Origin of the sequence: Paenibacillus sp. UASWS1643 (genome assembly GCF_008693195.1) — a bacterium.
Lineage (GTDB): Bacteria > Bacillota > Bacilli > Paenibacillales > Paenibacillaceae > Paenibacillus > Paenibacillus amylolyticus_B.
Window position 1 is genome coordinate 1 of the sequence record NZ_VXKZ01000113.1, and the last position, 115,343, is coordinate 115,343.

The following is a 115,343-nucleotide window of genomic DNA, read 5'->3' on the forward strand; positions in this document are numbered from 1 at the left end:
TTCCCACCGCTCCTGGCGGTTGAAATCGGATGCCAAACTCACCCCTGCGGCTCCTTCCTCCCCCTCACTGCTTGTGCTCCTTGGCACGGCAGCTCGCTCTTACCGCGCTCGCTGCTCGCCCCCTTACTCCTCCGCTGCGCTGATCTGCTTGCCCCAGACCGCCACACCGCGGTCATTAAGACCTGTCACCACCAGCGCGGGCTGGCTTCGCTCCCAGTCCCAGGACGGGAGCAGCTTCAGCTCTTCCGTGGAGGCTCCGCCCCATGGGCTTTCTTTCCACTTCAACGTCAGTGTTTGTTTGTCATCAAATGTCCAGGTTCCTGAACCTTTTTCGCTTTTAATTTTACCGTTGCTTGTTAGGGTATAAGGCACGGCTTGAATCTGCCCGTCCACGGACGGATCAATCGCCATGCCTTCCCATTCCCCGGCAATCATGGACTTCGGAATATCCTGTGTAGTCTCACCTGCGTAACGTTCAGGTGAAACGACAGGCCAGCCGTCCTTCGTCCATAACATTTTGCGTACATGCAGATATGGCCAGTTTTTATCCGTCTCACCCCGTGCATGATGCACGATGTAATAATCATCTCCGTCCTTCAGAACGGAGTTATGTCCAGGCGCAACCCAGCCCTCACCTTCTGTGAAGCGGTAACCGCCGAGAATTTTGGTGCCGATCTCATATTGCGGCAGATACTCCGTATCCAGCATGTTATTGCCGTTTATGTCCGTGTACGGTCCTGTGATTGAATCAGCACGCGCAACCCGCACGTTATAATCTTCGAACAAGGAATCATATGAAACGAACAGATAATACTTTTTGAACTCCGGGTTATACACAATGTATGGACCTTCGACTGCACCTTCTTCAGTTGCACGATCCCGAGCGGCAATGCGAGTACCATAACCCTCGTCCTTGAACTTCCCGGTGTCGGGATCAAGTGGCGCAATGTAGATGCCGTCAAAGAATGAACCATATACCATCCACGAATTGCCCTCAGCATCTACGATGGGATTGGCATCAATGGCATTTAATTTGTCCTGTTCATTCGCAGAAGTTTTCACAACCAGTCCTTCATCTGTCCAAGGACCATCGGGAGATGAGGATGTCTGAAGACCAATAGCCGACTGGGTACTGCCAAAAGAAGAAGCCGAATAATACATCCGATAGGTATCACCAGCCTGAATCACATCCGGTGCCCACAGATTGACCGCACCTGTCCAGTCCAGCGCTTCTTGCGGAATACCCGGGAGAGCCTGACCTACCCAGTTCCAGTGGATCAGATCATCCGATTTGCGTACCATGACGCCGGGTTTCGCTTCTCCTGCTACACGAACGTCTGTGGAATAGATGTAGTATCCCTGGTCTGTTTTGATAATGGCCGGATCATGCGCATTGTTCACCGTCCAACGGGATTCATCGTCCAAAATGGAAGTGTCATACAACTGCGTATCTTGAGGAGCTTCAGGAAAGACGGGACGGGACACCGTTTCTCCTGCTCCAGAACAACCCGTAGCTCCACCAACCAACAATAGCAACATGGAAGCAACCACCCCTCTCTTCGAAAATGTCCAACCCCGGAATCTCTTCCGCTGATTCATCCCTTCACTCCCGAAATGGCAACCGATTCAATAATCTGTTTCTGGAAGATCAGGAAGATGATTAATACCGGTAACAGAGCCACAATCGACGCTGCCATAATAAGTGGATAATCCGTCTGGATTGCATACGTGGCATTGAAGTTGGCAATGACCAGCTGCAGCGTCTGCTTCTCCGGTGAATTCAGATAGATAATCGGTGCAAGATAATCGTTCCAGATCCCCATGAACCACAGAATTAACTGTGCAGCAACGGCAGGTTTAATTAACGGGAATGTAATACTGGAATAGAGCCGGAAATAGGAACTTCCATCAATTTTGGCTGCTTCTATAATGGCATCTGGCACACTAAGCAGATATTGCCGGAGGAAGAAGATCATAATCACATTACCGAACAACCCCGGTACAATAAGCGGCAATAATGTATCTGTCCAGCCAAGCTTTGAGAACATCATGAACTGTGGAATCATGACTGTTGGATATGGAATCATCATGGAAGCAAGCAAAGCAAGAAACAGTTTGTTTTTATGTGGAAACCTCAATTTGGCAAAAGCAAACGCAGCGATACTGGATGTAAACGTACCGACGATCGTTACACTCACCGCAACAATGAGGCTGTTTTTGACCCCGCTTAGCAGAGGGCCTGCTTCCCATATTTCCTTATACTTTCCAAATTGAAACACTTCAGGTATCCACACTGGTGGAAGCGCGAATACATCCTGCTTCTCCTTCAATGAGGTGGATAGCATCCAGATCAGTGGTGCAACCATCGCAATAGCACCGATCGCGAGTACGATAAAAATGATCGTGTTCGTTAAATTCCTTTTTTGACTGTAAGACATCTCCGATTCACTCCTTCCCTTGACAATTAATCCCCATCATAGGCTGATTTTTCGTTCATTTTGAATTGCACCAAGGTAATGACAAAAATGAAAATACCAAGAATCATAGCCATGGCTGACGCATAACCCATTTGAAGGTTACTGAAGGCTTTCTGCCAAATATAGAAGACAATCGAAGCCGATGAATATTCAGGACCACCTGTAGGCGTCATAATGTTCATCTCGGTAAAGATCTGGGAGCCGCCAATGATATTTGTAACGACGAGGAAAAAGGTAACAGGCTTCACCATTGGCCAGGTGATATTGCGGAAAATCTGGAACCCATTGGCTCCATCCAGTTCAGCCGCCTCATAATATGTACGTGATACACTTTGCAGCGCTGCCAAGTACAATAACATGGTGTATCCCAAACCTTTCCATACCGTCATAATAATCAGTGCTGGTTTGACTGTGTCTTTGTTCGCGAGCCAGTTGGGACCCTCAATGCCAAACAGGCCGAGGAACTGGTTCACCAGACCGTAATCCCCGTTATACGCCCAGTTCCACATGATGGAAACCGCAGCCAGGGAGGAGATGACCGGAATATAATAAATTACACGGAAGGTCGTAGTCCCGGGAATTTTACGATTCAAACCCATAGCTAGCAACAATGCCAGCAAAAGGCCAATCGGGATCCCGAGCATTAGGAAGAATGTATTAAACATCGCTTTGTAAAATAAGTCATCCGTTAGCAAGTCCTTGAAGTTGGCCAATCCGATAAAGTTCATCTGTCCCAATCCATCCCAGTCGGTAAAGGAACCATAGAGGGAGTAGAGGAATGGGAACATGACAAAGATCAGCAACCCAAGAATCGGAGGTAAGATAAACAGATATCCATAGAGCATCTCTTTGCGATACAAACTCGATTTCGTAATCACGGTGTTCACCCCTGTTTCTAGTATCAGCATGTGGCATTCTTCGATTGAACCTTGCCGATCAACGAATGCCACATGCCCGTATGGAATCCAATAAGTCCCAATACGAATGATGCCAGCAGCATGATTGCAGGCTGCCGGCATCACCCTTTCCTATCTACTATTTCTGAGATTTCTGTTCCTGTTCAACCGCTTTGTCGAGCAGCTTCTGCATTTTTGGCTGTTGTTGCTTCACATAATCAGCGGCTGTAATCTTGCCATCTAATACCGGCTGGATGTCTGTGAAGAAGAGGTCATACCACTCCGCATTGTACGTGTAGTTACCTGGCAAAGAACGTCCGTAATCCTCTACGATATCAATGAATTCCTGCTTGTTGGATGGTTTCGTGGATGTATCTTTGGCCCACTCGTCTGCCATATCAAGCAGATTCGGAATCTGTACCTTGGCATCTACCAGTTGCTGCATACTTTCTTTCGAAGCGGTTAGGTAGTTCACCAATGCTGCCGCTTCTTCCGGATGTTTCGATTTCGCAGATACCCCAATTCCCAGGGAACCAATCCACGTAGCCGACTTGCCAGTCGATCCCGCAGGGAAAGGTAACAAATCATACTCGAAAGGCAAAGTCTCGAATGTACTCATATCCCAAGGACCTACAGGGAAGAAGGCCATTTCCCCTTTCATCCAGCGTTGATAGGTATCCAATGTTTGCGCTTCCTCAATGGAAGGTGTAATGTTGTATACGTTCTGCATATCCGCGAAGAATTGCAGAGCTTCTGCGAATTTCGGATCATCAATGGTCACCTTCGTTTTGCTCTCATCCAGCCAGTCCCCGCCATTACTCCATACAAAGGATTGCAGTGCCCACTGTACGTTAAAACCTGTACCGAATACATCCGGTTTACCGTCCCCGTTGGTATCCTTGGTCGCTTGCTGATTCACCTTAATGAACTCTTCCCATGTATATGGTTTATCCTTGTCAGGGAATGGAATGCCTTCTTTTTCAAACAAAGTCTTGTTGTAGCCTAGTGCAAATGGCCCGAGGTCCTTCGGCATGCCGTAAAGATCACCCTGTCCTGCCATCTTGCCGTCATAACGGTATAGATCCACTCCATATTTCCAGATGTTATTCAAATCAACATCCGCATTATTTTCAATGTATGGTGTAAGATTCATGAGAACATTGCTGTTCACATAGGCCTTAATATCGCCTGGGTTAAAATAAAATACGTCAGGCAAGCTGTTGCCTGTAATTGCCGCTCTCAGCTTGGTTGCATATTGATCTGCAGCCGTTACAATAATTTTGACTTTCACACCCGGATGATCTTCTTCGAATTTCTTGACCACTGCCTGGTATGCTTTCTGCTCATCTGTGCCCCCGCGGAACATAAACGTTAACTCCTTGTCCCCACTTGCACCGCCGCTTCCTCCTCCGCAGCCCGCAAGTACCAGTGCACTTACCAGCATAAGAAGCATAAATGTGACCCAATTCTTTTTCTTTACCATCTGAACCCCTCCTGATCTGGACTTGTAACCGTATTCAATTGGATGAAATAGGATTTCTGTTGTTAATTTATCAAATCCAGATCACTTTAGTCAACACTTTTATAAAACATTTTATATTTATCTAAAATAAATCAATACTTCGGCCATCCATTAGCGTCCCACAACAAGTCATTAATCAGCAATTTTGGATTGCCATTATCCTCTGCATCATAGGCATGTCTTGCGATGACATTGCCGTTGTACACGTCCTGACCACCTGGACCTTTCCATTTCACATTGCCTGTATCCAATATCGTTCCGCCACCATTCAGCATATTAACTCCGTTTTTGTCCACATAAGGGCCTGTTATACTGGTCGAGCGTCCATAGACCATTTTGTAGGTACTGTTCACCCCTTGGCAGCAAGAATCGATGGAAGCAAACAGGTAATAGTAGCCGCCCCGATATACAATACTTGGTCCTTCAATAGCACCTCCGTTATTCGGGCGCGCAGCAATGGAAGTTATACTCCCCGTCGGTTTCATCGTATTTTTGTCCAGCTTGACAATCTTCAGACCGCTCCAGAAAGAACCGAAGGCCAGCCATGGATTGCCTGAAGCATCAATGACCAGATTCGGATCAATGGCATTATAATTATTGGCGGTCGTGGTTTGAAGCACCAATCCTTCGTCCTTCCATTGCCCTGCTCCAATGCTGTTCGCAGACGCAAGACCAATCGCAGACCGATTGGAGCCAAAGGTGGAGATCGAATAATAGAGCCATACTTTTCCGTTATACTGCTCTACATCCGGTGCCCATACATCCAATCCGCTTTGTCCCGGAACGGCAGAAGCCCACCATGACGGCTTACTTAAGAAGATTTGTGGAACACGATACCAGGACGATCCATTATCGGATTTCAATACTTGAATGCCCGGGCCGGTTGAAAAGGTGTACCAGGAACTGCCCTCTTTAATAATCGACGGATCATGAACAGCGGTATCTCCGGTCAGATTCCAGAACGCCGCCAAAGCTTTTGACTGACCTGCGAGCAGTAATACCATCACAAGTAATGCCGGTAACGCCAACCGTTTCCACTTAAACCTCTTCACATTGCTTAACTTTTCCAAACCAAACTCCACCTTTCCTGATCAAATGGTTAATTAGGTTCATGAAGTAATGAATCAATTTAGGTATAATAGGATTATAAAAGCGGTTACATTACATTTCAATGGTATATTTCAAATATATGTGAACTGATTAACACTTATTTTAACCGGAATAGTGAACAAAATATAGATTATATTTTCGTATTTGCGCTATACACAAGGGTTTTGGCTTCTATTTCTCCACCCTTCCCTTCCATGAGGGAATGATTTATAATTATCTGAAATAAAACATATAAATGTGCAAATGTCTGTGTCGAAGACTTTGTTCAGAACGGGGAAAGGAAATCCACCTATGATTTATATTAAAGATCTGATGTCGGGTGTGAATATCTTCAAAGCGCTCAGTTCGGAAATCCGGATTCAGATCATCGAGCTGCTGGCCAAGAACCAAAGTCTTAATCTCAATGATCTTGCAACCAAGCTGGGACTGAGCAATGGCGCTATCACAATGCATATCAAGAAGCTTGAAGAGAGCGGATTGATCGAGATCAACACCGCTGTTGGCAAACATGGAATTCAGAAGATATGTTATCTTAATGAGGAAAAATTGATGGTTGATTTGCGTTCACAGGAGATTAACAATCGTTATGAGGTGGAAATTCAGGTCGGTCATTACAGCGATTATCAGGCTGCACCTACATGTGGTCTCGCTACCCGGGACAGCATTGTTGGAGAGTTCGATGATCCGCGTTACTTTGCTGATCCACTGCGAATTGATGCGGAGATGATCTGGCTGGCTGAAGGTTATCTCGAGTATCGGATTCCCAACTATCTCAAACCTAATCAGTCCTTTAGCGAAATTCAGTTGTCGATGGAACTGGGATCGGAGGCCCCTGGCTTTTGTGACAATTACCCTTCGGATATTTATTTCTATGTCAACGGTATTGAGATTGGCTGCTGGACAAGTCCGGGCGATTTTGGCAATACACGCGGTACCTTCAACCCGGAATGGTGGCCTCCGCACTTGAATCAGTACGGCATGCTGAAGCTGATCCGGATTACCCAGGAAGGCAGCTATATCGACGGATGCCGCATCTCGGACGTGACGTTGGACCAGATTGGGCTGGATTACAAAAGCGATATTCATTTCCGCATTGCGGTTACGGACGAACCTTTGAACAAACGGGGTTTAACGATCTTTGGTAAAAACTTCGGAAACTATGGACAGAATCTGCTCGCTCGGGTTCTCTATAACGTGCAAGAAGAGTAGCGCCGGCTCTGACGATTCACTCGATATTAATTAAGTTCGACCGATCTGCTAACGTAACTGTTCAATACAACAACAATCATGTTTCTTCACAAGGGTGCTATCCAGCACTCTTTTTTTGCTCTCACCGAAGAACTTGTCCAATCATGTTGGAACAAAACGTACTGGATGATATGACTCCTTTAGCCCCTCTGTAATTCCCATATTGTTTACCCTGGCGTGATATAATAATGGCCTGTAATGACAAAATGGAATAACGGGCGGGGATACCTTTTGAAATTGGAGCGATTAATCTCAATCATATATAAACTGCTGAACCACGAAGTATTGTCTGCTTCCACCTTGGCGGAAGAGTTTCAGGTGTCCCCAAGAACGATCTACCGGGATATTGATGTGATCTGTGCTGCCGGCTTTCCGGTCGTCTCCCATCAGGGACTCAAAGGCGGCTACGGCATGATGGACGGATACAAGATGGATAAAAGCTTGCTCGGTTCTTATGATGTTGATTCCCTGATCACGGTCCTGAGCAGTCTATCCACAGTATTCGAAGATGCACGTGCACAAGGCACGATTGAACGTCTGCAAACGATTGGACCGGAGCATCAAACCTCAAGTCTGTCGGTGGATCTGGAGACTCGCCGAACAGAACCTGACGCCCTTCCTCATCTGCGTAAAGGTATTACGGATCATCAGGTTGTCCGTTTTGACTACATCAATACAAAGAATGAACATACACCCCGCCATCTTGAACCGGTAAGGCTTCATTTTAAATATCGTAATTGGTATGTTTATGGATTTTGCCAGACACGGCAGGATTATCGCGAGTTCCGGCTTTCCCGGATGATGAATGTGCAACTGACATCGGAACACTTCCACCCCCATCTTGAGCTTCCCCAAGAGAAGGTTGTGTCAGATCCGTCATGGCAAGATCAGGTAAGTGATGTGGTATTTCGGGTGAACCCGGAAGCGCTCGCGGAAGCCATGGATCATTTTCAACAGGCAGATAAGCAATTTCACAAGGATGGAAGTATGACGATGCGTATCCAGGTTCATCAACCGTTAAAAGCCAAGTGGTTATGGTCGTTTCTGCTTAGTTTGGGTAGTGGCGCTGAGGTGCTTGAACCGATTGAATTACGAGGCATTCTGAAAGAACAACTTCGAAATGCACTTAAGCTCTATGAAGAAGTATGACACGCTGTTGTCATACTTCTTTTTTTATAATCATCTCAGTAAGTTAACCCAATCCATAGCCAAATTAAAGGAGACGATCATCAATGAATCATCCGGAACAAATGTATAACTACCACGCATGGGCCAACCAAACGATCCTGGGCAGAATCAAGGAACTGCCCTCTTCTGTACTGAGTCAGGAAGTGAATAGTTCATATCCAACCATTGCTCACGCACTCAGCCATATCTATACAGTGGATAAGATGTGGTACCTGGTGTTAACTGGCACCGGTATGCCCGTGGCACTGCAAGCATGCATACCACTCAATAGTGAAATTCACGGTTCTGTGGATGAGTACATCCAATGTTTTACCGACCTGTCGGCACAATACAGTGAGTGGTTACGAGACCGAGCTGATCTGGAGCAAACCATTCTACTCGATAATCCATTTGCAGGAATTCGCAAAACCAGCTTATCGGATATCGTAATCCATGTGGTTAACCACGGAACCTATCATCGAGGCAATGTTTCTACCATGCTGCGTCAATTGGGGCATGCCTCCATCATGAATGACTATTCACTCTTTTGGTATCAGGAACAGGCTCAAGTATAGTTGATAATCGGATGGAAAATGTACATTGTATCCCCGTGACATCGAGGGATGAATTGAGAAATTGGTTGCGGACGCATGGAAAAGTTGAGAAATCTTGCTGGGTAATGATAAGCATAAAACCCGTGCCGAATACCCTGCTGTATTTGGACGTGGTTGAGGAGTCGCTGTGCTTTGGCTGGATCGATGGAGTCAAAAAGAAAATATCCGAGACTCAATTAGCACAGAGATTATCTCCTAGAAGTAAACGCAGCTCATGGACTGAATTGAACAAGGAACGTGTCCGTCGACTTGAAAAGTTGGGCTTCATGCATGACGAGGGTAGAGAGGTTCTTCCTGTTATGGAGCCAAATGCTTTCATAATTGATGGTGTGATCGAACAAAGGTTGAAAGAAGACCATCAGGTTTATGCAAATTTCATGGCCTTCCCTACCCTGTATCAAAACGTTCGGATCGATACGATCCAAAGTGTTAAGAATCAGCCAGCATTATTCCAGAGCAGACTGGATAAATTCATAACCAACACAAAGGAAAATAAAATGTACGGTCAGTGGCATGACAACGGACGGCTTTTGGATTATTAAAAGCCCTTGAAAATATGAAAGCAGGACCTCCTCGTAGGATGGTCCTGCTTGTTTTTTTTGGATTTATACGTTGGCGAATCTCGGCCCAGACTCTCTGTTCACCTCTCCCCGCTCACACATCATATTCATTCGGGTGTTAATGAGTCTGCCTGTATGTTTTGGGAGACTTGCCAAAGGCTTTCTTGAACTGGCGGGTGAAATAATTACTGTCGTTGAATCCACATTCATACGAAATTTCCGTGATGGACAGATTCCCGTTTTTCAACAAATGACAAGCCTTCTCCAGACGCAACTTTTGCAGATAAGAGATCGGGGTCATCTGATAATAGGATCGAAAAATCCGGTTCAGATGCCTTATTGAGATATTCGACTTCCCCGCAATATCCTCCAGCGACAGTGGCTCCAGATAATGATCTTCAATAAATGAAATGGCATTGGCCAGATGCATCAGATTATTACCTTCGATCCCTTTCTCCTGCGTATCATACTGCCTCGACAAATAAACAACCATCTCCGTAAGACGTGAGATCAACATCGTCTGATACCCTTGCTGTTTACTCTGATACTCCTCAATCATGAACGATATCAGTGATTCTACATACTCCAGACTGGAAATGGATAACGCCAATTTACTCGGAAAGGAGTGAATATTACGATAAAACGGTTCCAAAACAAACAGAGCTTGGAAGCCGTTAGATTTTCTCAGATCGGGCCCAGCCGAAGCAAGCATCTCAGGACTGAACATAATGTTACAGATCCTAAAATCATAAGGGTCTTTATACGCATGATGGGTGTCGCCATTAATCACAAATGCGTTCCCTTTTTTAATAAAAAATTCTTCGGTGTTCACCACATGGGTTGCATGACCATTCAGAACAATCACAAGTTCCGTAAAATCCATATGATTATGAAGCTCCATGTCCTCAACATGTCCACCGTACTGAATAAAAAACGGAAATTGTTGATGATCCGAGGTAAACCATCTCAAATATGCATTACTCAAAAGCATTCCCCTCCGCAAACCATGTTGGGTTGAATGTCTATATCATGCTATTCGAGGACCGAAAAATCAAGGTTGGAAATGATTAAAGACGATATAATGCCACTTGTAGCAAGGATATCTCTCATACGTCCAGGTCCATATTACACTTTCGACATGAATAGGAGCATAACATGATGAAATATACCAATCCGGTAATTCCGGGGTTTTATCCGGATCCAAGTATATGCCGTGTAGATGAAGACTATTATCTGGTAACCAGTACCTTTGAATATTTCCCAGGTGTGCCCATCTTCCACAGCAAAGACCTTGTGAACTGGCGACAGATCGGCCATGTCCTCACAACAACGGAGCAACTCCCTTTAACGAACGCAGGCAACTCTGGCGGCATTTTTGCCCCAACACTGCGGTACCATGATGGCTGGTTCTATATGACAACAACCAATGTCAGTGGCGGCGGAAATTTTTATGTACGTAGTGCCCAGCCCGAGGGACCATGGTCTGCTCCGATTTTTGTTGATCAGGGCGGCATTGATCCCTCTTTTCTCTTTGATGAAGATGGACGTGTGTATTTTCACACAGCCTGTAACGGCGATGAAGGCGAGGGCATCTATCAGTGTGAGATAGACATCACGACCGGAGCCAGACTAACGGATAGCCGATTAATTTGGACCGGAACCGGAGGCGCAGCCCCCGAAGCTCCCCACATGTATAAAATAAACGGCCTCTATTATCTGATGATCGCCGAAGGTGGAACGGAGTATGGTCATATGGAGACCATTGCCCGGAGCACAGAGCCATACGGACCATTTGATCCGTGTCCTCATAATCCAATTCTGTCCAATCGAAGCATGAAAACCAGTATCCATGCAACTGGACATGCAGACCTTATCCAGATCCAGGATGGAAGCTGGTGGTCCGTATGTCTTGGCCTTCGTCCAGCAGGTTACCCCATGCGGCACCATCTGGGACGTGAAACGTTCCTTGCACCTGTCACATGGACGGATAACGATTGGCCGACAATCGGTGTAGATGGACATATTGAACCGGTGATGACTGGACCTTCATTGCCTGAGCACCCTTGGTCACCTCAGGCTGCCCGGGATCATTTTGACGAACCATCATTAGGCATGAACTGGATCTTCTTACGTAATCCGGCTCCGGGTAGTTGGACGCTCACTGAAAATCCCGGGCAGCTCATCCTTCGTGGTCATTCGGTTTCACTCAATGATGGACAAAATCCTGCCTTTGTCGGGCGTCGATTAAGCCATTTTTTATGCAATACGGCCACCGAGCTGTATTATGAGCCAAATGCGAGCGGTGAGGAAGCTGGATTAACGGTATTTATGAATCATAAATATCATTATGATTTGGCTGTAACTCGGATTGACGGTCAGAAGAAAATCGTATTGCGACGAACCGTCGGCTCTATGCGAACCGAACAGGTGCTTGACTGTGACAAGGGGCCTGTTGTATTACAAATCAAGGCTGACCGTAATCACTTCACGTTCCTCTACCAACAAGGTTCATCCGATGCCATTGAAGTGGGTTCAGGAGAAACACATCTGTTATCTACCGAAGTGGCGAGTGGTTTCACTGGTGTGATGATCGCCATGTACGCTTATGCTCCATCGGAGGAGTGTACACCTGCAAATTTCGATTGGTTTGACTATGAACCTCTGAACGAATAATCGTTTTAACTCCTATATTCAGTAATAGAAAATATAATATATGATCAGCTAAAATTATCCCCTTAAAGTAGATACTCTTTGAAAAGCCTTGTGTGGTAGCATAAGGAAATGAGTGAACTTTGAGGGGATTTTGCTATAACTATATCTTTCTTACGGATTGCACTGGAATTTATAAAAGAATCATTGCTTTATTAGAGAAGTTCTCCTAGTATTTTTAGAAGGAACACCCCAGCAGCTACCATCTTGGCAATACCTTCACTGCCCATATGAGAGCGCTATCGCTGCAGCACGAAAGAAAAACGGGAGGTTGCAGATATGAAATGGAATCACTTCAAGTCCAAGCTTCTGTTTAAGTACACACTATCCTATATCTCCATTTTCCTTATCCCTCTTGTTATTTTAACCATCATTATTTATCACAACGCTGTGGACACGCTCCGTTCAGAGATTGAACAGACCAATGTCAATCAGCTCACTCAAGCCAAAACGGTCATTGATGATCGCATGAAGGAACTCCAAGACATCGCTTTTCGCATCGCTTACGATGAGCAGTTAACGCGGTATTGGACCCACCATCCGTACTATAGTCGGGAATCAATCGGCTCATTGGTCAAATACAAAGCCACCAGTTCCATTATCGATGAGTTATTCCTGTTCTTCCGTGGAGATGATAACATCTATTCTTCTCAAGGTTCTGAGAACCTGGATGTATTCACTGGTCGCTACAAATTTACTACGTGGAACAAAACAGACATGATCCGGGATTTGAATAGCGTACAATCCCCCACGATACGTCCAGCGGAGCAGGTCGTCCAAGGAACCAGAATACCCAATTCCATGCTGGCCTACCTTGTACCGATTGCACCTAACAATACGCCCGCCCATGGAACCGTCATGTACCTGATTCACGAGTCCAATCTGACGGGCCTAATTGATTCCATCCTCAGCGACTATCACGGGATGACTTATATTTTCGATAATTTCGGGCAAGTACTGGCAGCCAATTACAAGGGAGAAATCATATCCGAACAGGAAGTTAACGCTCTGTTTGCTCTTGAACCCGGAACGCACAGCATCTCCTTAAATCAAGAACCACATTCGGTTGTATCCGTTAAATCGGATGCGGGTTGGACTTATGTAACCGCTATGCCCAGCAACCAATTTTTTAGCCGAATCGTTCATATTCGCACCTTTGTTGTTCTTGTTTTCTCCTTCATGGTGGTGATGGGCACGTTCCTCGCCATTATGTTGGCCCGAAGACAGTACCATCCGATTTCAGACTTAATGGAGTTCATTCGGTTGAAGAATAATCCTGATCCATCCTCCACCACCAACGAGCTGGAATGGATTAAGAAAACACTGCATGATTATAGTCAACGCGTAGATCTTCAGGAACCCTATGCTCGCAATCATATTTTGCTCATGTTGCTGAAGCACGGTCACACCGGAGATTTTCCCTCTGAGTTTACGGATAAGCTTGGCATACGCTTTAACCGATCCCATTATTTTGTCATGATCATGGGCTGGGAAATGCATGCTTTTCCTATCGGTGATAACCTCGAGCAACCTACTGTCATGCAGCTGATGAACGATGTGGAGCTGCCGGAGTGGTCTGCTTATGCTTACGGCGTAGAGCTGCCACAGGCAGACCAATTGGCCCTTATCGTGGGATTCGATGCCGAAATTGGGCATGAAGGTAGCCTGAATACACGTATGGAGCCTATCGTTGAAAAACTGCAATGGATGGTGATTGAACACACCGGGGTCGCGCCCGCGATCGGGATAGGCAATCGGTACACTTATCCGAAACAGCTGAATCAATCCTACATTGAGGCCTCGACCGCTCTGGAAGCATCGATGCTGCATGGACAGGGCAGCAGTACATACTTTAACAACCTTTCCGGTTCCGATGTACAGGATTCTTCCTTCTGGGTCCCTAAGGATGTGTTATTAAAGCTGGTTCAGAGCTTAAAACAAGGCAGCTATGATGTGGCGGTTCAGATGGTGTCGACTGCGTTGAATACCCTGAAATCCGAAATGCCGTCTGTACCACTGCTGCGTTGCATCTGCTTTGATATTCTGAATACCATGCTCAAAACCGCTTCGGAGCTTGGAATCCATCATGTGGTTGATCAACTTCCAAGGATCACTTCCTACGACTCGTTGGAGGATTTGGAGAAAAAACTGACAGGCCTCGCCGCCGAAATCTGCGCCCATGTCGAGGCGAAGAGTGAGACGGAAGAAAGCTCTCTTATGGATGAAATCGTTGCGTATATCGATGCCAATTTCTCTGATTATGATCTCAGTTTAGGTACGATTTCATCGAAATTCACGATCTCTTCATCCTATTTCAGTCGTTCTTTCAAAGAAAAGATCGGCATGAACTTTACCCAATATATCTGGCAGAAACGGATGGATGAGGTCATTCGACTACTGCTGCATACTACCGATCCGTTAAAAGATATCATCACGCGTGTCGGTTACCTGGATACACCAAACTTCATCCGCAAATTCAAAAAAGAGACGGGTTATACCCCAGGGCAATACCGTAAAATGCACCGTCCCAACGGCTCCGCCGATTCCCCTGATGATGATGACGAGGAATGTATTGGATAAAGGGAGATATCGTCTCTGTGATGGTTACATCTCAGAACAGTAAACAATGTATATGAGAGCGAATAACAGTGCCTGATTCATTAGACCAAAATAACGCAAACAAGGGCCGTCCTATACGTCATGCTCATGACGTATAGGACGGCCCCTTCGTATGTTTTTAGTCCGAAGAAATAATCTGAATCGTCGCGGCCGGCGGCCTTATCCGCTTTTCCCAGCCGGAAGAACCTTCAGCCCTTGATGTACTGCACCCAGCAAACGGTGAGTCGGATCACAGCCGTACTCCCAGAACATGATCCCGGCCAGACCTTGATCCTTTACGTAATCACATTTGCATTGGATCGATTCTTCATCATCATAAGATATGAGGCTGGACCCATTAAACAGAAACGGTGCACAGGCTTCTTCATCCCAATAACGAGTGTAACCATTCTTGTTAATGTACTTCGCTTCCAGCTCGGCAAATGACGGACCGTAGCCGCCTGTGCTACCAGCCATTTGATGGAGCCCGTGGTTTCGGTCAGGAACCTCATTCCAGATCCGGGAATAGAACGCAGCTCCGATCACAATCTTCTCCTTCGGGACACCAGCGCGAACAAACAGGGCCACGGAAGCATCCGTACTAATTCGAAACAGATCTCCTGTTGGCGTGTACAGATTCGTATGGTGTCCGGTCAGAACCTGAAAACCGCCGCGCATATCATAGGTCATCAACTGCACGTAATCCAGGTACTGCTGCACCTCGGCCATCTCTGTGCCATCAACGTAGTATTGATCAGCCCCTGCTGCAATGGTGAGCAGATAATGACGGCCATCCGCTTCTCCCTTGGCACTCAGTGCCTCCCGCATCGTCTTGAGAAGTAAGGTAAAATTCCGTTTATCATCAGGACTGGATGCGATACCAGCTTCACCGTAACAAGGATATTCCCAGTCCAGATCGATCCCGTCAAAAGGATATTCCTCCAGCGCCCTAAACGCCGATGCAGCCATGCTGTCCCTCCCCGCCTGGGTTGAGGCGGCTTCGGAAAAACCGCCAGCGCTCCATCCGCCTACAGACAACAGCACTGTAAGATTTGGATGCTCCCGCTTGATGTTCTGGATCACATGGCCATTTTTTAAATGCTCGGTAGTGATTGCATCATTCTTGACATGTCCGAAGGCTATGTTCAGATGTGTTAACTTTGACAAATCCTCATGTGTCATGTCAGGAAGAACTGAATCAACGGCATAACCCGCAGCAATATATTTCATCACTCTCTTCACTCCGATCCAATCGATGATTGAGATATCGCAGCAGCAATCTGCAAGGCTTCCTTCCCGGTACCAATCTTGTACCCGGAAGCCGAATAACGAACTTGATGCAGAGTATCCAGCACAAACAGATGTGGATAACCCGCTTCATAAGCTGCAGGCTTCGAATTGAAGCCTGACAAGGAAGCATAACTGGAATCTCGTACAAAAACCGTACGTACAGGCAGCTTTGGATAACCAACAGGGTCAAAAGAAGCGTTCCATTCCATATCTCCGATCATGAGTACGATTGGTATACCCAGCTTATCCAGCGGCTCTGCCAGCTCGCATAGTTCACGAATCAGATGTTTGGTCGGTTCCCGCTCCGGTTCAATCCAGGCAGCAATGGCACCCTCCGATCCCAGAAGTTCCTCCAGTTCTACCTCTGAACCATCCAGACGGGTCAGTATACTTCCTGGTGCCAGTTTACCCAGTACAGGAATATCAACCTCAGTCTCGCGATAAGACAAGACAACCTCAGTGGTATCTCCAGCGCTCACGGTAAAGTAACCGAATCGTACTTTTGCCGTTCCATCTTTCAGCCTAACGCCTGTAGTTAAGCGATAAGCTCCTGCCTCAACCTCATATGGCTCACTATAGACATCCGTACTGCCATAAGGATAAATTAACGTCTTGTAGACGCCATCTTCCAGACGGGCAAACGAGAAATTTTCGAAATAAGATGCTTCAGGTGTATCCTGCGGAACTTTTATATCCCTATGAAGTTGGATCATTCCCCAGCTTGTGCTCTTCAGAGTTTGAGGTGAGGTGAGACTAAACACTGCATCCTCCCAGCCTCTGTCACTTAGATACTGTGGTTTCTGTGCGCTCGGATGTAATCGGGCCGGAATACCCAAACTGCGACATACAGCCACAAACAAAATATCCAGCGACTGAGAGTCTCCCTTCATTAGACTAAACGTCCCTATTGGATTCCCTTTGCCTTTTAGATTAGGAAGATCTTCATAGTATTCATATTGCTGTTCCAGCATTCGGGCAATTGTCGAGGGATTCTCCCTGAACGCTGCCGCCTCATCTGCCGAAAAGGCATTGTGGAATACACCTCGATAAGGGACCAGCATCTCATAGGAAATCCGCGGACACAGGATGTATCTCACAAATGTATCTTCCGCCCAAGATCCTTGCTGCGAGAGCGCACCGATCAGATGATCATCCAGCGTCTGGCAAAAAGTATCAATTAAATCTTTTTCATTCATCGACTCCAGCAACCGGAGCGGCCACTCACCGTATGGATTGGAACGTTCCTCTAGGAAAGCTGCAATTTCCCGGCTGTTCCCCCGTGCCTTGCGGAGAATATCCCATACACGTACCGAGGGCAGTCCAACCTTTTTAGCCAGTGCGACAGCTTCCTCCTCACTCAGGAACGTGTCCTCATACTCGCTCCGGGTCTGCGATCCTTCCTCCAGACGACGATTATGAATCTCAATCTTCTCTTCTGGTAATGCAACCATGACCTCTCCCTCCCTTTCCGGAGGAGGAACCATATCGAAATCTGCAATCCCTGTAGGCTGCTCTGATGAATTCAGCACAAGCTCTATAACCTTGTTTTCCTGAGCCTTAAATAGGATCTCACTCCACTTGCCGCCGCTGACCGCACGAATCAAAAGGTCACCACAGCCAGTCTTAAAGGTCGCTTCCCCTTGTGCATCCGTGCTAATTTCGGCAATCGGATAGAATTCAGCCGTATTGTACAGCTCAAAACGAACACTCGCGCCGGGTATGGGCTCTCCCTGTTCATTTTTCACCTTCACATAGATGTTGCGTGTGGGCGCATAGTTCTCAAGCAAATTAATTTCCGTAAATCCCTTTTCCGAGAGCGTAATATCCTCTGGTCCGGGATAGTCGGCATAGATCCTCGTATTAATCAGCATGGCCCTGCGGGCTGGCGGGCTGAACCACCCCTGGTTCAGACGGGCTTCAGGCTCACATGCCCCGATGTAATACCATTGACCATCTGCCCAGGCTTCTACCCAAGCATGGTTACTGTCACAGTGAGCCCAGCGCGGTGTGTAGACCTGACGGGCAGGTATACCGATGCTGCGAAGAGCGGCCACCGCCAGCGTGGATTCTTCGCCGCATCGACCACGAGCATTCCGGATCATCGTCAGCGGTGATATCGTGCGCAGATCACTGCCAATATAGGTCGCTTTCTCATGACACCAGTAATTGGTCTCCAGAATGGCATCAGCCATGGATAACTTCGCTGTCCGCTCGGCTAATTCGTCATATATCAAACCGCGAAAATCTTCAATATTTTCCGTATTTATGCGATAAGGAAGTACAAAATGAAGGAACAAATGATCAGGAACGCGTTCTCCCCAAGGCACACGTTTGCGAGTGTCCAAAGCCCGGCGCACATGGCTCAAGAACAAGTCCCCGTTATAATCAGCCATGTCGTTTACCGGCATATAGGCATAGACATACTTCAACGCCCATGCCTCTTCATGCGTTAGCTCCTGCTGAAAAACATGAAACAATTCCGATTTGCGGGCCTCTGCAAAACGTACCTTCTCCTGGAACTTCTGCTCGATTCTCTCCAATGACTGTGCATCAAGGGAAAATACCAAGGTTTGGCTGGTCATTGCGTTCTCACTCCTTCCACAGCTTTCCGTCTTCCCGAATACAGATCAAGGCCGTTCCGTCCGAAGACGGTGCAGTAATCTGGAACAGGCTGCGAGTCGTTTCAATAACAGGCTCACAGCTCCACGATTCCTCACCCATAAGCAGCTTCACATCCTGTGTAAATTCACCATGGGTTTCATAATAATTACGTTCACGGTAGTAGAGCTTGCGAAGCTCCCATTTGATTCGTTCGTCTTCCGGCAACTCAAACGACTGATCCGTTCCGTCATCCGAGAATACAACATAACCCCATAACTCCGGGTAATGCATGTTGATAATGCCCATAGGTGACCACACCCAGTTGTCCTCCGGATAAGGTTTGCCCGTATCTGGATTCGGCACCTTGCGGTATTCACCGTCCTGTACCTCGGTCTGCCACTCCACACGCGAGAAGTTGACGCGCCAGAATTCACCTGGTGCAGGTGGACGGTTTCCTTCGGCACATTCCTTTAGACTGGTCCAGGGAATCGCGACTTCCACGCACCATTTCCGGTTCTCTGCACCAGGTCTGTTCAGTTCCCCATCGATATATACGGCCGTCTTGAGACCGTTGATATCCCAACCGTTAACCGGAGGCCCACCATCCCGATACGGCTTCACTAATAACAGGTCCCATACGGTATTGAGCGCATTGATCTCGAACTCATAATATTGATGGGAATCCCCGTCGGGATCGATAAAAATCTCAAAGTCATTGTCATAAAAAATAACGGAATCACGCTCAGTCAGGGTAGCCCATATCTGATCTTCAATCAGCTCGGCAGCAAAATAGAAATAGTCGTCATCCCACAGCATTTTTACCCGTGTCTGTTTCTCTGGCTTCGGACGAAGATCACCTTCGATATCAACGAAATCCTCCGTCCAAAGAGCCGCATTCCAAAATGCCTTATCCACACGACCGTCTAACACCAGCGGTTCCTGCGCACGCTTGCATATATAATGTTTGGGAGCATACTCAATCCTGGGTTCTGGCACTCCACTTCTGTTCATGTTACTCTCTCCAATTCGAAAGGGAGGGCATGCATCTACCAGCACACACCCTCCCCGTAATGGTTAGTTATGGGTGACAACGGCTCCAGAGCCGCCGTACATTTCCAGCTCCTCATTGAATTCGAGCTTAAGAACGGTCACCTGTTCATGCGTGTCCTCCGGGGTCATCTTGATCCACGTTGTCCCCGGGATATTGAACCAAGGCACACCCCCATGAATCTCATGATTAAGCTCTTTGCCCGAATGCAGCACGGTAATTTTCTTGATCGGATTGCAAAGACCCTTGATGCACACATTCTCTTTTGGATCGTCATACACAAACAGGTACAGCGTCTTTCGATCCTCGGATACGGTGCTTCCCCCCAGATAATAGCGAGGCATAATGCCTTCACCCGTGCCGAAGACGGCCTCTTCATGGGTTCGGATCCAAGCTCCCAGTCCAAGCAGAATATCCTCCTGCCTCTGATCGATGGTGCCATCTTCACGCGGACCGATATCCAGCAACATATTACCGCCCATGGAAATGCAGTCACAGAACATTCGAATGATCTGATTTAACGACTTGTATTTATGATCTGTTGGCACATAACCCCATGATGTGTTGATTGTGGTGCAGAATTCCCAGGGTCCCTCCGGTCTTGTAATCGGAATGCCCTGCTCAGGCGTTTTGTAATCCCCATAACCTTGAAGGCGGGAGTTGATGATGATATCCGGGTTAAAAGATTGCAGATAATGCTTGAATTCCGGCAGATTCCACTGTTGGGCGCTCCGTTCCCAGTCCCCATCAAACCACAGCAGATCCACCTTTCCGTAATTTGTTAAAATTTCTCCCAGTTGATGGTTATTAAATTGCAGGAACTTCTGCCACTTTTCCTGATCTTGAACACCGTCCACAGGACTTGAATACGGATTGACACTGATAAGATCCTCAGGTACTTTTCCACCTTCATACACGCTAGGATAATCCGGGTGTGACCAATCAATGAGCGAGAAATACATCCCCAGATGAATGCCCTTTTCCCGAATCGCTTCCGCATATTCCTTCACAATGTCACGATTCGCTGGTGTCTGTTTGACAACATTGAGATCGCTATATTGCGTATCCCATAACGCAACGCCATCATGATGCTTCGTTGTCAGCACCGCATACCGGGCACCAGACTTTTCAATCAGGTCCGCCCACTTCTCCGCGTTGAATTCCGAAGCCGTAAACCCATCCAGTTGCTTCATATATTCGTCGTAGGACATCCTGCCATTATAGAAGGACCAAGACTCCGCAACCCCGTCTACCGCATAGATGCCATAGTGGATGAATATCCCCAGCTTGGCTTCTTCAAACCATTTTTGCATAACGGTCCACCTCCCCCGAGAATTCTTATATGCGAAAAATTAATGCAGCTAACTGTCTTTCTGCATGGGATGTACCTCGATAGGCTTTATTTCCCCGAATTCCAGCGGTCATATGCCCCCTGATACAGTTCGATGATACGGTCACTGCCCATTTTCTTCATCTGTGCAATGTACTTATCCCAGTTCTCAAGTGGTTCCTGGCCGGTCACAAACTTCGCTTCCATCTGTTTAACGTACGTATCCAGGTCAGACAATAGAGCGGTTGCTTCGCTTTGCTCTTCATTCGTCAAATAAACGTTAGGAAATGGTGCTTTTCCGATAGGTACCAACTTCTCTTGATTCTGCTGGTCAATCCACTCATCAAATTCGGTGCGAAGACCCTTCGCTACTTCGGGATCATTAATGCCCGGTGTCAAGATACCAAAGTTCGGAGTGATTTTACCGCGGTATTCCTCACGATCCCCACCCCCGGGAACGGGGAGCCACTCTTTTACGTGATTTTCCTTGTCTTTGAATTGCCATAACACACCTTCCGGACCTTGATTGAACAGAGTCGCACCTTCATAGCTGTACAAGTAATCGATCCATCGCATCGTCGCCTCAGGTGACGGGTTACTGCTCGTAATTGCAAAGGTACCGCGAGCCGACATACCCGGGTGTTTGCCGTATACCGGGGAGTCTGCCACTTCGCTCTTCACGGGTGTCATCAGCGGATGATCCGTGCTCGGTTCACCGCCGAGCGTGAAGTATGGATGGTAATCGTTGAACAGTGCAAGTTTGTTGCTTTCACCTTTTGCTTTTTTCTGATCGCCTGTTTGAGAGAAGGTCTCATGATCCAGCAAATCTTCCTTCCACAAGCGATTCATGAATGTCAGATACCCTTTATAACCTTCTTCTTGATAAGGGTAGTGGACTTTTCCGTCCTTATCAGAATAGATGCCTTCGTTGTACATTCCCCAGAAGCCGAAGAAAAACATGCGAAGATCATCCAGTTTTACAGAAGTCAGCGGAATTTCATCCTGCTGGCCATTGCCATTAGGATCTTCTTCTTTTACACGCTTGAGATACGTATACAATTCTTCCGTGGTCTTAGGCTCTTCAACGTTAAGTGCCTTCAGGAATTCCCCGTTGTACCACATTGGGCCTCTATACCACACGGCGGCTTTATCAATGAATGGGAGTGCATACATATGTCCATCAGGTGTTGTAAATGATTTGCGGACATCCGGGTTCTCATCGAGAATCTTTTTGATATTCGGGGCGTAACCCTCGTCAATGTATTTTTCCAACGGGATCAGAATGCCCTGACTGCCATATGTCACCTGCTCGGCTGGCTTGAGGTCCGCAGCATAGAACATATCGGGCAAGTCTCCGCTCGCGAAAACCAGATTTTTCTTCGTTTCAAAGCTGTCGATTGGTGAGAGCTGGTACTCCAGCTTGATGCCCGACAGTTTCTCCATTTCTTGCAGCACAGGCATCGTGCTCCAGTCGGCTACGCCCGCATCCTGGGACATGACCTTCAACGTTAGCGTTTTGTCTACAATGGGGAACCCTTCTTTTTTGACCCCCTCTACTTTGGAGGTCGTGCTTCCGTCTTCATTGGTTGAACCACAAGCTGCAAGCAATGTTGCGAATAAGGTGAGACAGAGTGTAATGGATGAAGCCTTGCGAAGCTTTTTCATAACAACAACTCCCCTTGTTTAATGTGGTATATGGATTAAGATCATCCCTTAACGGAACCGATCATAACACCCTGTACAAAGTAACGCTGGAGGAATGGATACACTGCAATGACTGGTAGGGTGGCAACAATAATGACAGCATATTTGACCAGTGCAGCGATCTCCGCTTTGGTATTCATCGCCGTTGCTGAAGACGTATCGATAGCGCCTCCCCCTTGAGCAGCCATTTCCTGAAGCACCAGAATCTGGCGCAGAAAGAGCTGCAGCGGGTACTTGGAAGAATCATTCAGATAGATCATGGCACTAAAATAGCTGTTCCAGTGTCCGACTCCATAGAAGAGCGCCATCACTGCAATGATTGGCATGGAAAGCGGGAGCACAATCTTGATGAACAACCGGGTGTTGGTACACCCATCAATATGCGCCGCTTCCTGTAACTCCTTGGGAATGGTCGATTGGAAGAACGTCCGGCATACGATAATATTCCAGATGGATGCAGCCCCGGGCAGAATAAGTGCCCACATGCTGTTCACCATACCAAGATCCTTGACCAGCAGGTAACTTGGGACAAGCCCTCCGCCGAAGAACATCGTTACCATAAACATCGCCATGAAGAATCCGCGTCCCACAAAATCCGAGCGGCTGAGTGCATAGGCTGCCGGTAGTGTAACAAGCAGGTTTACGATGGTGCCTACAACGGTATAGATAATCGTATTTTTGTACCCAATCCAGATGTTGGTGTTCTCAAACACCCGGGCGTAACCTTCAAACGTTATCCCTTTTGGAAGCAGCCACATCTCACCGGAGGCTACATATTTGGGATCACTGATTGAAGCACTGATGATGTATAACAGCGGATACAGCACAATGACGAGCGCTACTGTCAGATAGATGTAATTGCACAATAAGAACAATTTATCACTTCTGCTTTCTTTCACAGCGGATGACATGTGTATTCCCCCCTTTTACCATAGGCTGTTTTCACTGGTACGGCGTGCAATCTGATTCACGGTAATAAGCAGAATCGCATTAACTACAGAGTTGAACAATCCCACCGCCGTAGAGAAACTGTACTGTGCATCGACCAGACCGGACCGATAGACAAATGTTGAGATGACATCGGACGAGCCCATGTTCAGCGGATTTTGCAGCAGCAGAATTTTCTCAAATCCGACGCCCAGAATACTGCCCATATTCAGTATTAACAAGATGGTGATCGTAGGGATGATCGCTGGAATGTTAATATGCAAAATCCGTTTAAACCGGCTCGCACCATCCACCACAGCCGCTTCATGCAGTTGCGGGTCAACACCCGATAGAGCGGCAAGGTATATAATGGTGCCCCAGCCTGCACTTTGCCAGACTCCCGACAGTACATACACTGTCTTGAACCACGCAGGGTCCGTCAGGAATTGAGGTGCCTGGAATCCAAGAGCCTGTACCAAATTGACAATCATGCCTGACGAGGGTGATAAAAAGGTAATGATCATCCCCGACATCACAACGACCGAAATGAAATGCGGTGCATACGTGACGGTCTGCACAGTACGCTTGAAGAAGGAATCCTTCACTTCATTGAACGCTAACGCAAGAATAATCGGCAGTGGAAAACCTATAGCCAGCTCATACAAGCTGATGCTAAGGGTGTTCCATAATAAATCCCAGAAATAATACGAATTGAAGAAACGGATGAAATGATCAAATCCGACCCATGGGCTTCCTGTGACACCAAGCGTTGGGATAAAGTTTTTAAATGCAATTTGTATGCCGTACATCGGACCATAATGGAATATCAGAAAATATAGAAAGGCTGGTGCAATAAACAGATACAACTCCCAGTTCCGAATCGTCCTTCTCCATAATTTATTTTTCTTACTGCTCGGATTGGTGTATACCGATAAGTTTTGCGATAAGGCGGACTTCCCATCTGGTTGCATCAGTTGTTTCCTCCTTTTTTGGTAACGCTTACATACCGAGTTTATGGTTCATTTCCTAATCCGTAAATATGCCATTTCAATCTTCACTTCTAAAATCACGGAATATACTGTTACAACGGGGGTTTACACTTTTGTTGCCAGCTTGTCATTGTCATTTCGGGGTTGTAAAACATGTAGAATTTGACCTATTTCCCTCCTGTAGTTGTCATTGAGAGTTTCATCATATGAACTTGAAAGATGTCAGATCCAAACTTAGGTTAGAAAACAGACCTTAAAGTCAAAACCCACATATACGCATGGGACACGGTATTGATGTCTACAGCCATCATACTTTAATGTAATATTATCTGTCATACATCTTTCACACATTACAAACCTGTAATGGCTTGCCTTTATTCTATATTTCTCCTCCCTCTTTCGTATATATGTTGTTTTTATCTTTGGCTTCAGGATACATAAACGCTTATAAACACTGGAAATATGGAATCATATATGTAGATTTTGCACAAGGTGTGGAATCTGAAAACAGTAGATATTTCGGAAAAGACCATTAAAAAAAGCCATTCCGCTAACACGAACTGGCTTTACATCCTAAGCAGATATCCATTTCTTTATAAAAAAACGACAGGATTATTTACACTGAATGTAATATAAATGATCATATGAAAACCTGTGTACAGTTTCAACTCAAATAAAAAACAACTCTCCATACATGTATGAAGAGTCGTTTTGAAGATACAAATCGGTTTTTACCATGATTAGTTTATAGGGTTTGCAGTGAATTTACTTACCAGAAGGTTGAGCTTCTGCTGTATACCCTGTTGGGATATCCGTTTCTGCAGTCACATTTGTGATAACCATTGGATACATCATGTCTGGATCAGGTGGAATAATGGAATAAAGCACAATCGCGCGTCCATCCTTCTCCAACTTCACATCATCAATCTTCAATCCATAACCAGGGTGCGGCATTTCAGCACTGAGTTTAACTTTGGTTGTTTTGTCATCAACCTTGGTCGTTGTTACTTCAGGTACAATCGCTTGTTGGCCTTCACCTGGATTGGTTGGAGTTGGCTCTGCTGAGCCGCCATTGCCGTGTTTATCCACAAATTCGAGTGCATTAAAGATCATGCTTGCAGCCTCCATACGGGTAAGCGACTGATCTGGACGGAAATTCCCGTCCTTATCCAGTTCAATGATGTTCATGTTCAGCAGGTTCTGGACTGCAGATATGGCGTCCTTACCGATTTTATTTTCGTCCTTAACAAGATTATACTTCATGATGACCGGATAATTCCCGGTTGTGTTAATCCCTTCATGTAGCAAAATGACAAACAGTTCACGCGTCATCTTGCCCTGTGGGTTCACTTCAACCGGAATGGACAGTCCATTCTGAGTAGCGGCCTGCACCGCATCGGCATACCACGTATCCGGACTGATTTTATTCTGAGCGGATGCTTCCGCAAATTCATTTTTCAGACCAAATGCGTTCACAATCAGTTGAACACCCTGAGGCTCGGACAATGCAAGATCTGGACGGAACAGATCCGCTGTTACTCCGTTAACAATGCCTTTTGATTTCAATGAATCCACAACCGACTTCTGACCTTCATCCTTCACATCTGTAAAAGCAAATACCGATGCACCTCCTGCTGTCAAAGAAACGCAGAGTGCAAGCGTTGCAGCCAATCCTTTTTTATGTTTCATTTCCTGGCACCTCCATATGATTAGTAAAGCCTATTTTTTACCTCTTCATTCCTACAGACGGGGTGCCCCTAGAAAATGTTTCAGTAATTTCGACATCTGGTGAATACAACACGGGAACACGGCATAGAACTCTTCTCCGTCGTAGCTAATCCGATTCACCTACGGTTTGCTAACTGGCTTCGTTGACATCCCATCGGATTAGCGCAAAAATAAGAATAGAGAAATCCATCGGATGACGGATAAACAACGAACCGGATCGCATACAGTAAGAGGGCACGACGCGCTAATAACAGGTGTCGGCCCTTTTCTTGACTCCACCCGCTGAACTGACTTCACCTATAACAAAAGGAGAACAATGCTTATGTCCAAGAAAGGATTACTTCGCGGTTATGTTGTGTCGAACTGGCCTGTTTATCTGGTTGCTGTTCTTCTGATTATTGCCTCCAATGTCGGGCAAGCATCCCTGCCCCGCATACTCGGCAGCTTCACGGATCAATTGATGCAGAACACACTTCAGATGCAGACAGTCGTAAGGTACAGCCTGTCTCTTTTGGCTATTGCTATTGGGTATAATGTGCTGTTCGGTACCGGACAGTTCATGATTATGAAGCTTGGTCGACGCTTCGAATTCATGACGCGTGAGCGTATATTCAGTAAGTTTTCCGAACTTAGCGAACATTATTTCTCCAAACAGGGGAACGGAAAGCTGCTCAGTTATGTCATGAATGACGTTACTTCCGTACGTGAAGCAATCTCCAATGGCGTGACGCTCATGACCAATGCCACCTTCCTGCTGTTGTCCTGCATTGTCATGATGCTGCTTAGCGGGATTCCGTTGACGCTCATTCTAATCAGTGTTGTTCCTTTGCTGGCGATTCCATTTCTGGTCGTGTTTTTTGGTCCACGGATTCGCAAGCGCTCTCGCGACGTGCAGGAAGCTCTTGCTACCATGACGGAATCGGCGGAAGAGCAGCTGGGTGGCATTCGCGTAACCAAGACGTTTGCCATCGAAGAGAGTGCTCGTGCTCGCTTTGGAACTACCGTTGATGCAATCAAGAGCAAACAGCTTCGTCTGGTTCGTCTGTCTTCGTTGTTTCAGGCTTTGCTCCCGCTGCTGGGAGCTATCTCATTGGTCGTTTCTCTGCTTGTCGGAGGTATTATGACCATGCAGAATTCTATTACACTAGGGAGTTTTGTCGCCTTAACCTTATATCTGCGCATTATCATGGGACCGCTTCAACAGATCGGCAATGTTATCAATACCGTTCAGCGCTCAGGCGCATCACTGGAGCGGGTGAATGACCTGCTCAGCGAAGTAGCGGATGTACGTGAACTTCCTGAAGCCACATCGCTCCAAACCGTACAAGATATTTCCATGGAGAATCTAACCTTCTCCTATCCCGGCAGTTCATCTCCTGCTCTCAAAAACATTCAACTCCATATTCGTGCCGGGCGAACGGTGGGTATTGTAGGCAAGACCGGCTCAGGTAAAAGCACCCTCGTTAAGCTGTTGCTGCGTACATATGAACCACCTGAAGGAACAATCCGCATCAATGGTACCGATATTCGGCAGCTGTCGCTGGAAAGTCTTAGATCACGCATCGCCTATGTCCCTCAGGATGGATTCCTGTTTAGTACCACCATCCGGGATAACATTGCATTCAGCGACAGGGAAGTATCGCTGGATACAGTGGAACATAGTGCACGACAAGCCATGATCTATGACAATATTGTCCGTTTTCCTGATCGCTTCGATACACGTCTTGGTGAACGTGGACTCACCCTGTCTGGTGGACAACGTCAGCGAACCAGCCTTGCAAGAGGACTGATCAAACAAGCACAGTTACTTATTCTGGATGACAGTATGAGCGCGGTTGATGCTGTCACCGAGAGTGGTATTCTGAGCAGTTTGCGCGAGATCGGCAAGGGCAAAACCACATTGATCATCTCTCATCGCATCAGCGCGGTCCGTCATGCGGACGATATTATCGTTCTGGATGAAGGGCGAGTCGCTGAGCAGGGAACACATGCTCAGTTGATGGCTGCCAAGGGGTTATATGCGGCCACCTACCGTTTGCAGGAGGAGGGATTACATCATGTCTGACGCTAACCCTGAACTTCGACCAGATGCAGAAGACGATCATAGTAAACGAACTTCGTTCAAAGCGATGATGGCATACGCCAAACCGCATAAATGGGCTTTTGCCGGCATCTTCTTCTGTTCACTGCTGGGCATATCGGCAGATCTGCTGCAACCCTATCTGGTGAAGATCGCCATCGATGATCATCTGGCCATCGGCCAGACCAGTGTGGGCTTTCTCGTTCAGCTCGCAGCCATCTTTCTCGGGCTGGCTGTCATCAGTTTTATTTTTACCTATATCCAGAATAATCTGTTGCAGCATGTGGGACAGAACATTGTATCCCGGATCAGAAAGGACCTGTTCAAACATATCTCCAAGATGTCCATGTCCTTCTTTGACCGTTTCCATATCGGGAGTCTGGTTACAAACGTATCCAGTGATACGGAGACCATCAGCAGCTTTTTCACCCAAGTACTGCTCAGTTTGATTCGAGATGGCATGATGCTGGTGCTCATTATCGTCTTTATGTTCCAACTTGATCCTGTGCTGGCGAGTTACTCCCTGATCGTTCTGCCTGTCATTGCAGTGGTTGCGGTATTATTCCGTAGTCGACTGCGGAAAGCTTATCAAAATGCTCGTACCCGGCTTTCCCGTTTAATCGCTTTTACGGCGGAGAACTTGTCCGGCATGTTCTTGATTCAGGCTTTTCACCAGGAAGAGGAACAGAAGAAACGTTTCTCGGAACAAAATGAGCTCCATCTGAAAGCCAACATTGCTCAAGCCCGTTCCAATGTCATATTCAACCGGACGTTTGATATCCTCGGCAATGCGGCACTTGTCATGATGGTCTGGCTTGGAGGTCGCGCCGTACTGGGTGAGTCCCTGCAAGTCGGGGTATTGTATGCGTTTATCAGCTATATTCGTCAGTTCTTTCAACCGATTAACCAGATTACGATGCAATGGAATACATTCCAGTCCACGACCGTATCGATGGATCGCATCTGGAACATCCTGAATACACGGCCTGAAGTTGCTGATCCCAAACCCGGGATAGCCTCCTCTCTGGAACCACAAAATGTGATGGGCCAGATTGATTTTAATGATGTGTCATTTGGTTATCGGGCAGACCGGCCCTTGATCCAGCAGATGAACCTGCACCTCTATCCGGGTGAAATGGTAGGTATCGTGGGCACAACGGGCGCTGGAAAAAGCACCCTGATCTCCCTGCTCAATCGCTTCTACGATGTAGACAAGGGCAGTATCGAGATTGATGGTACCGATATCCGGCATCTGCCGCAGGCTAAGCTTCATCGTATCGTGGGTCTGATTCAACAGGAACCCTTCCTGTTCTCCGGTTCCATCATTGATAATGTGAGGATGTTTCGTGAGGATATTACGCGAGAGCAGGCGATTGAGGCCTGCCGATTTGTCGGAGCACATGCGATGATTTCACGTTTGCCTCAAGGATATGATACGCATCTATCCGAACGCGGAAGCGGACTGTCCGCCGGGGAGCGGCAGTTGATATCGTTTGCCCGGATCGTTGTGTTCCAGCCCCGAGTGCTCATCCTTGATGAGGCAACCGCCAATCTGGACTCACACACGGAACAGCTAGTGCAGCAGGCGCTGGAATCGGTATCCCAGGGACGCACCACCATTGTCATTGCTCATCGCCTGTCCACGGTGATGCATGCCGATCGAATTCTGGTGATGGAGAATGGTGAGATTGTAGAGGAAGGGCCACACCAGGAACTAATCGCTGCCAAAGGTGTGTATGCAGACTTGTACACCCATGCGCGTGATGCAGGTAAAAATTCAGCTATATCAGGGTAATGAACCTGAGTTATAGTAAATACAGAACGTTGAACATGCCGCTCTGCTTATGCAGGCGGCACGTTTGGCATATCGATCAGCATTGTTAATTAGGAGGAACATCTATGCATCAACCCGAAACACCCAAGCGCGACCATCAGCAAATTCGTTACCGACGCAGCACAGCTCTATGGAAAGGAAGTTTATGCTTCCTGTTCCTTCTCTTGTGCGTGAGCTTATTATGGATCATCGTGGACGGACAAGCCGAAAGACTTGAGACGATATACTATTTCATCGCAGCCGTACTGGGTATGTGGTTGATTGGACCGCTATTCTTCATGTTTGTGTCACGACTAACCAGAACCCCTGCCACGTTGTTATCCTGGAATGATGATGTGTTGAGCACGGGCAAACGGAAGATTTCTTGGAGCCAGATTCGCAAAGTTGAACTCGCCTCACCTGCCCGCAGCAAGTGGCTCCTGTCTGCTTCTCCCATGATCGTTCTGTTCCTGAAGGACGGCACACGTTCTCATATTCAGACAGATCATCTGCTGAGCAAAAAAGGGCTGAACCAGGCTGTGACTTTGCTTCAGGAGACTTTACAGGAACAGCAGCAAGCTCTTTGAGTACCGGGATGGATGAGGACAAGCTCCCCACATATCACTGTGATTTCTCTACACCTATGGACAGGCTGACTTTGTAATTGCCGTAAGGTAGCAATGCTTCAAGCAGTTGGCCAAGCTGCTCTGTGGTGCCGGTCTGCACTCTCATCAGATAACAGCCTTCCCCGCTGACGCGATGGACTTCAACAATGTCCTTACGATCAGTAATGAATGTACGAAAGGCGGCATGTCTGTCACCGGAGTTCAAGAAAACCGTGACAAATGCCTGTAGGCCGAGGCCCAGGCGTTCCGGGTTCCATTTTACCGTATACCCTTCAATCACATCCAGGTCTTGCAACTTGCGCACTCTTGCACCGACGGCCTGTCCCGTGAGATGAACCTGTTCACCGATCTCTTTGTAAGAACGTTTGGCATCCTGAATCAGGATCTGCAAAATACGGATATCCGTGTCATCTATCATTTCATTCATCTTGCCTCAGCAATCCTTTCACGGTGAAATTAGTGTGGTCTAATTCCATTCATCATGTTATGTACTACATTAAACGGGTTGTATACCATATAGGGTAATACTATTAAACAACCCGAAGGAGTGCAAATATAATGAAAATTCAATTGATTCGCAATGCAACACTGTGGCTGGAATACGGAGGGCTGAACATTCTCGTTGATCCAATGCTGATGGACGCCGAAGTCATGCCCGCATTCCCCAATACACCCAATGAGTTACGTAATCCAAGAGTAGCTCTGCCTGAAACCGATACGGATTATCTGAATCCAGATCTGTTGATTGTGACACATACCCATCCCGATCACTGGGATGAAGCAGCAGCGAAACAACTTGATAAAGACATTCCTCTGTTCTGCCAGCCTGGGGATGAAAATGTATTTTTGGGTGCGGGATTCACAAATGTAACAGCTGTCGATGAAAAATATGAGCATCACTCTGTCCGATTCGCCCGTACATCCGGGCATCATGGTACAGGTGAAATCGGAGAACGTATGGGCAACGTGTCCGGTTTCGTACTTGAAGCAGACGGAGAACCCGTCACCTATATCGCTGGGGATACCATCTGGTGTGAAGAACCTGCTGAGGCCATTCGTCAATATACGCCTGAAGTCATTGTTGTGAATGCCGGAGGAGCACGCTTCCTGGAGGGTGATCCCATTACAATGGACGGGCCTGACGTTGTAGCCGTGAAGCGCCATGCGCCGTCTGCTCATGTCATCGCTGTGCACATGGATGCGATTAATCATTGTGTGATGTCCCGTAAGGATCTTGCCACTTATCTGACATCCGAGCAGTTGGGTGGGCAGGTACTCATTCCGCGTGATGGTGAAAGTTTTGAGTTTTGAAACAGAAGCCAAGCTGATGAGAAATAACCTTTCAGACAGGTAGGGGAATTGCAACGAACGCAGCACACGCTATTAGTCTGTTCTAGGCTGCTCTAATATTCTAACGAATCGTGGATACGTTATTTCCGCTCTGAGCATGCTTTTCCCGAGATTTATCCGTCCTTTTGCTAAGCTAACGTGTCTTAGATTCGTTAAATTTCGAATATAAAGATAATCAGCACAATAAGGTGCCCCAGATTCGTTAGCGCGTACACAGATGACTATGTACTGTGCTGTGAACTACATGTTCAATACACGCGTTTCATCAATACGTTGCTTGACTTGTCTGCCACATTATTGCTCGTGGCGCCGCGCCTTCCGTTCCCCCATAAAATACAACGAAAAAGGTGGATGCGATCAACTCGCTACCCACCTTTTTTTGATTCACGGAACACGTTGATTACTGTACTTTCAAACGGATCACGTTCCATGATGCTTTCGCCAAACTCGCCGTAATCAGGGTATCGGATACAACTGCACCACCGCGATTATGAGGAGCAACGCGATTCGGTTGTGCGGCCGTATTCGAAGCTTTGAGGTCATCACTTTCCAACACGATATGTTCAATCAAGCTGCATTTCCCGAAACTGCGCAGATCCACTTCAAGCGGAAGCGATTCTTCCAGATGACGGTTGACTGCGAATACAGTCACTTCACCCTGCTCTTCGTTATGAACTGCAATGCCCTCCAGATAAGGAACATCTGTGATTTGTTTTGTATCGTATTTCGGAGATTGGATCAATGGCACCAATGCTGTTCCGCGTCCGAACAAGGACGTATGCATGAATGGATAGAAAATCGTCTGTCTCCACGAACCACCGCCCGTCTCTGTCATGATCGGCGCAATAACGTTAACGAGTTGTGCCAAACATGCCATTTTAACCCGATCCGCATGTTTGAGCATACTGATCAACATACAACCAACAAGCAGTGCATCCTCGTGGTTGTAGATATCCTCCAGCTGTGGCGGAGCAATCTGCCACGGATCCATTTTGGAGTCACTTTCATGGGAGTGATACCATACATTCCACTCGTCAAAGGACAGATACATGGTCTTTTTGCTGCGTTTCTTCGCTTTAATATAATCACAGGTTGCCTTCACGGTATGGATAAAACGATCCATTTCAAGCGAGCGTGCCAGGAACGTTGGCGTATCCTGCTCCTGATTACCATAGTACTGATGCAGGGACAGATACTCCACATGATCATACGTATGATCCAGCACGGTTGCTTCCCAATCCGGGAATGAAGGCATATTCAGATTCGAACTTCCGCAGGCTACCAGTTCAATGGTCGGGTCCGTCCACTTCATGACTTTAGCCGCTTCAACAGCTGCACGTCCATACTCTTCTGCCGTTTTGTGACCGATCTGCCAAGGACCGTCCATCTCGTTGCCCAGACACCATGTTTTGATCGCATGTGGCTGCTTGTATCCATGCTTGATGCGAAGATCACTATAATACGAACCTTCCGGATGGTTGCTGTACTCTACAATATTGCGTGCTGCATCCGCGCCCCGTGTTCCCAGATTGACGGCCATCATGACTTCGGAATTGGCCTGTTTCGCCCAGTCCACGAATTCGTTGAAGCCGAATTCATTGGTCTCGATTGTTCTCCAAGCCAGTTCCAGTCTGCGTTTGCGTTCTGATACAGGTCCTACCGAATCTTCCCAATTGTAACCGGATACAAAATTACCTCCTGGATAACGTACAATCGGCACGTGCAACTCCTTGACCATCTCCAGTACATCCGTGCGAAAACCCTGTTCGTTCGCAGATGGGTGCCCAGGCTCATAAATTCCACCGTACACGGCGCGTCCGAGATGCTCAATGAATGAACCGTATAAACGCTTATCAACTACTCCAATAGTAAAATCCTTATCTACCGTCATTTTTGCTTTTTCCATAATGAATTTCAACTCCCTAAGATTAATATAAAAATTAATTGATATTCTATGGATCAACGTTCATATTTATATTAAAATCGATTATAGCCTTAATTTCAACCTGAATTTTGCAAAATGTTATTCTTTTTACTGAATTTATGTTTAACTTAATTCTATATAGATAAAATGGAGGAACAATTGTGATTAGAGCAAATACCGATGCCGAGTGGCTACCCCTATATGAAGCACTTGCCAGTGAAGTACGTTTACAGATTATCCGCCTTGTTGCCGAGACACCCATGAATGTGAAAGACCTTGCTGCCTCATTGGGTCTGAGTAGTGCCATCGTGACCATGCATGTCCGCAAACTTCAGGATGTGGGCATTATTCAGTCCAAAATGATACGCAAAGACGGTGGCACGCATAAAATGAATAGCCTTGCTGTAGACTGGATTGGCATCTCCATGCCGCAGGAAAGCGGCACAGCCCGCAAGCTGCACGAGGTTTCTGTACCTGTAGGACACTACACCCACTTTGACGTCTATCCGACATGTGGTCTCGCTACATCCACTCAGGTCATTGGACAGTACGATGACCCTCGCTATTTTCTCGACCCCGAGCGAATGCATGCCCATATTCTGTGGCTTGGCCGTGGATTTGTGGAATACAAAATTCCAAACTATATCTTATCCGGTCAGCAGATCAACGCCATTGAATTGTCCCTGGAGATCGGATCAGAAGCCCCATCGGTTAATCCAAATTGGCCCTCGGATATTACATTCATGCTGAATGGCATCCGATTAGGGGAATGGACAAGCCCTGGAGATTCAGGCAACGGACGTGGCATGTTCACCCCGGAATGGTGGAGTGACAGTGTCAATCAGTACGGCATGCTCAAGGTACTGCGAATTACCAATGAGGGTACGTTTATTGATGGACAACATCTATCCGACATCACACTCGCAGATATCCCGGTTGAACGCAACCAATGGACTCTTCGTCTTTCGGTGGAGGAAGATGCTCAGCATGTAGGCGGACTTACCTTATATGGCGAGGGATTTGGCAACTACAATCAGGATATCCTGTTCCGACTGTACTATCACGATTGAGTTATTCGGAACATAAATAACACAAAAACACCTTCCAACTCACCTTTTAAAGGCAAATGGAAGGTGTTTTATATGCACATGAACATGCGCGGAATATCCAGTACGGTCCTTTTTCTAAACTATAGTGCACTGCCGCCAAACAGGAAGCGATACTCCCAGTGTTTTCCGGAGATTTCACTTGTCGTTACACCACCGCCAGCGTTGGAATACGTATGTAATACTTTTCCGTCGCCCAGGTAAATCCCTGTGTGCGTAATGGTTGCGTTGGATTTATTCACGCCCGAATAAGATGATGCAGAGCTGCCTTTATACGACATGAAATACATCAGATCACCACGTTTCAGGTTTTTCCAGTTGGTCTGAACCGCTCCCTTAGCTTTCACATAGGCTCCCTGTTTACGAGAATCAGCTGGAAGCTTGATGCCAAGTGCATCGATAAAAGCCTGACGTACAAAGCTGGAACAGTCAAATGTAGCTGTGCTGTTACGACTCGCTCCGAATTCATACGGTGTACCCCAATATTTCATTCCCGCCGCAATGACTTTCTCCACAGACGCATTGCCGGTTTCCGATGTGCCACTATTCGAACCCGATCCGCTTGTACCGCCACTAACAGCTTGTGTGTATTTGGATGAAGAAGATATGTAGCCTGTCCGATTAGCAGAATCCTTAATCTTATACCAATTCGAACCGGATTGCTTAAGCACTGTTACCGTTTCCCCTTTAGCGACCAAGCGAACAATCTTCGCAGAAGAAGAAGGCGTTGTGCGTAGGTTTACGCCCCAAATTACTTTTACTTGTGAATTGTCAACAGCAGCTGCCGATACCTGTGCCGTTAGTGCTCCTGTCGTCAGACTTCCCATCAGCATCGATGCTGTGACACTTGCCGTAATAATCGTTTTCTTCCAATTCATGATGTCGAGTTCCCCCTGATGTTACAGAATTTTAACCTGGCTTGCTTCTCCCCGGCTTGCCCCATTGTAAACGGGCTATCCATAACGTTCATCAGTCAAAAGTCCTGTATTGGTGCAGGCGCACTTGAGCACTAAGTATCAGGGTCTGTCCATCATCTATTGGCAAAAAGCACTGCTGATTCCTTCTTTTACAAAGGTTAAATTATTGTAACTATTTGATATGCTTCATTTTTCCACGATACAAGAGTTAGGTCAATTCTCATCCAGGACATGCGCCATACGAACTAGATTTTAATGTTTAAAATCGCAAATATGGTAAACATTACTATGGTTCAATTTCTATATACTGTTCCCCGTATTCACATTTCTGCCTCCAACCTGGATACAGATCGATTTATTAGCAGTGTCCGTTTGATTATTTCGTATTTCATTTTTGCTTTTCCATAAAAAAAGAAAAGCCAGGGGTTTCTCCCCGGCTTAACCTGTATGATGAGTAACATCACTCTACAACTGGTCGATCAACTCATTTAAGGTTCAATTCCCCATACCTTGGCGCCATCCTGATAAGCTGTCACTTTTGTCCAGGCACTGAAGGCCGATTGGTTGGAATCAAAGGAATAATCATTGGTTTGATCAAAATTCGTCCAGTTGTTTTTCGAGAAACGTCCCTGGATGATTCCGGTTTCGGCACCTGCGGCCAAACTGCCGGCACCTGCTTTGAATTCAATCTCCAGATACGTATCTGCCGTGCCCTTGGCCGGATCCATCGAAACAAAATGCCCTTCCACGTTACCACTGCCAATCTGTGCATAATCACACCAGAAACTCAGATCAGCGGCACTATCCTTGGTGAAATAATACCGGACCTTCACTTTGCTCAAGTCCACAGCAGTTGTACCTGTATTCTTCACATTAAATTGTGGAGTAATCGCATTGACCGAAGTTCCTGAACTACCATTACGGTATTGTACTTCAAGCGTTCCCGTTGTAACTGGAGGTGCCAATGGGGTCAACACCAATACATTTGAATTCGTCTGACCACTCGTATTAATGGCTACGACTCTATAATTATAAGCCGTACCATTCACCGCTGTAGCATCGGTATACGTGAGTGTGGTCAAACCTGTCGCCAGATCAGCATATGCCCCGGTGCCTACCGAACGTTGTACCTTATAACTTGATGCTCCAGTTGATGCAGTCCATGTCAGTACCGCCTGGGCATCGCCAGCCGTTCCAGTAAGGTTGAATACGCCTGGCACAACGGTACCTGCGAGTGGTGTTGCAGATGCCTGTGTCGACGGTGCAGACTCACCTACGGCATTCACCGCAGTGATGACATAATAATACGTTGTGCCGTTGGTCAAGCCTGTATCCGTGAATGTCGATCCTGTGACCCCTGTTTCTACAGACGTATAAGGACCACCATTCACCTCTGCACGCTTCACGGTATACGAGGCTGCACCAGCGGCTGCGTTCCAATTCAGGACCACTTGCTCACTTCCTCCAGTTGCTGTTACGCCAGCAGGAGCAGCGGGTACTTCCACTTCCGGACTATCGGAATCTCCGAGGAGACGATCATACTCGCCGTACGCTGTAGCCATATCCACCTGTGACCAGAACCGGTGATACGTAAAGGTTGGTGCACCATTTTCCCACTGCTTCGTGGTCGGGTTATATGACGTTTTGTACAGATTATCCAGGTAAGCCCATGCCGGATCTTGCTTGATGGCCGGACGCAGATCGGAGTATCCAATGTATACGCCATTGCCACCTTTCGCCGGATCGGAAGGTACACCTGCTGTACCTGGAATCGTGTTGCCTTGACCAAAGGTTCCAGACCAGTTCGCCGGGATATAGATCTCTTTGGCAAAGAAGCGGAAGTAGTCTTTACGTTCTTCTTCCGTAACAATCCCCACACCATCATTGTAATCCCAAGCTGTATCCAGCAAAGCCTCGGCCAAATCCTTGGCTTCTTGGCCTTCCGCGCTAAGTGTGCCGTTTTCTGCCTGTGTTCCCGCTGCGAAGAAGGTCAGAGCTTTAACGTAACTTCCGAGAACTCCTGTGTCCTGCACTGGATCTTTGGTCGTTACACGGAAGTTCGGATTTTCCGTAAACGAACTGAATCCGTTCCATTTGTCAGGTTGACCCTGCCATTCCTGACCACCCGGAATCCAGAACTCTCCCGGAGCCGGCGTTGTTGCTACCTGAACATTAGTTCCACCCAAAATGCGCTGTCCAGCCGTATTCAGATAATAGCCTTGCGCATCCGTCACCGGACGCTCATCCACAAATACATAATCCTTACTCCAGTCGATCCATTTCGTGATTACCTTTTTGGCCATCTGGAAGTTCTCAGAGGTCAAATCACCGCTCTCCGCAAGAATATAGTACATCTCGGCTACACGCTCCAGCGGCCATGCCTGGAATCCAAACCAGGTGTTGGAATCCGGATCACGATATACAGGTGCCTCCTGATAAGCCATGTCGTAGAATGTACTTACGCCTGCCGGATAGGCTTTGTATGAACCATCCAGACTGTTCGTTGCTCCCCCGCCAATAGCTCCTTCATGGGATTGTAGCCAAGTGTAGAATTCCAACTGACGTTTCAGCGTAGCATTCCAATCTGCCTTCGCTGTTGCTGATTTCGGAATCAGGCCGCCTGCCGGATCAGACAAAGCATACGCTGCAACCGGGTTTTGATAAGCCTGATGGGTATGGCTCGCTCCAATGCGCCAAGCCCAATCCCCACCTTGACCCAAGCCACCGCCCCAAGACGTATACCAAGCCATGAGATACATGTTGGAATCCTTGCCTGTACCCGGAGTTGGCGTACCGCTCTTTGCACTTCCAATTTTCTGGAAGTATTTATCATACATACCATAGCGCAGATAGTCCCCCATCTTCTTCGCTTTATCCAGATATTCCGGATTGTTGTATCCCATCTCCTTCGCCCAATACAGCACCTGTACAGCACGCGCATCGGCATCCGTTGCGTTAGTGTAACGCCATTGCGCTGACGGTACCTGAGTTTCCTTTGTGAACAAGCTCATGAAGCCTTCGTTTGCCTTACCAAAAGATTTATCATCCTGGGATGGATGCGGAATGGCTTCCCACACAGACTCCTGCTCCCCACGCTGGAACGTGTTCACATAGGTAGCTGTATGTGATGGATTCAACAGGTTGCCATACCCATACCAATCATCCACATCGACCAGCCAGTGCATGAGATAGGTCTGATTGTCACCATAGGTCGCCTTAAGTTCGGCATCAATCGGGTCTTTACCCGCTGCATATTGACCATTAAGTTGCGATGGATATTGATCAGGGAAAGGTTTTTCCGCTGCATACGTAGCAGGGCTGTTTGGGTTATATGAGCTCATCGTTGGCTGCTCTTCCTTGCCGTCACCTTCGTTGACCGGGATAATGTATTTCTCCATACTGTCCCAAGCTGCTTCCAATTGGGACCAATCTCCCGTGTAGTGACCATACATGGTTTCCAACCACAGCCAGTAACTGTATGCCTCTGACGTCGTCATATGACCATAATCCGGGGCCTCACTCAACAGCGTCTCAATGGAATGATACGGTAGACCCTCTGGCGAAAAATATCCGTTCGCCGGATCTTTCAACTGATCATACAATTGCAAAAACCGGGCTTCATTAATGCTGTCTGCCTGAATCTCGATGGCCTGATCTGCGGCATGTGCCGTCTGTGGCCCTGCCCACAGTCCGGTGTATCCGGTCAACATGACGGTTCCCGCCAGCATGGCTGTTAAACTTTTTTTCGCAGCTGATTTCAACATTAATATATACCTCCCTGGAATAGTGGAATATAAGTGCGTGTTCAAAAAGAGCGGTTTTCAGTACCGAGAAGATGGGATGAAGCTAGAAATGGAGTAGCGCAGCGTAGGGAAAACTACGTGAGCAACGGACATTTCGGCTGAATTCCATATTCGATGCTGATGATGCCACCAGGCATCCTTCGTAATCAAAATCGAACTTTTTGAACATCCTCTATAAGTGCTGTTGGTCTGCCCATGCTGCTCTTCGTCTTCTGACATTCAGCCAGTTACGGCTCCAAGCCCCATACTTTGGTGTTTCCCTGATACCCGGTTACCTTGTTCCATGCGGCAAAAGCCATCTTGGAAGCATCATAGGAATAATCATTACTTTGATCGAAATTGCTCCAGTCATTTTTGGAAAAGCGTGCTTGAATCACGCCGGTCTCTGCTCCAGCGGCCAAACTGCCTGCTCCCGACTTGAAGCTAATCTCCAGATACGTATCTGCGGTACCCTTCTCCGGATTCACTGCGACAAATGTACCTTCAACATTGGCCGTGCCCATCTCGGCATAATCACACCAGAAGGTCATTTGATCCGCACCATCCTTGGTGAAATAATATCGGATCTTCACGGTACTGAGATCAATCGCCTGTGTTCCGGTATTCTTCACGTTGAACTGCGGAGTCACCGCATTACTTGAATTCCCGGACCCTCCGCTGCGGTACTGCACTTCGAGTGTACCGGTCGTCACCGGAGGTGCAGAAGGCGTCAGTGCCAGGACATTGGACAGTGTCTGTCCGTTCGCATTCACGGCTGCAATCCGGTAATTGTACGTGGTGCCATTCAGCGCTGTTGTATCGGTGTAAGTCAACACGGACAATCCGGTTGCCACATCTGCATATGTCCCACCTGCTACCGAACGTTGTACCTTATAGCTAGTCGCGCCCGAGGCTGCTGTCCAAGTCAGGACCGACTGCGCATTACCAGCTGTCCCACTTAAAGTCAGTGCTCCCGGCACCGTCGAAGCTGCTTGCGGGGTAGCCGACACCTGCACAGAACCCGATGATTCCCCTGCTGAATTCACAGCAGTCACTACATAATAATAAGTTGTCCCATTGGTCAGTCCTGTGTTCATGTAGGTCAATCCATTAACACTTGTTGCAACAGTTGTATATGGTCCTCCACTCACCTCGGAACGCTTCACCGTATAAGATTCGGCCCCGGATACAGCGGCCCAGGTCAGGTTAACCTGACTGCTTCCCGCTACAGCCTGCACACCAGCAGGTGCGCCTGGAACCGTGACTGGTGCAACACCAGGCTCCTGTCCATACACCTTCACCCCTGCATCATAGACTGGAAGGTATATGCTCTTCACAGGAGTACCTGTGGTCAGCGTCTGGAACGAATGATCATTGCTGGCATTCCATGCACCCTGTGGGCCTGTAATGCGGAACTGTACTTCTTTACGATAATTTCCTTCCCCACCTGGATAGATCTTGGTATTACCGAAGTTCGCCGTAATGGCATAGATATGCTGGGCTGCATTCACCACAACGGGTTGGGATACCGTCGCCCCCTCCGTATAGGAGGTTGTCACTTGCACGTCCGATACGCTACGTCCGGCAGCATACACTTCACTCAAATCCAGGAAATACTTAAAAGACAGTTGATCTCCCATTCGGGCAGGCCAAGCGGAACGATTATTAAGCTGTGCTCTGATTTCCGTATAATTGGCACCTGATGATTTGATCGCAGCCTCCACAAAGAACTCATCTCCCTTCACCTCAGGTGCAGGGAAGTTCGCAAGGGGCTGATGATTCTGACCAAATAGCAAATTCATCTTTGCCAGTGCGCCGGTAAAACCAGCATTGTAATCGGTTGCGACCTCATTACTCACGTAATCCCCGATATCATCGGTATATCCATCCGATGCATCCGGGCCACCGACCATGGCACCATACAGAATGTGGCGATGGTTAGCCGGGATATCTTCGTTATTCAGCCATGAACCGTGAGCGGTCCGATGATGCGGATGTTGAGGTGCATTTTGCCCATATCCGACCACATAACTGCTCTGACGCGGATTATCGCCCAGAATATAATTCATCTGTGAGACAGCAAAATCCTGATATCTTGACTTTTTCACAGGATCACTGACCCAGTCGGAGTATACAAAAGAAATAAAGGATGCATTCGCTGCATATCGGAGCGAGCCCCACTGATCCAGCCACGCCAGACCTCCTGGCGTATACTTGACTCGTGTCCCATTGACTCCAACCGTCCAATAATCCAGATTGCGCTCAGTCGACTGAATAAATCTCGTCGCCTCCGGCATGTTCAAACTGGACGTAATTCGGGCAAGCAGGATCTGGGCACCATAATGTTTACTGTCCCAACCTTGTGTCCAGGTATACGGCCAATTGGCTGGGCCTCCGCTAGAAGACCACCGGTCCGTAGCCGCAATGGCTTTGGACAAGTAAGCGCTGTCATTAGTGGCTAAATAAAGCCATGCTCCACCCCATGCCAGCTCGTCTTCGTATCCTGTCCACGAATTATAAAACGCTGCAGCATCAGTGATACAATCGGTGTATTCCCCCCGATATGTATCTGCGAAGTTGTACAGCTCTTTCGCATGTTGGAGCAGTCTGGCCGAATATGCCGGATCATCATCTGCAAATACAATCGATGACGCTGCCAGTGCTGCAGCTGTTTCTGCCGCCAGATCACTGCCCGGGCATGAGGCATCAATCTTGAACGAAGGACGGTTCATCTGCATGACTTCTGCGGGACCCCACCAGGCATGGTCGGTATTACCTGCCCCCACTTGTCCCCATAATTCATTTGGTTTCGTATGCGCTTTCATAAAATAGTCGGTCGCCCATCGGATATTATCCTTGATCTCCTCCAGTTGTCCGGCCTGTTCATATCCGTCGCCATATTCCACGACAGACCAGGCGAGCATCGTTGCGGAAGCAGCCATCGGAAAACCAAACTTCACGTGATCTCCGGCATCATACCATCCTCCGGTCAGATCAACGCCTACATCAGACCCATCCTGCATGCCCGAATTACCACGCCATTCGACCCGATTACTGGCTTGCAACGGACCCGAACGCTGTGCCTCATAGAAGTAAATGGCCTTTTGCAGTGCTTCAGCATAGTTCTGATTTCCGGCGGCCGCATCCGCCTTACGAACTCCTGTGCCCATCGATAAACTCCCTGCCAGTAGTCCTGCCGTTAACGCGATCATAGCGACTCGTCTCCACCAGCTCCCCTTCATGTTCAACTATTCATCTCCTCTTCATCAATATTCCGTATGCATTACTCTGGACTGCAAGTTTATATCGCTCCTCCCCATGGTGTATTTCAGTGTAAGTTCCACCATTAATTACCATTATAGCCGTTTGTTTTACTAGCTATATAAGCGTTGGTGACTTCTGCAATAACATTGTTGTGACCTGCTTTGCGTCATGCGACAAAAAAAGCTGTTTGTCTAACGCATATAAGCGTTAGACAAACAGCTTCTCGCCCTTGCTGTAATCAAAACCACAGATCGAATGGTATTCTGACCATCTCATCTGTATGTTTCTGTACACCTTAGGTGTCAGAACATCTCATTAGTTACACTTTGAACTTGTTAATCTGCTCCTGCAGTTCTTCGGCCATTTTGGATAATGAACCTGCAGATGAAGCAATCTCTTCCATCGAAGCCAACTGCTGCTGAGTTGCGGCAGATACATTATGAACCCCGCCCGCTGCCTCTCCAGCAATGTTGGAAATTTGACTTACATATCCTACAACCTCAGTTGTACTCGCCGACATTTCCTCTGAACCTGCAGACACTTCTTGGATTTCACCCGCAACTTTGTTGACCGCATCCGAGATCTGCTCAAACGCTTGTCCTGCCGCAGTAACCATCTCGATTCCTGCTTCTGTCTCACTGCTGTTCACTTTGACTGCCTGAACAGCATGATCCGTATCTTTCTGAATCAATTGAACGAGATCCGTAATTCGTTGCGCAGATGTAGAAGATTCCTCAGCGAGCTTCCGCACTTCTCCCGCAACTACGGCGAAACCACGTCCATGCTCTCCTGCTCGTGCGGCTTCAATGGCTGCATTCAGTGCAAGCAGATTGGTCTGCCGGGCAATGTTGTTGATTACCTCGGTGATGGTACCAATCTCTGCTGAACGTTCCCCCAGCCCTGTAACCAATTCTGTAAGCGAAGCAATGGAATTTCGAACAGAACCCATCTGTTCAACCGCTTGCTGAATAATCATATTTCCTTCGGAAGATTGATTCGCCGCATCTACAGCAGATACGGATACACTCTGTGCAAGCTCGGCAATCTGCTCTGATCCGAGAGCCATCTCATTCATCGCCTGTGAAGAGCGCTTCACAATATCAACTTGATCAGACGTACCTACAGCCAGTTCCTCGACCGTTTGGGAAATCTGTTCCGAGGCTTGGGTATTCTGCTCTGCACTTGCAAGAAGTTCCTCCGATGAAGCGGCTACCTGTTCGGAAGTCATCGATACCGATTCAATCATGGAGCGCAAATTGCCACTCATGGTATTGAAGGAAGCCGCAAGCGTTCCCAATTCGTCTTTGTTCTTGAGCACAATCGTCTCACCCGTCAGATCACCGTTGGCAATCGCCATGGCTGCTTCATTCATCTTTTTGATTGGACGTGAAATGATGCTTGCAATGAAGAAGGCAATAAATACAGCTACCAGGAATGCAAAAATCGTCACTGCCAAAATTACATTAAATGTATTCTCTGCCATCACTACAGACTCATTCGTTGCTGCATCCGATCCTTCATTGCCTAAAGTGATTAACTTGGCGATAGAGTCGTTTGCTGTGTACCACATTGGATAGGCTTCAGTGTGCAGTCTACTTGCTTCTTCATAGTTATTTGCAATACCGAATTCTATGAATGCAGGCATTTTCTCCACATAAGCATCATAATTCGTACTGAAATCATTGTAGAGCTTCATTGCCTCATCATTGCTCTCAATGTATGTGAGCAACTGTTTACGCTCATCCTCAATCTTCGTGAGGAGCAACTTTAACGCTTCATTCGCCTTGACATTTTCTGCTTCGTCTTGTTCAACGATAATCGCCAGCGCCAACCGCTCTACGTCTGAGATATCACCATTCATCAATCCCAGGAGGCTTACACTCGGCATCCAGGTCTTATCTACAGCATCTGCTTTATTAGACATATCATGGATCTGTACCAGCGCATAGCCACTTACAATAATCAACAGAGCCACGACTATAAGAAAACCAGTCAGTAGCTTGCCTCGAATCGTTAACTTCAATCTCCCCAACATGTTTCCCCGCGTGTCTTCCATGTGTCCCACTCCTCAAATAATACATATTTATAGTATATCGTCACCTATCGTCATGAATTGTAGATGTTAGAATTCATTTTCTATAAATTTCATATAACTTCGAATATAACGCAAAACAAGTCTCCCATCTCTGGCAGAACCAGAGATAAGAGACTTCTTTTCTTTCATTAAACGAAGCCACACCACCACTTCACTAGACACTGCATTCTGACGCTATCGAAAAACACGTCGGTGTATGTTAATGAAGAAGTCGGGAATCGACTTGGTATAATTGCGGGTTGTAATCAGCACCACACTAAGCAGACTTCCGAGAATGAATCCTCCCAGAATATCTCCTGGATAATGCACACCAACATATACACGCGACACCCCTGTTAACACAGCGAGTAACAACATCCATGAACCGAAGCGACGTCCAATAAAGAATGAAGCAGCCGCTAGAGCAAATACAAAGGAAGCATGTTTACTTGGAAAAGAAGGATCAGGTACATGGGCAACCAGCTGATGTACAGTCCCTTCTACAAAAGGTCTTGGATGACCGACCGCTGGTGATATTCCCCATTTGGCCAGAACTAGCGCTACAATGGAAGCCACACAGGCATAGAAAACAATTCGTTGTTTCGATGGATCGCCGAGAAACCATACGATAACGAGCAGTGCGATCATGACCCAAACCGCATACTCTGATGATGTGATCATAAACCAGTCCAGAAACGGTATTTGGTCTGCAAACTGATTAATCCAATTAAATAGTGATTGATTCATAACTGGCTTTTAATACCCCCATTACACAAAACAAGATTATTTTTTACATAATAAATATACACTAACTATTTGTCAAACAATCCTCACATTGACCGAAGTTACGAAATCAAAGAGGACATTTTGCTTTCTTTTTGTTAAACTAGTTTGGGTTACATATCAGTTCAATCATAGAAAGGTGAAGATTATGCTTAAAAAATGGTTATGGGGTACAGCCCTGACCCTGGCACTTGCGATTACAGGTGTCGTTGTATATTACGGATATTCGATTGTTCATTTTGCCAATAGCATCTCCACTGCTTCCGGGACTTCATCCAACTCGTCCTCTTCCGGCACAGACAGCGATTCAGACACACCATCTACAACGATTCCCAGATGGGAGGGCCAGGAACGGGTGAACATTCTGCTCCTTGGTGGAGACTCAAGAGGCGACGATGCAGGGCGTTCGGACTCTGTCATGGTGGCATCCATCGATCCAGTCACCAAGAAAGCCCATCTATTCTCTGTACTGCGAGATACCTATGTAGCCATTCCAGGGCATGGCAAAAGCAGACTTAATGCAGCCTTTTCCTACGGGGGTGCGGAGCTGACCAAACAAACCGTCAGTGATCTGCTCGGCATTCCTATTCAGCATTATGTCTACACAGACTTTACAGGTTTCATGGCACTCGTTGATGCGATAGGCGGTATTGAGATTGACGTGGAGAAAGACATGTATTACACCAGTAAAGCAGATAAACATATGTACGACATTGACTTGAAAAAAGGGTTGCAGCAGATGGACGGCAAAACCGCCCTGCAATATGTTCGGTTCCGGCATGATGCCACCTCGGATTTTACCCGTACCGAACGGCAGCGGATCTTCATGACCGAGCTGGCCAAGAAAATGCAGAGCACCACGTCGCTCTTCAAAATCCCGGATATCCTGGAAGCCATCGCTCCTTATATTGAGACAGACCTTAGTCCAACCCAGATGTTAAAACTCGCATCACTTGGCTTCGATATCCATGTGAACGATATCGATCAGCAGCAGATTCCACCGAACAAACTACTCACCAATGAACTGGTCGGCTCAGCTCAGGTGCTGGGTGTTGATGTGACCAAACTCCAGTCCTACATTCAGAAACTGTTTGAAGAAGATGCTGAGTCCTCAGAGACTCCATCATCAGAGGAACAGAACTAAAACAAGCATGAAATATATCAATAAAAAAGACGGCCAAAGCCGTCTTTTTTATTACCTATTTTCTCCATTTAATGCAGCCTTAATGTTTAACGGGTACCCTTATATGATGAACTCCGGTTCCTGGAGGGAGGATTACAATGTGAAAAAACCGCGCATAGCGGAATGGACCGAGCTGCGGGGCATTGCCTTTCTGGCGATCGTCATGCAGCATAGTATCGCTGAGTATATCTATCGCGCTGATATTGAACAACCGGATTCCATTATGCTGACCATGATTTACCATCTGACCCGATTTGGTACGCCAACGTTTGTATTTCTATCGGGTGTATTGTTGTTTTACCATCATCGTAACACCAAACCGGAATATCCTCGCTTCATTCGAAAGCGATTTGGCGATATCTTTATGCCGTTTGTCGTATGGACACTGATCTACTGGCTTTCTGTCCGTATCTTCACCCCCGCGTTCTGGCTTGCAGGCATACCGGATTTTCGCAGTCTGATTCGTGAACTGTTTGTCCCGCAGACGGGATATCATCTCTGGTTTGTCATTATGGTGTTTCAGTTCTATATTCTGTTCCCCCTGTTCTGGACAGGAGCAAAAGCCATCCAGAGACGTATCCAGAACGCCTCACGTTTCACGCCCATGCAAATCATTGTGGCCCTCATTGTCTTGGCAGCTGCTTTCTACGGCCTGCTTATGAAATGGTCCTACTATAATATGGGGGGCTGGACAGAATCCATGTCTGAGCCTTGGTCAACGTTACTGCAATATCGCTCCTATTCATGGGTGATGTACTGGTTCTACTTTTTACTGGGTGCCGTATGTGCCTGGTCAGTGGATAGCTGGAGGAGTTGGACCACGAAGGTGCTGCCATGGACGATCTGTCTGTTTATAGGGATGTATATTTGGCTTGGTTACGATGTGCTGCGTGGGTCCGGGAATGTTGTTAATCTGAATATCTCCACCTATCTGAAACCAACCACATTCCTGATCATTATGGCTCAGATGTTTATGATGTATGGTTTCCTTGTACTGATGCGGGGCAAAGATACACGGTTTCAGCGCCTGTTATCCTGGATTGGCCGCTATTCATTTGGTGGATATCTGGTTCATGCACTGGTGATCTACGCGATCGCTTATGTAACCAGACCGCTTCAACTCAGTGGATGGCATCTGCCTGTAACGTTGCTATCGTTCCTTGTAACGGTTGGTATTGCTCTTGCAATCAGTTGGGCATTATCCAAGCTTCCTGGCTCACGTTTCACCGTAGGGTTAATGCGTAAACCACGTTCTATACCTAATTCATTTGTTAATGCGGATAAGAGAAACTCACCCCAGCCAAGCCCCTCACCTATTCCCGCTCACAGTCGGGGAACGCGTGAGACATTATGAAATAAGGAAGAGCGTCCCCTTACGGAGACGCTCTTCCTTATTTCACTTCACTCGAAGTTGATCGTCCAGGAACAGGTTCCTGGGGACCCGGGGCTGGATGCACGTTGCCCTTCTGATTCACAAATCTCTTCAGATCACCCGTTAATTGTTCCTTCAGCTTGTCCACCAGCTGCGTTTCACTAATGCCTTTTGCCTGAGCAATCTCAGCCAGAGATTTCCCTCCCTGAAGCTGCTCGTGCAATTGAGCAGGCGTGACTCCAATAAACCGGGCAATTTCGCCCTTATCCACCATGGAACGTTTGCCATGGTGGGCAAATTCACGCCGCAAATCACGCAGCGGGGTATTGATGACCTTTTTCAACTTAGTATCCATGTCCGCCTTCGTGGCTGCAGCTTGTTCCTTGGTGAGGCACCCCTCATCTACAGCTTGATCCAGACGCTGTGTAAGTGTAGGCTTCAACTTCTGCAATAACTGCTCCTCACTAAGTCCCTTACGCTCTTTCGCAATCTGCGACAACGTCTTGCCAAGTTCCATCTGTTCTTTCAGATCCCGAAGTCCAACCCCAAGTAAGTCTGCCGTCTCACCAATCATGAACAGACCGTGTCCTGCCTGCATGCATGGCTTCGCTGGTTTGCCGGAGGAAGAAACTTTTGACGCATTGCCATGTTCCTCAGCCCAAACCGTTGAATCAGCAAATGCTACATGTCCTGTTGCTGCTGTTATAACTACGGCTGCCAATCCGGCTGCCATCCATGTTTTCCATTTCAAATTCATTTTTCTGCCGCCTTTCCGATGTCGAAATCCTGTGCTTTCCTAGTTTGAGCCTAAAATCCACTTTTTTATGCCATAAAATACAAAAAGTCATCATTTTTCTCACAATTGATCACAAAAAATCCTATTTTTTTCATTTTACTTCCGCTATAATGAATATAACTTCATGATCTAGTCGAACAGTCCTGAATCACCTTATCGCAGGAAGGACGAGATGTAACAGTGCGGAAAGATTGGTTAGATCCGTTTAGCTCCGATCTGGAGATGGTGTTTGCTTCAGCGGAACAGCTCGTACGGAAATATCCCGAACCCTTGTCAGGACATGCATTGGAGCAACTTCATTCGGTTAATCCCCTGTTACGAGATTCGGGGCACAGTTATATCGGGTATATCATTCCACTATGGATGCAATACTCAGATAAACTCCCACAGGAGAAAGCACAACAATTAAGTACAGCCTGTCTCATTCACATGTTATATTTTCTGAATCAGGACGACGTGATGGATGAACAACCCGAGAATGCCACATTGAAGTTATCCCTTGGTAATCTATACTACATGGATGCCCTTCAATCTTACTCGGAATTATTCGATCCTTCCTCCACGTTCTGGATCTATTTCAGACAATATGTAGTGGATTGGGCCGTGAGTGTCACGGGTGAGCATTCCATTGATTATTTCCAACAGAATCCCTTGTTGATTGCGCAAAAGGCTGCCCCTCTGCTCATTGGAGCTACTGGTGCACTGCTTCTGCTGAATCAGTCCGACGGGATCATCCCGGTGTGTTCTGCCATCAACATCACACTCATGACACTCCAGATGACCGATGACTTCACAGACACGCAACAAGATGCTGTGCATGGAAACTACAACAGCTACCTCTCCCACATATCCGCAGCACTGAATCACAACTATCCAGTTCATCCTCTAAGCGACCGTATACATGACAATGTATACAATACACAACTCATGAACTCTTACGTAGACATTGCTTATCACTATAATCGTACATTAACATCGTCTAACTTAGGAATATCGCATCTCAAAGCGTTTAATTCTTATTTATGCAGCACTTTAGTACAAGCTGTTCAGGACATTACACAACGGAAGAAACAGCTTCTCCAAGGCGGGTTTCATCACTGGATTAGCGAGCAACAGTTGGGATTCTGAGCATAAGGACTAAGCTGATTCAGTTTAATTTTAAATATGAAGGGAATGTTGACGATGACGGTATCAGAGAAAACGTTGCATGAGGATATTATTGAAAAGGCTTGGACTGACGAGCACTTCAGACAACAATTGCATTCCAATCCGAAGCAGGCGCTTCGTGAAGCGTTCGGCATCGTAATTCCGGAGCACATTCAGGTACGTACTGTTGAGGAGCAGCAGAATGACTATGTGCTTGTCATACCTCCCAATCCTTCCAAAGTAAATTATGATGTGAATTGCGGACCTTGGAGAAGTTAATTCGGGTGAGCTAATCTTGTAGTGTAAGAAATCAGGGGTAGGAACAAAAAAAGCCGCTGTATCCTTCTGTGAGTTCGTCATTCGACGAACTCGGCAAAAGATACAACCGCTTCTGTTCCTACCCCTTTGGTGCTTGTAAAGCTGATCTGTCCTTGCATCGCTTCAACAATTCGGAATGTCACCATCATGCCCAGGCCTGTGCCTTTGATTTTATTGGAGAAATAAGGCTCGCCCAACCGGGAGAGTGCCTCCTCGTTCATCCCTTCTCCGTTATCCCTGACATGCACCTTAATCATTCCATCCTGCTTGTACGCCCAGATATCAATCTGGCCTTGTCCCTGCAAAGCTTCAATACTGTTCTTGATAATATTGATAAAAGCCTGCTTGAACTTCGAGGAATTACCTCGAATATATAGATCTGGCGGAATGTCGGTGGTGATTTTACCACCTTCCAGATTAGCCATCGGTACAAGAATGCCTTCAATATGATTGAATTCATCCGAGATATTGAGCGAGATAATATGGTCAAACTCAGGTTTTGCAAAGGTAAGAAAATCCGTTATGATGCCCGATGCCCGATCAAGTTCTTCCAGTGCAATTCGCACATACCCCTTATTTTTGTTGTCTTCCTGTTCCGTCATAAGTTGCAGGAACCCTCTTGTCACCTGAAGTGGATTACGAACTTCATGGGCAACAGAAGCGGCCAATTCACTAATAATCTCCATCTTTTCGGATCGCTGCAACTCATTGTTGAACAGCTCCAGTTCCTTGGAATACTCTAGAACTTTAGTATGTTTTTCGGCAAAACGACTTCCGAGAATGGCAATCAACGAGATCACAAATGCAACCATGGACCATTTCCACCATAACAGATGATACGTCCCACTCCGCTGATAATACCACAACAGTTCAGCCACACTGATCAAGGCAAATGTACCGAATCCCGTCGCAAGCAGCATAGCTTCCCGATTTCGTTGCAGCGCTTTAGCGATGGTACCAACCAACAGGATTGTCAGCAGAATGACCAGCACAATGCCAACCACACGTTGTACGAGCAGATTGTAGAGGATCTCCCATTGCCCACCTGAAGTAACATAGATAAATAGAGAGAACACAGCGATAACTGAATATATGAATACTATTTTTCGCAGTTTGGTGAAGATTCCATGCAGTCCTGGCCCGATAATCTGTTCAAAAAAATAACATAGCGCTGGCATACCCAGCAGCATCGCCAGATCAAAGACTACGGAATACAGGTCACCATATACCTGATAGAACGTATACAAAAATTGCGAGTACGTGATAATCATCGTGCCAATGGAACCCATCACAATGCATAGCGAGATCCATAATCCCTTATGGAATTTGCCAAGGAAGAACGTACAACTCAGCATCGTAATCGCTGTGAAAACAAAGGTCGCGCCCAAAATTACATCAATAAGTCCGTTATGAATATATTTCTCCTGTAACGCGGCATAAGGTCCAACCTGAACAGTACCTTGTATCCCCAGACGACCTTTTTCATTTTGTGACCATACATAGAGCGTGTCACCTGAATTTTCGCTGGATAAGGGCAGCAACACAGCATTATTATCATAATTGTAATGGTAGTTCTCGTAGACCTTGCGGTCTTCCAGATAAACAACAATATGATTGCCTTTAATGTTCTCAAATCGAATGGCTGAACTTTCCTCACTCAACTCAGGAATGGTCAGGCGAGTCCATAAAGAATTCGATCGATCCGTATTGCTATACTCTAACTTATCGCTGCCCTGCTTTTCCCATATCTCGTCTGCTCCCTTAACCTCACTGATGAACCCTTGATCGTCAACGTTCCCCCATTTTACTTCCCATCCTGTAATGGATACAGGTTGCTGAACCGCTCCTGTAGTTGCAAAGACTATCCCATGTGGCATGCCTAGAATAATCAATACACTCATCCATAAGATGACGATAGCTTTGGGCACATTTTTCATTCACAGCACCTCAAAGTTCTAATTTTCCCTATCTTAGATTCTCTCATTTATCATTCGCCACCGTTTGTCACGTCACCTTCTTGAGATAAAATGAAATTTCACATTTAAGTCGATTTATAGTCTTATTTCCATTTTATTGTTAAAGTTATCCGATTAATCACGCAAGTCTTCGAACTGGTTCACTATCATTTCCCGTTCTTTCTGTTCAACTTGACTGCGAAATTCAAGCCACTGCTCTGTCTCCTCATCATCATAGATGGTCCATATGTCGGAAAAAAGGAAATCCCGTAACTGTACAACTTGCCCGGACCATATACCGCCTACCCAAAACAAACCATCTGGACGACGGATGACGGTACGGGAGAACCCGGGTGTGGACGCCTTTTGTCCGATACGGATGCGTGTGATCATATTGCCCAGTGTGAACCAGTCCACATGAAATTCCTCCCTTACATATTCAAGCTTCATCATAACATAGGCAAAATAGGAAAAGCTGTAAAAACGGTGGCTGCGATTCAATCCTTTGCTCCGGGTGTAATGGTTTCTCAAAGCAAACAAACATGCTAAGGAGATGATTACAATGAATGAGCCACATCGTACGGTTGAGGTGGAACATAAGGATGTTCAGCATAAATCGGATTCAAGTATGGTCGCTTCCACATTTATTAAATATGCCGCATATATCATTATCTTTTTCGGATTCTTATACTTCTTGGTTAAATATGTATTCCCCAAATTCTAAGGCATTCATATCGTAGTGAACACCCGGAGATAATAACCTGTGCAAGATTACAACACCAGCGCTTTGGGTAACTACGGGGTAAGAAGTTTTGGACAACCGACAATGAAAGGAAGTGTTACTCATGTCTGACAAACCAATTAGTAACGAAGAGAGCGACCGCTATTATGACCGTTATCAGAGGTCCCGCGATATTCCCCCAGAGACGGAAGTCCCGGAAGGCGATATGGATACCTTTGATGAAGTTTCCGGCAGACGGATTGTAACGGAATATACGGATCCGGCACCCGTAGCCGCAACTGCTGTGGACGAGCCGGAATTGGATTCACGTTTGGCTGAGACACCGCTGGAATCTGTACCGGATGCAGATCTTCTACAACCGAACAGTCCGGTTGATCCTGCTGCACCCGATCCGGATGCGCTGCATGGTACCGATTTGCTTAATGGTGCTGGTGCGGATGCCAAACCGGAGAACGACATTCCACCACGCCATTAACGGCTGTTATGACATCCTGAATTAGGAGGTGCATACACGATGAAGGAAGATCGCCAAAAGCATGTGCATGAACCGGATAATCTCGTGACCGAACGAGATATTGACCCGGACTTCGGACTATTCACTGAGGACTCCTTCCCCGAAGCACTTGAGGATGAGGATCAACGTGATGCGGTCGAGCATGCCATTCCCAAAGAGAAGGCTTCTCGTAAGCCCTCTTCGGATGACTAACTTATATAGATCCGTAGTAGACTTAAAAAAGATGACGTCTGTATTTTCACAGCGTCATCTTTTTTGTTACCTGTAAGTTCACTTACTCTTAGTGATTCAGCATCATCGCTTAGCGGGAAACTTACTTGCCACGGGCAGTTTGTGATCCAATCCTGACCACTTCGCTACAATCGCAGTGATGATCAATGCCACTCCATTAATAATAAATATCCAGCGTATCGGCAGCCAGCCCCCAAGTACACCACCAATGATCGGCCCTGCCATCGTCCCGATCTGGGCAGCGGACTGATTCAGACTAAAGGCCCTGCCCCGGAAACTCGATGCGGTAGCCTGCACAATCATGGCGTTAATCGCCGGAAATACAGCCGCAAAGAATAACCCATACACAAATCGTAAAATGCCGAATGCTATATAACCTGTTGTAAAGAACTGTAGAAGATTCCCTACAGCCCCACCAACCAGTCCAATGATCAACACTTTACCGTATCCAATCCTTGAACCAATCTTGCCCCACCGCGGCGCCATAATAACTGTTGCTACCCCCACCGCTGAGAAAATAATACCCGAGCTGAGTGAGGCACGATCCGGTTGAACGCCCATCTCCATCACATATACCGTCAATAGTGGCTCCAGAATCATGACGGAGAATGTACATATACCCATCATGCCAAGCACCGTCATAAACAAACGATTTGCTCTCGCTTCACGAATGTCATCCATGACGTGGGAACGAGCTTTGTTCCGGTTGAAGTTCTCTTCTTTTACCCAGAAGGTTGCGATGATTGCTGAGACTAACACAACAATAGCCGAAAACAAAAATGCATTCCGGTTACCATAATAATGACTCACCACGCCACCAATTAACGGTCCGATAATACCACCAGTGGCTCCTGCAGTGGACATAATACCAAGGGCATAACCAGTCTTTTCTTCAGGTGTATTCGTACCTACCAGAGCAATCGCTGCCGGAACAAACCCTGCAAGCAGACCCTGAAACAATCGAACAACAATCAGCGAATACGGGTCCTGCACGAAATAATTGATTAAATACAAGACGGCAAGGCTGTATCCCGACCGGATCAGCATGGGCTTGCGTCCGTATTTATCAGCCAGGGATCCCCAGAACGGAGATACGAGTGCACTCGCGAGAAACGTAATGCCAAATGCCAGTCCTGACCATAACTCCAGGTGATCACGAACCCCCAAGTCAGTACTTAGAAACAGGGGCAGAAATGGAATCGAGATCGAATACGCGGTGCTACAAAAAAATACACCAATCCACAATATGACCAGATTGCGCTTCCACGAGAAGTTCATATACCCGCACGCCCTTTCCGTTACTGACGTCGGGACTGCCGTGTATTGGAGCGGACGGAACAGACCCGTACGTCCCGATGCGGAAGCATTTTCCTTATTTTACACCCATCATTCCACGAAGACCATCCCTTGTTCACCACAAACACATGTATTACATTGCCATCCTGTCCACAAAAACGGTATGATAGTTGGGTAAATATCCAAATATGATTTGGAGAAAATATATAATGCAGAGATGCAAGGAGGAACGTTTTCATGTCTTTACATTGGAAAAAAAATACAGTGGTCTCGCTGGTAATCGCGATGCTGCTTATCGTCATTAGTGGTTGTGGACGCCCTTCGAGTGGCGCTACAGAAACACCAGCTCCAGTTGAACCAACGGGTCCCAATCCGGTAGCTACCATTGAAATGGCAGATGGACAGAAGATCGTCATTGAGCTGTATCCGGAAATTGCGCCCAATACGGTGAACAATTTTATTTCACTAGCGAATCAGGGTTTCTATGATGGCACAATCTTTCACCGTGTTATTCCAGGTTTCATGATTCAGGGCGGAGATCCAGACGGTAATGGTCGAGGTGGCCCAGGGTATGCCATTAAGGGTGAATTTACATCCAACGGTCACAAAAATCACCTGAATCATACTCGCGGAGTCATTTCTATGGCACGCGGAGATAATTTGGATTCGGCTGGTTCTCAGTTCTTCATCATGTTAGCTGACGCGGATCATTTGGATAACGCCTATGCTTCCTTCGGTAAAGTAACGGAGGGCATAGAAACTGTGGATAACATTGCAGCTCAGGAAATAGGTGAAGGTGACAAACCCGTTAAGGATCAAGTTATGAAAAAAGTTACGGTAGACACCCACGGTCTGGAATATCCAGAACCGGTAAAAATGCCTTAATTAACATCCTTGCCAAACGGATGATAATCCATGGTTATGACTTGTTAATAAACTCTAAACAAACAAAAGCTCTGTCCTGTGCGAATCTCGCAAGGCAGAGCTTCATTTATTGATTTTAATGATAGCGGTTACATATATGACTTTATAAAAAATGACCTCTTCCGGCATCATCCTCAATACATCCATCCCATCAAACGTAACCAGCCGATAATCGCAATCCATAACGGGCAGCTAAAGGCAACACCCCATGCAAGCCCTTTCAGTAAACCACGGTTTACTTCCACGAACAACGACTCCTTTCTCCAGGGAATAGTCGCAGTATCGGTAATAGTATATGATTTTATACCCGATTTCATTCGTCACGCAACCCTCATTTTCCTGCTTTTTGTTCCGCAGTTTCATGGAATGCATTACGGGAACCTGATATACTATGACTACTGTACGAGAAATGGAACCTGATTCATGTTTGGAAAGGAGATTTTCCTATGGCAAAATCCAAAAAACGCCCCCCTGCTCCCAAAGCAGTAGCACAAGATAAACCTACAACACTGAAAGATCTACTGAGCAGCGATGTGCTGGAGAAGCTGAAAGCTCAGGCGGATGAAGCCAAGGCTGCTGAAGCGGCTCTTAAAGAGCAGGAACGTCAACAGGCAGAAGAAGCTCGCCAAGCGGAGCAGAAACGCCGGGATAACGATTTCGAATATTTGCTCAATAACAGTGCAATGGACTGGAAGAAACATAAGTAAGTTTCGGACATGACTTGAATGAGTTTCCCACCATTCACATGCCAAAATAAGTTCACAGCAGACAGATCATGAAGCTGATCTGCTCACAGAACAGGGCCGCATTGCGGTCCTGTTCTTTTTGATATAGACACATATGATTCACCAGTCTTGAGCCGGGTATGTAAAAGTAGAGCGTACAACGATAATCTATACCATACGGAGGGATCAGAGATGACAGAACAACGTTTGGAAGGCAAAGTGGCGATTGTAACCGGAGGTGGATCGGGTATTGGTCAGGCTACCGCTATTCGTTTCGCCGAGCATGGAGCCAAAGTGTACATGCTGGATCGTACACCCGAAAATGCGGAGGAAACCAAGCAGACGATTGAAAAGGCTGGCGGAGAAGCGTATGTGATCGAATGTGATATCTCCAAACCGGATAATGTGCAGAATGCGATCAATCAGGCTGCGGCTGAAGCGGGTAAACTGGATATCATATTTGCAAATGCCGGCATCAACGGAACGATGGCCCCGATCGAAACGATGGAAATCGAGGACTGGGACCAGACGATGGAGATCAATATGCGCGGAACCTTTGCAACCGTCAAATATGCCATCCCCCATCTGAAAGAACATGGCGGCAGCATCATTATTACCAGTTCCATCAACGGTAACCGGGTCTTCTCAGGGATCGGTTTCTCTGCATACGCTTCCAGCAAAGCGGGACAAACTGCGTTTACAAAAATGGCTGCACTCGAGCTGGCTCGTTATAAGATCCGTGTTAATGCCGTCTGCCCAGGTGCCATCGATACCAACATTGATGATAACACCTACCCGTCGGATGATCTGAAAGAAGTACAGATTCCTGTTGAATTCCCTGAGGGTCACGAACATCCGCTCAAGGGCGAACCTGGAACGTCGAAGCAAGTGGCGAACCTCGTTCTGTTCCTCGCTTCCGATGAAGCCTCTCATGTTACAGGTACACGAATCTATGTGGATGGTGCGGAATCTCTGCTCCGTGGATAAAATATAAATATAAGTTGCCCCCTTTCAGGGACAACGTCCAAACATCCCGTAAGCATCTGATCCGTTCAGATTACTGCGGGATATTTTATATATAGTGAAGAGCATTTCGCATAAATCCCGTGAGCGGTAGAATTAGAATTATGCAAAATGCTGAGAATTATAATACGGGCGGGCGCATGCAAGGATTACCGCTAAACTGCATTGCTTTTACCTTTTTTCATACGATGGTTCAACCAGTCTGGAATGGCAAAGAGCAAAACGTACATTAGCGAGAACAAGACTAGCGCAAGTATCTCTTCCCCAAGAATATACATGGGATACGGACCTAGCATATCAAGCACCGAGGGTGTACTTGGTTTATATCTTAGAAACATGTAATTCGCGTCAAGCATGACATCTACAACGTATACGATTAATGCCGCCACATTCACAAATATCATTGAACCTGCTACAGATCTCCAGCTAGGTCGCAGCTGTTCCACCCAGGTCATGTAGAGTAAAGCCAGAATGATACAGGCATGAGCAACGAAAAATTGAATGAATCGAAAATGTGCATAACCATAACCCAGATTAGGAGTCAGGATCGCCATAAGGGCTCCAGCAATGCCTGCAAACAGCAGCGCAGAATGTAACAGTCGACTGCGTGTCAGTAGTAACAACGCCGATAATAGCAGAGACAGACTGCATAGTTCGAGTGGCAGTGACGTCTGCAGGCTCCATATCCCTCCATACACATACCAGAGCTGCAGCACGATTTCGCAGGCAAACATGATACAGGCCAGAACAATCCGCAGTATGCGGCGTGCCCTCTCTGACCATGATCGAAGATGGTGTCGAAGCAAAAACATCAGTACAATTAATGCTGTAATTACGCTAATTGAAACGATATGTGAAGTGGAGAACAGAATAAACGGCTCTGCATCATAAGGGTCCAGCCTTGGTGGATACGCCATGCATCTCTTCTCTCCTTTACAAGGATCTCACCAACATTATCTCTCTTTAATGTTAACTTTTTCATTTTGCCATTGAATGAAATTACTGTCCAGTTGGAATTCTAAATAAGCATTGTAATTTAAATATCTTTATGTTAAGATAAATTCAGAACCAAAACAAACGAAAAGTTAGTAACTTTCTTAATCGAAATAAAATATACCGTACTTAACAAACGTTCAACTGAACATTCACACTATCCCATTTCATCTAGGAGGAATTATTATGCAAATCAAAGGACTTCACCACGTATCAGCTCTAACCGCACATGCCGATCAGAACTATCGTTTCTACACCAACATCATGGGTCTGCGCCTCATTAAAAAAACAGTCAACCAGGACGACGTGTCTGTCTACCATCTCTTCTATGGCGATGAGAAAGGCAATCCGGGTACCGAACTTACCTTCTTCGAGATTCCGATGGCCGGACAGACTCGTGAAGGTGTGAACAGCATATCTGGAACGTCACTGCGCGTTCCAAGTGATGCGGCACTTACTTACTGGCAGCAGCGTTTTGACGAATTCGAAGTCTCACATGGAGAGATTGTTGAACGGGGTGGTCGTGCGACGCTCTCATTCACAGACTTTGAAGGACAACGTCTGATTCTGGTCTCGGATGAAAACAACACAGGTGTCGCTGGTGGTAAACCATGGGATCAGAGCCCTGTGCCTGCCGAGTATGGCATTATAGGTCTTGGCCCTATCCATCTTACGGTAAAAGATGCTTCTCTTACCGCTCCGGTTCTTACCGAACTGCTCGGTTTCAGAGCTAAAGGAAGTTACCCAGCCTTTACTCCAGGTCAACCTGATGTACTCGTTTTTGAATCCGGTGAAGGTGGCAGCGGCTCCGAGGTGCATGTTGAGGAACGGAATGACCTTGCCCAAGAGCGTCCTGGACGTGGCAGCGTACACCATGTTGCGTTCCGTGTGGATAACGAGGAAGAACTGAAACAATGGGTGGAACGGGTTCGTAACTTCCAATTCCCTAACTCCGGTTTTGTAGATCGCTTCTACTTCCGCTCCCTGTACTTCCGTGAAGCAAACGGTATTCTGTTCGAACTTGCAACCGATGGTCCGGGATTTGATACAGACGAAGAATTGGAGCATCTGGGTGAATCGCTTGCTTTGCCTCCATTCCTTGAAGGTCGCCGCGCCGAGATTGAAGCTAATCTCAAACCGCTGGATACCGTCATTCGTTAAACATAAAAACGATTATCACAATGTGTGTTATGGACTTGATCCAGCAACACCATCGTTGATAATCGTTTTTTATTACGTCTATTTTATTTAACCAAGTATGATGTGGTAAGAGGCACAAACAGCGATGAAACCGGATCTTCAGATACAATCTCGACATAGACAGCGTCTGTACCTTTAACATCCACATCTAGACTCATCATACCGCTTTCTGGAGTGATATTGAACTTTTTGAGTGTCGCGAGATCCTGATCATAGATATGAATCTCCTGATTTCCTTTCAGCGCGGCAAGTTCCAAGTGCAGAGAAGAATACTTTTTACCCGTATTAATCTGGATATCATCCCCCTGTTTCGTAGGATCATTATGCAGATAAACATCCTTGTAATCCTTGCCTTTATATGTGGTATCCTTAGGATCTTTGGTGTGCCAAGCGGTAGAACCCAGTACGGATGTTCCAAGTGCACTCAGCGTTACTTTTCCGTTGGTTACGGGCGCAGATCCATTCGTTCCACCGATCAGGACGGAAGAAGTTGCACCGTCATAATTGATTTCAGTTCCAAGCAGTGTTCCAACCGCACGAACTGGCAAATACGTTGTTCCGTTGTACGTAATAGGCAACACCGTTTTACCATTGGCATCCTTCGCTGTCACGGTCTCGCCATTCAGTTTCAACGTAATTTTGCTATTCAAATACGCTTTAATCTGTTCCAAACCTGTTGCTGCAAGTGCACCTGTCCCGATCCCAAGCGTTAGTGTGCCTACCATCAAACCCATTACAACCTTCTTCTTCATCCAAATCCCTCCTGAACGTTAAATGATTAGTCCTTTATACATTTAAACGACTAAAGTGATAATGTCAATTGTTAACTGCATTTTTAGTCCATATTTCCTATCAGTAGGCAGCACAAAACGAGGCTGTGTGTCCCGATTTTTTTTCAGCCTCGTCCTGTTCCCTGCTGCCTATCAAGGCAGAAAGGCAGATATTCTTTATACATGCTTGTCTGGCAGAACTTCACTTTCATCAGGAGACCTGCCAACCCTCGTCACACCAGATGTCTATATGACGCTATCAATCAAAGGATTCATAATATTCTTCTTCATACACTTCCATGCTGTATTTCAAATTCGCAACCTTCCACTCGCCATCCTGATACTCATAAGCGAATGTTAGATCACCAGCATATAAAGCCGCACCGTAAGATCCTGCTGCGGATACGACAAGTTGGCCATTCTCCACGCTGTAATAGGTTACTCCACCGAATTTCAACTCTTTGTTATATACGCCGCCACTCGTATCTTCTTCAATCTGTAAAGGTTCTGCTTGAACGCCATCAACATTGACATCCACATCCACACGGTCTGAGCTAACCGTAACTACCGACTTCACATGCTGTTTCGCAATCTCATCCAGAGATTGCATCTTCATCTCTTCGAGCGTTACCGGATTAATGATACGTGCTTGTCCCAAATAAATACCTGTTCCATGCCCTTCCGTGTACAGAACAACGATCTCTTTCTGTCCGTCTCCATTCAGATCCAGCTCGTGCACTTCGGGTTTGTAAGACCCGCCTTCTCCTTGCCAATCACTAAATTCTCTTGTCTTGCCGTCCACTTCCAAAATCATTCCGTTATATATATATCCTGAACCCTCAACTTTCATAGGGTATAATCTGACCTTCTCATTCTCTGGAGCTACCGAAACGTATCCCTCTTTCACAGGGGTTGATTCCTGTGTTGTCTTCGCTGTGTCATGCAATTTATCTATATTGGAAGCCTCGACCGCTGCGGTCTGGCTGGATTGATCATCTATATTAAGCTGTTTTTGCGATTCATTCATGGTTCTGGCAGCCGAAGTTGTACTAATCGTAGCTACCGCCAAAATAATCATCAGCAGGATACCTGTCCAAGTTTTCAATATACTGGGCTCCTTTATCTGTTGTGATAATCCTATTATATCTTCATTTATCGCCCGCAAGTTGCGAATTTGTTAATCTTTCATAAAATAATCTTTACAAATTTCTGTTTTCACGAAAGAACGTTCGGCTTTAACCAGAATAAGCAAATTATTATGCCAAAACTGTTCTCAAAAAGCAAAAAAAATCCCGAACACAGCTTAAGGCTGCATCCGGAATGCTTTGGTTTTGTCCAATAACCGATCGGTTAATTGTCTCAGTTCTTCAGCCGAGGATGAAATCTCCTCCATGATGGCTGTCTCTTCGTGTGCGGCATCCATAATTCGTTTCGCTTCATCCGAGAACGATCCGGCTTTCCCCTGGATCTTCTTCACATGACCATGTGTTTGTTCCACACGTCCCGTCTGCTCTGCAATTTTGGAACCGATATCATGCGCACCCTTCATAAATACTTCCACCGTGCCCGTCAGCTCATGCAACGTCTGATCCACAGAGATGGTCCGCTCCGATTCATTAACCACGAGACCATGCTGCTCATGAGACAGTTGTGCTGTCTCCCTGATTCGCTGCTGCACACGACTAATCAGCTCATTAATCCGATGTACCGATTCCTTACTCTCGTCTGCCAGCTTACGAATCTGCTGCGCCACGACTGCAAAACCAGATCCTTCTTCGCCAGCTCGTGCAGCCTCAATGGAAGCATTCAGGGCAAGTAATCCTGTTTCCTCAGCAATATTTTTGACTGACTGGGTAATTACCTCGATATCAGAGGCTTCCTTCTCCAATAGTAGCATAATGTCGCGGGAACGATTGTGTGACTCAGCCAGCTCGTCCATGCCTTTCATCAGCGATGAGAATGTCTGTTTTGTATGATCTACCGATCGTTCCATCTGACCGGACATCTCTGTCATGTCCATGGACTGGCTATGCATACGCTGGAAATCGTTCAGCATCTCATCCGCAGTGATCAGGGATTGATGGGAAGTAACCTTCTGCTCTTCTACGCCTACCGCAATATGATCCACCGCTTCTGACATCATCTCGATCTGCTCCGCAGCTTGGGTAATCGCTTCACTCAGAGACTGTGCGTTCTGTGAAGTCGTTCTTGTACTGTCTGCAATATCATTTACAATGCTTCGAAGGTTAGAAACCATTGCGCGAAAAGCATCATATAATACTGTAAGTTCATCCTGCGTGCGTCGCTGTGGAATTTCGGTTGTCAGATCGCCCGCTGAAACCTGCTGTGCAGCCCGGGACAGGTGAACGATTGGACGAGTCAGCCAGCGTGAGGCAAACCATCCCAAAATCCCGTTCCAGCATACTCCCATGATCAGGATAATCGATATGTATACCCAATTCGGAATATCTAATGTAATCCAGTCTTTGACAAAAAATATAAAAAAGCCGCTAGTTCCGTAGGTAATAATCGAAATCAGTACCAGACCTGCGACAGTCTTTGCTCCTAAAGTCCATTTCATGTGCACACCCCGTAGTCCTTTTTTCCTATTTTACCAATCAAGTACCAAATTTCATGTGATATACATCACTGAAAACGTTCTATTCCTCCCATACTTGCCGTTCATGCATGACTTCTCTACCATAAAGCGCATAATGTATAAGACAAGCTTGGACACTCCTCCCTTTCTTAAAAATTGAATAATATTCCATTTAATATCTCTAATTTTATTTATTATCGGCACAAGAGGCCAAATGATTTAGATTGGCATCCATTTTGCTTAAATGATATACTGAGTGCGCTTCAGCAATGCTGAAGCCGAACTATTTTTATTGATGCCACTGGAGGCGAACGAGATGTCTACTATGTCCACACGGACGGAGAAAGATTTTATCGGTGAAAAAGAAATCCCGGCTTATGCTTATTACGGAATTCAGACGGTACGGGCCGTGGAAAACTTCCCGATTACCGGCGTTCCGGTACACCGGGAGCTGATCACGGCTCTGGCTGCGGTGAAGAAGGCAGCAGCGATTACCAACATGGAGTTGAAGATGCTGCCAAGCAAGATTGGCGAGGTGATCGTCATGGCGGCTGAAGAAATGATGAAAGGCCATCATCTGGATCATTTTATTGTAGACTCCATTCAGGGCGGTGCAGGCACCTCCATGAATATGAATATGAACGAAATTTTGGCCAACCGCGGGCTGGAACTGTTAACTAAAAGCAAGGGAGACTACTTCCATTGCAATCCCAATAATCATGTAAACATGTCCCAGTCCACCAATGACGTGGTACCTACAGCACTGCGTATTGCGGCGTACCAACTGTCGGAGACGTTACTCGCTACCATGAAAAGACTGCAGGAGGCGTTCCATAAAAAAGAAGTGGAATTCAACGATGTGGTTAAGGTTGGCCGTACCCATCTTCAGGATGCCGTGCCTATTCGCCTTGGACAAGAATTCGGCGCTTATGCCCGCGTCATCGGACGGGATATCGAGCGTCTTGAATTCGCCAATCGCCGCCTGCTTACCATTAACATGGGTGCAACTGCGGTAGGTACTGGACTTAATGCCAAACCCGAATATATCGTCAAGGTTACAGAGCACCTGTCAGCTGTTACCGGACTTCCACTACAAACAGCTGAGGATCTCGTGGATGCAACGCAGAACACAGATGCCTATCTGGAACTTTCAGCGGCGCTGAAGGTATGTGCGGTCAGCCTGTCCAAAATCTGTAATGATATTCGCATGATGGCTTCAGGTCCGCGTGCAGGATTCAATGAATTGCTCTTGCCACCGCGTCAGCCAGGTTCGTCCATTATGCCGGGCAAAGTCAACCCGGTTATGGCGGAAGTCATTAACCAGGTATCCTTCCAGGTGATGGGGAACGACCATACGATCTGTATGGCGTGTGAAGCCGGTCAATTCGAGCTGAATGTCATGGGCCCAGTTATTGCGTTCAACTTGCTGCAATCCCTGAAAATTATGAATAACGGTATCGATGTTTTCACACGTTATGCAGTGGAAGAGATGGAAGCTAACCGTGAACGCTGCGAATTAATCATGAAGCAAAGTTTCAGTGTAGTCACGGCGTTGAACCCGCACTTAGGTTATAATGTGGCAGCTTCCATCGTGAAGGAGGCGCTCAAGACTGGACTTTCCTTGCAAGAAATTATTTTAGAACGCGGATTGCTGACACCGGAAGAACTGGAAGAGATTCTTCATCCGGAACAGATGACTACACCAGGGATTGCCGGAGAACACTTCCTGCGTAATATGGAACGTTTGTAGGTAATCAGGAAAACTGGTGCAGAACCCAAACACGAATAATTAAAGAAGAACCCCCGCAGACCGTTTATACGGTTTGCGGGGGTTCTTGTATTCTGAGATGATAAGACGCCAGCTATTTGATTAAGCCCATCGTTTACGCTCAAGGGAAGGCAGAATCTGAAGTTCCTCCCTGTACTTGGCAACCGTTCTGCGGGAGATAACAATCCCCTCCTCGGCGAGCAGTGTAGCCAAATGACTATCCGAGTATGGACGCTGAGTCTGTTCCATGCGAATGATTTCTTTTAATCTGCGTTTCACCGCTGATGCTGATGTTTTATCCCCTGACGTTGTACTGATTCCGGAGTCAAAAAAAGCTCTGAGTTCATACACACCATGTGGGGTCTCAATGTATTTACCGTTCACCGCACGACTTACCGTTGATTCATGCATGCCAATCTTCTCTGCAATAACAGCCAGATTAAGTGGTTTTAGCGCGGATGGACCTTTGACCAAAAATTGCTTTTGCTCTTCCATCACTGCCGCCAGCACACGCACTAAAGTCCTGCGCCGCATGTGTACACTCCGAATGATAGCCCTTGCCTCTGCCACGCGGGTAGACCAAATTGCGTTCGGAGCCTCTTCCCTGATCCAGCGGAAGCACTCTTCATTCATTGATACACGAGGGTTACCTGCTGCATGCAGACTATAATGGACCTCACCGTTACGCAACCCGACAACGGCATCCGGAATAATGTAATGTGGCCGTTCTGTACATCCGATGGATCGACAGGGCTTGGGGTCCAGACGTGTAATATAGTCATAGGCAGTCTGAGCTTCCCGTGAAGTCATACCTAATCGACTTCCTGTTCTACCTGGGTGAAAAGGAACCAGTGCTTCCAATCCGGCTTCCACCATCCGCTCCGCATTCAGCGTTGCTGATGGATCACGTCTAATCTGGAGCAACAGACATTCTTGCAGATTCCGCGCCCCTACACCAGCAGGGTCCAGCGATTGGAGAAGCTCCAGTCCCGCTGCAATTTTGCTCATCGGTTGCTCAAGCGCTGCTTGCCCCTCTGCCAGTTCAACGGTGAGATAACCATCATCATTGACGCATCCTGCCAAATATACTGCCACACTCTCCAATTCGTCCGGAAGTGTCATCACTCGAATTTGCGCAATCAGCAATTGTTCCAGTGTAGACTCGGCACCTCTGACCTGAAGCAGCGGATCGTAGGAATCATGCCTGCGCTGATCCAATCGCCGTGGCACCCTGGCGAGAGGCGCAGCTTGTTCTTCCAGTTCAAGAACTGGATTTTCCTCCGCCGCGTCAAGCAAGTAACGAGTCAGATCCTGGCCAGACATGGTCAGCAAATGAAAGGATTGTTTCATCTCCGGCGTGATGGACAGCCGATTACGTTGTTCCTGCACCAACTGAACACCTAACATCCGTTCCCCTCCTTATGCGTTGCAGGGATAATAGCATACTATTCAAGCGAATGTAAGAAGTTTTTCGTCTAACCATGAGTTTCTGTCTAGTATTTCTCCGATACCAGCTTCGCCTGTGTAAACAGCAGCAGATAGTCTCTTCCACCTGCCTTGGAATCCGTGCCTGACATGTTAAATCCGCCAAATGGATGCGTGCCTACCAGTGCTCCGGTACATTTTCGGTTGAAATACAGATTACCCGCGAAGTACTCGCGTCTGGCCTGTTCCAGATGTTCACGATTACGCGAGATCACCGCGCCGGTCAGACCATAGTCTGTATTATTGGCGATATCCAAAGCATCCTGGAAAGATTCTGCTTTGATGAACGCAAGCACAGGTCCAAAAATTTCATCCTGAGCAATCCGGGCTTTGGGGTCCACATCGGCAATTATGGTTGGTTCAATGAAATAACCTTCAACATTCCCTGTACCGCCACCGTGCACAAGACGACCCTCTCCCTTGCCGATCTCAATATACTCCGTGATCTTCGCATATGCCTTGTCATCGATAACCGGTCCAACCTGACTGCCCACTTCAAGTGGACTGCCCATCGTCAGTTTCTGTGTCCGTTCAATCACTTTTTGCAATACTTCATCATATACATCCTTATGAATAATGGCACGGGAACACGCCGAACATTTCTGCCCGGAGAAACCAAATGCCGAAGCGGTAATGGACTCTGCCGCAAGCTCCAGATCACTGTCACTGTCTACAACGATGGAATCCTTGCCACCCATCTCTGCAATGACCCGTTTGATCCATTTCTGGCCTGGAGCTGTACGTGCTGCACGTTCATTAATTCGCAGTCCTACATCTCTGGAACCGGTGAAACTGATAAAACGAGTAAGCGCATGATCCACGAGATAATCGCCCACTTCACTGCCTGGTCCTGGTAAAAAGTTCACGACGCCATCCGGCAGGCCAACTTCTGCGAGCAGTTCCATAAATTTCGCGGCAATTACCGGAGTTGTGCTGGCAGGCTTTAATACCACCGTGTTGCCAGAGACCAGTGCAGCAGAGGTCATGCCTGCCATAATCGCCAGCGGGAAGTTCCAAGGTGGGATAACAATGCCAACGCCCAGCGGTATATAACTCAGTTCATTATCTTCCCCTGCAATCCGCACGAGGGGCTGGGGTTCACTCAGTCGCTGCATATCCCGTGCATAGAATTCCATAAAATCAATGGCTTCCGCTGTATCCGCATCGGCTTCAGGCCAGGTTTTGCCGGCTTCATAGACCATCCATGCGGAGAATTCATGCTTGCGACGGCGCATAATGGCAGCTGCTTTGTACAGATAACGAGCCCGTTCATTCGGATCGGTATGTTTCCAAGTGCGGAATGTCTCCGCCGCTGTCTGAATGGCCTTTTCGGCCAATTCCTGATCTGCCTGATGGATCGTTCCGACGACTTGATTCTTGGCCGCGGGGTTCACGGACGTTAACGTGCGGCTGCTTGTTATTTTTTGCCCACCAATAATAATCGGGTATTCCTGCCCAAGTTCAGCTTCTACCTGACGAAGTGCGTCTTCAAATGCTTCCTGGTTCGCCTGGACCGCAAAAGGTGTGAATGGTTCGTTAACAAAAGGGATATTCATCAATGATTCCTCCTTCAGGATGTGGGGTTCGCTGGCTGCTCGCCTGAATTTTTTTGCATGTTACTCATCACCAAATATATGTAGCAAAATCCGTGCCAACTCCGGTTGGGATTGAAATATTTTTCTCGTTCAATTCAACTACTGAAAATTCACACGGGCCACTCCGATGACAGAATAACCTTCCGATCACTGTTATCCCCAGTTTTTTTAATTCCTTTTTATAAAGTTAAAATCTCCATGAAAAATAGTAGACCATCGTCAAATCTGGCACGTTTCTTGCTTGAATTAAGGATGCACAATGCTGAAGGAGGAAACGAAAATGAGTGTAGGAACGGAAATATATCGCAAAACCTTATTAACCGTGGCAGGCAACAAAGCTGTAGAGAACCTGTCCATTAGATATGGTAAGAAGCTGGCAGGGAAGTTTATCGCAGGAAACACCTTGGAAGAAGCTCTCAAAGAGATCCACATACTCAATAATAAAGGCATTATGGCTACGCTCGATCATCTAGGCGAAGGTATCACACGTCTGAGCGAAGCGGCATTATACAGGGATGAGTATGTACGACTGGTAGAAGGCATTGCACGTGAAAGGGCAGACTCCAACGTCTCGCTGAAACCAACCCAGATGGGCCTCGCACTTGACCCGGAAGAGGGTTATCGAAATATCCGTACCGTTGCCGCACAAGCCAAATTACATGATCTATTTGTTCGAATTGATATGGAGGATAGTCCATTTACTCAAGCAACGTTGGATATTGTCCGAAGACTGCACTCGGAAGGACTGCATAATACAGGCACAGTATTGCAAGCCTACCTGCATCGCACCGAAGAAGATACACGCGATATGATTCGGGAAGGCATTCGGCTTCGGCTGGTTAAAGGTGCTTACAAAGAACCCGGATCAGTCGCCTATCAGAATACTTCTGAAGTCATTCATCAATTCAAAACGATGATTCGTAATCATCTCGATCAGGGTGTATACACGGCGGTTGCCTCGCATGATGATCACATCATTAACTGGACGAAACAATACGCCAAAGATCGGGGAATCTCGCCGGATGCCTTTGAATTCCAGATGTTATATGGTCTGCGCATGAGCGAACAGGAACGTCTCGCCAAAGAAGGCTATCGCATTCGTTGTTACGTACCTTATGGCACCATGTGGTATCCGTACTATACCCGCCGTTTAGCCGAAAAACCGGCTAATCTCTGGATGGTCGTTAAGAATATGTTCCGTTAAATGATAACCATGCTCTCCTGTTTTTTTTTGGGAAAGCATGGTTATTTGAGCTATAAACTGAATTCTCATTCTTAACACGAGATCCATTCACATGTCTAAAATTTAAGAAGCCTCGAATTGAAATGTCTAATATAATGGACACTCCTGTACCTGTTCAACCTCGTTCAATCCCCCGCGGTCCTCTTTCCTCCGGTCTGACAGCTCTATTTAGCAAGATTACAAACGTCAGGTTTCATAACATTAAGTCCACTCAGAACCTTTAAATTCCAGCTACAAGCAACACTTCTCTTCACTTCAGTCTTATGTAATCGCATACATTAAAAAGCGAAAACTTATTTATAGAGTTCAATATCCCAACCTGCCCAATTGATGTCAAAAAATATATACACAACTACACCAGAACGTTATAATAAACATAATTTCACATTATTCATTTTGCCTAAGTATATGCTGCAACCGAGGTGATTCTGATGAGACATTTACTACCTGAGCTGAAAGCTTTGTTACGAACCGATATGTGTATTCTAGATGAAGCCCTGTATGACGAACACCCACTTCAGTCTATACCTTCAGAACTCCATATAGGTACGGACAGACCTGTCTTTATGCGCTGTAATACAGAATACGCCTGGTTGTACAGCCAACCCAATAGAACAGTACCATACGGCCGTCTTCCTGTGCCTGTCGTCTCTGCTTCGATCGAACTTGCGGAAGTGATCCCCTTATTTGCTACGAGCCCTCTTCTATTAATAAAGAATGATCAGGGCGAATATGAGGGATATATCTCCGTATCCGATGTTTTGCATGCCATGATGCATGCGCATCGCCTTATAGAAGCTTATTTTGAGACCACACTGGAGACAGCAGGCTCAGCTCTGACATTAATTAATGAAGAGGCCAAGGTAGCCTACTGGACAACTGGGGCGGAGCATGTTTTTTCGATCAGCAAAAAAGACATCATTGGACAACCCGCAGCGGACTTTTTCCCTCCAGATCGGCTACAGTCTCTCAAGACGTTGTATACCGGCGAAACGGTCTATCGCAAACAGCATCAGCCACGGCCCGACTTGTTCGCCCTGATTAATGCTCGTCCTGTCCAACTGGATGGACATATTGTGGGTGCAGTTGCTGCCGAAGTGGATATAACAACCGAAATCCGATTACATCAGGAACTATTACATATGACCTCCAAAGTCCAGCACCTGGAGAAAGCCGTTGCTCGGCTACGGCCCGAATTAGATCCATTCGCCAGAATCAAGGGCAGCAGCACGGTCATTAAGCAGTGTCTGGAGACCATTCGTAAGATCAGTACCACCTCAGCAACCGTACTTATCCTCGGAGAGAGCGGCACAGGCAAGGAGTTATTCGCCAAAGCCATTCATGATCTTCGTGAATTGCAGACTGCACCATTTATCGCTATTAACTGCGGGGCAATTCCCGCTTCATTGTTTGAAAGTGAATTATTCGGCTATGAGAAAGGTGCATTTTCCGGAGCGGATCCCAAAGGAAAAAAGGGCAAGATTGAGCTTGCCGAAGGGGGTACTCTTTTTCTGGATGAGATCGGTGAGATGCCATTGGAATTGCAAGTGAAGCTGCTTCGGGTGTTGCAGGAGAAGAGTTACTTTCCTGTGGGGGGAACACGCATGAAACAGGCCGACTGCCGGATTATCGCTGCAACCAACCAGAACCTGCTCAATATGATTTCCCGCAATCAATTCCGAGAAGATCTCTACTATCGACTGAATGTCATTAACCTTGTCATCCCTCCTCTGCGTATGCGCAAGGAAGATATATATGAATTAACCCAGACGTTCCTTCAAGAATTCTCATTGCTCTATAACCGTCATATTGAGCTGGTTCCACCTGAAGTGTTCAAGTTGCTGTTCCAATATGATTGGCCAGGCAATGTACGTGAATTACGAAATGTGATCGAACGCCTGACCATTCTGACGACAGATGGTGAGGTGAAGCAGGAATATCTACCTGATACCCTCACTTCCCTCACCATGCAAGAACAGTCTGAAGGTCAACTGACATCCGGAATTCATTCACATGCCAAGAGCGAAAATCAGAAACCTCAGGATTCGGCGAGAGCAGAATCAGAACAAGAACCTCGAACGGTTGCAAATGTGGACGAATTAGATATCTCGGATGATTCCGAACTTGTCTCCGGTGTTACCTACCAGCAAAAATTGGACACCCATGAGGCCCAACTTCTAATTCAATATCTGAAAGCAGCAGGTGGCAATAAACGAACACTCGCCAAGCAACTTGGCATCTCCAGGGCAACGCTCTATAATCGCATGAAGAGGCTTGGTCTATGACCAGCCTCTTCTTGTCGTTATTATCGGTATATGAATGAATAGAAACCTACAAAATCCGCGCCAAGCGAGTCAGCGCTGTTCTGAGATGGCGATAAAATGTCGCCCGACTCATGGAACACGTCTGGGCTGCGGCAGTTGGATTGCCAGCATGCGTCCAGTAGGCCGCGTATAACAGCATCTGATCCTGTGGAGATAGGCCATGCACTCTGCCTTCCAACAGATCCATGACATACAACTGTAACTGGATTCCATCCTTTACTCCTCTAACCCTGCCAGCATATTCATGCAATTCTCCCGGGGAACGAAGATCCCCCAACATCTTGCGAACATCCTGTTCAGTCCAGATTACACCATCCAATTCCGTTGTTTCCGGCTGTGTACGATCCTCTGTTGATTCCGGATCAAGCAGAGACATGACCCACTCTCCGAATTGGCCGTTACGCAAATCCAAATCAAGAACGTCCGCCTGGTCCTCAAATCTGTCGCAGACACGAGTGCGGGTTCTTCGCATCCGAAATCCAATACTTTGCAAAAATAGTTTCAGGTGAGGGTTCGTTGCAACGAGCATCGCTCGCGCACCATCACCCAGCAGAGACAGCCGGTCCAGTGCCATGTATCCTACCAGTTCTTCTCGTTTATAACCAGGCACATCATCTCTTGCCGCAGCTAGCAAAGCAAAGTGAGTATCACTCTGATCCGGGTCATTTTCGAGCTCTTGTGGTGTAAAGCATTCATGCATCTCATTTGGAAAATATTTCAGGAGCAGCTCACTGCTATCCCTATGTACAAGTACTGTGATAAACATGGCGATCGTCTCCCCGAGCTTGTCACGCATCAATACAATCCCTTCGGGATAACGTTGTGCAAGTTCATCCAGGAAGGGACCATAGGATAACGCCTGTCTTGGTTCCACGCTGTACTCGCACCATTGCTGTAACAGGCTGTGCAGAACGGGCATATCCTCGCTTCTCATCGTTTCGAGAGGTGAGAACAAGGAATCACGGGACACATCTGCGTACTTGCGGTATTGAAGCATGGATTCCTGACAGAGCAACAGCATCTTCCGGGCGATCTGGCGACGCTCATGTGGGCCCGCCTGCTCATGCAGCGGTTTCAGCAGCTTCACGATCTTGATACGCATGGTCTGCAACCGATGAGGCTCACGTTGGCGAAAATCTCGTAGTAGATGTACTCTGGCCATATCATGCAGGGCAAGACCATCCGGGCCGGAACGGATAAACGACATCTGTCTCAGCATGTGGTACTCTTCTTTTGTCACGGTCATATCCAGTACTGATGATAATAATTCCTGATTAGCTGTCTCAAGCAGTGTCAGTACCTCCACTACGGGATGCAGACGGGGTGTGGTAAGTTCCAATAATAATCGAGCACTGATCATATGTGACAGTTCAGCCCATTCCGACTGTGGAAGATTTCTCCTCTGATCCGCAGCTTCTACAGCAAGGGCCAGCCCCAGCGGATGTCCATCGGTCATTCTCGTAATGGTACCTGCCATCCCCTGATTCAGAAAGCCTGCCACCGTGATATATTCCGTAATCTCATCAACTGTGAAATGTTGAAGCCGCATCTGTATAAACCTCTGATGTAATCGGGGATGTGTCCGCCAGGTGGACGCCAGTTCCGGGCGTGATGCAAGAATGACAAGTATCCCTCTCAACGGAAGTTTGGATACAAAGACTTCCATGAACCAGCTTTCTAACAGAGCGAGCTCTTCATAATTATCCACGGCCAGGACCATTCTCTTCTCAATCGATGTGTCTCTCAGCAGATTCAATGGTCGCGGGTATCCCTCACTATCCATTGTTTCCAAACCTAATGTAGAGGACAAATAATCCATAAAAACGGAAGGTGTCCCCCCACATGATCGGCCATCCATCCAGATTGCCGTCGCACCTCGATCTCGAGAGACAGATAACATTTCTGAAAGCAAGGAAGATTTACCAATGCCACCCATGCCGGTAATTGAGAATATGGTCAATGGGGCTTCCGGATTATTAAACCACCGCTCCAGTGTCGTCAGTTCCTTGGTTCGACCAATGAAACGTTTGCCATCCTCAACATATTTGTCGTATTGAGCCTCACTACTGTTTCCCATATATGTCCTCCGTACTAGATACTGGTACTTTTAATGTACTTTATTTTCTCACAAAATTGAGACTATATTGAGACGCGCAATTGGGTGTGAAGTGATAGAATCTTGTTAAAAGCCAATTTATAGGAAATATTCAAAACAGCGGACATGGAAACGTTTAACACGGTATATAGACGCCTCCACGCTTCTTCTCAACGTAATGAATCATTCCGCCGATCAAGCACAACCAACATGCATAAGAGCTTTACTGATCTCGAATTCATGCTTCCCTTTCATTCCCTACTACCAGCCCGATATTCCAGGAAAGGCGGATTTGTGTGAGAATAAACCTCGATATCTGTAATCTGAGCGGACAACTTGGAATCAATCCCAAACGACTCAATGAATGGCTGCACCAAAGTGGCATTTCAATGGAGGACAATGAAGCAGAACAGGAAGGACGTCCCGACCGGTCGTCACCCCCGTATCGGCTGGCTGCTCCTTCATCATTATCACTGGCACCTTCCTCCGGTCAAACGAAGCTTTATCGGGGCCGACGCTCCACATCCACTCTGCAACGCCTGCCTGCTTCATTACGACATACCCGGCGAATTAGTAAAAACTGCTAGACTGTGCTCAAGGTAGTGTAAGATCGATGCACAGTCTGTCTTGCATCCCTTTCACCTCATCAAGAGGATTGCCACTGTCCATTCTCAATCATCGCGTGCGCGAGCAGCGCCATCTCCAGACAGATTCTTCTCCCTTGATCCATGTAACCTGGACCCATCAGTTCTTCCAGCTTCTCCAGTCTGTTGTACAACGTTTGCCGATGAATAAATAACTGGGCGGCCGCATCCCGCTTGGAACCAAAGTTCTGCAGGTAAGCATCTAACGTCTCTACCAATCGCAGGTGGTGCGTTTGGTCATGTTCAATCAACATACCCAGGTGATCCTGGACAAAGGGTTGCAGGAAGGATTGGGGTAACGCCTTTAACATTTGATATATACCCATACGTTCGTAAAAGTGAACATGTTCCATCGAATCTACCGATCTCGAAACTTCGATCACCTGGTAGGCCTCCTGAAGGCTCTCCGGCAGGCTGGTCAAACGGTTGCGTAACTTGCCAAATCCTACATGAATCATAACCTGTTTCAAGTTACGACTGGCAAACCGTTTCACGTCCTGGGCAATCCCTTCCAGTAATCGCAGCAGTTGATGACGTGCAGCGGCCGTTACCGCTTCCTTCGCACAGCACAGATATACCTGGTTGTTCTTCAGCATAATCAAGCTAGGCAGATTGTTCTTCTTGAGCAGGGAACGCAGCAGGACAAGAACATCCTGATGATTGGCTTCCATTCGCTCCCGGCCTGTACCCTTCAATTGATGCTCAATCTCGATGACCCCTCCTGCAAACCAGTACTGTCCCTTCACCAGCAAACGAAGCCCCATTCGGGTCTGAGCCTGTTCCTCCTGATGGATGTTGCCATTCATCAGATCCTGGATCAGTTCATTCTGATTGCGGACCATCTTCTCCTCAAGAAACTGGGAACGAAGCGTGAGCGCTGCCGCCGCCTTCGCTGTATAGTCGAGCAACAGCTTGAGATATTCAACTGGAGCCGCAGGATGCACAATCATGCCTACAGCAGAAAATACCTGGCCGAAACAGACGACCGGATGACATAACAGAGCCTTCTCTTCGTTCAATTGGAACCATAATTCGGTATCTGAATCATTCAGATCCAGATGTTCTACCTCTTGCTCATACCAGGTATAGATGGCCTGTTCCATCTCCGGAACAAGTTCGGGCACAAAACTGCCCGGCTCCATGGACGAAATGTACACCACCGGTTTTGCAGCGTACTCATACAACAGGTTCAGCACAGCAGACATATCCGTACTCTGTAATGTTCGTTGCTGAAGCTGACGAGAGTATGCTTCGAGACTTTTCAGCAGTTGATGTTGATGATTAATGAGCAGAGAGTGAATATCCTGTGTAATCTCGACAAAACGGACCGGTTGCTCAAATACGATCAGCGGAAACTGGTGTCTGTCCGCCAGTTCAATCAGTTCTTCCGGGATCCCGTATATGCTGGTACCAAACTCCACACATAACCCCGCTGCCTCACTGCCAATGAGCTGGAGCAGATACTCTTCACGCCCTTCTTCCGATTGAAGCCACAGTCCAGTGGATAAAATAAGATCATGGGGGCTTACGAATGGAGATACATTCGTAATCTCCAATACATGAACCCAGCCAACCTGACGGTTCACTCCATCCTTCCCTGCCGCTAGTCGTGCTCGGCCAAATACCGGACGTGCAAGGATATCTTTGATCGTAAACACACGGTCATTCCGCAATGGCGATCCCTCTTCGTGTTATTTTTTCTTACATTATAATCCATGGACAAATGTCCTGAACAGTCTTTTTCGACAATATGTTGAGTTCAATTCCTAAAGATTAGACATCAAGTAAGGTGCAAAACGATTATTCAAGTCATAAACTTGTAGTATAAGCTAACAACCAATAAATGGACGAGGTGCATGGTGATGAGAATCGGAATTCCCAAAGAAATCAAGAATAATGAGAATCGTGTAGCAATGACTCCGGCCGGGGCTGCTGATTTCATCAGAGCCGGTCACCAGGTACTGATTGAACAAGGCGCGGGGATCGGCAGTGGATTCACGGATCATGAATATCAAACTGCGGGCGCCGAGATTCGGATTGATGCCAAGTCAGTGTGGACCGAAGCCGATATGATCATCAAGGTGAAAGAACCGCTTGCCAGTGAATATGGATATTTTCGTCCGGGACTGATTCTGTTCACCTACTTGCACCTCGCAGCGGAACCGGAGCTTGCCAAAGCCCTTATTAAAAGTCGGGTAACGGCTATTGCGTATGAGACATTGGAGGTCAACAGTGCTCTACCCCTGCTAACCCCTATGAGTGAAGTTGCAGGCCGCATGGCCTCCCAGATCGGAGCACAGTTACTGGAGAAGACCGAAGGTGGCAAGGGCATTCTGTTGTCCGGTGTACCAGGCGTCAGTCGGGGGAAAGTGGTCATTATCGGTGGCGGAACGGTGGGAACAAATGCAGCCAAGATTGCTATTGGTCTTGGCGCCGATGTGACCATCCTTGATCTGAATCTGAATCGTCTGCGCCAGTTGGATGATATCTTTGGCAATCAGATCCACACGCTGGTATCCAGCCCATCCAACATTGCAGCAGCTGTTGCGGCAGCAGATCTGTTGATCTGTGCAGTGCTGATTCCGGGCGCCAAAGCGCCAACACTTGTCAGCGAGCAAGTGGTTAAGACGATGGCACCGGGTTCGGTCATTGTGGATGTGGCGATTGATCAAGGTGGGATCGTTGAGACCATTGATCACATCACAACCCACGATGAACCGACCTATGTGAAACATGGCGTCGTGCATTACGCGGTGGCGAACATGCCGGGCGCTGTGCCGCGTACATCTACGGTGGCGCTAACCAACGCCACCATGCCTTATGCGCTGCAGCTGGCCAACCACGGTGCAGCCGCCGCGATTCGCGGCAGTTCGTCCATTCGCAGCGCGGTCAATGCGCTGAATGGACACATCACGTATGAGGCGGTTGCCCGCGATCTCGGGCATGCCTATGTTCCTGCGGGTCAGGCGCTGGAGAATGCCGCCGCCGTCCAGTAATCTTGAACTGATCGTTCCACCCCGGTGCCATGTCGCTAGGCCTGTGGAACGCGATAGAAGCGCGAGTCGGGCAGATGATGTACCCGGCTGGCGCTTCTTGATTTTTTTCACATATAGGATAGATTGTTGGTTGGTACAAGACCTTTAGGTTCCTCCGGTTTTGGCGCTTCAGACCGCTCGCTCACTGCATACTTCGCGGAAGTTGCAATCCCGGCAGGACCGGTGCGATGGCATCGCTGTGAAGTAGGTGACGTCCTTGGGGCGGTTATAATACTCATCCTCCACGCAGGATCGCATCTCCTCAATGTAACGACCCACGTTCTCCTCCACCTTCCGGATATCCTCTTCTGTGGCTGTAAACTCTCGGTGTTTTCCGGTTAACAGATACTCCACTCTCAGCTCAATCTGTTCCAAGGGAACCCGGTAGTGCTCTCTTACATAGGATGCGTACAGCATTAGCTGATCGGAGAAGTCATCTTCCTTGCCGGTCTTCCAGTCCACAATGACAATATTGCCGTTACTGCGCCGATACAATAAGTCCATCTTCACATACACGCGTGTATCGTGCAGCATCATGGTATCCCATTTCTCAATCTCCAAAATATCCGTACTCGCGCGGGACAGGTCCTCCCACGTGAGCGTCTGATACAGGTTACCGACACAGGCCGAAGCTCGCTCTTTGATCGTCGCTATTCGGTCATTCAACGTGTCATCTCCGTAATACATCTCAGACAACATCACCCGGTTCTTGGGGTCTAGCCGCCACTGATCCTGGTCCATGGACTCCACATACGCCTGATTGAGCAGCTTGCGCATCGTCTGTTCCAGAAAGTGCTCACGCGGTTTATCTTTACCTTCTTCCCTGCTGCGAACCGCAGATTCACACATCCGGTGGGCGAGGTCACCGAATACAAGGTAAAGATTACTGAGCTGCTTCAACCGATACAGACGTATCTGCATCTCATCAGCCGACTCTGCCTTCCAGCCGTTATGGGCTCCATAATAATGATAATAATATTTGCGCAGGCACTCATCAAACATACTCGCCCGCGACTGCGAATAAGACCATTGCGGGTATTGTGCCATAAGAATTTCTGCCTTTCTGTATGCCGGATCTGCATGAGATCCCTTAATGCTCACAGTATAAAGCCCGGGCAACCTTGTCGCAAGCTCGCTTCCGTTATTTTCTTCTGACGCAACCGTTTCCGATTCGATCCGTATCGTTTATATAGTAACATCACCAAAAGATGAAATTGCGGAGCAGAACGCTTAATATACTTTATAGAGGGCAGCGAATCCGGGACCTGGATGCTAGTACGGGTCTAGCCCGGGGCCAGTGCGGGCCCGGCGCTAACGAATCTCACACACCTTATCATGTGGATCTTGAGGTTTTACAGAATCTAACGAACCACAGACACTCTAATTAGTCTTATTTCGGTTGTAGGACGTATTTATTGCAAGCAAATGAGTCAATAGCGTGTCTCTAATTCGTTACATTTTTAGATCTGGCGCTTTACGTGAAATAAGACTTACTCGGTTCGTTAGAAAATGATTATATGAAAAATATTGTACAGGCATATCCTAAAAGGAGGCACCACCCATGAATCGACCGGATTGGTTCCAGGCGGAAGAAGCATTACAACATATCCAAGTCATCGGAAGCGACCGGAATGAGCTCGTGAACATCATCGGCGATGCAGAAGGATTGAATTGCATTGGCACAGGTACGGATGCGGCTGTATTTACGTATGACGGCTTGCCGCAGTATGCCTTCAAGATGTACTCGGATCATGCCTTGGACAAACTCGAAAATGAAAAACAGGTATACGAGCAGCTCAAAGGCCTGCCATACTTCCCTACCTATTACGGCAGCGGCCGGAATGTACTCGTGATCAGTTTTGAACCCGGGGATACGTTGCTGGAATGTTTGGAAAAGGGAATCCACGTCCCCGAGCAGGTGATGCTCGATGTGGACGCAGCGCGAGAAGCCGTTCGCAGCCGTGGGCTGAACCCTCGCGACATTCATCTAAAAAATGTAATTCTCCAGAACGGACGCGGGAAAGTGATTGACGTATCCGAGTATATTCAGGACGGCAATGACAATCGCTGGGAGCATCTGGTTTGGGCCTATCACAACATCTATCCACGGATCAAAGGAACGCCCATATCTCCACGCATGCTGCAAACGATCAAATGGGGATACAATCAGTTCGATCATGCCAACGTCAAAATGGACGACCTCGCCAAGAAAGCCAATCGTCTGTTCTCCAGATTTATGAAATGAGCACGTTGTACACATAGATGATTGTCTTGATATTATTGAATCAAAACCACCCGGATAATAAGCCTTGAAGAGGCCTTTATCCGGGTTATTCTTTGTATATGTGCGTATGCGTATGATTATGGTTACGGTAATCACTGCCGTGTGCTCTGCTTCTACTTCTACTTCTACTTCTACTTCTGCTTCTGCTTCTGCTCACATTTGCGACTGCGAGTTACTTAGGGTCACAATCATCTTTATAGACATTTTATTCGAGACTAATGCTAAACCGGTCGCGCTCAACCTTCTTTTCTCCCCCGTCCCTGCGAGGGGGTCATGCCCTTGTATTGTTTGTATAACTTCGTAAAATAATTGGCGTTATCACAGCCGACTCTGACGGCGATCTCTGAAATGGTCAGACTACTGCCTTGCAGCAGTTGCTCTGCCTCACTCATTCTGCACCCGTTCACGTATTCCACAAAAGTACGTCCGGTCAGCTTTTTGAACATTTTGCAGAAGTGATACGCATTCAGTCCCACGTGGCTTGCCGCTTCCGTAACAGACATCTTACCTGTGGGGTCCGTTTCAATCTGTGCAATCAACTGTTTGAAACGTTCGCGGTTTGGAAAATACGATCCGACCGATCTATCCGGTAGCTGCTGCGGCATAAAGGTTCGCGCAAGCAGGGTGAATAGCGGGAATTTCTCCATAATCCACGCTCCAAGTGTCCGGAAGTTTGGCTGACGGATTCACACGGCCATCCATGATCTCGACAAGCGCTTGGCCGCCAAGCAAGGCATGCAGCTTGGATTTCACCACGAGCTGATAAGCCGGGGGCTGTAACTCCATTTCCTCCACAGCTTCATTCAGCAAGGAGTAATAGCCTGTACAGGCTGTGTTTTCCTCTGCCGGTTTGACCGGAAACCTCACCCTTCCTTCCAAATACGGCGCGACATATTGCTCATGCACAGGATCATGAGTGAAATCATGGAACAGTGCACGGTTGACCACAACGGAATCATAATGCACATCCCCCTCGTCCAGAGCATATCCGACATGCAATGTACCTCCAGGAATGATAATGACCTCACCTGCTCGAACCTCATAAGGTTTGCTATCAATATGAAAAAGCGCACTGCCCTTGCGCATGATAATCAACTCAAAATGTTCATGCCAATGCAAATACAGAATACATTCTTCAGCTTTCATATCTGAACACCGATTTTGAAACAGCTGAAATGGATGTGATTTATGGTCAATTCGGGTATTTTCGTGAAGCGCTTTCAGATCCAGCACGACTTCTTCCCCCTCTTCACAAGATCCGACTATTATTACACAAGATTGTTTAGAGCCATCCCGTTAATCCACGGCTATAATGAGTGTGTCACGAAGTACTATAAGCCAATATTGGAGTGAAATACAACCATGAATAAATCATTACGCATCGGTACCCTAGTAGGCGGGCAGGACGCCGTCCGCGTTATCCCGCAGATCATGCAACACGGCTTTGAATCATTTAACCTGACGTTCTGGCAAACAACTGGCGACCTGGATCTGGCTGAGACAGCCAAACGTGTCCGTGAAATCGTGGACGAACAGGGTATTGTCATCTCCGCGGTGAGTGTATTTGGTAACCCGCTCACCGGAGCGGGAGACAACGCGGATACACTCGCGAGCTGGGAGCGAGTCATCGATCATGCACAGCTCTTCGGTGCAGATATCGTCTCCGGGTTCACCGGACGTCTGACCGATCAACCCATTAACGAGTCCATCCCCCGGTTCAAGGAAGTATTTGGTGAACTGGCACGCCGGGCAGCAGACCGGGGTGTACGGATTGCTTTTGAAAACTGTGATATGGGAGGAACCTGGCAGACAGGCGACTGGAACATTGCCCATAACCCGACGGCCTGGGAGATGATGTTTGATGCTGTTCCAGATGAAAATGTAGGCTTGGAGTGGGAGCCTTGCCATCAAATGTCCAGCCTGATCGATCCTATTCCACAGCTACGCAAATGGGCTCACAAAGTCTTCCACGTACATGGCAAAGATGCCACGATTGCCTGGGATATTGTCAAGGAATACGGCGTGCATGGACCACGTGAATTTGTCTGGCACCGCACACCCGGCTTCGGGGATAACAACTGGGCAGACATTATCACCATTCTGCGTCAGAACGGTTATCAGGGCACGATTGATATTGAAGGCTGGCATGATCCCGTTTACAAAGACGAACTCGAAATGACCGGACAGGTGCATGCATTGCGATATTTGAAACAATGCCGCGGCGGCGATTTTGTGCCCAATCCGGTATAGGAAACCATGCGAGCTGTATAACACAATCCATATGAAGGAGATGAGCGGATGAGTCATCCTTATCAGGTAATTATCGCTGGCTGCGGTGCCATGGCGAACACATGGGCAGACTACGCCTTGCAAAGACCGGATACGGAGATCGTTGGGCTGGTCGATCTGTATGAACAGACAGCCATTACTTTTGCTACTAGACATAGTCTCACCTGCCCTACGTTCACCGATATCCGTGAGGCCATTCAAACGACTGGTGCAAATATCGTATTCGATGTCACGATTCCGGCGAGTCATTACGGCATTGCCATGACAGCGCTGAAGGAAGGATGTCATGTATTTGGCGAAAAACCACTGGCAGAGTCCTTCTCCGACTGCACAGATATTGTGCAAACCGCTCGCAGCACAGGACACATTCAAGCCGTCATGCAGAATCGTCGTTTTGATCCGCGTATCCGCGCCTACCAGCACCTCATTTCCGGCGGAGCTATAGGGCAGGTAGGTTACGCAGGGGCTGACTTTTTCCTCGGGCCACACTTCGGCGGATTCCGTGATCTGATGGATAGTCCGCTGCTGCTCGATATGGCCATACATACCTTTGATCAGGCACGATATATACTCGGGGCCAACCCGGTATCAGTGTACTGCCATGAGTTCAATCCTCCAGGTTCCTGGTATCAGGGCAATGCGATGGCGTTATGTATATTTGAAATGTCCGACGGGTCCGTACTCAACTATCGCGGATCCTGGTGCGCAGAAGGCGTACCCACATCATGGGAAGCAAGCTGGCGCGTAATCGGTGAAAAAGGAACCGCCATCTGGGATGGTCATGATGACATTTATGCTGAGGTGGTTACTGCGCAAAGCCTGGATGCTGACGGCAAACCATCCTTTTTTCAGCCAAGTGAGCGCATTGAAGCGGAACTGCCGATCATGGAGAAAACAGGACACCATGGCTGCCTAGAAGACATGTTTGCCGCACTGGAATCCGGCCGACTGCCTGAGACCGATTGCAGTGATAACCAGTTCAGCATGGCTATGGTCCTCGCTTCCCTGGAAAGCGCCCGCACAGGACAGAAAGTCTTCATCGCCGATCTACTGAAAAACACATAGCGAAGCGCCTGTGTTTTTCAATTAAACAAAGCCCAAACTGCAAAGTTCAGCAGTTTGGGCTTTGTTGTTTTTACCTACTCTTCTATTCTAAAAATGATGTCGTTCAAAAAACAGTCGCGCTCGATAGTAAAAGTAGTGCAGGGAACGAAATCGATTCTGAAGAAACGAAGTGTTCGCCTTTATCACCGGATTTCGACTTTACAAAAGTCGATCAGGAAATCCGGGGATAACAGCGATCAAAAGAACGATTCGTAACCGGAACGGCTGCTTCACGAGCAGTAAGAACTCTTTTTTTATAATGTATCTTTTATAGAATTCCTTTTTTCATTGCCTTATACACCAGTTGCGAGAACAGACTGTTGGACCAGGCAAACCACGGTCTTGTGAACGTGTTAGGATCATCGGCGTGGAAACCCTCGTGCATATATCCGGTACCAGCATCCGTGTTCTCCAGCAATTCAATCATGGCCAGCATTTCCTCGTCATTGTCTGCGGTCAAGCCCTGCATGGATAGCGCCATGTGCCAGATGTATCCCGGCGGGGTGTGGGGGCTACCGATCCCTTTGGCTACCTTCCCTTCATAGTAGAACGGATTCTCCCTACTCAAAATGAAGCGGCGTGTGTTCTGATACACAGCATCCTCCACCGGAGCAAACTCCATATACGGGATGGACATCAGTCCAGGCGTGCCCGCATCATCCATCAAACAAAAGTTACCGTAACCGTCCGTCTCATAGGCATAAATCTGCCCATACTCTGGATGACGATAAGTACCATACAGGGAGATCCCATGCCTTATTTCTTCTTCCAATCGAGCCATCCGGCTCACCAGTTGTTCATCCCGAAATACCCACTTCGCAATCTCCCCCATCTGGCGCAAGGTTACCGCAGCGAACATATTCGCCGGAATATTATAATGAAAATCACAGGCATCATCGCTCGGACGGAATCCGGACCAGATCATACCCGTGTAATTCACAGGCATACCCAACCCCTCATTACGCAGCGTATCATGAGCTGGACAATTGCGACGCATGAACCGGTAAGATGAACGCTCTGCATGATGCTGCTCTGTCTCCCATAGGTCTACGATATTCCCCATCACTTTCTTGAAGCGCTCGTCAAATATATCCGTGAGTTCAGTTTCCCGCCAATATGTATAAGCTAGCTTCATGGAGAAACAGAGGGAATCCAGTTCAAACTTCCGTTCCCACACCCAAGGTGACATCTCCGTCTCATCATTGGCATCCCAATGCCATCCATTCGCCGTTTCATTGAACGCATTGGCATAGATATCCTTATCAGCATAAAATGTATGCTTTTTGATCAGGCCTCCGATGATTCGCTGCAACTTCTCGTCATCCTTCGCAAGTGGAACATAATGCATGACCTGCTCTACGGAATCCCTTAACCACATCGCGGGAATATCCCCTGTTATCACAAAGGTTGTTCCATCCTCCAGTAGCTTCGTGGTCGTTTCCAGTGTATTGGGAAAACAATTACGAAACTGAGTCAGCAATCTCGGTCGATGTTGCAAACGCTCGTCTGCCTCAGTCAGAATATCCTGCACAGCTTGTGGCAACTCCAGATGCGGCATAGGGATTTTCGGTAATCTGAACTGTTCCATGGATTTCGTCTCCTTTGAATTGAGGTTTTATGTATAAGTTGATAAAAGATTATTTACACTGGCACTACGATGACAGAACAACTTTCCAATCGCTGTTATCCCCAGATTTTTTCGATCCCCTTTCTCAAGGGGAAATCCGGTGATAAAGGCGAGGTTTATGCTTCCGATGCAGCTTTCTTTCAGAAAGCTTTTAGCTTCGCTTCTTCAGTTTATTTCTGCCCTCTCCGTTATCGTGTAAATGTTTAGTTGAACATATATAGATTGGATCTATCACTCCAATATATATTGTTATTTTTGTTATGATAAATTATAATAACATTATTATTTGTAAGTGTACTGTGTCCGAAGATGATCGTCAATTCTTAGAGGTCATCTCAATGGATTTATGCAGTTCGCTCACATACGAAGGAGTAATGATATGTCACGCAAAGTATCCATTCAGACGCTGGCTGACCAGCTCGGATTATCCAAATATGCCGTCTCCCGCGCACTCAGTGGCAAGACGGGTGTCAGTGAAGCGACACGCGCACGGGTACTGGAACTCGCTCGGGCATTGGGATATCGCCAAAGCACTCCGGGTACTGCCAACGGTCCTGCTACCGCAAACCATGTTGATCCTTCCGATCCCCCGTTTGTTCTCATATGCATGAATCAGCTTAACCGCGGTGAACCCCACTACTGGCAACGTGTTCTGTCAGGCATGATCTCCGCCTGCAATGAGCGTGGTTGGCATCATGCCATTGTATCTCCCTCACTCGGAGTGACGGACGAGAACACCTCTCCCGAAAAAGCTATTGCTCCTCATTTGGACTGGGAACGTTGTGCAGGAATTATTGTCATGGGTGCTTTTCCTCATACGGTTCTGCAACGCCTCTCTCAGACGGGTCGGCCTATTATTCTCGTAGATCATCAGGAGCCGCTGCTGAATTGTGATACGATCAGCCATGATAATCTGGAAGCTGGCATTACTGTTGCGAGATATCTAATGTCTATGCATTGCCGACGGATCGGCCTCATCACAGATGATGGTCGTGCTGCAAGCTTCGCGCAGCGGAAGATCGGGATTGAGTTGGCCTTAAATCATTTCCATGTGGATAAAAGTCATACGACCAGCTTCAGAGAATGGAATATTCCGTATGAGAACGGCGAATGGGTTAACCAGTTGGCTACCACCATTCAAAACATGCCAGATGATGAACGTCCCGATGCCTGGATTGGTGTTAATGATGATATTGCCTTGCAGTGGATGCACAAATTACAGGAGATGGGCATCTCCACACCTAAAGATTGCCTTGTCATCGGTATCGACAATGTACACTCTGCCGTTACGTCTTCCCCGCCTCTGACCACAGTTAATCTGTGCAAAGAGGAACTCGGACAACGTGCCGTTGAAGCTTTACAACGCCGGATCGATCGCCCGGGAACGCCGAAGGAAACCGTTATGTTATCGACCACCTTGATTCCAAGGGAATCTGCATAATTCGGAAAAGGTAACCGCTTTTTTCTGAAGATGAATTCGTTAGGTACTTGCCTTCGCCGTAAATCTGGTACATACAAAAGAGGCCCCGCATACCATTATGCAGTGCCTTTTCGTATATTAGGCTTATATCCTTATATATCTATACATTCACACTTAAATCTGTTGATCCATCCTTATACATCCATTCGAAGTTTTCATTTACTTCATGGCTGAGGATTGTACTATGGTTATTTCAGCCAAGGCAGGCTATCGTACGATGGAAGATCCACTTCCCAATTCACATCGCGATACTCTCTATTGACTACTGTTCTTTTCAAAGTGAATTTTGTACCCTTTTCTTCGTTAAACCCCCGAATTTTTAATTGCAGATCATCTTCAACGTATTCACCGTTATTATTAGGTTGATCCGGATAACCGTTCACTTCAACAGGATACTCTTTTCCATCCGAATCTACTGCAACCCAGCGATCACCCATGAAAGCATTTCGGAACGTCCCACTCCCCTTCAGAACTAGTGAATACCCTTCCTTTACATCAATCTTCGGAGGATCATACGATTCCATCAGTGGCTCGTACTCAAAATCATAGAATAATATTTTATCTCCAAGCTGTTCAAATTGTGCAAAAGTATAAAAATTCGTGTCCTTACGCCTCTTCTCCAGATCAACTTCCACTGATTTCTCTTCCTTCACCGGGAGGGTGTAACCATCCAGAACAAAGCGAATGTTCTTCGCATCTACCGTTACAAACGCAGGGTCCCATGTCTCTGACAACTTCAACGGCCCACCATTCCTTAAGTCACTCTGATCTTGGAGTCGAAACTTGGCTTGACGGGCATCTGGTCTTATTCCATTGAAGATTCGATATTCATTTGTTTCAGGAATCTCAAGATGGTAGATGATACTCATATAGCTCGCCCAATTCTCATCAACTTTGCCACGAAGCTTATCATCCAGCTTCACATTTAGGTCAAGCCGGGTTCCGTTTGGCGTGCGTACAAGCTGTGTCATATCAAGCTTTAGTCCTTCTGGCGTCGTATATGTCTTATCCATAGAATTTTCAACAGCCAATAATTTAGCTTTGGTCATATCGATATTGAATTGGAAGCTCCAATCCACCGTAACATCTCTATCTTCGTAGGATTTTTTCTCGTAATCATAATATCTGCCCACATTTAAATTACGCAGTTCACCCCGCACGACCACCTGATCCGGAATTTCATCATGCAACTGGAAAACCACTCGTTCAGTTACGGAGCCCTTCGTTCTGGTATCTCTTGCAAGAGTCGCAACCTGTCGCCCCTCTTCATCCGTAATATGAATTCTCCCCATCCCAGACAATAACCGTGACAATCCTAATCCATCAGGTGTTATTTGTTGCATGGTCATCACAATCTGAGAACGATCGACCAGAACATCTTCAATCTTGAGCGTATAGCCCTGGTCATTAATATTGATGTTCGGATTAACGACAAGCCCGAGAGGTTTAAGACGTTTGTAATCATCTGCAAAATATGAATATTTCAATGCTTCAGGCACAGGGATGTTAGGCAATGGCAGACGATCCACAGCATTTACCGCGGGTTGTGCTGGCTCTGTTGTTCGGTCAAAAGCAAACCAGGCCCCTCCGGCAAAGATCACAACTGCCGCGGCGGCGATCCCCGTCCGGCGCATCCAATGCGCTCTCATGGATTTTTTCACGAATGGATTTTCAGCTTCGCCACTTTCCATGGACACGCCATCCAGCTTCTGCATGAGCTTAAGCGTAAAATCCGCATCCGGCTCCTCTCGATACAAATGCTCCTCCCACAACCGATCCTCATCCCTTGAAATAGGCTTCATACGTAGCTAAACCTCCTTTGCGTTCCATTTGCTTCCTCAGCGTCTTTTTCCCGCGATAAAGGGCGTTGCGCACTTTGGTTGAACTCATGCCAGTAATATCCGCAATCTCTTCATAGCTCAACTCGTTTGTGTACTTCAGTAATAACACCAGCCGATACGAATCAGGCAACTGTTCGAGATGTCGATATATTTCACGCTGCATCTCTTTATGCAGCACACGTTTCTCCGGTGTTTCATTACTGACAGGTTCGATCCCTTGATCGACCACAGTCATCACGGGTTTCTTTTCCCTTATAAAATCCCGCATCCGATTCACCGCAATGGTGTACACCCACGACGAGAAACGACTCCCCTCCCGCCGTGACGGGAGATAGCGATAGATGCGAATGAACGTATCCTGAGCGAGATCCTGTGCATCCGGATGACTCGCACCCATTCCGCGCATGATGCCGTAGACTTTATTTTTATATCGATCCACAAGCACGGAGAACAACTGCTTATCCCCTGCAACAATGCGCTCAATAAGCTCCTCCTCCGGTATCTGTTGAGTCATGTAATCCCCCTTCTCTACAGCTTCCATGCATGGTTCTGTACTATATAGACGGAAGCCGTTCCCGAAACCTCTCACTTTATCCAAAAAAAAGAATTCGCCCTCATCGGCGAAGCCGACAGGGTGAACTCTGCGTACCAACATTCTGTGATTGTCGCTGCACATTCTCTATAGGTTTCGTGGTAGCCTATTACTGCTGCTATCTTACCTCTCCTGTCTTTCTCACCCCTTAATTTTCCCTATTCTTGTCCGCAACAAAATCAGCAAGCTGTGAATAAATCGCCACAATCTCATCCATCGACATGCGCACAAGTCCACTGGACGATGGAGCGACGAACTCCTGAATTTCCTTGACGACCGGGTCGTCCTGAAATCCCCATTGCACTTTGGAACGCTTGCTGTACTGGGTGTATACCCCTTTTCCTACAAAACAGGCGATGTCCGGCCGGTAGTCCTCCAGCTTTTGCCGCAAAATCTGGCGTCCTTCTGCGTACTCTTCCTTCATAATATCTTCCACACCTCTGGTGGGCCGGGCCACGATATTTGTGAATCCGTACCCCAGCTTCAGCAACTCTCCATCCTCTTGTGCATCATATAAACGCGGGGTTAATCCCGATCGTTCAAGAATGCGCCAGAACCGGTTACCTTTGTAAGCATAATGATGACCCGTCTCTCCAGACGTAATGCTCGGATTGAAGCCAATAAACAATATCGATAAACCAACATCCAGATGATCTGGAATCATATGCAACACCTCCTGATCTTTTTTAGCCTATTCCCACATTTGGTTGTGTATAAAATGATATAATGAGCAAAGCATTTTCGAAATCGGATTGAAATTTTCATGAAAAAGGAAGCTGAACTAATGATTGCAGACATCATGCTTGAAGTCGTCCTGCCCGTCTTTCTCCTCATTGCCGTCGGGTCCTGGATGCAAAAGGTGTTCAAGCTGGACTTGTACACCCTCGCGAAAATCAATTTCTATTGTATTACCCCCGCAGCCGTCTTTATGAGCATGTATCACTCGGATATGTCGGGCGAACTGCTCGGGACAGTGACACTCTTTTATGCGATATATGTATTGATTCTCTATATTGTAGGTTCTGTATTTGCGCGTTCACTTAAGATGAATAAAGGCATGAAGGCTGCCTTCAACAACAGTATTATGCTGGATAACGCAGGCAACTATGGATTGCCCATCAATGCACTGGTATTCCGCGGCGATCCACTCGCCTCTTCCATTCAGGCACTGGTCATGTCTTTGCAGGCATTACTGACATTCACCTATGGCGTGTTGTCCATTCAGGGCGCGAAGCTCAAAGGTAATTACCGTGCGGTGATTATTGGATTTCTTAAAATGCCTGTTCCGTATGCGCTCTTGCTGGGGATTCTGTTACACATGTGGAAGGTTCCCTTGCCTACGTTCCTGTCCATGCCGCTGACCTATGCGCAGCAAAGTATGGTTGCCGTGGCGCTTCTGACACTCGGAGCACAGATTGTAAAATATCCAATTCAACTATACCGTCTTGATGTGTATATTAGCACATTTTTGCGACTCCTGATCGGCCCGGCTATCGGAATTTCGATTGTGCTTCTGCTTGGGTTGGAAGGTATCGCTGCACAGGCACTCATTATCGCTTCGGGTATGCCGACCGGTGTCAACGCATCCATTCTCGCGGAAGAATACGATAACGAACCCGATTTTGCAGCCCAGACAGTGCTGATCTCAACGTTGCTTAATATCATCACAATTACGGCACTGATCTCTTATGCCAAAACGTTCTGAAACGAAAAATAAGTCCATGACCCATGAGCAGGGTTGTGGACTTATTTTTGCGGTGCTGAAACTATGATTCAAACGTCGTTCGTTCAGGGAACTTGCCGCCTTCCCTGAATAAACATCGTACCAGTCGCTGCGCGGCTCGGTTAAAGAAAAAACTCGGACTTACCCCATCCACCTGGACAGGTTCCAGTTCCCTCACACTTTCCTTGATCTTATTCATCTCAATGAGCCCCATCTTTCGCTCATTCGGTCCGAAGCGATAAATAACCTTCTCATCGTCCTCCGTCTGTTTCACCAGCAGAATTACGGATGCCATACAGGTTACCCCCTATCGTTACGTTATGAGATTCCATTAATCACTTGCCTACTATAATTATTACCCAGATTCTAGGGGAAGGATATAGGACTTAAGTTAGTTATACCAAAATTAAATATCCTGATATAAAGATTCTCTGGAATGAGTCGTTAGGCTCACAAACACCGTGTTAACGCTATCCTTTTGGATAGTCACTGTCATGAAAGTGCGTACTGCCCAAGTTGTTTTTCTCCGGTTATACTCATTTTAGCTCGAATTCCAAAGGAGAGATTCATATGACTACAACTCAAATCTATAGCCACGGTGTCCCGTGGGAAGAAGCATTTAGCGTGGCTCAGGGATACAGCGTTAACGGTATGATCTACATTGCAGGGCAATTTTCGCATGATATGCAGGGGACGTTTATTGGTGTCGATGATATTGAAGCACAGGTTCGTCAGACACTGGATAACCTGGATCGCGTACTCGCGGGATTTAATGTGACCAAGTCGAACATTGCTGAACTGGAAATTTTCTTGGTTCACCCACAGGAGCATCTTGAGCCATGTGTTGCCGTGTATAAAGAGTACATTGGTACGCATCGTCCGGCTGTCACGATGGTTGGGACATCCGGACTCGCCTTTCCTCATCAACTGATTGAGATTCGCGCCGTTGCTCATACCAACTGATCCAAGTCATGTCAAAAGTTATAGCACTAAACACACAGGCCTGATAAGAAACTTGCTTTAACGAAGTCTATACACCAATGAAGCCGGTTTGGATTAACTCCGAACCAGCTTCATCTTTATTTCTTATTCTTTTACTTTAACAGTTACAAACGTGGGTCTACTCGCTCCGACTCCAGCGATAACGTCGCCAGCACGCATTCGTGAATTCGTTCCACCGGCTCTCTGCGTATAAAGCGCTCAATCCCCTCCATACCCAAAGCACTCTCCATTAAGGCGTGACGTTCTTTTTTGGACGTTTTGCGTTTACGAAGTCGGGATAGATTCTCGGGTACCAGGTAATCCATCCCATAGATGATGTGCAAATATGCACGTCCTCGTACTTTAATCGCAGGCTGAATCATTTTGTTGTTATTCCAGGCGCAGAACGTTTCAGGTTTGATGACAATACCTTCATGTCCTTCCGCTGTAATCTCATTCCACCAACGAATAACATCCGCTTCATCCGCCTCATTTGCAATTACGCGATATTCTGTCTCCATCATCATGGTCGACATGCGAGCGAACTCACGGTTTTGTTCCATATGCCATTCATGTGTTTGCTCCCAAAATGCTCCCATACTATGTGCTAGTGTGTGAAACGGTGCAATTCGAATGTCCCCGATATCATCCACATCCCAACAGTACTCCTGGAATACATCCCGAAATGTCCGGGCACTGGCAAGTTTTCCTGCTGTCTCCTGCAACCATTCATCTACATTCCGACCTGCTGTTTCAGCTTCACGCAGTTTGTCCAGAACCGTAGAACGATCCATCATGGAGGCTTCGGCAACGTGTGCATATTGTGAAGCAATCAGCTCACGCGCCTTTAGATTCCAAGGAACAATCTCGGCATCGAGCAGTACAAACTCCGTCTTATGACGATCAAAATAACCATCTGCGGTCAAGTCCGCATGTAACTTCGAGAGCACACTCTGCTCTGTCGAAGGATCAAAAAAGGATCGTCCCGTCCTTGTCACGATGTTCCCCAGCATGGGCCGGCCCACTCGTTGCACCGCAGCTTGCTCATCACGGAAAAGAAGTACAATGGCCCGGCTGCCCATGTGTTTCTTCTCGGCAACCATACGGGTAACTCCCTGAGAACGATAATACTGAAATGCATCCTGTGGATGCTCCAGGTATCCCTCCACAGAACATACACCCGGCGGCGGACTCATCGTAGGCGGGATGTAGAGCAGTTCTTCCAGCGGTACAGTATAATGGGAAAACGTATCAATTGCCGTCTTCGCCATCTCACCGTGCACAGACACATCCAGTTTGGATGCTGTCTGAACCGTGAAACCCTCCTTGAACTTACGTATGTTAGGCGGAGCAAAACGCCGCTGTTCCCAGCGCTTTAATGGACTATCCGGATCTCCCGCATAATCCTGCTTCGCCGAAACACTGACTGCCTCACGTTCTGGCATTCGCCAAGCAGTGAGCATGCCACCAAAAACGACACCTTGATCAATATTGACTGTATCATTCACAATTGTAGGATATGGACGAGGATCATGTCCCCAAACAATGCATTCACCCGAATTGTGATCCACGTACCAATCCTTGCGCACCGGCCGACCTTGCTCATCCATCCCATCCACATCGCCATATCGGCAGTAATCCTGAATGCGTTTGGACTGTTTGCCGATAAAATGATCTCGAATCCCTGCGTGTGCAACAACGACTTGTCTTACCCCGTTCCGGGAAAACACCAGATGAGATGGTGCTTCAAGCAGAAATGACCTAAGCTCCGCACGTACTCGCTTCGCCGTCTCCTGACCGTGCTCCTGCTCAAACTGTCGCAACTCCATCTCTACCCGTTCGTCACCATGATTCAGCGTAACATCACGACCATCCAGATAACGTGCAATCTTCCAGCCGTGATTACTGTCAATCATGTAGGCTAGCTCGGCGGCACAATGACGTTGCCAGAACAACAGACATTTTAATGATTCTGGCCCACGGCTCGTTACGTCACCGACTGAAACCAATTTTCGTCCTTCAGGATGACGGTACAAGCCACTTTCATCCTCGTCCACATACCCGAGACGCACGATTAATTCCATCATTTCTTCGTAACAGCCGTGAATATCTCCGATGATATCTATACCTGTACCCATGTCAGTCACCAGCGGATTGGATGTGCGGACAAACGTAATCTCATCCGGTTGCTTCAGCACATAACTGGCATCGAAGCCTTCCTCACGGATCAAGCGCAATGTGCGCTTGAACTGCTGCACCTGTTGTTTCACCCGTTGGCGTCCACGCGGATACTCCCGCTGGGCATCACGTTCCAGCAGTTCTTTTTCCGGAATATCCAGCACAACAGCAATCACAGGCACATGAGCCTTTCTTGCCACCTGAATCAGTCGCTCCCGATCCTCTGGATACAGATGTGTCGCATCCACCCAGGTCAGCTTGTTCAGACGACAGCGGGTTGCCAGCATCGCCTCCATCGCTTCAAAGGCTTTGGCCGATACTTGCTGATACTCGGCATAGATCACATCCGCTTCACTGCGGGGACGGTGTTTCCAATCCACATACTCATCATCTCCAACCAGCATGCGGAATTGATCGGACGAGACGGCTTCCGTGCGCCGAATGACGCTTTCTTCAACGAGGCGATCCAGCAACGTACTTTTGCCACTGTTGGATGGGCCGACGAGAACGACAATGCCTGCGTGGGGTAGACGAATCTCACGCTGTCTTTCCTCCGTCACACTTTTCCGATCCTGACGTTCTCTGCCTTCATCCGAGATTTCGTTTGGTCTCATTTTTCTCCTCATGATTGACTCTCCTTTCTCCGCTCAAAAATGACCAGTTGGGTAGGTTGTCCATAGCCTTCTGCATTCTCACCAATACCCTTAATCTCGTAGCCATAGCTCCCCTGTTGCGTCCATTCCTCACACCGGATAGCCAGCTCCGCACGGGTCCACTCAAAACGGTGGTCATGGTGACGGAAGCTTTCCTGCTCCATTGCGTACACTTCGTTATATTCCTTGTTTGGGGTAGTAACTAGCAGCACTTCTGGCTGATATTCGTTCATGATTGTATCCATAATTCTGTTCAGACGATATTCCTCAATATGCTCAATCACTTCGCACAGGATCATGACGTCCTGGTTTTGCATCTGCTCGTCAAAATAAAAAAGTGAACCGATGATCGGCTCCGGCATAGCCACCACTCCAGAACGACCCTCCAGCTTCGCGAAGCGCTCCATGGCTCGGAGCCGCGACTGACCGGAAGGTTCAACGGCCAGAATCGATTCCACACCGGGAACGTACGCCAAACGAGCGGACAGCTTGCCCTCACCCGCTCCCATATCCACAATGCTTCGTTTGACTGGCAACGCTGACACCACATCCGTAATCGCTCGATAACGCAACTCGTTTAACCGTACAGGAGTTTCTGATTGTACGCCATCGCTAACGGACTCGGACTCACGTTGATCTTGTTCTCTGTCTTCCTGATGTCCCACGTTATTCTCCTGAATAACCGTGTCTGAGGTGTGACCTGTTTCTCTCTCCTGTCCAAGAGACGCAGACAAGGCACCTTCTTGTCGCTCATACTGCCGGATCAGTTCGGCAAAACGAAGCGTACGCTTCACAATGAGTTCTTTCAGTGGATGAGCATCCAGCCACCCTTCACCGTAACGTTTGACTTTATCGATCTCATCTTCACTGATGAAATAGTGTTTGTAATTATCCAGCACTGGAATCAGCAGAAAAAGCTGACGCAATGCATGTTGTACCGTGTTACGACCACGCAAGGTGATATGGCGAACTGTGCTTTTATTTTTCAGATCAAAGGAATAAGACAGCTCTCCACGTTCCATCGAAACTGCGTATCCTAATGGCGAGAATAATTCCTCCACAACCCGATCCGGCAGGTCGGATGCCACCGGTCCAAAGGTCAGTTCCAATTCGAAAGAGTGACCTACCCATTGCACATAGTCTTCCTTGGGCTTGCCATTCAGGGCCGTCCCTAACGCCCCACGTATGTAGGAGCAGAACAGGCTGCTGGTCACGAACTCACGATCATTGATATATTGCGTTATGTCATATCCATCAGGTGTGCCTCTGACCAGATCCACAGGATCAGGCTCGGCATGAATCAGCACTTCCGTTTCATTCTCAGTAGCGGTGGTGTACACCATTCTTACACGCACACCTTTGTCAACGCGGTCATATATATTCAGCGGGTTCTTCGCTAACAAATGGGATACAACCCCCGCGTTAGCGCCGCTTGCTTTCAGGATCAGATGCATCGTTCTCCTCCTTTTATTTGAAAATTTCATCACGCACCAGAGCAACGCAAGTGCATGATGGCGCTAACGAATCGCTGGCGTCTTATTTCATGATGAGAAGCGCCCCCGGAAACCTAACGAACCAGAGTCACGCTAAATGAAGCTAAACCGCCCTTTTCCATCCTTTTATCCGACATTTCCGGAAAATAACGTGTCCCATGTTTCTTACATTTTAATAGGACACTCTGGAGGCCACATAAGACGTCCTATGTTTCTTAGAACATGCTCTCCATCGCCATTCGTCGCAATCAGCCAGCCGACTTGGACTTTATAACGTTCGAGACGCGAACATCCATCATTTGATCGCTCGCCTGGGTGAAGGAACGTCCTAATTATTCCCCTTCGCCCCATACCTCTTGCAATGCCAAACGGAAAATCCGGTCCAATTCTTCAAATTGAATAATCTGCTCATTCTCCATCTGGCCAGCCAGTCGTTCAAAATGCTCGATCTTCTCGGCTAAGAAAGCCTGTATTGCTGGCAACTGCGGCTCCAGATCCAGTTCCTCACCCGCCTTTTTCCGGCGCAGCAATTCATGAATCTCCGTATATAGCGGTGTAGTCGCAGGCACAAGTTCTTGCACCAGCTCTTCGAATGCCATCGGTGGCATCGCATCATAACGTTCAATCCAGCCACAAGCGAGCAATGGACGTAGAACATAGAAGTACTTTTTAATCCTCACCCGCTCACCTTGTAAATAATCTCGAAAATTGCCCTTTGCCATATTCAGATAATGATACATACAAGACTTGGGCGAGAAGGTCAACGGTGACAGTGCACGGATATGCTGTGCCACGCTATACTGTTCATCATACTGAATCGGGGATTGCAACCATTCCAAGAGTGGTGGATTTGATTTGCGAAACAGCTTCAACGCCTTGCGCAGATCCCAACCATTTACATCGAGTTGATCACTGATCGGACGTTCGATCACATCCCTTTTATCCTCAATCGACAAGTACCATTCCAGCGGTCTTACATACAGAAAACGCACATCATAATCACTATCCTGTGAAGGAAATCCCCACGCTCGACTGCCCGATTCACAGGCATAGATAATCCGTACCTGCTCCTCCTGTTCAATCTGCTTCAGCTGTTGTCTAATCATATCTCTCATTTCTTCATGAACGTAGGTCATGGTCAGCCGCCTCCAAATTCCCTCAATTAAATCTCGATCTCTCTCACCCGGTTCGCGAGTGTATCATATCCTGCCACAGTCTCGGCAATATACGTCAATACCGTTTCACTCCAACCGTAGATGTAAAAGGTTTTGCCATCCCGTGGCGGTACCATTGCCTGCCGATAAGGTGCTATATCCACAATAAATGCTTTCAACTCCGGATTCATCATCCGGCGATATCGCTCAAGCTCGGCATATAACGGACTGCCTTCATTCTGCTGTTCATCAGTGATCATAATGATCTGATCCACTTTCTCTCCGATATCCCGAAGCTCGCGTACAGGCCGCCCCGTGTCTGTTCCACCTTGTGCACGAATCCGGTGAGCTTGAGAAAGAATGCTTTCATTCATCTTGGGACGAGCATCCTCAACCATATGGTCGAATAACCAGAACAGTGCGTTACCTCTTGTTTGTTTGTAAAGCGCCAGTGCCAGCACCGAACCAATCCGTAAATAATCCCCTTGCATGGAACCGGAACGATCCAGGAAAATAGCCGTTCTTCCCGGCAGCGTTGGCAGGTTGCCAATGGATAGCTCTACCGCTTGTCGCAAAGCATCCCGCAGCTCTTCCCTCGCAATCATTTCATATGCACTGGCGAATCGGAAAGGCAATATGCGCGACTTACGCAGGGCTTCTGCATCCGTTAAACGACCTGTTACGTAATCGATATTTTTTGACTTTTCAAAAACACCTGCTCGATCCATTGCGTTCAGATGGCGCAGCAATGCAAAGGTCGGCATTTGTGACATTAACGCCTCCCACACCGTACGTGTCGGCTGCATGATCGAGGTGACCACCGAATACGGAAGTTTACCTTTCTCGATCAGATGCATCCGGCTTGCGGGGTTGGGCGTAGCTTTCAGCTTTTCCAGCGCCTGCAACTGCGGAAGTTCCGTAAGATCCACCTCATGCCCGCGCAAATAACGAAACAAGGCTTGTTGCTTCGTATCTATCGGCTTGGGATGTGCTGTAGCAATCATATCGCCCAGACTGTATCCACGCCCACGCCCGTTGTATTTGATCGCCCAGTATTCACTGATCCCGTTCAAAAAGAGACTCATCTGACGCTTCACCGCTCGGCCGCCCTGCCCCCGCCCCATTCCTCTCAGAATGGTCAGAAAATCGGCCAAATCAGCCGGTGTCTGTACGACTTGGGAGAACACCTTTGCAAACTGATCCGCGTCCACCTTGGACAGAAATGCCAGCCCGTATAGAGGCTGTAACCGCATCAAACCTTCATTACGAGCATAGACCAGCGCCCGCGCCATAAATCCTGCATCGACCTCAGCCATCTCCTGATGACTGACCATCGCATCGTCCATCAGTTGCTGGGTATCTGCATAGAACGTATTGTTTAATGTATTGGTCATCAACATCTGTATATATTGTTCCTCCACCAATCGCTCATAGGCTCCGTAGCCCCCATGATTACGTGTCGTTGGCTGAGGTTGATTAAATAATTGTTTCGCTCTGCTCATCACTCATGACCTCCCGGTGTGAGTCTATTGGCTGTTCTTTCATAATAAAATGTTCCGAGGAAAAAGGTGGGAAGGTATAATACCCGCTCTACCGCTGAGCTACACCGCCATGAACGGCGGCGATTGGATTCGAACCAACGACCTGGTCGATTAACAGTCGAAGTAACCCTCCCTGGCGCCTCGGAACCTTGATCCACAGTGCTTGCTGCTGCCCCGCTTCACATCCTCATTATGCCTCACACATCTGCACGCGAACATGGCGAAAGTATGACGACGACTGAATTTTTGCAATGGAGTCAACCTTTATAAGTTTAAAATGAAACCTGACTCTCTTCCTGCTACAATAAAGGGATATCGCAAATGGGAAGTTCACGAATGTTTCTGTACCGCAGAATTATTCTGCCAACATCGTCGTCCATTATATCCGCCTGACTCCAGGCCACCAAGGAGTGAATACTCATGGCTAAAGAGAGTTTTGACAAAGAAATTCAGTTCTTACGCATGTTATCCCTGACCAGTGGTGCGTATAACCGCAAACAGTATGCCGAGCGGCTTGGCATATCCGTACATACCTTTGATAAAACCAATCGCAGGTTAAAAGAAATCATGCAGACCGTCGCTGATCAGCGTTTAGGTGCCGAAGCAAGCCGGGAAATGGCAGACCTCGTTCGTTTCCAGTACGGAGAATCCGCAGAGCCCATGCTGCTCTTCCTCTTCCGCGCCAAGTCGATGAAAGAGACTGAAGTTCAGCGCCTTTCCGTCCTTTTGCATACTCTACAGAATACAGCCCTGACCGCGATGGAACTGCTGGACGCCTGCTGTGCTGATCTGCCGGAAGATCTGGCGTTACCTGACGAGAAAACCATTCGCTCTGATCTGAAGTATCTGGAAGAGGTTGGGGTTATTCGAAAAGAGCCTGGTGGCAGACCGTATCGCTATGCCTTGCAACAGGATGTCCTTACCGAATTAACAGTGGAGGAACAGCTGGAGTTATATGATTTTGTGGATATGATGGCAAATACCCAGGTTCCTTCCGTACAGGGGTACTTATTGCGGGACAGTCTGAAGAAAACTATTACTGCAAGTTTTCCACAAGAAGAAGCGACCGAACCCTATATCTACAAGTATCACTATTATTCTCGTATCCTGGACGAAGCTCATCTCTACACGCTGCTTAGTGCGATTCGTCAGCGCAAGCGTGTGCAGTTCCTATATTATTCACCGAAAAAACCATCCAGCTACAGTTCACAGAATACGAATCCACGCTTTGAACGTGAAGCAGGTGGGCGATCCAACCGGATCGTGCCCCTTGAAGTGGTCTATGACCATCAGTATGGTCGTTGGTATGTCATTGGATTTCAGGGCCGCCGCGGCTTTGTGAAATTCCGCATGGAAGGCATAACCCAACTGGAGGAAGAGGATTCCGTAGAAGAGGAATACATGCTCGAGTTGAAGCAGCAGTGGACTGACATCAGTCGCTACAGTTGGCTGGTAGATACGGGGAATACCGTAACAGTTCAAGCTCGATTTTTCCATCCGGAGCGAGGTCAGCGCAACTTCATTCTGGATCGGGTTCGTCTGCAAGGTCAATGGGGCAAGATTATACCCGAAACGGATCATACCTTTCTCTACGAAATCCAGGTTAACGGTACCACCGAGATCAAACCGTGGTTACGGAGTTTTGGCTCAAGCTGCGAAATCATCGCACCTCAGAGACTACGCCAGGAGATGATCCAGGAATGGAAGGAGATTGCGGAATATTATGAACCTGTTCGAGAAGATGTTCAATTACCAGATGATGACCCGACTGAATGAAACCGGACTGTTCACCTGGACCTCACAGGAACGGGCCTGGCTTCGCATGATGCTGAATCACCCTGCCGCAAGAGAAGCGCTGAGCGCTGTAACATTGGATAAAATGCACAACATGCTGAACGGTGAGCAGGATCTGAATCTTCAGGACTATCTGACCGAAAAAGCCAAAAGTGAGGAAAACAGTGTCTCTCACCCACTACTTAGACCATTACGGCTAATCATTCTGCATCATCAGGGATTTCGAATGACAGGCCGCGTCCGCAATGGACGCACAAGCCATGATGAATTTGGTTTCCCGTATAAACTGGAGTATTCCATGGTCAAAAAAGAATGGTATGTGCTCTGGTACGCGCCTCGCTTTGACAAACTCATGTCTACCAAGCTGCACAGCATCGTTACAGTGGAAGCTCAACCGGTTGACCCGGATACCGCTTCTGGCTACACTGCCCGAATTGCTGCAATTACGGAGAAGCGCAAAACGACCATCACCATCGAAGTATTGCCCGAGTTCAATCAGGAACTGTCCCGAATCCTCTATGCATTCTCCTGCTTCGAAAAACAGGTCGAGTACCTGGAAGCCAAGCAGACATATCGGATCGAGCTGACCGTCCCGCGGAATGAGATGGATTACGTCTTATCCAAAATGCGTTTTCTCGGTAAACGGGTTCGAATTGCTGACCACACAGTGCTGCGGGAGCGAATGTCCGAAACAGCTGCCAAGGCATTGGCCCGTTATGCAGAAAAAAAACCTGATATGCATCCCGAACGCGCGAATGAAGTTCAGCACCGCCAACGTGAGGAAGGCTCTCTTGCAAAAGCCGATGGCCAATGATTTTGTAAGATTGGGTTAACCATAACTATTGCTCAAAAAAAACCATATACAAAAAAAGGTCTGGATGATCTCATCCAAACCTTTTTTACTGTACTTACTTGCTGGTAAAACGGTCTGTAACCCTATGATCAACCAAGAGCTTTATCTCCTGTTACTTGCGATCCAATTCCTGTTTCTGACACATTCGCATGATCTGGTTCAACCGGTTCTGAAACAACTGCTTTGGCCAAGAACACGACGAATCAGCGCTACCTTATTACGTACCTCCACCATTGCTGGCAGCCGAGTTCCGTCTTTTATTAATCGCGTGCACGCCCATGACCACTGCAATTAATTCATACGTGTCCAGTTGTTCCGACTGGTTATCCAATACAAATGCCCCTGAACTAAACCAGCCGCTGGTGCGACGGAAACTTGCCACGATGCGTCCACCACTTCCACTGATATCATATTCATGCGAGAATGCCGGAGCAGACACATCGTACGTACCACGCGATCCTGCATCATACTCATACTTTTTGCTGAAGAAACTAAACCTCGCTCGCAATACTCCCAGATGTGTCCCATCTGCTGCAGTGATATCCCAACGATTAGTTAACATGCGGAATTTGCCGCTGCAGACCAAACCCGAGTTATCTGATACATCGAGCGAAGAGCCAAAAACACTTTTCAAATCCAGGTGTCCTGCCTGTTCCTGATTCGGATTCATAATCTCGGTGTAACCCGCGTTAAAAAAATTATCCCTGAAGTATAGTTCCATAATACGTTCTCCTTTCCCTTACATATCCCCTTTCGTTCTCTTTAACCTAGTCTCACATCGTACACACATTATATCTATATTTACGTATGATTAATTGGATTGGATTCAAAAAATCAGATCATCACTGGATGTAAAAAAACGAGCAACCCTAGTTGCTCGCATCAAGTTCAAGTTATCCTGTCATCAGACTTCAACTTTTTTGTTGTTCAGATAAATGGTAGCCCACACCAAGATAACTGCTACGATGACTTCAAATACAATACTCCCCCACATACCGTCCGACCATAATACGCCATTGGCTGTGATTGCAATACCTGTACTTTCTTCGGTGTAACGGAACATCTCATTTGGACTGAAGCGTCCTGTCATAATTATATTCTCCAACCAGCCAATCAGATTAACGAGGACTAAGAATGCAACGATTCCGATCCACGGCCCGGTTCTCCAACGGAAGCTGCCCGCAATCGAGATCGAAAGAAAGATGATGACAGTCATAAATACGATAACCCAAGCGATAAACAGCAACAAACTAATATAATCCGAAACATGCAGACCCGAAAGATCAATATTGGTAACCATGTTCATTCTGAGCTTCATTGAAATATAAATGTAGGCATGGGTCGTAAATATAATGACTAATCCCAGCCCGCAAAGAGCTCCAAAGAGCAAAGGAGACAACACATGGGATAGCCCCGTTACGGGTAAAAGACGGCGATTATAAGAGCGGATATTGGACGTGTATGTTTTGATCATTTTCACATAAATAGCCACACCTACCCCAACATAACCCATAATGCCAAGCACAACCCCTGCGACCTCAGACATAAAAAGGGAAAGCGCCACTTGCGCAATAATCAAAATAACCAGCCCGGCCAGCAGTGTATTCCAGTTCCTTCTAAAGTCATACTTCAATAATGTCATCATTCCGCATAGACCTCCTTGAACATCTCATCCACACTTTTCCCATATTTCAGACGGAGCGTTTCCACTTCTTCCCGCATCACCAGTTGACCTTCACGAATGAAGACCACTTCATCAAAAATCCGTTCGATATCATTCACCAGATGTGTGGAGATAATGAGACTGCTGTCTTCATCATAGAATTTGACGATTGCATCCAGAATCTTGCCTCGCGCAACCGGATCTACTCCGCCAATCGGTTCATCCAGTAGATACAGACGAGCCTTACGGGATAGCGCCAGTGTTAGTTGTAGTCTCTCATTCATACCTTTAGATAGATGCCGCACCCGATCACTCTCGACAAGGTTCATGAAATCGAGCATCTCCCGTGCCTTCTCCTCGTCAAAATCAGCATAGAAATCGCGGTAGTACGAAATCGCATCCCGCACTCTCATCCACTTCTCGGTTAATGGACGATCCGGCATAAATGAAACCAGTGACTTCGTCTCCAGCCCAACAGGCTTACCTGTGACTTGAATCGTTCCACTGCTCGGATGCAGCAAACCTGCAACCAGTTTCATGAGCGTGCTTTTGCCACTGCCGTTGCTACCCAGCAAACCTACGATTCGGCCAGGAGCAATATCCAATGTGATATTACTGAGCGCTTTCTTACTGCCATATGTCTTGTTAATCTGGTTCAGTTCAAGGATGTTACTCATGCGTTTTTCCTCCCTTTCCTTCCGCAACGGCATCGGCTACGATCGATAAGATATCCTGCTCTTCAATCCCCAGTTCCTGCATTCCGGTCAGAAAGCGTTCCAGCAATTCACCGGCCATCTCTTTTTTGATCGTCATAATCTTCCGCTCCTCATTGGTTACATATCTGCCCAAGCCCCGTTTGGTTTCGACCACTTCTTCTCGCTCCAGTTCCTGAAATGTCCGTTGTACTGTATTGGGATTGATCTGTAATTCAGCCGCCAGTTCACGAACCGAAGGGATTTTGTCACCTGCCTGAAGTGTCCCGGTTACAATCTGTCTCTTGATGTACTGCATAATCTGCAGATATATTGGTAAGTTGTTATCAAATTCCATAGTCACAAAGCACTCGCTCCTCTCTGTACTGGTGTGTTAGTTAAATAGTACACTAGTAAAATAGTGTTGTAAAGCCCATTTGTTAAAATATATATTCGCTTAATTGAAGGGCAAGCTTCCGCTATTGATATCCATACAAAAAAAGAGCAGATCGTGAAGATCTGCTCTGTATCGCTCAATATTCATATTTTCACCTTGCTCATATGCTCATCGTTCAAAGATACCATCTACACGATGTTTAAAGGTACCTTGCCTTTAGGTGCAGGGAAAGCTTCATCCAACCGGGTCCGTTCTTCTGGTGTCAAAACGATGTTCACTGCTGCTGCATTGTCTGCCACATGATTCAGCTGTACCGCTTTGGGAATCGCCAGCACATCTCCGTCCCTGATCACCCAGGCTAATGCGATCTGCGAAGTCGTAACTCCTCGATCCTGCGCAATCTCCTGAATGACGGGATGCTCCAACAATTCACTTCGAAGTCTGCCGCCCTGTGCCAGTGGACAATACGCCATAACAGGAACGCTACGTTCGCGCATCCAGGGAAGCAGATCATGTTCGATACCACGCGAAGCTGCATGGTAAAGCACCTGATTCACCATGCACTGAGCACCCTCCGGTAGACTCCATAACTCCTGCATATCCCTTGTATCCAGATTCGATACACCCCAGCGAAGGATTTTACCAGATTGCTTCAACTGTTCCAAGGCCTGAACCGTTTCTTCGAGTGGCACTCCCCCTCGCCAGTGGAGCAAATACAAATCCAGATGATCTGTACCAAGACGCGTAAGACTGCGCTCACAGGCCGTAATCATCTGCTTGCGATCCGCATGATGGGGATACACTTTGGATACGAGAAAAACTTCGTCACGATGGCCCGAGATGGCCTTTCCCGTAACAACTTCTGCCCCACCTTCTGCATACATCTCCGCCGTATCAATCACGGTCATTCCCAGTTCAATACCGGAACGCAGTGCCCGTATTTCTTCTTCTTGGCTGGATTGCTTCTCTCCCATGTTCCATGTGCCTTGCCCTATCGCAGGCAGGGCAGTTCCATCCGGAAGTAGAATCGTGCGTGTTGCATCACCATGCATCATCTATATTCCTCCATTCTGAAGACTTATGGACATTCTGACCTCTCTAACGACGGTTATACGAATCATATATCATGTTATCACTCACATGTCTCCAGTGGTTCATCATCATGATATACAATTGATCCAGTGGCACTGTGAGGCTACTTTGGGCAACGCTGATGGTCGCATCGACCATATTGCTGTTGACCGTCATCAATTTGCGTTTCATCCCGTTCTGGCGATCCAGAAAGGCTTTCTCGTCCCACAATTTAACCCCGATCATTTTCTGTCCCATTAATTCATACATAAAAATATTCTCAACGTCTCTCCAGGCCACGGCTCCTCCTGAGGTATAAGAAGATGCATCCAAAAACCCATCCTCATCGATGACAAAAGAAGGTTCCTTCTTAATCATCTTTACCAGACTGTAGCAGAAACATAGCCCAAAAAACAAAATGGATAGAAGTCCAATCACATCCGAAAGGATGGAATCATTCGTACCTGAAGAACGATCAAAAATCAAAAAAAATCCGGCTGCCACAAAAAGTGCCGCCCCTGCCGTAAGCCACGCCATTCGTTTCCGGTTTGGATATTCTACATGCTGCTCATAGGATGTGCTCAACGTGACGTTCCTCCTCCATTGCGACTGAATCATACAAGTTCTATATAAACGAATGGCTATGAACCAAATACCTGATTGTAGAACAGGAATTGCATTGTCCATTAAACCAAATTCACCAATGTTAAACATTAAATTAAGACCATTTTTCTTCATTTCTGCGGTTATTCAACATTAGGATTCGTCATCTTTCGAGCAATTCCTTTAACACACCTATATGAATTGAATAAAGAATATTTACATGGGTCACTCCGATGACAGAACAACCTTCCGATCGCTGTTATAAAAGTCTCCCCTCCCATCCTTAGTCATATTGTCCTGTCACTTGCTTTCCGTTAATATAAATGGAAAGGTTAGGAAATTAACCAATTCTAATTCATGGTGGGAGGACAAACAATGATGAGTCAGCGCGGCATAACATCGGAAGATCTTTATCAGATTACATGGGTTAATGATCCAACTCCGTCCCCTCAAGGCGGACAACTGGTATATGTAAGCCGGAAAACGAATGAAGCACGTGACGGTTATTGTTCTCACCTGAGACTGCTGCATCTGGGGAGTCAGAAGGACAGGCCCTTTACCTCTGGAGAGAAGGATCATTCCCCTGCCTGGTCGCCGGATGGGTCTCAGCTTGCCTTTTTAAGAGAGGTTGACGGGAAATCCCAAGTGTGGATTATCGCATCAGATGGCGGAGAAGCACAGCAAATCAGTCACCTGAAACATGGCGTCAGTTCCCTGCTCTGGTCACCAGATGGTCATACCATACTTGTGAAATCATCCGTGGATATGAGCGGAGATGAAGAATCAAAACATACCGATTCTAACGACGATGATCATAAACTGCCGCAAGAACATGTTGTGGACCGAATTCGCATGAAATCAGATGCCAGTGGATTATGGAACGGTCGCCGTTCCCACCTCTTCGCTCTCGCACCGATCGATGCGGAAGCAATTCCTGTAACTACAGGTCATTATGACGTTGGAGACTATGCCTGGTCCCCGGACGGAACATCCATCGCTTGGATTACGCAGATGCCTGAAAAAGGCGAGGACCATAATGATTACACCCTGACCAATCATGTGTACCTTGCCAAGGCAGACGGTTCGGATGTGCAGCAGTTGACCCCGGAAGGGTATACATTCAGCCGACTGACATTTGCACCGGATGGACAATCCCTGGCCCTGCTCGCCAGTGACCGTTCCTATGGAAATGCCACACTTGTGAAGTTGTACACCCTTCAGTTATCAGGTGGTGAACCTGTATGTCTAAGCACGGATTGGGACGTACAGTTAAATCACAGTATTGTTGGTGACATGCGATCACATCTGACAACCACGGGACCTGTATTCAGTCGGGATGGTTCATCCATCTTCTGTCTGGCGACTATCCATGGTAGTGTACGCATCGCCAAATTCGCACGAGACGGCAGCAGTGCCGACTATATATGGCCTGACGAACGGGAGATTTATCAATTTGCCGAGTTGGAAAACGGGCAGATCGTTGCCGCTGTTGCAGATACACAAAATCCTGGTAATCTCTATATGTATGAACAACCGGAAGATCCCGGGGTAGAACCGATTCAGCTCACCCGCAGCAATTCACAGCTTGAGGATGAGGTCCATCTTAGTGCACCAGAGACCTTCTGGTTCAATTCCTCGGATGGCCTGCGGCTGCAAGGGTGGATCATGAAACCTCGTGGCATGGTCGACGGGGTCAAAATCCCGACCATTCTTGAGATCCATGGCGGCCCGCACATGATGTATGGTTTTACTTTTATGCACGAATTTCAGATTCTCGCCGCACAAGGCTACGCTGTTATATACATCAATCCACGCGGAGGGCTCGGATACGGGCAGCAGTTTGTAGATGCCTGTCGTGGCGATTATGGCGGTGGCGACTATCGCGATCTCATGGAAAGCGTGGATTATGCCCTGTCCCAGTATGAGTTTATCGATGAGTCCAGACTGGGCGTAACCGGTGGCAGTTATGGTGGCTTCATGACCAATTGGATTGTTGGGCACACCGACCGCTTCAAGGCTGCTGTTACCCAACGTTCCATCTCCAACTGGTTATCTTTCTACGGTGTCAGTGACATTGGCTATTTCTTCACGGAGGATCAGATTGGCGGTAACGCGTGGGATGACACGGAAAAGCTGTGGAAACATTCACCGCTCGCTTATGTCGGCAACGTCAGTACTCCGCTGCTCATTTTGCATGGCGAACAGGATCTGCGGTGTCCAATTGAACAGGCGGAGCAGCTATACATTGCGTTGAAACGGCGCAAGCAAACCACTCGTCTCGTTCGTTTCCCAGGGGCCAACCACGAGTTGTCTCGCGGGGGTCATCCCCACTTAAGGGTACGCCGTCTGGAGCATATTGCCGGTTGGTTTAACGAGCACCTGTAAATAACTGCAATTTTCTGAGCATAGAACCAGATATGTTCAACCATAAAAGCCGCCCGTTGGAATCTGTTACGATTTCAACAGGCGGCTTTTGGCGTTACCTTTTGGAATAATAGAAGAATACGAATCATTATACTTTGAATGACTCAAGCACGTTAGTATAAGGACGTGTGGTTGTACTCGTCGCTTACTCCTCACCCCATACTACGGTAACTTCATTCAGGTCCTTGTTGGTCGCAGATACAGAACCCGTGATCGTTACGGCATATTTACCGTCTTCACGACCCACGATACTGAAGCCGTCTGCCTCTATATCCTGAGTATTTTGAGTCAAGTTTTTGGTCTGATAGTAGTCCTTATAGGATGTTCCAACGGTTAACAGCGTTTCTTTTGTTGTGTACGTGAGGACAACTTTTTTGTTGCCATCCATGATGTTCTCAACGAGACTTGTCGCCTTCGCATCCTTCGGTAATGGGAAATCTGCTGGCAGATACTTGGACTTCACGCCTGCCGCCTGTGTGTTAGTCCCTGTTGAGGGTGAGGTTGATCCGCTGTTGCCTGTGGATGTGGACCCACCGGAGGAGCTTGAGGAGCCGATGCTCACTTTATTGTTTTGGGAATCATACTTCACTTCGGTCTTCAGTGCATCCGCAATCGAACGAACGGGGAGATATGTACTGCCCTGATATGTAATTGGCGCAAGCTTTTTGCCCTGGTCACCTGTCGGTGTGAATTTCTGTCCGTTCACTTCAATGGCGAGTCCATGGTTCAAATAAGCTTTGATCGTCTCCAGTTGTGTACCTGCATATACCCCTGCCGATCCGGTCAACACCATGCCGAACACACTCGCAGTAATCAACCACTTTTTGCTTTTCATCCTTAAACGCCTCCTGAGTTCAAATGTCAGCCTTATGCATCATACGATTCAAGACGATCGCTCGATGTACACGAAAGACTCATGTAGTTATGCTCATCTTGTATGGATACGAGCTTATTCGGATAACAGCCCGTTGTTCCACCAAATGTTAGCAATATAATAGCATCTGACAAGGGGTTGTAAATAATATATGAACAAAACAGGACCAAGGGCGTACAAAAATAGTCTTTGTTGTATGCCTGCTGTTCTCTGGCTCGTTAAGTTGTTCTTATATGAATAAAGTCCTGAATTCTGGACCATACATATGAAGCTAATCGTACACGCACAACAGTTGCGAAATTAACCAATGTATTAGATAATTATTTGTCGATTTGTGATCAAAGGAACGGAACTCAAGGGGGATTAAATACGATGAATAACAATAACAGTACATTTGACCAGTCTATTAACCGGATCTCTACCGGATCAGAAAAATGGGATGCGCTTGAGGATATCTTCGGTGCTGCTGATGCGCTTCCGATGTGGGTGGCCGATATGGATTTTGCTGCTCCACCATCCGTCATTCAGGCCCTGCAAACACGGATGGAGCACGGGATTTTCGGTTATACAGTGCGGACTGAAGCGTATCATACCGCTGTTGCAGACTGGATGGAACAGCGCCACAACTGGAAAATTAACGATGACTGGATTGTGTTCACTCCAGGTATTGTGCCCGCACTCAGTATTGCTGTACAACGATTCACTCAACCGGGAGATGCAGTGGTCATCCAAACTCCGGTGTATGCGCCCTTCTATGAAGTAGTACGTGGTCAAGGTCGTGAACTGATCGCCAATCCTTTGGTAGAGAATAACGGTCATTACACGATGGATCTGGAACAACTGGAATCCAGCTTGAAGACCGGTCGGGTCAAAATGCTGATTCTGTGCAGTCCTCATAACCCGGTTGGACGGGTATGGACTCGTGAGGAGCTTGAAGGGCTTACGTCACTGTGTCTGCAATACAACGTACTGATGGTTTCAGATGAAATTCATGCCGATCTTGTTCATCAGCGCGGAACTCATACACCACTGACCCTGATCTCGGACGCCGTCTCTGATCTAAGTATCATCTGTACGGCTCCAAGCAAAACGTTCAATATTCCTGGCCTCTGCACATCCAATATCATCATCCCCAATGCCAAGTTGAGGGAATCGTTCGCGCAAGGTGTGAAAACGATAGGACTTGCCAGTATCAGTACGTTGGGAGCTGTTGCAACTGAAGCTGCATATAACGGTGCCGAGGAATGGCTGGATGAGTGCCTTGCCTATATCCGTGGAAATATGGAGTATGTACAGCAATATGTTGCGGAACATATGCCTCAGATTAAAATGCATCTGCCCGAAGCGACCTATCTGTTATGGATGGATTTCCGGGAGCTGAATATCCCACATGCACAACTATGCAACATGCTGCTTCATGAAGCAGGACTTGCTTTCAATGACGGGAGTTTCTTTGGAACAGAGGGTACAGGGTTCATGCGTATTAATGTAGCCTGTCCACGTTCCACGGTTGAAGAGGCGATGCGCAGGTTATCTGCGTTGTTAAGCAATGTGTCGGGCAAATAAGCGTCAGTTACAACTATGTATGTTTCGAACAAAACGTGTACTGTTCGTTAAATGACGAATATTTGTCAAAATAGAAAAAGGGGTGCCCCGTAGTCAAGTCCATGACTCACATTCATGGTCAATGACTGCACAAGGGGCACCCCTTTTGTATTCGATCATTTTATTTATTCAAAACATAATTAAAATTACAGTGACATCAATACCGGCATCGGTGTAATTCTGTCGCACAACCTGTTCAGCAAATCCCGATCATGGCTTATGATCAATAGCCCCAGATTACGCTGGCGAGCCACCCCCATCACGGTATGCCAGATCTGTGCCTGAGTGATCGCATCCAGCATCGTTGTCATCTCATCTGCGATCACATAACGTGTCAATGTACCAAGTGCTCGTGCCACACAGAATCGTTGCAGTTCCCCACCGGATAATTCACTCGGTCTGCGGTCAAGCCAAGCTTGCTGAATCCCCAAAGCTTCGAGCAACCGTTCATCCTGCACAGACGCCTCCTGAAGTACACGACGCATCCGCCAGCGTGGATTCACAGCTTTCTCCGGGTGCTGGAACACCAGCTGAACCGGACATACTCCTGTACGTGGGAGTGGTTCGCCCTCCAGTAACACTTGTCCTGTCACGGGTTCGGCATATCCTGCAAGGATGCGCCCAAGGCTTGTTTTCCCACAGCCACTCGGTCCCCACAAGCCAACGACTTCGCCTTGTTGCACCTGCATATTCATCTGTTGGAACACCCAAGATTTCTGATCGTAACGGTAACTTACATTCTGTGCTTCAAGTGGCATGGAGACACCTCACTTCTCCGCCCCGTACCTTACGAAGCTCTGGACGTTCGCGGGTACATGCAACGGTTGCTGCGCTACATCGGGGAGCAAATGAACATCCTGTCGTGATCTCTTGACCTGCCAACGGCTGGGAGCCTGGGAGTGGCTGAAATCCATTCTGCGGCAACGCATTCCAGAGCGCTTTCGTATATGGATGACGCAGACGTTCTCCATTCCCTTTAAAATCATCAACCTGCGCCGTCTCTACATTGGCCCCCGCGTAAAATACAGCGATGCGATCCGCTGCCGTCAGGGCTGTCGTGATATCATGAGTAATCCACAGAATTCCTACACCTTCATTCGCAAGCTCCCGAAATTGTTTCATCGTCTCGGCCAGTACTTCGGGATGAATGCCTGGTGTCGGCTCATCTGCAATGAGCAGCTTGGGCTGACCTGAGGTCGCTGTAGCCATCAACACCCGTCTTGCCATACCTCCGGACAACTCAAACGGGTATTTCCCGGCTGTTCCTTGAGGAAGATGATAACGATCCGTCAGCTCCTGCTCCGTCTTTTTCATATGGGATCGAGTCATGAAGCCGCGCTTCCGTCCCGAATTTCGGGTTACCGGCTGAACTTGCCTCCCCACCTTCATCAAAGGGTCCAAATAACTGACGGATTGTGGAATCAACATCAGCTCCTCACCACGCAGATGAAGCTGCCGCTCTGGAGTCAAAGGCTCGCCACTATAGCTTATTCTCCCCTCCAACCTGGCATTGGCAGGCAGAATGCCCATAATGGCCTGCGCCAGCACACTTTTACCTGATCCACTTGCGCCTACTACAGCCATGATCTCGCCCTCGTTTATGGAAAGATCCAGATTCTGAATGACATAAGTCTGTTCGTGCCCAAACCAGCCGCGAGCGCGCCGAAATGACACCGATACTCCCTGAATATCAAGAAGAGCCATGTTTACCTCACCTCCCTTGAACTACCTGTACCCGTCAATGTATTCAGACTGTTGCCCAATACATCAAACGCACGAACAACCAGCAATAATGCCAGTCCCGGGAAAAAGGCGAGCCACCACATGCCAGCAGATAAATATCTCATCGACTCTGACAAAATAATGCCAATTGCCGGTTGTTGCGGGGACAACCCCAGCCCCAGAAACGTAATGGCTGCCTCATGCAGAATCGCATGGGGGAAAATTAACAGTACGCCCACGAACAGTTGTGGAACCAGATGTGGCAGCATATGCTGCACCGCAATTCGCAATCGCGATTGACCCAACTTATGTGAAATCTGAATATATTCTGCGGATTTCAGTTGAATCATCTCCGCTCTTACAATCCGAGCCAGATTTGGCCAGTGAGTCAGCGCAATCGCTGCCGCCACTCCTGCCAAACCTCCACCGAATACAAAGGCCAGCATAACCAGCGATACCAGATGAGGTACACTCAGGAACAGGTCGATAATCCATGAGATTACCCGGTCAGCAGCCTTGCTTGAAGCAGCAGCCAAACCCAATAGCATTGCGATCAATCCGCCACCACATGCAGCAAGTAATCCCACTTGAATGCTGGTTGCCAAACCTTTTAATGTACGCATGAACATATCTCTTCCAAGCCAATCCGTGCCAAATGGATGCGCCCAGGTTGGAGCCAAATTCCGCTCCATTAATGAAGTCAGCGTAGAACCAGCTGGAAGCAGCCTGCCCGTCAACCACACAACGGCAATCCAGATCACCGCAAGGCTTCCCCAGATCACCGCTCTTTGGCGAGGATTTCGGAAATTTTGGTCTCCGGCACCCGCATAACCTTTTCTCGTTTGGCGTGTTGTTCCTGTTCCTTCTCCAGTCTCAGCTTGTAGTGATCCCGGATTAATGTTGTACCTGACCTCTTGATTCGCAGTTTTCACTTTCTGTACTTCAGCTGTTTCTGCCGTCTGCTCGGAGGAGCGTTCTAGCGTCTGCTTCATGACATCAGCTCCTCCTTCATCCGTGGATCAATCAAGCGATACAGAATGTCGGCCACCATATTACCTGTGAAAACAAAAATCGCACTGCACATCACAAGTCCAAGCAGCAGTGGAACATCTCCACGCAACCCCGCCTGAACCGTTGCCTGACCAAGGCCTGGGTATGAAAATACCTGTTCTGCAAGCACAGCCCCACCGAACAGGTCACTGAACGAAGCAAACTGCAGCGTGATGGCTGGCAAAACAACATGTCTGAACCCATGCCGACGGAACAGCTGAAATCCACGCTCCCCCCGCGCTCTCGCAAACAGAATATAATCCGACTCCAGCACATCCGTAAGCTTCTGCCGGGTATGCAAAGCGATGGAAGCTACTCCGGTCAGACTGAGAGTCAACGCTGGCAGTATCATATGAATAGCCCGATCGCCCCAGGTCACCTGATCAGCCGACATCCCTGCGGGTACCCCAAGACCAACTGGAAGCCATCCGAGCCACACCCCAAATACCATCAGCAGCAACAGCGCAATCCAGAATACCGGCGTGGAGGCCAACGTATAACAATACCAGCAGATCAGACGATCCAGCTTCGAATCCTTCCTCATGGCAGCAACTACACCAAGAGTGAACCCGAAGATACCAGATAGTAGCCAGGCTACAGCCATTAGCGCTACAGAATTCATGAATCGCTCCTGAATGATATCTGCTACAGGTTGTCTGTAAATCATTGATGTTCCCAGATCTCCCTGTACCAGCGCTTGTCCCCAGGTTAGCAATCGTTCTGTAGGGGATTCATTCAATCCCCATCGTTCTTCTATAAGACTGCGCTGTTCGGCGCTTACCCTGATCATGTCTCCACCAATGTAAGCTTCGATCGGGTCCACAGGAGAGAATTGCATTAATAGAAAAGACAACACACTGACTCCAACCAACAAAGATACGAGTCGCAACATTTTAAAACCAACAAATCTGGCCCATCCATTTCTGCCCGTCATCCAATCTCTCCCCAATTCAGGCTAAAGCTACTGCTAGGTTTCTTATTTCCTACTTCGTGCTGTTACCCCAGGACCATTCCTCCAGATTGGTTGTCACCGGCCAGCCGTGACCATGGGGATGGATCTGCTGCTCACCAATGTTCAGGCCATTCGTAACCAGATACAGATGATCTATGTTCACAAGCCACGCCCACGGCGCATCACCCTGATAACTGAAACCTGTTGTTCCATCCCATTCCGCTTTCTGCCAGAACGGTAATGCCTCTTCTTCACTTGTTGCATGAAGGGCTTTCTCCATCCAAGAATCCACGACAGGATTGCTATACAGCCCCACATTGTAATATCCTTCTCCTTTGTGTGTACTACTATAGAGGTTATACGTCTCTAGTGGATCATGACTGCCCCAACCAAATAATACAGCGTTGGAGTATGCCATCTTTTTCGTCTCTTCACGGCTTTTGCCTTCAACATTGATTTTAATTCCAGCCTGGGCAACCATATCCGCAGC

Annotated in this window: 94 protein-coding genes (1 of these 94 running past the window's edge); 37 read left to right on the forward strand and 57 right to left on the reverse strand. The window is 47.3% G+C overall.

Features of this window, described 5'->3' with window-relative positions; all coding sequences use genetic code 11:
* Nucleotides 1-123 precede the first annotated feature (123 nt).
* From FE296_RS20410 to abnA, 5 genes are all read right to left on the reverse strand, one after another.
* The gene (locus tag FE296_RS20410; RefSeq protein ID WP_150366314.1) at nt 124-1,539 is read right to left on the reverse strand and encodes an arabinan endo-1,5-alpha-L-arabinosidase; all 1,416 of its coding nucleotides are present in this window, start codon (nt 1,537-1,539) and stop codon (nt 124-126) included.
* A gap of 56 nt (nt 1,540-1,595) precedes the next feature.
* Nucleotides 1,596-2,438, reverse strand: coding sequence for a carbohydrate ABC transporter permease (locus FE296_RS20415; protein ID WP_150366125.1), 843 nt, complete (start codon nt 2,436-2,438; stop codon nt 1,596-1,598).
* A gap of 26 nt (nt 2,439-2,464) precedes the next feature.
* Entirely contained in the window at nt 2,465-3,355 is an 891-nt protein-coding gene (locus FE296_RS20420; RefSeq protein WP_124117107.1) for a carbohydrate ABC transporter permease, read from the reverse strand.
* 157 nt (nt 3,356-3,512) lie between these two features.
* The gene (locus tag FE296_RS20425; RefSeq protein WP_124117108.1) at nt 3,513-4,856 is read right to left on the reverse strand and encodes an ABC transporter substrate-binding protein; all 1,344 of its coding nucleotides are present in this window, start codon (nt 4,854-4,856) and stop codon (nt 3,513-3,515) included.
* A 131-nt stretch (nt 4,857-4,987) separates the two neighbouring features.
* Nucleotides 4,988-5,899 (reverse strand): arabinan endo-1,5-alpha-L-arabinosidase AbnA, encoded by a 912-nt coding sequence (gene abnA / locus FE296_RS20430; protein ID WP_206099161.1) that lies wholly within the window; start codon nt 5,897-5,899, stop codon nt 4,988-4,990.
* Between the two features lie 397 nt (nt 5,900-6,296).
* Between abnA and FE296_RS20435 the strand changes: the two genes are divergently transcribed.
* The 4 genes from FE296_RS20435 (at nt 6,297) to FE296_RS20450 (ending at nt 9,576) form a co-directional block, all read left to right on the forward strand.
* On the forward strand, nt 6,297-7,214 hold the full coding sequence (locus FE296_RS20435) for an ArsR/SmtB family transcription factor (RefSeq protein WP_036668788.1): 918 nt from the start codon (nt 6,297-6,299) through the stop codon (nt 7,212-7,214).
* A gap of 270 nt (nt 7,215-7,484) precedes the next feature.
* A complete protein-coding gene (locus FE296_RS20440; protein ID WP_150366126.1) occupies nt 7,485-8,402 on the forward strand; it encodes a helix-turn-helix transcriptional regulator in 918 nt (305 codons plus the stop codon).
* Between the two features lie 83 nt (nt 8,403-8,485).
* Nucleotides 8,486-8,995, forward strand: coding sequence for a DinB family protein (locus FE296_RS20445; RefSeq protein WP_150366127.1), 510 nt, complete (start codon nt 8,486-8,488; stop codon nt 8,993-8,995).
* Between the two features lie 11 nt (nt 8,996-9,006).
* Nucleotides 9,007-9,576, forward strand: a complete 570-nt coding sequence (locus tag FE296_RS20450; protein WP_150366315.1) for a YdeI/OmpD-associated family protein — start codon at nt 9,007-9,009, stop codon at nt 9,574-9,576.
* A 136-nt stretch (nt 9,577-9,712) separates the two neighbouring features.
* Here FE296_RS20450 and FE296_RS20455 read toward each other — a convergent pair whose 3' ends face one another.
* A complete protein-coding gene (locus tag FE296_RS20455; RefSeq protein ID WP_150366128.1) occupies nt 9,713-10,579 on the reverse strand; it encodes a helix-turn-helix domain-containing protein in 867 nt (288 codons plus the stop codon).
* Between the two features lie 173 nt (nt 10,580-10,752).
* Here FE296_RS20455 and FE296_RS20460 point away from each other — a divergent pair, with 173 nt between their 5' ends.
* Together FE296_RS20460 and FE296_RS20465 are read left to right on the forward strand one after the other, a co-directional pair.
* Nucleotides 10,753-12,267: a glycoside hydrolase family 43 protein gene (locus FE296_RS20460; RefSeq protein WP_150366316.1), complete on the forward strand. Its 1,515-nt coding sequence runs from the start codon at nt 10,753-10,755 to the stop codon at nt 12,265-12,267.
* Between the two features lie 315 nt (nt 12,268-12,582).
* Nucleotides 12,583-14,883 (forward strand): helix-turn-helix domain-containing protein, encoded by a 2,301-nt coding sequence (locus tag FE296_RS20465; protein WP_150366129.1) that lies wholly within the window; start codon nt 12,583-12,585, stop codon nt 14,881-14,883.
* A gap of 198 nt (nt 14,884-15,081) precedes the next feature.
* On the opposite strand, the gene FE296_RS20470 is transcribed toward FE296_RS20465, so the two are convergent.
* From FE296_RS20470 to FE296_RS20505, 8 genes are all read right to left on the reverse strand, one after another.
* Nucleotides 15,082-16,134 (reverse strand): glycoside hydrolase family 18 protein, encoded by a 1,053-nt coding sequence (locus FE296_RS20470; protein ID WP_150366130.1) that lies wholly within the window; start codon nt 16,132-16,134, stop codon nt 15,082-15,084.
* Nucleotides 16,135-16,139: 5 nt separating this feature from the next.
* On the reverse strand, nt 16,140-18,773 hold the full coding sequence (locus FE296_RS20475) for a transglutaminase domain-containing protein (protein ID WP_150366131.1): 2,634 nt from the start codon (nt 18,771-18,773) through the stop codon (nt 16,140-16,142).
* Between the two features lie 7 nt (nt 18,774-18,780).
* The gene (locus tag FE296_RS20480) at nt 18,781-19,803 is read right to left on the reverse strand and encodes a carbohydrate-binding family 9-like protein (protein WP_150366132.1); all 1,023 of its coding nucleotides are present in this window, start codon (nt 19,801-19,803) and stop codon (nt 18,781-18,783) included.
* Between the two features lie 63 nt (nt 19,804-19,866).
* Complete coding sequence (locus FE296_RS20485; RefSeq protein WP_150366133.1) at nt 19,867-21,153, reverse strand: alpha-L-fucosidase; 1,287 nt, start codon at nt 21,151-21,153, stop codon at nt 19,867-19,869.
* 86 nt (nt 21,154-21,239) lie between these two features.
* Nucleotides 21,240-22,835 (reverse strand): extracellular solute-binding protein, encoded by a 1,596-nt coding sequence (locus FE296_RS20490; protein ID WP_150366134.1) that lies wholly within the window; start codon nt 22,833-22,835, stop codon nt 21,240-21,242.
* 41 nt (nt 22,836-22,876) lie between these two features.
* Nucleotides 22,877-23,785 (reverse strand): carbohydrate ABC transporter permease, encoded by a 909-nt coding sequence (locus tag FE296_RS20495; protein WP_124117121.1) that lies wholly within the window; start codon nt 23,783-23,785, stop codon nt 22,877-22,879.
* 15 nt (nt 23,786-23,800) lie between these two features.
* A complete protein-coding gene (locus FE296_RS20500; RefSeq protein ID WP_036668763.1) occupies nt 23,801-24,772 on the reverse strand; it encodes an ABC transporter permease in 972 nt (323 codons plus the stop codon).
* Nucleotides 24,773-25,555: 783 nt separating this feature from the next.
* Nucleotides 25,556-26,479, reverse strand: coding sequence for an S-layer homology domain-containing protein (locus FE296_RS20505; RefSeq protein ID WP_150366135.1), 924 nt, complete (start codon nt 26,477-26,479; stop codon nt 25,556-25,558).
* A 361-nt stretch (nt 26,480-26,840) separates the two neighbouring features.
* Here FE296_RS20505 and FE296_RS20510 point away from each other — a divergent pair, with 361 nt between their 5' ends.
* From FE296_RS20510 to FE296_RS20520, 3 genes are all read left to right on the forward strand, one after another.
* On the forward strand, nt 26,841-28,583 hold the full coding sequence (locus FE296_RS20510) for an ABC transporter ATP-binding protein (protein WP_150366136.1): 1,743 nt from the start codon (nt 26,841-26,843) through the stop codon (nt 28,581-28,583).
* Nucleotides 28,576-30,393, forward strand: a complete 1,818-nt coding sequence (locus FE296_RS20515) for an ABC transporter ATP-binding protein (protein WP_124117123.1) — start codon at nt 28,576-28,578, stop codon at nt 30,391-30,393. The genes FE296_RS20510 and FE296_RS20515 overlap by 8 nt, the downstream gene beginning before the upstream one ends.
* 104 nt (nt 30,394-30,497) lie before the next feature.
* Nucleotides 30,498-30,998: a hypothetical protein gene (locus FE296_RS20520; RefSeq protein WP_124117124.1), complete on the forward strand. Its 501-nt coding sequence runs from the start codon at nt 30,498-30,500 to the stop codon at nt 30,996-30,998.
* 34 nt (nt 30,999-31,032) lie between these two features.
* On the opposite strand, the gene FE296_RS20525 is transcribed toward FE296_RS20520, so the two are convergent.
* The gene (locus FE296_RS20525; RefSeq protein ID WP_124117125.1) at nt 31,033-31,464 is read right to left on the reverse strand and encodes an Lrp/AsnC family transcriptional regulator; all 432 of its coding nucleotides are present in this window, start codon (nt 31,462-31,464) and stop codon (nt 31,033-31,035) included.
* Nucleotides 31,465-31,595: 131 nt separating this feature from the next.
* On the opposite strand from FE296_RS20525, the gene FE296_RS20530 reads away from it, so the two are divergent.
* Complete coding sequence (locus FE296_RS20530) at nt 31,596-32,348, forward strand: MBL fold metallo-hydrolase (RefSeq protein WP_124117126.1); 753 nt, start codon at nt 31,596-31,598, stop codon at nt 32,346-32,348.
* 439 nt (nt 32,349-32,787) lie between these two features.
* Here the strand turns inward: FE296_RS20530 and arfA are convergent, their stop codons facing one another.
* Nucleotides 32,788-34,293, reverse strand: a complete 1,506-nt coding sequence (gene arfA, locus FE296_RS20535) for an arabinosylfuranosidase ArfA (RefSeq protein ID WP_150366137.1) — start codon at nt 34,291-34,293, stop codon at nt 32,788-32,790.
* 182 nt (nt 34,294-34,475) lie between these two features.
* Here arfA and FE296_RS20540 point away from each other — a divergent pair, with 182 nt between their 5' ends.
* Nucleotides 34,476-35,381 carry an ArsR/SmtB family transcription factor gene (locus FE296_RS20540; protein WP_411860596.1) on the forward strand — a complete coding sequence of 302 codons (906 nt, stop codon included), beginning with the start codon at nt 34,476-34,478 and terminating at the stop codon, nt 35,379-35,381.
* 119 nt (nt 35,382-35,500) lie between these two features.
* Here the strand turns inward: FE296_RS20540 and FE296_RS20545 are convergent, their stop codons facing one another.
* From FE296_RS20545 to FE296_RS20565, 5 genes are all read right to left on the reverse strand, one after another.
* Nucleotides 35,501-36,295, reverse strand: coding sequence for a C40 family peptidase (locus tag FE296_RS20545; protein WP_124117129.1), 795 nt, complete (start codon nt 36,293-36,295; stop codon nt 35,501-35,503).
* A gap of 527 nt (nt 36,296-36,822) precedes the next feature.
* Nucleotides 36,823-40,098: a glycoside hydrolase family 48 protein gene (locus FE296_RS20550; protein ID WP_124117130.1), complete on the reverse strand. Its 3,276-nt coding sequence runs from the start codon at nt 40,096-40,098 to the stop codon at nt 36,823-36,825.
* 266 nt (nt 40,099-40,364) lie between these two features.
* A complete protein-coding gene (locus FE296_RS20555) occupies nt 40,365-43,358 on the reverse strand; it encodes a glycoside hydrolase family 9 protein (protein ID WP_223868981.1) in 2,994 nt (997 codons plus the stop codon).
* 341 nt (nt 43,359-43,699) lie between these two features.
* Nucleotides 43,700-45,436, reverse strand: coding sequence for a methyl-accepting chemotaxis protein (locus tag FE296_RS20560; RefSeq protein WP_150366138.1), 1,737 nt, complete (start codon nt 45,434-45,436; stop codon nt 43,700-43,702).
* 213 nt (nt 45,437-45,649) lie between these two features.
* Entirely contained in the window at nt 45,650-46,201 is a 552-nt protein-coding gene (locus tag FE296_RS20565; RefSeq protein ID WP_076251333.1) for an undecaprenyl-diphosphatase, read from the reverse strand.
* 184 nt (nt 46,202-46,385) lie between these two features.
* Between FE296_RS20565 and FE296_RS20570 the strand changes: the two genes are divergently transcribed.
* The gene (locus FE296_RS20570) at nt 46,386-47,381 is read left to right on the forward strand and encodes an LCP family protein (protein WP_150366139.1); all 996 of its coding nucleotides are present in this window, start codon (nt 46,386-46,388) and stop codon (nt 47,379-47,381) included.
* Nucleotides 47,382-47,520: 139 nt separating this feature from the next.
* A complete protein-coding gene (locus FE296_RS20575) occupies nt 47,521-48,774 on the forward strand; it encodes an acyltransferase (protein ID WP_150366140.1) in 1,254 nt (417 codons plus the stop codon).
* A 37-nt stretch (nt 48,775-48,811) separates the two neighbouring features.
* Here the strand turns inward: FE296_RS20575 and FE296_RS20580 are convergent, their stop codons facing one another.
* Nucleotides 48,812-49,549 (reverse strand): hypothetical protein, encoded by a 738-nt coding sequence (locus FE296_RS20580; RefSeq protein ID WP_150366141.1) that lies wholly within the window; start codon nt 49,547-49,549, stop codon nt 48,812-48,814.
* Between the two features lie 219 nt (nt 49,550-49,768).
* On the opposite strand from FE296_RS20580, the gene FE296_RS20585 reads away from it, so the two are divergent.
* Both FE296_RS20585 and FE296_RS20590 read left to right on the forward strand, forming a co-directional pair.
* The gene (locus FE296_RS20585) at nt 49,769-50,716 is read left to right on the forward strand and encodes a hypothetical protein (RefSeq protein ID WP_150366142.1); all 948 of its coding nucleotides are present in this window, start codon (nt 49,769-49,771) and stop codon (nt 50,714-50,716) included.
* 54 nt (nt 50,717-50,770) lie between these two features.
* Nucleotides 50,771-51,013 (forward strand): NHLP leader peptide family RiPP precursor, encoded by a 243-nt coding sequence (locus tag FE296_RS20590; protein ID WP_150366143.1) that lies wholly within the window; start codon nt 50,771-50,773, stop codon nt 51,011-51,013.
* Between the two features lie 77 nt (nt 51,014-51,090).
* Here the strand turns inward: FE296_RS20590 and FE296_RS20595 are convergent, their stop codons facing one another.
* Both FE296_RS20595 and FE296_RS20600 read right to left on the reverse strand, forming a co-directional pair.
* The gene (locus tag FE296_RS20595; RefSeq protein ID WP_150366144.1) at nt 51,091-52,989 is read right to left on the reverse strand and encodes a sensor histidine kinase; all 1,899 of its coding nucleotides are present in this window, start codon (nt 52,987-52,989) and stop codon (nt 51,091-51,093) included.
* Nucleotides 52,990-53,142: 153 nt separating this feature from the next.
* Nucleotides 53,143-53,424: a hypothetical protein gene (locus FE296_RS20600; protein WP_017690238.1), complete on the reverse strand. Its 282-nt coding sequence runs from the start codon at nt 53,422-53,424 to the stop codon at nt 53,143-53,145.
* A 145-nt stretch (nt 53,425-53,569) separates the two neighbouring features.
* On the opposite strand from FE296_RS20600, the gene FE296_RS32895 reads away from it, so the two are divergent.
* The 3 genes from FE296_RS32895 to FE296_RS20610 all read left to right on the forward strand — a co-directional run bounded on the left by FE296_RS32895 (nt 53,570) and on the right by FE296_RS20610 (nt 54,455).
* Nucleotides 53,570-53,731, forward strand: a complete 162-nt coding sequence (locus tag FE296_RS32895; protein WP_017690239.1) for a hypothetical protein — start codon at nt 53,570-53,572, stop codon at nt 53,729-53,731.
* A gap of 121 nt (nt 53,732-53,852) precedes the next feature.
* Entirely contained in the window at nt 53,853-54,224 is a 372-nt protein-coding gene (locus tag FE296_RS20605; protein ID WP_124117138.1) for a hypothetical protein, read from the forward strand.
* A 39-nt stretch (nt 54,225-54,263) separates the two neighbouring features.
* The gene (locus FE296_RS20610) at nt 54,264-54,455 is read left to right on the forward strand and encodes a hypothetical protein (RefSeq protein ID WP_036611535.1); all 192 of its coding nucleotides are present in this window, start codon (nt 54,264-54,266) and stop codon (nt 54,453-54,455) included.
* 102 nt (nt 54,456-54,557) lie between these two features.
* Here FE296_RS20610 and FE296_RS20615 read toward each other — a convergent pair whose 3' ends face one another.
* Nucleotides 54,558-55,772, reverse strand: a complete 1,215-nt coding sequence (locus FE296_RS20615) for an MFS transporter (protein ID WP_150366145.1) — start codon at nt 55,770-55,772, stop codon at nt 54,558-54,560.
* Nucleotides 55,773-56,027: 255 nt separating this feature from the next.
* Between FE296_RS20615 and FE296_RS20620 the strand changes: the two genes are divergently transcribed.
* The 3 genes from FE296_RS20620 to FE296_RS20630 all read left to right on the forward strand — a co-directional run bounded on the left by FE296_RS20620 (nt 56,028) and on the right by FE296_RS20630 (nt 58,426).
* Nucleotides 56,028-56,675, forward strand: a complete 648-nt coding sequence (locus FE296_RS20620) for a peptidylprolyl isomerase (protein WP_150366146.1) — start codon at nt 56,028-56,030, stop codon at nt 56,673-56,675.
* Nucleotides 56,676-57,160: 485 nt separating this feature from the next.
* Complete coding sequence (locus FE296_RS20625; protein WP_150366147.1) at nt 57,161-57,421, forward strand: YqkE family protein; 261 nt, start codon at nt 57,161-57,163, stop codon at nt 57,419-57,421.
* 210 nt (nt 57,422-57,631) lie between these two features.
* Nucleotides 57,632-58,426 carry an SDR family oxidoreductase gene (locus tag FE296_RS20630; protein ID WP_150366148.1) on the forward strand — a complete coding sequence of 265 codons (795 nt, stop codon included), beginning with the start codon at nt 57,632-57,634 and terminating at the stop codon, nt 58,424-58,426.
* A 191-nt stretch (nt 58,427-58,617) separates the two neighbouring features.
* On the opposite strand, the gene FE296_RS20635 is transcribed toward FE296_RS20630, so the two are convergent.
* Complete coding sequence (locus FE296_RS20635; protein ID WP_150366149.1) at nt 58,618-59,379, reverse strand: YwaF family protein; 762 nt, start codon at nt 59,377-59,379, stop codon at nt 58,618-58,620.
* A 262-nt stretch (nt 59,380-59,641) separates the two neighbouring features.
* Here FE296_RS20635 and FE296_RS20640 point away from each other — a divergent pair, with 262 nt between their 5' ends.
* Nucleotides 59,642-60,616 carry a ring-cleaving dioxygenase gene (locus FE296_RS20640; RefSeq protein WP_124117143.1) on the forward strand — a complete coding sequence of 325 codons (975 nt, stop codon included), beginning with the start codon at nt 59,642-59,644 and terminating at the stop codon, nt 60,614-60,616.
* Between the two features lie 83 nt (nt 60,617-60,699).
* Here the strand turns inward: FE296_RS20640 and FE296_RS20645 are convergent, their stop codons facing one another.
* The 3 genes from FE296_RS20645 to FE296_RS20655 all read right to left on the reverse strand — a co-directional run bounded on the left by FE296_RS20645 (nt 60,700) and on the right by FE296_RS20655 (nt 64,006).
* The gene (locus tag FE296_RS20645; RefSeq protein WP_150366150.1) at nt 60,700-61,407 is read right to left on the reverse strand and encodes a stalk domain-containing protein; all 708 of its coding nucleotides are present in this window, start codon (nt 61,405-61,407) and stop codon (nt 60,700-60,702) included.
* Between the two features lie 277 nt (nt 61,408-61,684).
* Nucleotides 61,685-62,530: a hypothetical protein gene (locus FE296_RS20650; protein WP_150366151.1), complete on the reverse strand. Its 846-nt coding sequence runs from the start codon at nt 62,528-62,530 to the stop codon at nt 61,685-61,687.
* Nucleotides 62,531-62,728: 198 nt separating this feature from the next.
* Nucleotides 62,729-64,006: a methyl-accepting chemotaxis protein gene (locus FE296_RS20655; RefSeq protein ID WP_150366152.1), complete on the reverse strand. Its 1,278-nt coding sequence runs from the start codon at nt 64,004-64,006 to the stop codon at nt 62,729-62,731.
* A gap of 334 nt (nt 64,007-64,340) precedes the next feature.
* Here FE296_RS20655 and FE296_RS20660 point away from each other — a divergent pair, with 334 nt between their 5' ends.
* On the forward strand, nt 64,341-65,774 hold the full coding sequence (locus FE296_RS20660) for an aspartate ammonia-lyase (protein WP_124117146.1): 1,434 nt from the start codon (nt 64,341-64,343) through the stop codon (nt 65,772-65,774).
* A 120-nt stretch (nt 65,775-65,894) separates the two neighbouring features.
* On the opposite strand, the gene rpoN is transcribed toward FE296_RS20660, so the two are convergent.
* Nucleotides 65,895-67,199, reverse strand: coding sequence for an RNA polymerase factor sigma-54 (gene rpoN, locus FE296_RS20665; protein WP_150366153.1), 1,305 nt, complete (start codon nt 67,197-67,199; stop codon nt 65,895-65,897).
* An 86-nt stretch (nt 67,200-67,285) separates the two neighbouring features.
* Nucleotides 67,286-68,833, reverse strand: a complete 1,548-nt coding sequence (pruA, locus tag FE296_RS20670) for an L-glutamate gamma-semialdehyde dehydrogenase (protein ID WP_124117148.1) — start codon at nt 68,831-68,833, stop codon at nt 67,286-67,288.
* 319 nt (nt 68,834-69,152) lie between these two features.
* On the opposite strand from pruA, the gene FE296_RS20675 reads away from it, so the two are divergent.
* Nucleotides 69,153-70,076 carry a proline dehydrogenase family protein gene (locus FE296_RS20675; RefSeq protein ID WP_124117149.1) on the forward strand — a complete coding sequence of 308 codons (924 nt, stop codon included), beginning with the start codon at nt 69,153-69,155 and terminating at the stop codon, nt 70,074-70,076.
* 470 nt (nt 70,077-70,546) lie between these two features.
* Nucleotides 70,547-72,400 carry a sigma-54 interaction domain-containing protein gene (locus FE296_RS20680; protein ID WP_223868965.1) on the forward strand — a complete coding sequence of 618 codons (1,854 nt, stop codon included), beginning with the start codon at nt 70,547-70,549 and terminating at the stop codon, nt 72,398-72,400.
* A 46-nt stretch (nt 72,401-72,446) separates the two neighbouring features.
* Here FE296_RS20680 and FE296_RS20685 read toward each other — a convergent pair whose 3' ends face one another.
* Nucleotides 72,447-74,516 carry an nSTAND1 domain-containing NTPase gene (locus tag FE296_RS20685; RefSeq protein WP_150366154.1) on the reverse strand — a complete coding sequence of 690 codons (2,070 nt, stop codon included), beginning with the start codon at nt 74,514-74,516 and terminating at the stop codon, nt 72,447-72,449.
* 314 nt (nt 74,517-74,830) lie between these two features.
* On the opposite strand from FE296_RS20685, the gene FE296_RS20690 reads away from it, so the two are divergent.
* A complete protein-coding gene (locus FE296_RS20690) occupies nt 74,831-75,121 on the forward strand; it encodes a hypothetical protein (RefSeq protein WP_124117151.1) in 291 nt (96 codons plus the stop codon).
* A gap of 59 nt (nt 75,122-75,180) precedes the next feature.
* Here the strand turns inward: FE296_RS20690 and FE296_RS20695 are convergent, their stop codons facing one another.
* Nucleotides 75,181-76,836: a PucR family transcriptional regulator gene (locus FE296_RS20695; RefSeq protein WP_223868966.1), complete on the reverse strand. Its 1,656-nt coding sequence runs from the start codon at nt 76,834-76,836 to the stop codon at nt 75,181-75,183.
* A 204-nt stretch (nt 76,837-77,040) separates the two neighbouring features.
* On the opposite strand from FE296_RS20695, the gene ald reads away from it, so the two are divergent.
* A complete protein-coding gene (ald, locus tag FE296_RS20700) occupies nt 77,041-78,174 on the forward strand; it encodes an alanine dehydrogenase (RefSeq protein WP_150366155.1) in 1,134 nt (377 codons plus the stop codon).
* Between the two features lie 168 nt (nt 78,175-78,342).
* Here ald and FE296_RS20705 read toward each other — a convergent pair whose 3' ends face one another.
* On the reverse strand, nt 78,343-79,260 hold the full coding sequence (locus FE296_RS20705) for a PD-(D/E)XK nuclease family protein (RefSeq protein WP_150366156.1): 918 nt from the start codon (nt 79,258-79,260) through the stop codon (nt 78,343-78,345).
* 514 nt (nt 79,261-79,774) lie between these two features.
* On the opposite strand from FE296_RS20705, the gene FE296_RS20710 reads away from it, so the two are divergent.
* On the forward strand, nt 79,775-80,458 hold the full coding sequence (locus FE296_RS20710; RefSeq protein WP_124117154.1) for a serine/threonine protein kinase: 684 nt from the start codon (nt 79,775-79,777) through the stop codon (nt 80,456-80,458).
* A 275-nt stretch (nt 80,459-80,733) separates the two neighbouring features.
* On the opposite strand, the gene FE296_RS33500 is transcribed toward FE296_RS20710, so the two are convergent.
* Entirely contained in the window at nt 80,734-81,102 is a 369-nt protein-coding gene (locus FE296_RS33500) for a helix-turn-helix transcriptional regulator (protein ID WP_223868967.1), read from the reverse strand.
* Nucleotides 81,080-81,730: a cupin domain-containing protein gene (locus FE296_RS20715; RefSeq protein WP_223868968.1), complete on the reverse strand. Its 651-nt coding sequence runs from the start codon at nt 81,728-81,730 to the stop codon at nt 81,080-81,082. Before FE296_RS20715 ends, FE296_RS33500 begins: the two co-directional genes overlap by 23 nt.
* A gap of 129 nt (nt 81,731-81,859) precedes the next feature.
* Between FE296_RS20715 and FE296_RS20720 the strand changes: the two genes are divergently transcribed.
* Both FE296_RS20720 and FE296_RS20725 read left to right on the forward strand, forming a co-directional pair.
* Nucleotides 81,860-82,747, forward strand: coding sequence for a sugar phosphate isomerase/epimerase family protein (locus FE296_RS20720; protein WP_076214488.1), 888 nt, complete (start codon nt 81,860-81,862; stop codon nt 82,745-82,747).
* A gap of 48 nt (nt 82,748-82,795) precedes the next feature.
* Nucleotides 82,796-83,851, forward strand: a complete 1,056-nt coding sequence (locus tag FE296_RS20725) for a Gfo/Idh/MocA family protein (RefSeq protein ID WP_150366157.1) — start codon at nt 82,796-82,798, stop codon at nt 83,849-83,851.
* A 307-nt stretch (nt 83,852-84,158) separates the two neighbouring features.
* On the opposite strand, the gene FE296_RS20730 is transcribed toward FE296_RS20725, so the two are convergent.
* On the reverse strand, nt 84,159-85,478 hold the full coding sequence (locus FE296_RS20730; protein ID WP_150366158.1) for a glycoside hydrolase family 125 protein: 1,320 nt from the start codon (nt 85,476-85,478) through the stop codon (nt 84,159-84,161).
* Nucleotides 85,479-85,896: 418 nt separating this feature from the next.
* On the opposite strand from FE296_RS20730, the gene FE296_RS20735 reads away from it, so the two are divergent.
* Nucleotides 85,897-86,958, forward strand: a complete 1,062-nt coding sequence (locus tag FE296_RS20735; protein ID WP_190945396.1) for a LacI family DNA-binding transcriptional regulator — start codon at nt 85,897-85,899, stop codon at nt 86,956-86,958.
* Between the two features lie 227 nt (nt 86,959-87,185).
* Here FE296_RS20735 and FE296_RS20740 read toward each other — a convergent pair whose 3' ends face one another.
* The 3 genes from FE296_RS20740 to FE296_RS20750 form a co-directional block, all read right to left on the reverse strand.
* Nucleotides 87,186-88,799 (reverse strand): hypothetical protein, encoded by a 1,614-nt coding sequence (locus FE296_RS20740; RefSeq protein ID WP_150366160.1) that lies wholly within the window; start codon nt 88,797-88,799, stop codon nt 87,186-87,188.
* The gene (locus FE296_RS20745; RefSeq protein ID WP_124117161.1) at nt 88,777-89,352 is read right to left on the reverse strand and encodes an RNA polymerase sigma factor; all 576 of its coding nucleotides are present in this window, start codon (nt 89,350-89,352) and stop codon (nt 88,777-88,779) included. Before FE296_RS20745 ends, FE296_RS20740 begins: the two co-directional genes overlap by 23 nt.
* A 226-nt stretch (nt 89,353-89,578) precedes the next feature.
* Nucleotides 89,579-90,094 (reverse strand): mismatch-specific DNA-glycosylase, encoded by a 516-nt coding sequence (locus tag FE296_RS20750; protein ID WP_150366161.1) that lies wholly within the window; start codon nt 90,092-90,094, stop codon nt 89,579-89,581.
* A gap of 120 nt (nt 90,095-90,214) precedes the next feature.
* On the opposite strand from FE296_RS20750, the gene FE296_RS20755 reads away from it, so the two are divergent.
* Nucleotides 90,215-91,135, forward strand: a complete 921-nt coding sequence (locus tag FE296_RS20755; protein ID WP_150366318.1) for an AEC family transporter — start codon at nt 90,215-90,217, stop codon at nt 91,133-91,135.
* Between the two features lie 61 nt (nt 91,136-91,196).
* On the opposite strand, the gene FE296_RS20760 is transcribed toward FE296_RS20755, so the two are convergent.
* On the reverse strand, nt 91,197-91,448 hold the full coding sequence (locus FE296_RS20760) for an RNA-binding protein (RefSeq protein WP_047841868.1): 252 nt from the start codon (nt 91,446-91,448) through the stop codon (nt 91,197-91,199).
* Nucleotides 91,449-91,723: 275 nt separating this feature from the next.
* On the opposite strand from FE296_RS20760, the gene FE296_RS20765 reads away from it, so the two are divergent.
* Nucleotides 91,724-92,116, forward strand: coding sequence for a RidA family protein (locus FE296_RS20765; protein WP_150366162.1), 393 nt, complete (start codon nt 91,724-91,726; stop codon nt 92,114-92,116).
* A gap of 143 nt (nt 92,117-92,259) precedes the next feature.
* Here the strand turns inward: FE296_RS20765 and FE296_RS20770 are convergent, their stop codons facing one another.
* The 4 genes from FE296_RS20770 to FE296_RS20785 all read right to left on the reverse strand — a co-directional run bounded on the left by FE296_RS20770 (nt 92,260) and on the right by FE296_RS20785 (nt 99,114).
* Complete coding sequence (locus FE296_RS20770; RefSeq protein WP_190945431.1) at nt 92,260-94,872, reverse strand: polynucleotide kinase-phosphatase; 2,613 nt, start codon at nt 94,870-94,872, stop codon at nt 92,260-92,262.
* 62 nt (nt 94,873-94,934) lie between these two features.
* Nucleotides 94,935-96,419 carry a 3' terminal RNA ribose 2'-O-methyltransferase Hen1 gene (locus FE296_RS20775; protein WP_150366163.1) on the reverse strand — a complete coding sequence of 495 codons (1,485 nt, stop codon included), beginning with the start codon at nt 96,417-96,419 and terminating at the stop codon, nt 94,935-94,937.
* 371 nt (nt 96,420-96,790) lie between these two features.
* On the reverse strand, nt 96,791-97,594 hold the full coding sequence (locus FE296_RS20780) for a nucleotidyltransferase domain-containing protein (protein WP_150366164.1): 804 nt from the start codon (nt 97,592-97,594) through the stop codon (nt 96,791-96,793).
* Nucleotides 97,595-97,620: 26 nt separating this feature from the next.
* Entirely contained in the window at nt 97,621-99,114 is a 1,494-nt protein-coding gene (locus FE296_RS20785; RefSeq protein ID WP_124117166.1) for a TROVE domain-containing protein, read from the reverse strand.
* Nucleotides 99,115-99,573: 459 nt separating this feature from the next.
* On the opposite strand from FE296_RS20785, the gene FE296_RS20790 reads away from it, so the two are divergent.
* Together FE296_RS20790 and FE296_RS20795 are read left to right on the forward strand one after the other, a co-directional pair.
* The gene (locus FE296_RS20790; RefSeq protein WP_150366165.1) at nt 99,574-100,929 is read left to right on the forward strand and encodes a helix-turn-helix transcriptional regulator; all 1,356 of its coding nucleotides are present in this window, start codon (nt 99,574-99,576) and stop codon (nt 100,927-100,929) included.
* On the forward strand, nt 100,877-101,761 hold the full coding sequence (locus FE296_RS20795; protein WP_124117168.1) for a WYL domain-containing protein: 885 nt from the start codon (nt 100,877-100,879) through the stop codon (nt 101,759-101,761). Before FE296_RS20790 ends, FE296_RS20795 begins: the two co-directional genes overlap by 53 nt.
* 256 nt (nt 101,762-102,017) lie before the next feature.
* Here the strand turns inward: FE296_RS20795 and FE296_RS20800 are convergent, their stop codons facing one another.
* The 6 genes from FE296_RS20800 to FE296_RS20825 all read right to left on the reverse strand — a co-directional run bounded on the left by FE296_RS20800 (nt 102,018) and on the right by FE296_RS20825 (nt 106,208).
* Nucleotides 102,018-102,521, reverse strand: coding sequence for an LURP-one-related family protein (locus FE296_RS20800; protein ID WP_124117169.1), 504 nt, complete (start codon nt 102,519-102,521; stop codon nt 102,018-102,020).
* 183 nt (nt 102,522-102,704) lie between these two features.
* Nucleotides 102,705-103,445, reverse strand: a complete 741-nt coding sequence (locus FE296_RS20805) for a hypothetical protein (protein WP_150366166.1) — start codon at nt 103,443-103,445, stop codon at nt 102,705-102,707.
* A complete protein-coding gene (locus tag FE296_RS20810) occupies nt 103,442-104,140 on the reverse strand; it encodes an ABC transporter ATP-binding protein (protein WP_091015664.1) in 699 nt (232 codons plus the stop codon). Before FE296_RS20810 ends, FE296_RS20805 begins: the two co-directional genes overlap by 4 nt.
* A complete protein-coding gene (locus FE296_RS20815; RefSeq protein WP_150366167.1) occupies nt 104,133-104,519 on the reverse strand; it encodes a GntR family transcriptional regulator in 387 nt (128 codons plus the stop codon). The genes FE296_RS20810 and FE296_RS20815 overlap by 8 nt, the downstream gene beginning before the upstream one ends.
* 221 nt (nt 104,520-104,740) lie before the next feature.
* Entirely contained in the window at nt 104,741-105,607 is an 867-nt protein-coding gene (locus tag FE296_RS20820) for an aldo/keto reductase (RefSeq protein ID WP_150366168.1), read from the reverse strand.
* Between the two features lie 43 nt (nt 105,608-105,650).
* Entirely contained in the window at nt 105,651-106,208 is a 558-nt protein-coding gene (locus FE296_RS20825) for an STM3941 family protein (protein WP_150366169.1), read from the reverse strand.
* A gap of 393 nt (nt 106,209-106,601) precedes the next feature.
* On the opposite strand from FE296_RS20825, the gene FE296_RS20830 reads away from it, so the two are divergent.
* The gene (locus FE296_RS20830; protein WP_150366170.1) at nt 106,602-108,611 is read left to right on the forward strand and encodes a S9 family peptidase; all 2,010 of its coding nucleotides are present in this window, start codon (nt 106,602-106,604) and stop codon (nt 108,609-108,611) included.
* Between the two features lie 184 nt (nt 108,612-108,795).
* On the opposite strand, the gene FE296_RS20835 is transcribed toward FE296_RS20830, so the two are convergent.
* Nucleotides 108,796-109,485 (reverse strand): stalk domain-containing protein, encoded by a 690-nt coding sequence (locus FE296_RS20835; RefSeq protein ID WP_150366171.1) that lies wholly within the window; start codon nt 109,483-109,485, stop codon nt 108,796-108,798.
* A 411-nt stretch (nt 109,486-109,896) separates the two neighbouring features.
* Between FE296_RS20835 and FE296_RS20840 the strand changes: the two genes are divergently transcribed.
* Nucleotides 109,897-111,090, forward strand: a complete 1,194-nt coding sequence (locus FE296_RS20840) for a MalY/PatB family protein (protein WP_150366172.1) — start codon at nt 109,897-109,899, stop codon at nt 111,088-111,090.
* A 185-nt stretch (nt 111,091-111,275) separates the two neighbouring features.
* Here FE296_RS20840 and FE296_RS20845 read toward each other — a convergent pair whose 3' ends face one another.
* The 5 genes in view from FE296_RS20845 to FE296_RS20865 are tightly spaced (at most 49 nt apart) and all read right to left on the reverse strand, a layout consistent with a single transcriptional unit that may run on beyond the window.
* A complete protein-coding gene (locus FE296_RS20845; protein ID WP_150366173.1) occupies nt 111,276-111,887 on the reverse strand; it encodes an ABC transporter ATP-binding protein in 612 nt (203 codons plus the stop codon).
* A complete protein-coding gene (locus FE296_RS20850) occupies nt 111,877-112,833 on the reverse strand; it encodes an ABC transporter ATP-binding protein (protein ID WP_150366174.1) in 957 nt (318 codons plus the stop codon). Before FE296_RS20850 ends, FE296_RS20845 begins: the two co-directional genes overlap by 11 nt.
* A 2-nt stretch (nt 112,834-112,835) precedes the next feature.
* Nucleotides 112,836-113,843 carry an ABC transporter permease gene (locus FE296_RS20855; protein WP_150366175.1) on the reverse strand — a complete coding sequence of 336 codons (1,008 nt, stop codon included), beginning with the start codon at nt 113,841-113,843 and terminating at the stop codon, nt 112,836-112,838.
* Nucleotides 113,840-114,835, reverse strand: coding sequence for an ABC transporter permease (locus tag FE296_RS20860; protein ID WP_150366176.1), 996 nt, complete (start codon nt 114,833-114,835; stop codon nt 113,840-113,842). The genes FE296_RS20855 and FE296_RS20860 overlap by 4 nt, the downstream gene beginning before the upstream one ends.
* Nucleotides 114,836-114,884: 49 nt before the next feature.
* Nucleotides 114,885-115,343, reverse strand: the end of a protein-coding gene (locus FE296_RS20865; RefSeq protein WP_150366177.1) for an ABC transporter substrate-binding protein. 1,200 nt of this gene lie beyond the right edge of the window; the window shows 459 of its 1,659 coding nt (coding positions 1,201-1,659); its start codon lies beyond the right edge, outside the window; it ends in the stop codon at nt 114,885-114,887.

Bases quoted from the DNA above. Each gene is read 5' to 3' on its own strand.
- FE296_RS20410 (WP_150366314.1), bottom strand. From the start codon at position 1,539: ATGTTGCTATTGTTGGTTGGTGGAGCTACGGGTTGTTCTGGAGCAGGA.
- FE296_RS20415 (WP_150366125.1), bottom strand. From the start codon at position 2,438: ATGTCTTACAGTCAAAAAAGGAATTTAACGAACACGATCATTTTTATC.
- FE296_RS20425 (WP_124117108.1), bottom strand. From the start codon at position 4,856: ATGGTAAAGAAAAAGAATTGGGTCACATTTATGCTTCTTATGCTGGTA.
- abnA (WP_206099161.1), bottom strand. From the start codon at position 5,899: ATGGTATTACTGCTCGCAGGTCAGTCAAAAGCTTTGGCGGCGTTCTGG.
- FE296_RS20435 (WP_036668788.1), top strand. From the start codon at position 6,297: ATGATTTATATTAAAGATCTGATGTCGGGTGTGAATATCTTCAAAGCG.
- FE296_RS20445 (WP_150366127.1), top strand. From the start codon at position 8,486: ATGAATCATCCGGAACAAATGTATAACTACCACGCATGGGCCAACCAA.
- FE296_RS20450 (WP_150366315.1), top strand. From the start codon at position 9,007: ATGGAAAATGTACATTGTATCCCCGTGACATCGAGGGATGAATTGAGA.
- FE296_RS20460 (WP_150366316.1), top strand. From the start codon at position 10,753: ATGAAATATACCAATCCGGTAATTCCGGGGTTTTATCCGGATCCAAGT.
- FE296_RS20465 (WP_150366129.1), top strand. From the start codon at position 12,583: ATGAAATGGAATCACTTCAAGTCCAAGCTTCTGTTTAAGTACACACTA.
- FE296_RS20475 (WP_150366131.1), bottom strand. From the start codon at position 18,773: ATGACCAGCCAAACCTTGGTATTTTCCCTTGATGCACAGTCATTGGAG.
- FE296_RS20480 (WP_150366132.1), bottom strand. From the start codon at position 19,803: ATGAACAGAAGTGGAGTGCCAGAACCCAGGATTGAGTATGCTCCCAAA.
- FE296_RS20485 (WP_150366133.1), bottom strand. From the start codon at position 21,153: ATGCAAAAATGGTTTGAAGAAGCCAAGCTGGGGATATTCATCCACTAT.
- FE296_RS20490 (WP_150366134.1), bottom strand. From the start codon at position 22,835: ATGAAAAAGCTTCGCAAGGCTTCATCCATTACACTCTGTCTCACCTTA.
- FE296_RS20495 (WP_124117121.1), bottom strand. From the start codon at position 23,785: ATGTCATCCGCTGTGAAAGAAAGCAGAAGTGATAAATTGTTCTTATTG.
- FE296_RS20500 (WP_036668763.1), bottom strand. From the start codon at position 24,772: ATGCAACCAGATGGGAAGTCCGCCTTATCGCAAAACTTATCGGTATAC.
- FE296_RS20505 (WP_150366135.1), bottom strand. From the start codon at position 26,479: ATGAAACATAAAAAAGGATTGGCTGCAACGCTTGCACTCTGCGTTTCT.
- FE296_RS20510 (WP_150366136.1), top strand. From the start codon at position 26,841: ATGTCCAAGAAAGGATTACTTCGCGGTTATGTTGTGTCGAACTGGCCT.
- FE296_RS20515 (WP_124117123.1), top strand. From the start codon at position 28,576: ATGTCTGACGCTAACCCTGAACTTCGACCAGATGCAGAAGACGATCAT.
- FE296_RS20520 (WP_124117124.1), top strand. From the start codon at position 30,498: ATGCATCAACCCGAAACACCCAAGCGCGACCATCAGCAAATTCGTTAC.
- FE296_RS20525 (WP_124117125.1), bottom strand. From the start codon at position 31,464: ATGAATGAAATGATAGATGACACGGATATCCGTATTTTGCAGATCCTG.
- FE296_RS20530 (WP_124117126.1), top strand. From the start codon at position 31,596: ATGAAAATTCAATTGATTCGCAATGCAACACTGTGGCTGGAATACGGA.
- arfA (WP_150366137.1), bottom strand. From the start codon at position 34,293: ATGGAAAAAGCAAAAATGACGGTAGATAAGGATTTTACTATTGGAGTA.
- FE296_RS20545 (WP_124117129.1), bottom strand. From the start codon at position 36,295: ATGAATTGGAAGAAAACGATTATTACGGCAAGTGTCACAGCATCGATG.
- FE296_RS20550 (WP_124117130.1), bottom strand. From the start codon at position 40,098: ATGTTGAAATCAGCTGCGAAAAAAAGTTTAACAGCCATGCTGGCGGGA.
- FE296_RS20555 (WP_223868981.1), bottom strand. From the start codon at position 43,358: ATGAAGGGGAGCTGGTGGAGACGAGTCGCTATGATCGCGTTAACGGCA.
- FE296_RS20560 (WP_150366138.1), bottom strand. From the start codon at position 45,436: ATGGAAGACACGCGGGGAAACATGTTGGGGAGATTGAAGTTAACGATT.
- FE296_RS20565 (WP_076251333.1), bottom strand. From the start codon at position 46,201: ATGAATCAATCACTATTTAATTGGATTAATCAGTTTGCAGACCAAATA.
- FE296_RS20570 (WP_150366139.1), top strand. From the start codon at position 46,386: ATGCTTAAAAAATGGTTATGGGGTACAGCCCTGACCCTGGCACTTGCG.
- FE296_RS20580 (WP_150366141.1), bottom strand. From the start codon at position 49,549: ATGAATTTGAAATGGAAAACATGGATGGCAGCCGGATTGGCAGCCGTA.
- FE296_RS20590 (WP_150366143.1), top strand. From the start codon at position 50,771: ATGACGGTATCAGAGAAAACGTTGCATGAGGATATTATTGAAAAGGCT.
- FE296_RS20595 (WP_150366144.1), bottom strand. From the start codon at position 52,989: ATGAAAAATGTGCCCAAAGCTATCGTCATCTTATGGATGAGTGTATTG.
- FE296_RS32895 (WP_017690239.1), top strand. From the start codon at position 53,570: ATGAATGAGCCACATCGTACGGTTGAGGTGGAACATAAGGATGTTCAG.
- FE296_RS20605 (WP_124117138.1), top strand. From the start codon at position 53,853: ATGTCTGACAAACCAATTAGTAACGAAGAGAGCGACCGCTATTATGAC.
- FE296_RS20610 (WP_036611535.1), top strand. From the start codon at position 54,264: ATGAAGGAAGATCGCCAAAAGCATGTGCATGAACCGGATAATCTCGTG.
- FE296_RS20615 (WP_150366145.1), bottom strand. From the start codon at position 55,772: ATGAACTTCTCGTGGAAGCGCAATCTGGTCATATTGTGGATTGGTGTA.
- FE296_RS20620 (WP_150366146.1), top strand. From the start codon at position 56,028: ATGTCTTTACATTGGAAAAAAAATACAGTGGTCTCGCTGGTAATCGCG.
- FE296_RS20625 (WP_150366147.1), top strand. From the start codon at position 57,161: ATGGCAAAATCCAAAAAACGCCCCCCTGCTCCCAAAGCAGTAGCACAA.
- FE296_RS20630 (WP_150366148.1), top strand. From the start codon at position 57,632: ATGACAGAACAACGTTTGGAAGGCAAAGTGGCGATTGTAACCGGAGGT.
- FE296_RS20635 (WP_150366149.1), bottom strand. From the start codon at position 59,379: ATGGCGTATCCACCAAGGCTGGACCCTTATGATGCAGAGCCGTTTATT.
- FE296_RS20640 (WP_124117143.1), top strand. From the start codon at position 59,642: ATGCAAATCAAAGGACTTCACCACGTATCAGCTCTAACCGCACATGCC.
- FE296_RS20645 (WP_150366150.1), bottom strand. From the start codon at position 61,407: ATGAAGAAGAAGGTTGTAATGGGTTTGATGGTAGGCACACTAACGCTT.
- FE296_RS20655 (WP_150366152.1), bottom strand. From the start codon at position 64,006: ATGAAATGGACTTTAGGAGCAAAGACTGTCGCAGGTCTGGTACTGATT.
- FE296_RS20660 (WP_124117146.1), top strand. From the start codon at position 64,341: ATGTCTACTATGTCCACACGGACGGAGAAAGATTTTATCGGTGAAAAA.
- rpoN (WP_150366153.1), bottom strand. From the start codon at position 67,199: ATGTTAGGTGTTCAGTTGGTGCAGGAACAACGTAATCGGCTGTCCATC.
- pruA (WP_124117148.1), bottom strand. From the start codon at position 68,833: ATGAATATCCCTTTTGTTAACGAACCATTCACACCTTTTGCGGTCCAG.
- FE296_RS20675 (WP_124117149.1), top strand. From the start codon at position 69,153: ATGAGTGTAGGAACGGAAATATATCGCAAAACCTTATTAACCGTGGCA.
- FE296_RS20680 (WP_223868965.1), top strand. From the start codon at position 70,547: ATGAGACATTTACTACCTGAGCTGAAAGCTTTGTTACGAACCGATATG.
- FE296_RS20685 (WP_150366154.1), bottom strand. From the start codon at position 74,516: ATGGGAAACAGTAGTGAGGCTCAATACGACAAATATGTTGAGGATGGC.
- ald (WP_150366155.1), top strand. From the start codon at position 77,041: ATGAGAATCGGAATTCCCAAAGAAATCAAGAATAATGAGAATCGTGTA.
- FE296_RS20705 (WP_150366156.1), bottom strand. From the start codon at position 79,260: ATGGCACAATACCCGCAATGGTCTTATTCGCAGTCGCGGGCGAGTATG.
- FE296_RS20710 (WP_124117154.1), top strand. From the start codon at position 79,775: ATGAATCGACCGGATTGGTTCCAGGCGGAAGAAGCATTACAACATATC.
- FE296_RS33500 (WP_223868967.1), bottom strand. From the start codon at position 81,102: ATGCCGCAGCAGCTACCGGATAGATCGGTCGGATCGTATTTTCCAAAC.
- FE296_RS20720 (WP_076214488.1), top strand. From the start codon at position 81,860: ATGAATAAATCATTACGCATCGGTACCCTAGTAGGCGGGCAGGACGCC.
- FE296_RS20725 (WP_150366157.1), top strand. From the start codon at position 82,796: ATGAGTCATCCTTATCAGGTAATTATCGCTGGCTGCGGTGCCATGGCG.
- FE296_RS20730 (WP_150366158.1), bottom strand. From the start codon at position 85,478: ATGGAACAGTTCAGATTACCGAAAATCCCTATGCCGCATCTGGAGTTG.
- FE296_RS20735 (WP_190945396.1), top strand. From the start codon at position 85,897: ATGTCACGCAAAGTATCCATTCAGACGCTGGCTGACCAGCTCGGATTA.
- FE296_RS20740 (WP_150366160.1), bottom strand. From the start codon at position 88,799: ATGAAGCCTATTTCAAGGGATGAGGATCGGTTGTGGGAGGAGCATTTG.
- FE296_RS20745 (WP_124117161.1), bottom strand. From the start codon at position 89,352: ATGACTCAACAGATACCGGAGGAGGAGCTTATTGAGCGCATTGTTGCA.
- FE296_RS20750 (WP_150366161.1), bottom strand. From the start codon at position 90,094: ATGATTCCAGATCATCTGGATGTTGGTTTATCGATATTGTTTATTGGC.
- FE296_RS20755 (WP_150366318.1), top strand. From the start codon at position 90,215: ATGATTGCAGACATCATGCTTGAAGTCGTCCTGCCCGTCTTTCTCCTC.
- FE296_RS20760 (WP_047841868.1), bottom strand. From the start codon at position 91,448: ATGGCATCCGTAATTCTGCTGGTGAAACAGACGGAGGACGATGAGAAG.
- FE296_RS20765 (WP_150366162.1), top strand. From the start codon at position 91,724: ATGACTACAACTCAAATCTATAGCCACGGTGTCCCGTGGGAAGAAGCA.
- FE296_RS20775 (WP_150366163.1), bottom strand. From the start codon at position 96,419: ATGCATCTGATCCTGAAAGCAAGCGGCGCTAACGCGGGGGTTGTATCC.
- FE296_RS20780 (WP_150366164.1), bottom strand. From the start codon at position 97,594: ATGACCTACGTTCATGAAGAAATGAGAGATATGATTAGACAACAGCTG.
- FE296_RS20785 (WP_124117166.1), bottom strand. From the start codon at position 99,114: ATGAGCAGAGCGAAACAATTATTTAATCAACCTCAGCCAACGACACGT.
- FE296_RS20790 (WP_150366165.1), top strand. From the start codon at position 99,574: ATGGCTAAAGAGAGTTTTGACAAAGAAATTCAGTTCTTACGCATGTTA.
- FE296_RS20795 (WP_124117168.1), top strand. From the start codon at position 100,877: ATGAACCTGTTCGAGAAGATGTTCAATTACCAGATGATGACCCGACTG.
- FE296_RS20800 (WP_124117169.1), bottom strand. From the start codon at position 102,521: ATGGAACTATACTTCAGGGATAATTTTTTTAACGCGGGTTACACCGAG.
- FE296_RS20805 (WP_150366166.1), bottom strand. From the start codon at position 103,445: ATGATGACATTATTGAAGTATGACTTTAGAAGGAACTGGAATACACTG.
- FE296_RS20810 (WP_091015664.1), bottom strand. From the start codon at position 104,140: ATGAGTAACATCCTTGAACTGAACCAGATTAACAAGACATATGGCAGT.
- FE296_RS20820 (WP_150366168.1), bottom strand. From the start codon at position 105,607: ATGATGCATGGTGATGCAACACGCACGATTCTACTTCCGGATGGAACT.
- FE296_RS20830 (WP_150366170.1), top strand. From the start codon at position 106,602: ATGATGAGTCAGCGCGGCATAACATCGGAAGATCTTTATCAGATTACA.
- FE296_RS20835 (WP_150366171.1), bottom strand. From the start codon at position 109,485: ATGAAAAGCAAAAAGTGGTTGATTACTGCGAGTGTGTTCGGCATGGTG.
- FE296_RS20840 (WP_150366172.1), top strand. From the start codon at position 109,897: ATGAATAACAATAACAGTACATTTGACCAGTCTATTAACCGGATCTCT.
- FE296_RS20845 (WP_150366173.1), bottom strand. From the start codon at position 111,887: ATGCCACTTGAAGCACAGAATGTAAGTTACCGTTACGATCAGAAATCT.
- FE296_RS20850 (WP_150366174.1), bottom strand. From the start codon at position 112,833: ATGGCTCTTCTTGATATTCAGGGAGTATCGGTGTCATTTCGGCGCGCT.
- FE296_RS20855 (WP_150366175.1), bottom strand. From the start codon at position 113,843: ATGAAGCAGACGCTAGAACGCTCCTCCGAGCAGACGGCAGAAACAGCT.
- FE296_RS20860 (WP_150366176.1), bottom strand. From the start codon at position 114,835: ATGACGGGCAGAAATGGATGGGCCAGATTTGTTGGTTTTAAAATGTTG.